This window comes from Vibrio fluminensis (genome assembly GCF_015278125.1).
Lineage (GTDB): Bacteria > Pseudomonadota > Gammaproteobacteria > Enterobacterales > Vibrionaceae > Vibrio > Vibrio fluminensis.
Window position 1 is genome coordinate 461,370 of record NZ_JADILO010000001.1, and the last position, 115,343, is coordinate 576,712.

Genomic DNA, 115,343 nt, shown 5'->3' on the forward strand with positions numbered 1-115,343 from the left:
AAAAGAGGCGGCAGAGGAGTTTCAAATTCTCACTGAGCGTCTCAATCAATATCGAACAGATTTAAACTTGGCATTAAAACGAGAGCAAGCTTTTGCGCGTTATGCCAGCCACGAGCTTCGCACACCATTAACCGTGGTAAAAGGTGCCAACAAGTTACTTGCTCGCAAAGAGCAAACTGAGTTTAACCAACGCCAAATCGAACGTATTGATGGTGCCACCAGCCAAATGATCACTATGGTCGATGCCCTATTGGGTTTAGTTCGCTATGAAAGAAATGCAGATGATGTGCCACTTCGAGAAGTTACCCTGCAAGAACTTCAAACCATCGTGGCAGATAACAGTATGCAGGCAAGAGATAAGCAGTTAGACATAGAACTCAATACCGAGTCACTGCCAGCGCTAAAAGCCGCACCGGCCGTTTTAAACATGGTCATTGGTAACCTGATTCGCAACGCAATTGCTGCTACTGCAAAAGGAAAAATTACTATTGACGTCAATCAACAGCGAATCAGCATAACAGACCAAGGGGCGGGCTTAAAAAACACGCCTAATGCAGAAGGACACGGTTTAGGTCTATTGATTGTCGATGATTTAAGCCGTCGTTATGGCTGGCAGTTCCAATTAGCCAATCATGCTCAAAAAGGCTGTGTGGCAACAATTACCTTTAACTCAGTGAGCATTAGTAAGGTATGATTTAGTCGTTTTCATTTTAAATGTAGTCAACGCATGAAACTGGCGCACACTCCCATCACAGAGCATTGCTTCAATCACATCCCATTCTTGCTGAAGAGGGACGACCAACTTCACCCTCACTTTTCTGGCAACAAAGCGCGTAAATTTATGGCGCTACTGGACGGCGACTACTCATCAATCAAAACCTTAATTGGTTACGGCAGCCCTCAAGCGAACTCGCTCTATTCCATGGCAGCCCTTGCCCAACTAAAGGGCTGGCAACTCGAATTTTATGTCGACCGTATTCCTGATTGGCTTGAACAAAAACCAATTGGCAATTATCACGCTGCGTTAGAATTAGGTGCAGAGATTATTCCGGTCGCTCACAGTAATCTTCACCCTGCAGAGTATATTACTCATATTCGCCAACCAGATAAGACGTGCCTATTTGTACCTGAAGGTGGTCGTTGTACCCTTGCGGAATATGGCGTAACACAGCTAGCCGAAGAAATCTTGCTCTGGACTCAAAACCAGCCAAAGCAAAAGTTCGTTGTGGCGCTACCCGCCGGTACCGGAACCACGGCTTTGTATTTACATAAATATCTGAGCCGTCACGACATCGCCGTTATTACTTGTGCTTGCGTGGGCGGAAAAGAGTACCTCACGGAACAGTTTAATCAGTTAGGTGAAAACTCACACCCGGAAATTCTTGAGTTAAAAACTAAGCATCATTTTGGCAAACTCTACCAACAAGATTATTTGATCTGGCAACAGCTCACTCAACAAACTGGCGTAGAATTTGAATTACTTTATGACCCTATGATGTGGTGTTGCCTGCTTGAATGGTATCCGCAAAATCAAGATAAACAGCTAATCTATATTCATCAGGGAGGCTTGCTCGGCAATGCCAGTATGCTGCCGCGTTATCAACGTAAATATGGAGAGTTATGATGAGAGTCAGTGGATTGTTTTTAGTTTGCCTGTTACCAATTTCTGCCGGCGCCGCAGAAAAGAGCTACTCCACACCCAATCACCGTGCAGCGATCGTAGTGAACAGTGAGCAAGCCAACCATAGAATTTGTTACTACCAAGATCATGCGTACTCGGAAGGTGCCCTGTTAGAAGTTGGCGGCTATCTAATGCGTTGCGAAAATGCCAATCAATATGAAACCAACGGCAAATTAAAGTGGGTCACCTTTGCTAAATCACAGCAATCGAACGGGAAAAATCAAAGCAGCACAAAATAGCTTACGCTCGTCAATCATTCTAAACGACACCACGTAGGCGAGATCCTGTTCGTCTCTATACCCAAACAACTTGGAGATGCAGGTAGGCGACAAACGAACAAAGCCTCTGAGCATAGATGGTCTATGTGATGAGGTTTGTGAGTGCCAGTCAACACCGCTGCAACTTCAAGTAGGACGGGTATATCACTCTGAATTTTGATAACGTATGATGTCATTCTAATCCGTAACCTTGAAAAACCATGCTTTCTAGATTCAACGACATCATCCCAGTAGGGGTGCGCTTCATGCTGTTGTCAGCACTGGGATTCGCACTTATGTCTGCTTGCGTAAAATACGTGAGCGTCCATGGCATCCCTGTTTTCGAAATCGTAGCTGCCCGCGCACTGGTTTCGCTTATCCTCAGCTACCTTGATGTAAAACGCAAAAAGATTTCCATTTGGGGCAACAATAAAAAATTGCTGTTACTACGTGGTACTGTCGGCACCATGGCACTAATGTGTGTCTACTATGCCGTCACTGCTCTACCTCTAGCCGAAGCGACGATTCTGCAATACGTTCATCCGGTGTTTACTGCCTTACTTGGTGTGCTGTTTCTCAAAGAGCGTATTCAAGGCGCAACCATGATTTGTATCGCGCTGTGTTTGCTAGGCGTTGGGCTGATGGTGCAGCCAAATATGTCGGATTCGATTACCGCACAAGCCCTACCGATTCACAGTGTGATGATTGCGTTGCTGGGCGCATTTGGTAGCTCCATTGCCTATGTCATCGTACGTAAACTGAGCCAAACCGAAGATAGCTCAGTGATTATTTTCTACTTCCCACTAGTCGCGCTGCCTGTTTCAACGTTCCTAATGTGGGATGAGTTTGTCGTACCTAGTTTGACCATTACGCTCTTGCTGGTCATGGTGGGCATCTTCACTCAAATTGGTCAATATGGCTTAACCAAAGCGATGCAAACCCAAGAAGCGGGCAAAGCCTCAGCCTACTCTTATGTACAGATCGTATTCTCTACCCTACTTGGCGTGGTGATCTTCAGTGAAATCCCATCGGTCTGGACTTACATGGGCGGCGGTTTAATTGTCACTGGAGCCTTGATCAATGTGTTTGGCAAAAAGCTGTTACCCAAAAAGCTTCGCTATAATAGCTAACACGTACTAAATAAATGGAGGCTGTAATCAACCAGCCTCCTATTTCTGAATTAACCCAGTGTGTCTACTTTTATGGGGTCATACCATTCTCAATTCTCAACGATGTAACTGTGTATGTACCGCTTAAAAATCATTCGCGTATTTCAACACTTAACAAAGCGGTCCAATTACTCTTTGCCTTGCCAAAGAGTGATCAGAAAGGCGCTTTAGTATAGTAGCCGTTGTCCGGTCGGTTTTGGGCGTTCCCGACATTGAAAACCATACTTCAAAAACATTCCATACAAGTAAGTTACATACGCCACAACAATAAAACATCCACCCATACATAATTACCATTTATTTCAGAAAGTTATACTCACAGTTTCATCAAGAACACCAGCTAAGATTTTCGAAAAACCGCGTAAATATCACAAATCCAAACTCTTCTCTCTGTCGAAGTTTTACCAGATCACATATCGATAAATCACCCTCTATTACTAAAACCTTACAGTTGCTAGGGTCTCATCTGGATTGAGTGCTCAACCATCAAAAAATCCAGTAGGAACAAAGACATAAAAATAAAAATCATTCCTATTTGAATTAATTTTTGTATTACACTGTAAAGGAATATCTATGGCTACTCTGCCGTTTCTAAATATAGAAACCACCCGCCGTAAGCTACTCGAGTATTCAAGCAAACTCAGCGCAACCGCTGCTGTTGCTGGCTCTCTAGCCACATTACCACTGAGCAAAAAAGTCAGTGCTGCACCAACTACTACTCCAGCTGAATTTAAATACAGCGCCTGTTTAGTAAACTGTGGCTCACGCTGCGCACTAAAAGTAAAAGTTCAAGATGGGCGCATCCTACAAGTTGAACCCGCTGATACAGACAATGATGCCGTTTTTGGCGAACACCAAATTCGCCCATGCTTACGTGGTCGCTCAAACAAATTCCGCGTCTATAACCCTGATCGCCTGAAATACCCAATGAAACGCGTTGGCAAGCGTGGTGAAGGTAAATTCGAGCGCATCAGTTGGCAAGAAGCGACACAAACCATCGCCAATCAGTTGACCCGTGTTTACGAGACTTATGGGCCAGAAGCGGTCTATTTCCAGTACGGTACTGGCGCGTACTACCACACTCAAGGTCGTGAAGCTTGGCTACGTATGCTGACCCAAGCCGGTGGCTACCTCAACTACTTCAACTCTTACTCAACCGCGCAAATCAACGGTATGACGCCATTCACTTGGGGTAAGTATGCTGGTACCCACTTTACCGAAATCGAAGATTCAGATTTAGTGGTGCTATTTAGCCTCAACCTATCTGAAACACGTATGTCAGGTGGTGGTCAGGTTGAAGAGATGCGCCGAGCACTTGAAAAATCGGGTGCGAAAGTGATCCTGATTGACCCACGTTACACGGACTCTGGAGTGGTGAGCGATGCTGAGTGGTTACCAATCAAACCAACCACGGATGCCGCTCTAGTTGCTGCCCTTATCCATACAATGATCAAAGAAGATCTGCTCAATGAAGAACAGATCCGCAAATACGCAATCGGCTTTACCCACGATACGCTACCTGCCAACGCGGCAGTAAATGGCAGCTACAAAGACTACATCTTAGGGACTGGCAAAGACGGCATTGAGAAAACGCCGCAGTGGGCGGCAACGATTACGGGCATTCCAGCCAAACGCATCGTACAACTCGCGCGTGAAATCGCTAACGCCAAAGCGTGTTACATCGCACAGGGCTGGGGCGCACAGCGCCACCATAATGGCGAGCACAGCGTGCACGCGATTCAATCTCTGTGTGTCGTGTCAGGTCACTTTGGTCGCGCAGGCACCAACACGGGTAACTGGGCATACTCAACCAAATATGGTGTGCCGCTCTTACCTCGCCCAGCCAACCCAGTCAAAACGTCGATCCCGGTGTTCTCTTGGACAGACGCCATTGCCAACCCGGAAGTTTTTACTCCTGAGACGCACGGCTTAAAAGGTGCAGATAAATTGCAGCACGGCATTAAGCTAATGATCAACCAAGCCGGTAACGTGCTGGGTAACCAACATGGTGACTTAAACCGCACCCGTGAAATATTGGCTGATGACAGCAAATGTGAGTTTATTGTCGTGGTCGATAACCATATGACGCCAACAGCAAAATTCGCTGATATCTTGCTACCTGAAACCACTTACCTAGAAGCGTCAGACTTGGTTGATAACGCTTACGCATCAGGCTCTAACCACTTTATGATCTCAATGGAGAACACCATCGACCCGATGTGGGAAGTGCGCTCTACCTATGACGTATGTGCGGACATTGCCGAGCACCTTGGCTTTAAACAAACCTTTACTGAAGGTCGCAGCCAAGCCGAGTGGATTGAAAAACACTACAACGATATTCGTGCCAAACGTACTTACCTACCTGAGTTTGCAAAAGTACGCGGCAGCGGTGTTATCGATCAGCAACGCGCGAAGAAAGAAGACAGCATTCCGTTCGCGGATTTCTACCAAGATCCAGCGGCAAATCCACTCACCACCCCTTCTGGTAAGTTCGAAATATTTGCCACTAAGGTGCAAGAGCGCGTTGATACTTGGGTGCTGCCTGAAGGTCACTATATGACGGCAATTCCAGAGTATGTGCCTGTGCCAAACTCGCACATGGATCTAGAGAAGTTTGCCCAATACCCACTGCAAATGACGGGCTTCCATACTAAAGGTCATACCCACTCAACATATGCCAATGTTGGCGTTGTCGCCGAAGCGGTGCCTGACGAAATCTGGATCAACCCGATCAATGCCGAGCAACGTGGGGTCAAAAACGGCGATATGGTTCATGTATTCAACGAATACGGCAAGATCCTTATCGCGGCTAAAGTGACTAACCGTGTAATGCCAGATGTGACCGCAATGCCGCAAGGCGCATGGTCGGTTGTGAAAAATGGTGTCGATATTGGTGGTTGTATCAACAACCTAACCAGTCACCTATTCTCGCCTATCACTAAAGGCAACCCACAACATACCAACCTAGTAGAAATTCAGAAGGCATAACTAAATGAAACAATTAGGCTTTTATATTGATTCATCTCGCTGCTCAGGTTGTAAAACTTGCCAGGTGAGTTGCAAAGATAAAAACGATATTGATGTCGGTCGTAAGTTCCGTCGCGTGTACGAATACGGTGGCGGCTCTTGGGCAAAAGATAGCGATGGTGCGTGGACCAACCAAACCTTCGCTTACTACCTATCGGTTGCTTGTAACCACTGTGACGATCCAATTTGTGTCGCAGGGTGCCCAACCCAGGCAATGCACAAACGCCAAGACAATGGCTTAGTGCTGGTTGACCAAGATAAGTGTATTGGCTGTCGTTACTGCGCCATGCGCTGCCCTTACGGCGCGCCACAATATGACAAAGAGAAAAAGGTGATGTCGAAGTGCGACGGTTGCCTTGACCGTCTAGAGCAAGGGCTTAACCCTGTATGCGTCGACTCATGCCCTCAACGTGCGATTGAGTTTGGTGACATTAATGAGCTACGCGCCAAATATGGCAACCAACGTGATGTTGCGCCCCTGCCTGACTCACGCATTACCAGCCCGAACTTAATTGTACGTACCCATAGCCATGCCGTTGCGAACAACAGCAATGTGGGCGAGCTACAAAACCCGGCGGAGGTAAAATAAATGCACGAGTTATCTTTGGTTTTCTTCACTTTCCTCGCACAAACGGCGGTTGGAATTGTGGTGTTATCTACCCTCGCATTCTTGATTGGCAAGATGAATCGCAAGCAACATGAGAAAGCGTTGTATGCAGCATTTGTGGCATTGTCGCTCGGTGGCATCGCATCACTCACCCACCTTGGTCAACCGCTTAAAGCACTTAATGCTCTCAATGCAATTGGTCAATCACCGATGAGTAACGAGATCATAGCCACCATCATGTTTGGTGGACTGCTGTTTGCTGCCATGGTGTGTCTGAAAGTTCGTCAAGGCAGCAACACGGTTAAAGCGGTAAGCCTATTCTCTAGCTTTGCTGGAATCGTGTTGGTACATACCATTCCAACCATCTACACCATAGAAAGTGTTGCGGCATGGAATAGCGTATATACCTCGATCTACATGATCCTGACGGCATTTGTGATGGGTGCAACAGTTGTGTATCTAATCTGTGGTTGCCGCTTGTTTAAATACACTGCGCTGATTAGCTTACTAGTCGGCATCATCTTAATGCCAAGCTACTTTGCTCACATAGGCTTAGCCGCACCAAGTTTGTTTGGTCAAGATGCGTTGTTCTGGATGCTCAAACTGGCGTTTGCAGGTTTAGCGATTATCAGTCTCTCATCCAGACAAAAAGACAATACACAGTTCGCTTCTTTAGCAGTCGTGTTTGTTGCCGCTTCAGAGATCGCTGGTCGAATCGGCTTCTATGAACTTTGGCAAATCGGTATGTAATAGATTATGGGGAGCTTAGCTCCCCTATTTTGGGATTTTCAATGAACAACTTAGCCCTACTACCACGCGCACTTGGCGCTCTGTTCTACTACTCACCGGTAGAGCAGATTAACTTGGCGACCCTCAACAACCTCGAATCCCTTGCTAGCGCTTATCAATGGCAAGATTTAGAGACCGTCAATCATCTAATCATCTCTCTAAAGCAAGAGCGTTATTCGGCAAACAAATACAATTTCTCTGTATTGTTTGAAGGGCAAGGCGAAATGTTGGCGCCGCCATGGGGCTCGGTGTATCAAAACCGCGAAAACCTAGTCATGGGCGATTCAACTGCGGCTTACTACCAGTTTTTAGACCGTGCAGGCATTGCGTTTGAGATTAACAATCAACCACTGGATCATTTTGGCTTAATGATGTGGGCGCTGGCTCTGCTTATCGAAGAAGGCAACCAGGTCGCTCTGGTAGAGTTTCTCTCTGTGCATCTACTGCCTTGGAGTGGTCGCTATCTAGAATTACTGCAAAGCAACCAAGAGAGTCCATTTTACGCAGACTTAGCTAAGTTAACTGAGCTCTTTTTAGAACAAGTTAAAACTGAAATCGGATTAACAATTGAGCCTATAAAACTGTATAAATAATGACAGAAATCAACCCATCACGCCGGGCGTTATTTGAGCGTTTTCGACCAACACATGTTGAATCGTCAACCGGATTTATTCGCCCTCCGCAAGCGCGAGAAGAGCTACAGTTTTTAAGCATGTGCGATCAATGCATGCGCTGCTCAAACGCTTGCCCAAGCAACGCCATCACCCAAGAGCACGGCTACCCGGTGCTATCGGGAAACTGTGATAGTTGCTACTTGTGCGTGCAAGCCTGTCCAACCGGCGCACTGACGCATTCTGCGCTCAAGGCTAAGGTAAACTACCGTTGCAACCCGAAACTGGCGCAATACTGTCAATCCTGTAGTGAGGTGTGTCGTAGCAAAGCCATTTCGATACAAGCTGGTGAAGTCGCAATGATTGATAATCAACTATGCTCAGGTTGTGGTGATTGTTTAAGCGCTTGTGAGTTTTTTGCCATAACTCTTGATTGATAAATGGATTTTGCGATTGAGACTGGTAAAGTACGCCTCAATCACTTGAGTGCAACCTATCGCGCACCATTCATATAATCCGAGAGTTTGAAAATGATTAAAGACGAACGCGTAATTGAAAATCTAGATGAATTAGCGGCATTCCTAACCGCAGTAGAAAGTGGCATTCTAGGTCTACAAAACATCGGTGGCGTGGCTCTAGCAACCAGCAATGCTGATGGTCGCCACTTCGTAGCGGTGTTGGATGATAAACACCAACTGATCTTAGGTCGCTGGGTAAGTGAAGAAGTCTTTAAGACTGGTCAAGACATGGTTCGTAACGGCGTTAATCCGAAACACTAATTGATTGTTTTACCGCAATGTAAAAAGCCCGTGCTTACACAGCCACGGGCTTTTTTCTCAGCTTTTATCTCGAATCTTGGCTTTCGCCTCTCAATTCTCGACTCTAAGATCTCAAATCTCAGATCTCGATTCTCAATCCATCAAGCTCTTCGATTTAATCGCTTTCTTCGCCAGCTCTTTCGCAAAGTCGCTGATATCGGCTTCCATCGCATCAATCTCTGGGCGGATTTCTTCCATAGTGACCGTCTGCATTTGGCGATTTTCCATCACCACTTTACCGTTAACAATGGTGGTATCAACGTTACTTGGGTTCGCTTGGAATACCAAGGTCGCGTATGGGTCGTAGTTTGGCATCATGTTGGCAGATTGCGTTTCAACGATGATGATATCCGCTTGTTTACCCACCTCAAGAGAACCGATCTTATCTTCCATATGCAGCGATTTTGCACCGCCAATGGTTGCCATTTCGATCACTTGCTCTGGGATCATGATAGTACGGTCATCATGCTTTAAGCGTTGCATGGTCGATGCGTAGCTCAGTGTGCGCCACAAATCGACTTGGTTAGAGCTCATTGGTCCGTCAGTACCTAAACCAATACGTACGTCATCACGGTACATATCCCACGCTGGCGCCATACCTGTCGCGCCTTTGGCATTCGCCATTGGGTTATAAGCAACGCCTGCATCCGCAGCTTTGACTAGCTCAATGTCTTTTTCAGAGAAATGGATACCATGAGCCAACACTACACGCTCATCGAGAGCGCCAATTTCTGCTAAATATTCCACTGGAGAATTTGCGCTGTGGGCTTCTTTAATACGCGTCTCTTCATTCGGAAACTCAGCAACGTGGATCAGCACTGGCACATCATGTTGCTTAGATAAGCGATTGATCTCTTGTAGCTTATCTTTATTTACGGTGTACACCGCATGCGGTGCATAAGCTGGTGTGATCAAAGGATCGTTTTTGTACTGCTGAATAAAGCTCTCTGCGTACTCAATACCACCATAAGGTTGCTTACTATCTACCACCGGGAACTTAATCACGGTTTGACCTAACACCGCGCGCAAGCCAACCTCTTTGGTCGCTTTTGCCATTTCATCCATGTGGTAGTACATGTCAACGTAAGTCGTCACGCCACTTTGCGCTAAGTCGATTGTGCCAAGCTTAGTCGCATTGTAGATAAGCTCACGACTTAGCTTCTCACCTTCCAGCGGGAAGAAGTAGGCAAACAAGCGATTAGCGATACCTTCTTCACCTAAACCACGAAATGCAATCATCGGTAAGTGGTTATGAGTGTTAATCATCCCCGGCATCACAATGCCATCATTAGCATCGATGGTTTTTGGCGCGCGGTATTGCTCGGCAATATCCGCCTCACCAACCGCGATAATTTTGTCGTCTTTCACCACGACCACGCCATCTTCAATGACCTGCATGGTTTGGTTAATCGTCAGCACTTCACCGTTAGTAATGATCAGGTCTGCATTGTAGTTAGGCGTGAACTGCGCACAGCCTGTAACAGCAACGGCGACAAGGGAAGCAAGCAAAGTCGGCTTAAGCATGGAATGTCTCTTCTGAAGGAGGATTATAAATTCGCGCGCATCATAGAAGAGCTTATAAATCAAAGCGACGCAAACGTTTCAATTTAGTGATTTCGTAAGCAAATTTTTGTGAGGCCAATCTTATCTCAGCCTTGAGTGAATTACTGATGATAGAAAAGATCTCAATCACTCAACCTTCAACGTATTGATTGAGACCTAAAGTAAGAATGAGGATACATTAGCGACCAGACGATAATAGATCTGGATTAGTTACTAGATTTCGCACGCCGTGTGCATGATCTTCATTAAACTCATTGCTTTCAAGCCACTGAGCAACTGAAGCAATATTAACTTTTACAACTTTAGGACGCACACTCCAAGTCACTTGAAGAGAAGAGCCTTGCTCATTATAACTTGGACCTGTCGTTGAGCCAGCATAGACCACCGGTTCACCCGTATTGTTGGGAATATTCATAGCCTGGTAGTAACCATTCCTTTCACCAAATCGAGTCAATTCGTTAAAGTCGAAAGCCTTGGTATCATTAACCAATACGTAAACTTGAGTTTCTACTCGTAACTGTGGATTACCAATAGATTCATCTATACATGCAGCCAAAGTTGAACCTGGTTCAACTTGAGCAGAAGAATGAACATAATGCAATTCAATCGTATCGCCAGATCGCAGCTCTGCACCTTTACCTTGGATAACGTATGGCTTTAATTCAGACTCTGTTAATTGGCCATTGTAAAGGTATCCCGTACCATAGCCTTTACCATCACCGTTACCAGCATAGTTAGTAAACTCACCACCCTTATGTTCAGCATTTTTATGAAAATGAATATTACATAAATTCATTTCTGTATATGAAGGTGCAAGACTGAATAAGCGTTTATTCCTACCCTCTAGGTTATCAATATCCCTTGGTGATTGAGGACCAAAACCTTTACCTAGTGTATTTTGGGTTAGTGCTTCATTTTGTTTATCAATAACGTAGTTTGAAACATCAGCAAATACTACAGGTACAGAACATGTCATAAGTAAAGATGTCATCAGTAATTTTTGTTTCATCTTAATTCCTTTTTGGCTTTTCTTTATTTTGTTCGATTTCACTATACTTCAGCCTTTCCCTCCATGTTACCTATCAGATGTACCTGCCCCCTTAAAAAAGCAGTATTATCAAATATGAGAGCGCTATTTCTTACCATCCTACTTATTGTCTCAACTTACTCACTAATAGATCTTATATTCATTTTAAACAGCGACTACGTACGAGTAGTCGCCTGTCTTACCGTTGCACTATTTAAGGGATTTAGATCAAAAAAACCTCATCGCAAACACGTGAGGCTTCTTATTTAGTGGCATTCTGAAATGAATCGCTAAGCTAACTTCTGTTCATTCAAGCTCATCACGGTATTTGAGACATTCTCAGCCCCTTGGTAGATCTCTTCCATTACAGTAGAGACCTCAGACATTTTGGCACTACCTAAATCAGAGATAGTCGCCACTTCTTGCATGAACTGAGTAATTTCTGTTGTTAGTACTTGGTTTTCGTCAACAACATGAGTGATCTCTGCGGTGGATTCAGCGGTTCTAGAAGCCAGTTTTCTCACCTCATCCGCCACTACCGCAAAACCTCGACCTTGTTCACCTGCGCGTGCAGCCTCGATTGCTGCATTTAGTGCCAGTAGGTTGGTTTGCTCAGCAATACCTTTAATGGTGGAAACAATTTGTGAAATATTCTGAGACCTGTCGTTGAGATCTGCAATTTTTGCCGAAGTTTCGCTAACCTTAGTGCTTATTTCTTGAGATACGCTCACGGATTCATGTAGTAACTTAGAACCTTCAAGTGCAATTTGAGAAGTCTCAACCGAAGTACTGTAAGCTACTTCAGATGCTTGTGAAATGGCGAGATTACGCTCTACTCGTTCAGTGATGTCTGATGCAAACTTCACCACGCTTGCCACCTTGCCATTCTCATCAAAGATAGGGTTATACGTTGCCTCAATCCAAATGTTTTTTCCGAAGGCATCTTTGCGTAAGAACTGCCCTGACTTGAAGCAGCCAGTTGCCAATTCTTCCCAGAAATTTGGATTCTGCTGATAAAAGTCATCAAAGCAAAACATGCGATGATGCTTACCTAAGATCTCATCATCACGATATTTCAATGTATTTAGAAAATTTTCATTGGCACTCGTCACTGTTCCCTCAATGGTAAACTCAATGACTGCCATAGACTTGTTTATAGCATCAATGACGCTTTGTTTCTTTGCATCATCCTTATGTATTTCAGTCACATCGGTGGCTATTTTAAACACACGATTTATCGAGCCTAAGTGATCTATTACCGGAATGTAGCTGGCAGATAGTATCACACTGCTGCCATCTTTTCGTATCCGAGTCGCTGTCCCTTCAAACGACTGGCCTGCCGCAAGTGAACGCCAAAACTCATTATATTCCTCTGTTCTTGCGTAATCTGGATCGCAAAAAATACGATGATGCTGATTGTGCAACTCTTCAATACTATAACCGACACAACAGAGAAATTTATCGCTCGCAGTAAGAATATTACCATTTCTATCAAACTCAATGTACGCTGTATTCTTCAATAGCGCTGCATATACATTGTCTTCAAACGACGGCTTGCTAACCAATTCTTTCTTCCTAAAAATCATAACCTTACTATCCCATTCGTTTTTATAATTATCTGCGCGCAGTAACATACCGTACGCAAAACTATTGTGGCATAGGTGGTGAAAAAATTAGTAAGAGGTATTGTGAAATAACCCTAATTTTTTTGTAATTATTCTATTAAATGTTATAAAACAAACCCTACGTATAGTAATTATCGAAATAGTTGTTATCCGTAGAACGGATGGAACCTGTTGTAAGGATGTAAAAAAGCCTCATCGCAAACGAATGAGGCTTCTTATCAGTAATGTTCTTGGCTAAATAACTAAGCTAACTTCTGCTCATTCAAGCTCATCACGGTATTCGAGACATTTTCTGCCCCTTTATAAATCTCTTCCATTACAGTTGAGACTTCTGACATCTTAGCGCTGCCGTGATCTGAGATAGTTGCGACCTCTTGCATGAACTGAGTAATGTCCGTCGTTAATACTTGGTTTTCGTCAACAACATGAGTGATCTCTGCGGTAGACTCCGCTGTTCTAGAAGCCAGTTTTCTCACCTCATCCGCCACTACCGCAAAACCTCTGCCCTGTTCACCCGCGCGAGCAGCCTCGATTGCTGCATTGAGTGCCAGTAGGTTGGTTTGCTCAGCGATACCTTTGATGGTTGAGACAATTTGCGAGATGCTGTGAGAGCGTTCATTAAGATCAGCGATTTTGGCTGCCGCGCCAGCTACCTTGTTACTGATCTCATGAGATACTTCAACCGATTCTTGCAATAGCTTTGAGCCTTCTAAAGCAATTTGTGATGTCTCAACTGAAGTGCTGTACGCTACTTCGGAAGCCTGTGAAATGGCAAGATTTCGCTCTACGCGATCAGAGATGTCTGATGCAAACTTCACCACACTTGAAACTTTACCATGCTCATCAAATATTGGGTTGTACGTTGCTTCAATCCACACATTACGGCCAAACGCATCTTTACGTAAGAATTGTCCTGATTTAAAGCGGCCTGATCTTAAATCATTCCAGAAGTCTGGGTTCTCGCGATAAAAGTCATCAAAGCAAAACATGCTGTGATGTTTGCCAACGATCTCATTTTCTCGGTATTTCAATGTAGTCAAGAAATTATCATTAGCACTAATCACGGTACCATCGGTAGAAAACTCAATCACCGCCATTGACTTATTTAAAGCATCAATCACGCTCTGTTTCTGCGCGTCAGTTTTATGTACTTGAGTAACATCAGCGGCAATTTTAAATACCCTTTCGACTTGCCCTTGATCATCAATAACTGGGATATAAGTCGCCGATAGAATCACGCAGTGACCACCTTTACAGATGCGAGTAAAAGTCCCTTCAAAAGACTCTCCCGACGCCAGTGCTCGCCAAAACTCAGCATACTCAGAACTGTGCGTATAACTCGATTCACAAAACATACGGTGATGCTTATTTTGTACTTCATCGAGAGTGTAACCTACACAGTTAAGGAATATATTGCTTGCTGTAAGAATATTTCCGTTCTTATCAAACTCAATATAAGCGGTATTTCTTAATATTGCTGCATATAAGTTTTCTTCAAACGAAGAGTGGCTTACCACTGGTTTCTTTCTGAAAAACATAGCTCAACTTTATCCTATTACTTTTATAATAATTCACGCACGATCGACTTTCAGTACGCCGTACGATTTTAACGCAAGAATGTAATAAAATGTTAGTAATTTATTCGTATTGAAACTATTTTTAGACGGATAACGGACTAACCAATAAATCACAAACAGAAAGTAGCAAATCGCTTGATTTTTATGCAGCGCTAGAATCTTTCTTGCATATCCAAATAGCGCTGGCGAATGTGTTCAATCAATACTTGAATACGTTTGGCTGGCTTTCTGGTATATGGATACACCGCATAAACGCCAACCACTTTGGCACTGTGCGGTTTGAGCACTTCAACCAAACTTCCCTGCAGGATATCATCGTAAATCAAACACATTGGTAAATAAGCGATACCATTGCCAGCGAGTACCGACTTACGTAGCGCCGCGGCATTATTGGATGAAAAATTACCGTTGACTTTAACAGTATAAACATCGCTGTTGTTTTTGAACTGCCACTCAAAGGTGCCACCACTTTCGTGGGTGTAACCTAAACAATTGTGCTTACGCAGATCATTGGGTAGGTCTGGTGAGCCATTCGTGGCTAAATAGTCTGGCGAGGCACACACCGCCCAATGCGAGTTGAAGATAAAACGCGCGATCAAGCTGGAGTCTTCGAGATAACCAGTGCGGATCACGAGGTCGTAGTTATCCGCTATCAAATCGACAAAATTATTATCCATCGCCATATCCACGGTTAGACCCGGATTTTGCTGGCAAAAATCAGAAATGGCTTCCGCGAGCAATAGCTCACCAGAGATGGTCGGCACCGACATACGAATATGACCTGAAAGGTTTTCGTTGTAGCCAGTTACCGCATTAAATGCAGCCTTTGCCGTGGCATTAATGTCTTTGGCGCGATAATAGAGTACTTCACCCGCTTCGGTGAGCGTTAGCTTACGGGTGGTGCGATAAAGCAACTGAGTACCTAAATCACTCTCAAGTTTGCTGACTCGCTTGCTCACCATCGATTTAGTGATGTGGTTCGCCTGTGCAACTTGACTAAAAGAGCCATGCTCTACAACTTGGGTAAATAAAACCAGATCATCGATATGTGGCATAAACTTCTCTCAACTGCGAGTATGTGAATCCATCAATTGTATCTCAATCTCGTCCTTGATTGAGTCGATACGATTAAAAAGGCACACCCTAAAATAATAGAGTGTGCCTTATTGCTCCACTTCCTGTTCCCATTGAGTAATGGGTAAAGAGTTCCCAAAGAGCAAATTCTTGCCTGCGTGACGTTACACCATCACGTCTTGCTAACGTCACTTTCCTAGCTTTGATCACATATCATCAATAATCACATAAGTAGCGAACACGGGACCATGTACCCCAACCACCTTGATTAGCTCAATATCGGCGGTGGAGCTTGGACCCGAGATGAAATTAACGCAAGATGGCACCCGTGCACCTTGGCTGGCTTTTTGATGCAATAGCGCCGTTGCTTGGGTTAAACGTGGCATCAGATTGCTCTTAGCCACCACAAAGACCGAGGCTTCTGGTAATAAGCTCACCGCTCGACCTTGATTCACTTGGCTATAAAGCACCATGGTGCCGGACTCTGCCAATGCCTGTTCTGCAAGCACAATGCCGACTTTCGCACGCTCAGCAATGATTACATTCGCCTCAAAACCTGCCTCAGCATCCCAAACATGCACGCTATGCTGATCTGTTTCTAGCGCTTGCGGTGAGACTAGCTCAAGCAACTCTGCCGAGGCTGACAAAATAGTCTCACCTGCAAGCGGTTCACCTAACTCATCTTTACAGTAGTCTAGGCACACCTGTTTTAACGTCGCTTCCAGTTCCGCTTTCGTGGTCACCACAGCATGCGCACCGAGTGATGTTTCGGTGTAACGGACCAATTCATCTTTTAGCTCATCTTGGCTAAAACTTGCCATGACCTCTTTTTGGCAGGTATGGCGCAGCGCTGGACGCTCCACTTCTGTCAGTGGTTTGTCACGCCCAAGTTGGTGTGCAATGTTAGCCAGAAATGAAGTGCAGTTGTGCAAACGCTGCTCTCTATCTGTGGTATTAGACATGCCCATCACTCCTATTTCTTCTCTCGAGATTCAAACCAACTACGGAACGACTCGCCGTCAGGCTCTGGCAAGTCACGGGTTTGTGACCACTTACCAATCGCGCCAACATTAAACGGCATTTTGCCATTTTTGATCAGCATGCCGCCCATCACCGCGCCCACTTTGACACCGAGGTTCCACACAAGGGGCGTGGCATTAGCAATGGTAAAGCCCTTCACCACTGCGCGTTCGCTTAGCGGTGTAATGCCTTGCTCACCCATTTTTTCGCGGTGTTTAAGCAGCAAATCGGATAGCGGGATCTTCACTGGACAAACATCGTGACACGCTTTGCACAAGCTGCACGCATATGGCAACTCTTTAAAGTCATCATAGCCGCCAAGCAGTGGCGATAGCACCGCCCCAATTGGACCAGAGTAAATTGAGCCATAAGACTGACCGCCAATATGACGATAAGCTGGGCAGGTATTTACACAGGCAGCGCAGCGCACGCAACGTAAAATGTCGCGAAACTCTGAGCCGAGGATATCCGAACGCCCATTATCAACAATCACAAGATGGAACTCTTCTGGACCATCACACTGATCGTCCTCACGTGGTCCGGTTAACGCAGTAACATAACCGGTCAACGGCAGTCCCACTGCACTGCGGCACAGCAAGCTAATCACAATATCCAACTCTTCAAAAGTTGGCACCATGCGCTCCATGCCCATCACAGCGATGTGGGTTTTCGGCAAGCTAGTGGCAAGACGGGCGTTACCTTCGTTGGTCACCAGCGCAACCGTACCTGACTCAGCAACGGCAAAGTTACAGCCGGTAATACCAATATCCGCTTCTAAAAAGTCATGGCGGATATGATTACGCACAAAGCGCGTCATCTCTTCCGGATCATCACTGCCTTGATAGTTAAGCTTGTCTTTAAAGATGTCTTTAATCTGAGTGCGGTTTTTGTGCAGCGCCGGGACCACGATGTGTGACGGAGGATCGCAATCATCAACTTGCAGAATGTATTCGCCCAAGTCGGTTTCAATCACTTCACAGTCATTACGCTGAATCATTTGGTTCAGACCGATCTCTTCGGTCACCATCGATTTCGATTTCACCACTTTCTTGGCGTTTTTCGCCTTGAGGATGCCTTCAATATAATCGGTCGCATCTTGCGCAGTTTTGGCAAAGAAAACATGCCCGCCATTATCGAGCACTTTTTCACTCAACTGGTGCAGGTAATAATCCAAATTTTCCAGTACGTGATTGCGAATATCCATCCCCATTTCACGCCACTGTTCCCAGTTACCTAGCTTATCTGCGGCAATCTGACGATTGGCGAACATACGCTCTTGAGCATTAGCGACCGATTTGAGCATAAAGTCGTCTTTCATATGCACATCGATACGCTGCTTAAAACTTTCGTTACTAGTTTTCATCGACATAACCAATCACTCCTATCGGCTGAGCAGCACATCAACAATGTGCATTACTTTAACTGGCTTGCCTTCACGTGAAATGCGACCACCAATATTGAGTAGACAACTGCTATCAGCGCCAATCAAAAAGTCCGGTTCAACTTCACTAATGTGTTGCACCTTCTCTTTGACCATCTCGCCAGAGATTTCTGCCATCTTGACCGAGAACGTACCGCCAAAGCCGCAACAGGTTTCTTGGTTTTTAATTGGCAACATTTCTAAGCCTTCAACCGCGCCTAGCAGTGCCAATGGCTCTTCACGCACACCCAATTTACGGATCAAACTGCATGATGGATGGTATACCGCACGACCTTTAAGGCGAGCGCCAACATTAGTCACACCGAGCTCATTGACGATAAACTGAGTGAGCTCATACAAACGGTCAGCCACATTTTGTGCTCGCGCTGCCCATTCTGGTTCATCGGCTAAATACTCTGGGTATTTTTTGATCGCCGCTGCGCAAGATCCCGCAGGAGTCACGATTGGGTAGTCATTGCCTTCAAACGCTTCAATCAGGTTTTTCATTGCAGGTTTACTCTGCTCGATGTAGCCACTATTGAGTGAAGGCTGACCACAGCAACCCTGCTTTTTAGGGAATAAAATTTCGCAACCGAGCTCTTCAAGCAGTAACACGGTTTTCTTTGCAACTTCAGACTTCACTGTGTCGCAAATACAGGTGACAAAGAAGTTAATCTTCATAACATTGCTCCGATTAAGGAATTTTTGATCTATTTATTATTTTTTAAAGCTTAGTGCCTACTCGCCACTAAGCAGAATTCACTACGCCATAAAGAGGTTTACAGCGCCAAACTCACAACGGCGACGATTGCGCCATACAACACCATCGGCACCACGGTACGCTTAATGATGTAACCTTCTTGGTTAGAAATACCTAAGATGGTGGAAACCGCGATAATGTTATTAATGCACACCATATTGCCCATCGCGCCGCCAACCGATTGCAGCGCCAACACCAAATGTTCTGGTAAGCCAACGTTATGTGCGATGGTTTGCTGAATACCACCAAAGGTAAGGTTTGAAACTGTCGCTGAGCCTGAGAAGAAAGCGCCGAGCGCGCCAAGATATGAAGCGAAGAACTGCCAGTTGGTGCCCATCAAATCAGAGAATGCGCGACCTGTGGTCATGATTGGTGAGTTGCTGCCGCCCATCATCATAAACTTGACCATGATGAGCGCGCCCACCAAGGCAATAAACGGAATTTTGATTCGGCTACCCGTCTCGGCAAACACTTGTGTGACTTGCGATCGCGACATGCTGAAGATAAAAATTGAAACAAACACCACCAGCAAAAATGGGATAAGCGCTGGCACGTAAAGTGTTTTGTATGACCACGCAGCATCCGTACCAAGAATATGAGCAAACTTGATGATCAGCGCATGGCTTAGGCTAAATTCCCCCAGCATGCCGAGATTCAAGCTAAACATCGGCGTCGCATCAGTAAGCAGAGCTTTGATGCCCAATTGCTGGATACGGGTAACAATCAAAATGGCGATCAGCAGCAGTGTTGGGCTCATCGCTTTGAACACTTGAACAAAGGTAACTTGAGCACTAGGTTGCTCACTCTGCTCAACGCGTTTTTCCATACCAATATTGTAACGAGCAAGTACAACCGAGAGAGCCAAACCAATTGCACCGCCCACAAGAGCAGGAAACTCATAGTTCCACTGGGCAAACAAAACGTAAGGCACAGTGCAAGAGAGCACACTTAATTGAATAAAGATAAGGTTGCGTCTGATGGCTTGCCAATCCACCACAAAACTCAGCGCAATAACAGGGATCACAAACGCTGCAACAGTATGCAAAATAGCCGAGTACTGACCGATATTTAACAGCGCCGCTTCATCCAAACCTAGACCAGCAAAGCCAAACCAAGTCGGCGTACCCACCGCGCCAAAAGAAACAGGGACGGAGTTCATTACCAATGCCAGCATTGCCACACGCAGCGCGGGAAAGCCTAATCCAACCAGAATCGGTGCGGCGATCGCCGCCGGTGTACCAAAACCAGAAGCGCCTTCAATCATAAAAGCGAACGCCCAGCCGATGATCATCAACTGCGCCACTTGGTTACGGCTAATGCTCTCTAGCCAATAACGAATCACGGTTTCAGCGCCAGTAATGGCAATGGTGCGGTTAAGTAAAATAGCGCCAGCAATAATTGAAATTGGGGTAATTGCAGAAAGGGAGCCAGCAATAATATTAGCGATTAAGTGGGTGCTATCCGCACCAAAGTAGAAAAGTTGAATCAGTCCTATCAGTAAAGCAGTCAGAGGGAGTGCAATGTGCGACGGTAAAGCGTTTTTCTTGGTCATCATCCAGATTAATAAAATAATCGGAATAGTAGAAATAATCAGGTTTAGCATTCTTTTGTCCACGACATAGTTATTTTTGTTAATGATTAACACCTAGATAAAGTAAAAATCTGGTGCAAATTCGATAACCTTTGTAGTGCCCCACATCTTAGACAAATTTAACATTCACGCTATAACTAAAAAATCCCACCCATTTTAAAGACCTTAACTTTTGTGATGCCTTACAGATTGCAGTTTTACAACTCTAGATACAACCACATGAAAACAATGACTTATCACTAAACCTCATTTCACCCACTCTCTTATTATTGCCATTTTGGAAACAATCAAAGTCAGATTGAAAACCAATAACATTTGAAATCAATATTTAACAATATGAACAACCACTATCTAATTGAAAAAAGAATATTAATTAATTGGTTTTAAGTAAAAATATTAATAGGAATATAAAAATACCCAGAGTGTGAGCAACCATCTGGGTATATGAAAGTGTTTTATCTATTAAGGCAATTAAGAGCAGCTTATTGGCTAAGCTCTGCCGCCGTGTCAACAAAGATGCCTTGAATATCTTTCGCTTCGCGCTCTGTTTGTCCGCCATGTTTTAAAAACGCAGCAATAATCGCAGCGGTTTTTTGCTCTTTGGCGCGCTCTAAGAAGTAACGCAACTCTAACTCTGCGCCTGCTTCTTCATCTTGAATCGAAGCGGCAATGATCTCTTTGTACATCACAATGTCACGCACTTCTAAGCCACTAATAACCGCCAGTGTGGTTTGCAGAAATGCCTCCAACTCAGCTTTTGGTACAAATTGAGTAATGATGTTGCGTTGCTCTGCTTGCTGCGCAGTAAAATCATTACCCAGCAAAAGCGCCTGCAATGCTTTACCTTTGCCCATGCGGCGAGCGAATTGCACCGCACCTTGACCGCCAGTAGGAATATTGACGTGAATTTCTGGTTGAGCAAATGCCGCATTTTCAGTGCCATAAGCCAAATCACACGCCATAACAAACTCATTACCGCCGCCTCGCGCGACACCATCAACAACCGCTACCGAAAGCTGTTTCATCTTTTTGATATTGGCAATCATATGATTGAACTCAATCGATGGAGCTTGACCGCCTTGCGTGCCATTAATCACATTCAAATCAAGGTGCGCTAAAAAGAAAGACTCATGCATCGATTTAAACACCACGACTTTTGTCTCTCTGTCATCTTGTAGCGAAAGCACAAATGCATTGATCTCATTGATTAAATCAATAGTCAGCACATTCACTGGTGGGTTATTAATCTCAACTGTTGCGATGCCATTTTCTTGAGTGATAGTTAGCTTATTCATAATGAGTTTCCTCTTTGCTTTGCGCTCAACCTTTTGCGGTGAGCGCGGTATTCTTGGTTAGTGGTGCTACTATAATCACTAGCTTTGCTGGGAAAAATACAGCAATTGGGATAATATTGATGCCATATAAGCAACAATAGGAATCAACATGGATTTCTCTAGCCGACTACTGCTATTACTTGATGTGATTGAGCTTGGCTCCTTTACTAATGTAGCAGCCCAGAAGAACGTCGATCGCTCAGTCATTTCAAAACAAATAAATCGTTTAGAGCAAGAGCTCGGTGTTCGCCTACTCAACCGCACCACTCGCTCACTCTCATTAACGACAGCGGGTAACGAAGTGCTCAAACAAGCGAAAGATCTGCGCGAGTTACTAAACAACACCCATCGGTTGGCGCAAAACCACCATAGCGAACCAAGGGGGCTACTCAGAATCACCAGTTCGATGATGTTTGGACGCCAATATGTGCAAGAGGCCATTTGTCAGTTTCAAGCCGAGTATCCGCAAGTGACCTGCGAGTTGCGCTTGGAAGACAAACTGGTTGATTTAGTCCAAGAGGGATTTGATATTGGCTTTCGCATCGGCAAACCTAAAGACTCGAGTTTAGTCAGTCGCAAAATTGCCAGAAGTCGGCTGTTAATCGTCGCGGCACCGAAATTTATTCAGCAACATGGCAAGATCGATAGCTTAGAGCAATTACAAACCCTGCCTGCAACGGTCTACTCTGCACCTGGTTTATTTCTGAATAAGTTTCGTTACTTCGATAGCGAGCAACAAGAGCACTACTTTCAACTTAACCCTGCCTACAAGGTTAATGATGTTGAGATGGTGGTAAAAAGTGCGGTGGCGGGCAACACCTTAGCCGTGGTAACTGCGCAGATGATTCAAAATGAGTTTAGAGATGGTCTGCTGGTGCCAATCATGCCGGAGTTAAATCTTGATGATTTCGGCACTTTTTATGCGGTCTATCCGCACCGTGATGCGCCAATAAAGACCAAGCTGTTTTTAGAAACCTTACAAAATATGATTGGTAAAGATGTGCCGATCTGGGAGAAAAATATCGCTGCATTTTTGCCGCAGTCGCACTCTCAGCAACTATCACAGTAACAACAAAAAGGGATACCGCGTGGTATCCCTTAGTTTGTCGATTCTAGCGACCTGATTTCGCTAAGTAAGCGGCCATTTCTGCTTCTGGCACCATACCGCCACCCGTTGCCCACACCACATGAGTCGCGTTGGTTAACTTGGCTTGTGTTAGATCGAGTCGTGCTTGGTACTCTTTATCGTTAGAGACATGCACCGCCCCCAACATACCTGCCAGCGCCGATGGCTCAAGACGAATACCTTCCACTTCGCTAAGCTCACCCAAGTGGTGGTACATACGCTCATCTGTCATGGTGTAATAACCATCTAACAAACGCTCCATCGCACGACCAACAAAGCCTGACGCACGCCCCACCGCTAAACCATCTGCCGCGGTGATGTTATCGATACCCAAATCTTGTACTGCAATCTCATCATGCAGACCAGTATGAACACCGAGTAGCATGCATGGTGAATGTGTTGGCTCTGCAAAGATGCAGTGTACATGGTCACTAAATGCCATTTTCAAACCAAATGCCACGCCGCCAGGACCACCACCAACGCCACATGGCAAGTAAACAAACAGTGGGTGCTCAGCATCGACTTGGATGCCTTGCTCAGTAAACTGCTGCTTCAAACGCTCACCCGCGACTGAATAGCCTAAGAAAAGAGTCTGCGAGTTTTCATCATCAATAAAGAAACAGTTTGGATCTTTCTCCGCCTCTTTACGGCCCTGTTCTACTGCCACGCCATAGTCTTGCTCGTATTCCACCACGTTTACGCCATGCGAACGCAGCTTATTCTTCTTCCACTCACGCGCATCGGCTGACATATGCACTGATACTGAAAAACCGAGCTTGGCACTCATGATACCAATCGACATACCAAGGTTACCGGTTGAGCCAACGGCAATGCTGTATTGTTTGAAGAAGTCACGGAACTCTTCGCTAAACAGTTTGCTGTAATCCTCTTCTTTGCTCAGCAATCCAGCTTCCATTGCTAATTTTTCTGCGTGTGTCAGTACTTCATAAATGCCGCCACGTGCTTTAATTGAACCAGAAATAGGCAAGTGGCTGTCTTTTTTCAGCATCAAACGACCTGCGATCTTGGTACTATATTGCGCTTCCAGCTGCGCCTTCATCTTCTCAATCTCAACCACTTGAGATTCAATAATCCCTTGTGATGGCGCGGTTTCTGGAAACGCTTTTACCAAATAAGGAGCAAAGCGTTGTAGTCGCTCACTGGCGTCTTGGATGTTATCAGCACCCAAGCCAACATAAGGTAGACCTTCTTCTAAGGAAGTGATATTCGGGTTAAACCACACCACCTCTTCTAAACCAATCAGCTGCTTTACTAATGGAAACTCTTCTACAAGTGCTGTTACGTTATGTGTAGTCATTATTCTCTACCTTTGTTTAAATCATGTACGACAGAAGGAATGTGCCTGCAAGGGCAACAAATGACGCGATAAAAGTCGCCGTCGTGTAGTACTTAAAGATTTCAGACATCGTGGCGCCGCAGTATTGCTTAACCAACCAAAACAGCGAATCGGTTACAATGGTACAACCAATTGCGCCTGAACCTATTGCCAGCGTAATGATTTCTGGACTTACATTCGGATATAGCGGCAGAAGCGGAGCAACAATTGCCGTTGCGCCCATCATAGCTACCGTTGCTGAGCCCACCGCGGCGTGCAAAATGATCGCCACTAGCCAAGCTAAGAAAATCGGATGCATATCGAGATTCGACAGTAATTGCGCCAGTACATCAGCCAAACCACTGCCTTTAAGCACACCGTTAAATGCGCCACCAGCACCGATGATCAATAAGATATTGGCAATAGAAGAGAATGCACCTTCGGTTTTCTCAAGTAGCACTTCCATGCCCATGTTTTGTTTAATGCCGAGCATGTAGTAAGCAACAAAAGCAGCAATAAACATCGCGGTAATTGGGTTGCCGATAAACTCCAGCGCGGTATAAAGCGCCGTGCCATGCTCCATGTTTAGCTCAGCGGCAGTTTTCATCAGCATCAGCGCGATTGGCAACAGCACGGTAAATAGCGTTGCAGCAAGTGAAGGCAACTGAGATTCATCTTTCACTTCGAGTGAAACAAACTCTTCCGGTACCGCTTTAAATGGCAGGCGCTTACCCATCACTTTTAAGAACAGTGGACCACCGACTAGCGAAGCGACTAAACCAATCAGCAGACCATAGAAAATGACCGAACCAATATCAGCGCCCAACTCATTGGTCACAAACAGAGCCGCTGGGTGTGGTGGCACAATACAGTGCACAGCCATCAGCGCAGTACATAGCGGAATCGCTAAGTTAAGCAGTGAAGTGTTGGTCTTTTTAGCGATCGAAAATGCAAGAGGGATAAGAAGCACCACGCCAACTTCAACAAACAGTGTAATACCGCAAACCAAGCCAATCAGTACCATGATCACTTCCGGCGATAGCCAGCGGATCTTTTGTAGGGTGATACCAATACGCTCTGCCGCACCAGAGACTTCCATCATCTTGCCTAAGATGGTGCCAAGACCAACCACCACAGCAAGAAAGCCTAATGTGCCGCCAATGCCACTTTCAATCGCACTCACCATTTCTAGTGGTTGCATGCCCATCATACCGCCGACAAAAAAGCTCGCGAGTAACAGGGCTAAAAACGGGTGAAGTTTGAATTTCACGATCGAAAATACGATCATCAAAATACTTGATATGAGGGTCGCGATGACCCAAAGGTTAGATTCCATGTACAGACCTATATAGTTGTTTTAATTGCGGTAAATTAAACAAACATTCGATTAGGCTGACAAACGATCAAAAATCACCTTTAGATGAACTAGATTGAAACAAAAGCGTGATTTAGCGCAGATTTTGTAAATATTGGCAGCATTGAATGACACCAAGTTATACAAAAGCAGTACCATGCCGCCAATTACTGCTGACCAGCTTTGTCTAAGTGAGTTGAAATCATGTATACCAAAGACAATATCTTCGCGCGCAATCAGCGCATCAATAGCTTCCAACTGTCAAAACTGCATACCTTTGAAGTGGCAGCACGTCATAGCTCGTTTTCGCTGGCAGCAGAAGAGCTTTCCATGACGCCGAGTGCCATTTCACATCGCATCAATAAGCTAGAAGATGAACTCGGTATTGCGCTGTTTGTGCGCAGCCACCGCAAGATAACCCTAACGGAAGAAGGTGAGCGTATTTACACCGCGCTTAACCGAACGTTAAATGAGTTAAATCAAGAGGTGATGGATGTTCGTAGCGGTGATATTTCCGGTGAGCTAACGATTTATTCTCGCCCTTCGTTTGCTCAGTGTTGGCTGGTGCCGAGACTTTACTCATTCAAGCAACAATACCCATTGATTGAGCTAAAGATCTTAACGGGTAACGAGAACATCAATTTCCAAGGTTATGGGATTGATGCCGCGATCTACTTCGATGAACACACTCCAGAAAAACTCTGGTATCAAGAGCTAATGGATGAAAGCATCATTCCCGTCTGCACGAGGGAATATGCCGAAAGTCTCGATTTGATTAATAAGCCAGAGAATTTACCAAACGCGACACTATTGCATGACAATCAAGCATGGGATTACAACTCACACCATGACGAGTGGTCGCTATGGGCAAGTAAACATGGCGTGGATAACATTGATAACTTATCGAGCATCTCATTTGATCGCTCCGACTTAGCGGTGATCGCGGCAATGAATAATGCTGGTATCGCGATGGGACGCTTATCACTGATCAAAAAACGCTTGGTCACAGGTGAACTGATCACCCCATTTGCCAACACCGCATTAAAGTGCGCGCAAAAGTATTACGTCGTCAGCGCCCATCAAAAGCCATCACAGAAACTGCAGCTGTTTTTGGACTGGTTATTTGCAGAAGTTAACAATTAATACCCCATCAACTTCGAGAACAAGATGGTGAAATGTGACGGCTAAATCATCATGCCAAAAAACTAATAGAATTCGGCTTGATAGACTTAATTGGATGAGAAAATTTCTCTTCCATTGCATTACAACTTAACTCAACAAAACGTCGCATTGGTTAAAGTACATTTCTCGCCTCAACGCCTTGCTATATATAAAAAAGACCGTGACCAAAAACTAAAAAAGCACTGAGATAATCAACTGATCAGCAGAAAAATAGACACAAAGCCAAGCGCCACAAGGGAAGTTTGATAATCGCCCAAATATTCAAGTCTATCCCAGCAGCCATATCACCCCACCCTGACTACCATCACCGACTTAACATTCATTATTGATGCGGTGTATCAAATGAAGATACACCGCTTTATTCACGAATTTTTTCGCCATATGTGTGAGAAATTATTTCAAAAATCACCCGCATTTCGAGCGCTATTATCGGTCTAAGCGAAATAATATTGCAGCATATTCAATCCACTCTCGTTGCGGAGATTAATATGCATTGGCATAGCAGACTCGTTCAACCACAAACTTTGGCAGCGCCAGGGTTTGAATCTTTGGCCACACCAACTTACCGTGGCTCGACTGTATTATTTAATAAACAAGCCGATGTAGTTGATGATTGGGATCAGGCCAAAAGCGGCTACGCTTACGGTCTGTACGGCACGCCAACAACATTAGAATTGTCGGGACGTATTGCACAGTTAGAAGGTGCCAAACACAGTTTTGTGGTACCTGGCGGCCAAGCAGCTATCGCACTGGTTTACTTTGCAATGTGTAAAGCAGGCAGTCACGCACTTGTCCCGTATAACGCGTATGGTCCAAACAAAGAAATGGCGCAAGGCCTACTCAAAGATCTTGGCATTGATGTTGAGCCTTATGATCCAATGATCGGTGGCGGCATTGCTGAGCTGATTCGTGACAATACCACGCTTATCTGGGTTGAAAGCCCAGGCTCCGTGACGATGGAAATTCAAGACATTCCAGCTATCTGCCAAGCCGCTCATCAACGTGGCGTGATGGTCGCGCTGGACAATACCTATGCCGCAGGCGTGCTGTTTGATGCTTTCGCTCACGGTGTTGATATCAGCATGCAAGCGCTGACTAAATACGTAGGTGGTCACAGTGATTTACTGTTGGGTACGGTTTCCGTCAATACCGACGCTTTGGTTGAAAAAGTCGGCAAAACCTTTAAACAACTTGGTTTAGCGGTTTCTCCTGACGATTGTAACCTAGCGCTTCGCGGACTACAGACTCTAGGCATTCGCTTGGCGCATTTAGAAGCTTCAACCCTCGAAGTTGCCGAGTGGCTGACCAAGCAATCTGCGGTCGCGCAAGTATTCCACCCAGCATTCCCTTCTTGCCCTGGTCATGAGATTTGGAAACGCGATTTTACCGGTTCAAGCAGCGTGTTCTCGTTCCTATTTACTGAGGATTACAGCGCAGAGCAAGTCGAGCAGTTCATCGACACGTTAGAAATGTTCAAGATTGGTATGAGTTGGGGCGGCGTTACAAGCTTAGCCTTGGTCTACCCGAATATTGAACGCCCAGGCAAAGATTACGCGGGCCGTTTGGTAAGACTCAACGTTGGTTTAGAGCAGCCAGCCGATCTAATTCAAGATCTTGAGCACGCAATGCAAAAAATTTCTCAATAAATACAAGTAGATCAAAACGAAATCAGACCAAGCTCAGGTTTCGTTTTGCCGAAAAAGATTATAAACCTCCAATAATTGACAGTAAGGTTAATAAAATGACGACTCCTACTCGTGGTTTTACCCAACAAGAATTTGAACAACGTACCCTACGCGCACAAAAAATCATGCATGACATGAAACTAGATGCGATGATCTTTACCACAGAACCAAACGTTCGCTACTTCACTGGCTTCCTAAGCCAATTCTGGCATAGCCCTACTCGTCCTTGGTTCGTTGTCGTGCCAGCGGAAGGTAAACCTATTGCAATCATTCCAGAAATCGGCGCAAAAGGCATGGGCAAAACATGGCTAGATGAGATCATTACATGGCCAGCGCCACGCCCAGAAGATGATGGTATCAGCTTAGTCGCGAATACATTAAATACTCTACCTAGCCGCCATGGTCGTATTGGTGTGACATTAGGTATCGAATCTCACCTACGTATGCCAGTTAACAACTACCTAAAACTGACCACTATGGTGAACAAAGAGTTTGTCGATATCGCGCTTGCTGTGCATGAGCTACGTCAAATCAAATCACCTGCTGAAATCGCAAAAACTCGTGAAATCTGCCGAATCACTAACGTTGGTTTCAAACGCATTCCTGAATACGCTCGCGTAGGCATGACTGAGCGTGAAATTTGTAAGCAGTTCGGTATGGATATGCTTCAAGCCGGTGCTGACGAATGTCCGTTCATCATCGCAGGCTCAGGCCCTGATGGCTATGATGACATCCTTATGGGACCAACAGACCGCATTATTGAACCAGGTGACGTACTACTGATCGACACTGGTGCAAAATGGGATGGCTACTTCTCTGACTTCGACCGCAACTGGGCATTTGGCTACGCAAGTGAACAAACCAAAGCGGCTTACCGCGCAACTTATGAAGCCACAACCAAAGGTTTTGAAGCGGCTCGTCCAGGTGCAACAACTACCGACATCTACAACGCAATGTGGAAAGTGCTTGAAGCCAATGGCGCACTAGGTAACGACATCGGTCGTGTCGGTCACGGTTTGGGTATGGAGCTAACAGAACGTCCATCAAACACTTCAACAGACAACACCGTACTAAAACCAGGCATGGTTATGACTCTGGAACCAGGCATGACGTACGCACCGGGCAAAACAATGCTGCATGAAGAAAACATCGTCATTACTGAAGATGGTGCAGAGTGGTTAACAGAGCGTGCGGCACCTGAGCTAATCATCATCGATTAAGCCCAAGCGGTAACAAACTGCAGTTTATCTACAAAAAGCAATAAAAAAGGATATTAGTATGAATTTCGACCAGTTTAATGACTTTGAAGTGAAACTCCAATTTGAACCTGCGCCACGTCCTGACCGCGTTCATATTGGTTTAGTACAACTCGCTAACGACCACACACTAGAAACCGATTGGTCTCATCTGCTACGCGAACAAGCAGCTCTATTTAGCACACGTATTTTTAAAGAAAACGGCATGACACCGGAAGCTCTAGATGCGGTAGCAGCAAGCATCAGTGATGGCGCGGAATTGGTGGGTGATGGCCTACCGATGGATGTAATGGCATTTGCCTGTACCTCTGCATCTATCGTTATTGGTGAAGAGAAAGTATCAAAACTGCTGACAAAAGGCCGCGGTAACATTCCAACCACCAACCCATGGTCTGCGGCCCAAGCAGCTTTCAAGCATCTTGGCGCAAAGAATGTTGCGGTATTTTCACCTTACCCAACCGACGTTAACTTCCCGCTACGCCAGCAACTGATTGATGCCGGTTTCAATGTAGTTGGCCTTACTGCTCTTGGCATCATGGACGATAACATCATCCACAAAGTGCCACTAAGTAGCTTTGAAGAAGGTATCGAAATTCTACTAAACAACGGTATGGTAGACGTCATTTTCATGTCATGCACTAGCTTACGTGCGGTAGAAAAAATCCAATATCTGGAAGACAAATACGGTGTACCTATTGTGTCGAGTAACTCTGCCCTATTCTGGCACTCAATGCACCTGTGTGGCAAAACGGCCGTTTGTCCTGGTTATGGCAAACTATTATCCGGTGAAGTAGTGACGCAAACAGAGCGCGAAGAATCATTAGCAATGGTTTAAGCCGCGCACGCAAAAGGTCTTATTGTTAGGCCACCTCTCCAATCTCAGGAAGGCTAAGCGCATGCCTAGTCTTCCTCGCTTTACAAAGTGAATACTATGAATTTATCCAAAGAAATCATCGAGTGGCGCCACCACCTCCACACTATTCCTGAAATCGGCTTTGAAGAAACGGTAACTGCTGACTTTATTGCGCAAAAACTGCAAGAGTTTGGCATTGAAGTCGTCCGTGGGATCGGCAAAACAGGTATGGTTGGCATTCTTAAACGCGGAACCTCAGATAAGTCGATCGCATTGCGTGCTGACTTTGACGCCATTCCAGTCGAAGAAAAAAATGACTTCTGCTATGCATCAACCAACAGCGGCATGATGCACGGTTGTGGGCATGATGGTCATGTTTCCATGTTACTAGGCGCGGCGCTTCAGCTATCTCAACAAAATGATTTCGATGGCACAGTTTACTTTGTATTCCAACCTGCGGAAGAGCAAGGTACTGGTGCAAAAGCAATGATTGAAGATGGCCTGTTTACGCGCTGGAAAATCGACTCTATCTACGCAATGCACAACCTGCCAGGTCTAGAAGTCGGTAACTTCTTAATTAGTCCAAGCTCTGTAATGGCGAGTGAAAACCACTTTAGCATCGAAGTTCATGCAGCAGGTGGCCATGCCGCAATGCCTCACCTTGGCAGCGATCCGGTGATTGCCGCTTGTAATATCGTTTCGGCTCTGCAAACGATCATTACACGCAACCTTGATGCGATTCACGAACCGGCTGTACTGTCGGTCACCGACATCAAAACCAACGGCGGTGCCAACGTCATACCAACCGTCGTCACGCTTTCTGGTGATACACGTTGCTTTACTGACGAAACGCAAGAATACATCAAGAACGCAATGGAACGTGTTGTTGCTGGCATCACGTCTGCGGCAGGGCTGGAATATAAATACGAGTTCTCGAACTGCGTACTTTCCACCGTCAATGATCCAAAGATCTCTGACATTGCAGTGCGAGTAGCGAAAAAGGTGGTGGGTGAAGACAAAGTCTTTGATAACTGCAAACCTTACTGTATCTCTGAAGATTTTTCTTTCATGCAACGTGAAGTTCCAAGCTGCTATATGTTAGTCGGCAATGGCGCGAGCGGTGAAAAAGGTGGCGTCCCTCTTCACCTACCTCACTATGACTTCAACGATGACTTACTGTTAATCGGCGCAAACTACTGGGTCGAACTAGTACGCGATCAGCTCGCGTAATGATTCCATAAAAACGTATCTGCCGGCGGCATTCTGTTGTCGGCATTTTTGTAATAAAGGTATGCTGTATGTTGTTATCTGGAAACTGGATAGCAGTAAGTGCCTTTTTAGTTTGGGGATTACTACCACTCTATTTTCAATATATTCCTAACTCGAATGTGTTTGAAATATTATCAATCAGAGTCTTATTCTCCATTCCATGCATTTATCTGCTAATAAAAATCTACGCTATCCCCCTAAATAGGGTTTGGCAGGCAATGCGCCACCCAAGAACCTTATTTTTATGCTTCTTGGCGGGACTGTTCAATTTTATTTCACTGTATAGTTTTACTTGGGCGGTGACCAACGAACAAGTACTGGCGGCGAGCTTAGGCTATTTCATTAACCCAATATTCTCTATTATTTTGGGCGTCCTCTTCCTTAAAGATAAACTGTCCAAAAACCAACTCTGTGCCGTCGTATTAGCCCTTACAGGGATAAGCTATCAAGTGTTCTATTACGGTGAGTTGCCTTGGCTCTCGCTGATTATGGGCGGCGCATTTGCTCTTTATGGACTGATCAAAAAATTCATTAAATATGATGCCATTACGATTATGATGGTCGAGCTTATTGCTATGGTTCCATTAGCTTTCTACTTTATGCTCAATGAAATCTGGCATGGAACATCTGTATGGCAAACTGGTGACGTGACAACTATTAGCCTTTATGTTCTTGCAGCGCCAGTAACATTAATTCCGTTATTGCTGTTTTCTCTTGCCGTAGAACGCACCAGCCTTGTGATGATTGGTTTCATTCAGTACATCGAACCAAGCTTACAATTTTTGCTAGCGGTGATTGTATTTGGAGAAGCGCTACAACAAGTAAAAATCGTCAGCTTTGGCTTTATTTGGCTCGGATTACTACTGTGCCTAGCTGATATGGCGATGAAAAAACCAACCTTACCACCATCAACTGCTGGCTAGTTGGTGATATACCCAAGTAATCTCAAAGTGCTTGGGTATCCCCCCTCAGAAAATAATCAGATAATCTGAAATCAATTAAAGCTAGGCAATATATTGTACCGACAGTGGGTTTTAATAAATCACTAATCCAACAGTACACCCCGCACAGGACTACTATTTAGTCGCAAAATTTATCAAATCGAACAAATTTTATGTTATGGTGACTAAAAATTAGGATCACCTCAATAAATATTGATTTGTTATTGGTATTGAACTTAATTAATGCGTGCGTATTTAAATCAATAATAACAAACATCAATCACTTTTTTTTGCTGCCATTACAGTTTTTTATATGTATTGGAGACTAAGAAATATGACGTTGCTACGAAAGATATTTTCATTTATTAGTTTTCTAACCGTGGTCTTGTTATCCATTGGGTTGTTTCTAGATATACGAGAAATGGACAGAACCGAGGGAGGTTATGAGCCACCTTATTCCGAGGTAACGGGCGAGACTATCAACTGGGATGAAATGGACCTAACCTCAACAGGATTGGTAAGACGAGGATTGGTAAGACGAGGTTACGTGGTGAATTTCATTGTGAATGGTACGACAGGGATGATTAGCCTAGAACTGTTTGGCATTACTTTTGAAGCAAGGAAACTTTCTGAACGAGCGATTATTGTGCACAAGCCAAGAGAGGCTTTTATCAAGCGAGGGTTCAATCCTGAGTTTTAAGGCTATATCGCTAGAGGAGTATTCTCAGAGATTGTAGTCTACGCAAATGCTTATTTTTTTATGCTAATTTTGCTTATTCTATATAAAAAGGTGGCTACTGCAGCCACCTTTCCGATTGTACTTAACGATTATTCCGTCAAACCAGACTAGTTTGGGTTATTTGCCAATGTCGCCGCACTAGGTTCAACCACTTCTAACTCAGGCTCTGACTCTGTAGCAGGGCTATTAACGTTGATCTCTTTATCTTTCTTAATTGCATAGAAGATACCGATAGCAAACGCGACAGCCGTTACAACAACGATGTATAGCTTGATTGAAGTAATCGAGTTGTAGATTAGGATACCTTGAACCACACCAGCAAGACCAATCAGAGTATAGAAAACCCATAGAGGTACATTTTTACCAAACTCACGAGTTGCCCATGCTGTCGGGAACTTATGTGGCAGCATAGCAATCGCTACCATCATAAAAATGCCGATACAGATATCCGTTAGGATGTACGTGTTTGCGATCGTGCTAATGTCCCAGCCTAATAGGATTGGTAGCATCGATGCCAACCAGCAAAGGGTTAAGATTTTGTATGGGCTACCACGACGGTTCGTTGCAGCAAAACTTTTCGGGAACCAACCATCATGCGTCGCAGATTGAATCGGCTGAACATAAGACGCATAAACACTGTTGATGGTAGTGGTCAGTGCCATAAACGGACCACAAATCATAAAGAATGTAAAAATTGGACCAGACAATACTTCACGTGCAACCAGCGTTAGAGGTTGGTTAGCCACTTGATCGATTGGCAAAGTACCTGACGCAACCACTGATACACCCAAGTACACTAAGATGATAACAAACGTGGTACCAATCATACCAAATGGGATGTCTTTCTTCGGATTTTTCGCGTATTTACTGAAATACATTAGGTAGTATTGGCAGTAAGTTGCAAAAGAAAGTAAACACGCCGCTTTAAAAATACCCATATTGCCGTCTGCAGCAAAATCTGGGTTAGTCGATGGCGACATCAAGTTAAAATCAACTTGGCCAAAACCGATTAGGATGAACGTTGCAATACCGACCATTAGTAGCGTTGTCATCATATTCTGGAAGCGCGACAGTGTGTCTAAACCAAACAAGTTAACAATGTAGAACACGGTTAAGCCTGCAATTGCACCCGCTGACGGCGTAACACTTGGCAGCACTGAGTTAATGTAAAAACCCAAAGCTAACGAGTAAATCGCGACTGTAGGGAAATATAAGAAGAAGCTGACAACGTACATCCCTGCGTATTTTTTGCCTAGTATGCGGCTGATAAGCGCATAAGGGCCGCCGTCTAATACAAGAGCACCACTGGCAAATAGCATCGGTATGTTGTAGAAGATACCAAAAACGATTGCAATACCGAAAGCCAGCCACAAAGAGTGACCTGTTAAGCCTATCCCTGCACCTACTAGCGAAAATAGACCGGCACCAACGGTAATACCGACACCCATCGCTAAAAGGGTCCATTTACTTAACGTGTTGTAATTTGAGTTTCCTGCATCAGACATTTTATTTTCCTCCCTTTAGAAGGCTAATTTGAAATGCGCTTCGCGCAGGGCTTGTGGGGTATACGGTTTCGTGTTGTGTATAACCATGAATAGGAGTCATCATTTTATCTACCTTTCATATAGTAATTATTGGATGTTGTTTCTACTGTTATTAGTTTGACGAAATCTGACACCCGTCAGATTTCATCTGGCATTTTTGTTATTAAGAGATAGTTTTAATCGCGCGTTCTAGATCCGCGATGAGATCCACAGGTTGCTCTAAACCAACGTTGAGTCTTACTAAACGGCCCGCGTAATCTTTGCCTGGGCGTTCAATGTTCGGGTAGACCAAGGCTAAGCTTGTAACGCCACCCCAACTCATACCAATCTTGAACATTTCTAACGTATCGATGAACTGCTCGACTTGCTCGGCACTGTATTCTTCGGTGAATAGGAACGAGAACACGCTGCTTGAACCGGTAAAGTCGCGCTTCCAAATCTCGTGACCAGGGCAAGAAGGGAATGCTGGGTGGAATACTTTCGCGACCGCAGATTGCTTCGTCAACCACTCGGCAACTTCGAGGGTTGAAGCTTCTAAATGCGCCAAGCGAATGCCTAGAGTCTGTAGTCCGCGAAGCGCTAGGTTACAATCATCAGGAGAAACCGCTAAACCAAGTTGTTTAAAGGTTTTGCCGACTTTTTCAACCAAAGCGTCGGTATTGACGGAAACCGTACCCAGCAGTAAATCACTGTGACCACCTACGTATTTAGTCAGCGCTTGCATGCTGATATCAACACCATGAGCGAAAGCATCAAACAGCACACCTGCGGCATAGGTATTGTCCAGAGCAACCATCACACCACGTTGATGAGCAGCTTGGCAGATAGCTGGAATGTCTTGAATTTCCATCGTCACAGAGCCTGGGCTTTCAACCCAGATAAGCGTGGTATTGTCACGAATCAACTCAGCAATGCCGCCACCAATCATTGGATCATAAGGCTCAACATCAATGCCAAGATCTTTGAGTAGGCCTTGCGCCATCTCTTTGTTTGGACCATACGCGTTATACGGCACAAGTGCGTGGCTGCCTGCTTTACACATTGCAAAGTAAATCAATGCGATAGCCGCTTGCCCACCTGGTACAACAAAACTGTGCTTGGCACCTTCTAACTGTGCAATACGTCCCGATAATTCCAATGTAGTTGGTGTACCGTACAGACCGTAAGCGTAGCCACTTTTAGCTTGATCCCAATCATCAACCACATCCGCTTGTTTATTAAACAAAACAGTTGAACCACGGTAAGTTGGTGTGGCTAAAGATTCAAACCCTGGCGCTGCCAAAGTTTGTGGTTGAACTAGTCTGCTATGCCAATGCATATTAATCTCCGAATCGAGAGTGGATTGAATATGCTGCAATATTATTTCGCTTAGACCGAGAATAGCGCTCGAATTAAGCTACCTTTTTGAGAGAATTTTTCACATGACTTCTTTAGTTGACAATTTTGACCGTGCCATCTTAAGAATCCTTCAGAAAGACAACACAACTCCGTTGCGTCTAATTTCCGAACAGACTCACCGCTCGACAGCCTCTGTACAGAGACGCATTAAACGTATGGAGGAGAATGGAACAATTAAAACGAATACCGCGATAATTGCCCCGGAAAAAGTAGGACAAATCATCACGATTATTGTTGAGGTACATGCCGTTAGAGCACAGGCGTCAGATATGGAAGAGATGAAGAAAAGCTTCTCAGGCCCAGAGATTCAACAGTGTTACTACGTGACGGGAGAAGCGGACTTTCTACTTGTTTTAACGGTGTCTGATATGTCTGAATATGAGGCCATAAGCAGCCGTCTGTTTTATAACAATGAAAACGTAAAATGGTTTAGAACCATCGTTGTAATCGACAGAGTCAAAGCATCAATGGATATACCTCTGCCTATGCTGCCATCATAATCACGCTTCCCTCAATAAAACTGGCCCGAGTCACGTGTGTATTAAGTTTAGTGACTCAGGTCTCGCTACTTTCTAAAGAGAAAATTTCTCACGCAAGCCGCTGTGATTTAACCACGATATTGAATAATGATAGCTTGGTCAGATAACGCCTCATAATTTTTGAGAGCTAGATTTAATTTTTACAAAAGGGAAAACAGCCTTCGATGCCGTCTCGCCGCGTTGATGGTTCAATGCGCCATTCACTTTTGCCATTACAATAAAAAAATATGGGGTTACTACTTTGCCTCATATCTGATTCACGGCTTCTATTACATCCCATTTCCCCTGTTGGTGTGAAACGACACATGGAAAATCCTAATTTGTTCTCTAGTCTGAAAACCTATCGGGAAGACGATGGGAAAGGAGTAAATTATGGAGAAAGTGTTATTAATGACATTCAGTGCACTCACACTCAGTGCCTGTGTAACTACACCTACAACCAATATTGCTGAATTTGGTCTGTCAGTGACTCAAGTGTCACAGCAGATCAATACTAACCTTGATGAACTTAGTGAGCTGGCATTACAAAGTCAGGCTGACTCACTGGCCTACCTCACTCTCAACCAATCTCGCGATCAACTTTGCCAAGGAAGTGCTAGCGAAATAATCCAAGGTGAAGTCCTGGTTAACCCAGCTGAATGTAATATCCCACTCAGACTGAGTGATTTAGATTCCATCATAGACCCTACATCTCCCTTGCTTAGAAAACAGATGGTCATTCTAGAAGCGAACCAACAACTAACCACTTATGCCAATGCATTAACACAACTAGCCAATGTCTCCTCCAAAGTCGAGATCCAACAGAGTTCAATCAAATTAACCAGCGCCTTAAGTTCGCTCAATGACTCATATTTAGATTTACGCTATGCCAAAGATAGTAACCGAGAAACAATCATCACCACACAGCAACAACAGTTTCATGATAACGAAGCGATAATATCAACCGCAGTGGCTGGATTTGCCAGTGCTATTACTGAAGAAAAGCGCCGTTCTGCACTGAAGGAGGTAATGACTCAAGGAGAGCGAGTCATAGAGAAACTGGTTCCGGTAATTATCTCTGAATTAAACCAAGTAAAACTGCACCAATCAATGGCGACTATAGAGCTTTCGGCTTTAAGCGATGAGCTAATTCAATACAACCAAGCATCCCTAAAGAGACCACAAAAACAGGCTAAAGCGGCTGAAAACATCATGGATTTTCATCAACGTTATATAGCAATCCAAGCAGCTGCGCTAAAAGATCAACAAGTGATAAAAGCCTTTAATCAGATAGCGATCAGCCACCGAGAAATCACTCAACAAGTAAATAAAGACCGCTTTTCAAGTAAAGAGATTGTCTCCGCGATTTCTCAGCTAAACAAAGAGTACAAAGCGTTACGCAGTTTTAAAAAGCTTCTCGCGAGCTGTGAAGGAAAAATCATTAAAGGTGATGATGGATTTCTCACCTGCAAAACGTAAACAGCGCAAACATTGCTCATCTAGGTCTTAAAAACATCAACAGCGCCATTGCCGAGAAATTTTAGACAATGGCAAAACAACTATAAGGAAGCATTTTATGCCAACCGTGAGACAAGGCATCGTTGATGCGATAAACGAGCTGAATAAAGTACTCCCCGCTATCGCCAACGAGCCCTCATTTCCAATGTTAATGCTGCAACGTTCAAGATTGCAGCGCCAACTGATATTCGTTCTTTCTGACACATTAACAGGAAGCAATGATGATCTTTCAGATGCATTGAGCGCGTTGCAAGAAGTCATCGCGACGGCTAGAGAAGCACAGCAAGATATTGATCAGGTTCAGCGCGTGATGAGCAAAATCACCAAAGCAATCAAAGCGGTTGAAAAAGTCGTTGATGGAATTAAGGAGATTGTATAGCAACACGTTGTTGCCGATTCAGAAGTAGAGACAACCCGCGTCCATAGTGAGACCCCGATCAAGTAACGCTAAAGTCAGTTCACATCAATTCCGTGTTACATGACTCAGCGCCTTGTATTGACCAAGCTAAAATAGAAAATGTCTCTCAAATTATTTCCAAAAACGCAGTAATAAATTGGAGAGATAGGCATGCTTTACCCAGCAGAACCCTTTCGTATTAAAGCGGTAGAAACCGTTACAAAACTAGACCGTGAAACACGCGCGCAAAAAATGGCAGAAGCGGGTTACAACACCTTCCTACTTGAAAGCAAGGATGTCTATTTTGATCTACTGACAGACTCTGGCACCAGTTCACTCAATGCTAAACAGTGGGTCAGCATGATGAATGCAGGGGCAACAAATCATTCTCGAGACACCCAGTGCGAATTAGAACGAACGCTGCAAAACGCCTATGGCATGCAACACATCATTCCAACGACGAGAGGCCGCGGTGCAGAAAATATCCTAGCCATGTTAACCATTGAACATGGGCAATATGTACTAGGAAACATGTGTTCAACCTCCCATCGCTTCCATATCGAAAGCCAAGGTGGCAGCTTTGTCGATGTGATTGGACAGCAAGCTTACCAAGCTGAACTCAACACGCACTTTAAAGGCAATATTGACCTAAATAAACTGGTCGAAGTGATCGCGGATAAAGGTGCCGAAAACATCGCTTATATTCGCCTATCAACCACCGTTAATTTGGCGGGTGGTCAGCCGGTTTCTCTCGCAAACATTGCAGCGGTGCGCGAAATTGCTGACCAATACAGCATCAAAGTGTTCTTTGATGCCACCCACTGTGTGGAAAATGCCTTTTTTATCCAAGAGCAAGAAGCGGGTTACAGCGAACTGTCTATCCAAGCGATCTTAAAACAGATGTTTAGCTACGCGGATGGTTGTGTCATCAATGGCACTAATAAAGAATGCCTAGTCAGCAGTGGCGGGATTCTGTGTCTAAATGATGATCACCTATTTGAAGAAGCCAATGACATCATCATGCTCTATGGCGGCATGCCAATGGTCGACCAAGATACACAAAACATGCTGAGTGGGATTCGCAATTCCCTTGCGGTGGCCCTGCGTGATTCGATGGAGCAAGATTATATAGAGCATCGCGTTAAACAAGTACGATACCTAGGTGAAAAGCTTCAAGCAGCCGGCGTTCCGGTCGTCGAACCCATTGGCGGGCACGCGGTCTTTATTGATGCCAACCGTTTTTGTTCGCACTTAAGCGATGAACAGCTACCAGCGCAAAGCCTGACTGCCAGTCTCTATATTGAAACCGGCATTCGCGCTATGGAGCGTGGCATTGTTTCTGCAGGCTCCAAAGCTCCCAACACTGATCAATTAGAGACTGTTCGTTTAGCGATTCCTCGCCAAGTCTATACATATGCCCATATGGACGCGATCGCCAACAATATCATCGAACTTTATCAACAGCGTGAAGCTATTCAAGGGCTTAAGTTTAGCTACGAGCCAAAATGGTTACGCTTCTTTACCGCTCGATTTGAACACGCATAAAAAGCAAAAGGAGATCTCTACGATAGAGATCTCCTCAAATTCTAGTTTGTACCCCTACCCGATTTCAGATAGTCGATTCAAGATACTTCAGCGCATTATCATTGGCTGTATTGCCACAGGCTTCGATGTCTATCAACACATAGTAATAACTAAAATCGGTAACAACAATTTAGCCTTTACCATTTGAGTACCACGGGTACTTGCGTTTGACATACTTCCTCAAGGCAATATCTATCACGACACCAAGTAGAGTAATGATTATCACGTAAGGAATAATCACATCCATATTCATATATCGCCTCATCAAAAAGATTCGATATCCAAGACCGTTAGTTGACGATATACCCTCAGCTGCAATCACAAATAGCCACGCGCTACCTAAACTCAATCTAATCGAATCGACTAACCGAGGGATCACCATTGGCATAATAATCCGATAGGTTAATGCCAGATCTTTCGCGCCAAGTGTTTGCGCTTTAATAATGGTCTCTTTCGGGATAGCCGACACATACAACGTGATATCGCGGATCATAATCGGTGCAGTACCAATAAAGACCAACATGATTTTGCCAAAATCCCCGACACCAAACGCAATAAATAGAATGGGTAAGATAGACAACGGGGGAACCATGGCAATGAATGTCATTAAAGGGTTTGCGAGACAACGAAACCCTTTATATAGCCCCATATTTAATCCAATAATGAGTGCTGTAATCGCCGAGAGCAATACACCCGTAAAAATACGATAAAGAGAATGAGCCGTATCAGACAGCAATAAATAATCGCCCGTTCTTGCATCTTGAACGAAAGCCATCCTCAAAGTGGCGTCAAACATACGACTCAAAGAAGGAAGCAGTTTGTCACTTTCATTGGACAGATGCCGATAATAAGACGCGATCAAATACAGAGCCAATAACAACAAAAATGGAATCGTTGCTAAGAGAATTCGAGTGCGCTTAGAAGGTTCAGCGTGAATACCGAAAATTTGGGGACGTGTCATGTATTGAGATTCCTAAAACTCACAGCCCACCACTAATGGTGGGCAATAGGATAGACTTATAACTTACCTTGAGCTGCTAACTTCATATACGTGGGATCAAATCGCAACTTTACATTGCCCTCATCGCCAAGCACTTTACCCGGGAACTCAATCCCGACAAAGTCAGCATCTGCGGCTCCTGCGCCAAATAACCCATGCTTGAAGCTAAAGTTTCTGATGTAGTCCATCGTTTCTTGAGCTTTCTCAGATTCAAATACTTGTGCTGCGGCTGCCGGATCAAAATACATGTGGGTCGTTTTTAATTGAGCACGAAACTCTGCTTCAGTTCCACCCGCATTCTTTGCCATTTCAGCAATTAATTCGTCCGCATCCTTGCCGCGTGTATTGAGTCTAGCCATTAACTCATACCATGCCCCAGTGATCGCTTTTTTAAAGTTCTCACTCGCATCTGTGCGAACCACGAGAAGATCCATGATTTCTTCTGGTATCTCCGATGAATCGAAGACCAAATTCGCGCCTTTGGTATTTCTTACCGTTTGTAGCGGTGGATTCCACGTCACTGTCGCCGCATTTGAATCACTCACGAATAGCGCAGCAATATCAGCATCCGAAGTATTAATAACTTGGTTTAAATCTCTCTCACTCATGCCATTTTTATCTAACGCGCGCGAAAGAAGGTAATGAGAAACTGACAACTCGACTAAGTTGACATCACGCCCTTTCAAATCAGCGACTGAGTCACCATTTTTTAGCACGATACCATCATTACCATTTGAGTAATCACCCATAATCAAAGCCGTAGAATCAACGCCACCTGTTGCAGGGATAGTCAACGCATCCATATTCGCCATAGTACACGCATCAAACTCGCCGCTGGTGTACAAGTTAATTGACTCTACATAGTCATTGATTAGAGTGACGTCGATATCCACGTCGTACTTCTGTTCCCACTTGTCTAGGATCCCTGTTGACTCTAGCAGAGCATAAGGTTCCCAACCGGTGTAATGAGACCAACAAACCTTATATTTTTCCGCTGAAACCGCGATAGATGGCGCAAGCATAGAGGAGGCTGCGAGCCCAACTAAAAGCATATTCTTTACATTTTTCATGTCATTAATCCTTTAATACTCATTTTCTAAATCAAACTTGCCGTTACTGAAGGAATACTTGGTATTCCTCTCTTGCTTGATGGCCTTGCTCAATACGTGCAATGTTTTTATCCATCTCAGTCGTCATTTGCTTCAGTTCTGAACAGCCTGTTTTCATACTTTCCAGTGCTTCACGGCGATAATTACTGACGTTCTCAAGCGCGTTTAAGCTCTTAGTAAACGCAAGTTTCATTACTTCAACCTGAATAAAGGGTTCTGATGCTTGTGTCAGAATCTCCACACCTTGAGATTCCAGTTTATCCGCCACATCAACGATCATCTTCTCGGTCATTTCTTTAGAAGACTGAACGGCTTTAAGGATTTTTTTCTGACGAGCGAGAGCAACCGCGAGGCTCGCCGCAATGCCTAAAGCAACCATCGTATGCTTAATCGCTCGATCCACGCCACGCACAAGTTCTTCATTGGTTTTGATGAGTACTTCTGAAACCACCCATGCTTGCTGATAAACACCTTTTGAAGTCATCAGATCTTGCAAACGCTGTCTCACTGGGAACGCAACTTCGTCAGTTAAAAATCGCTTCTGCTCTGGGTCTTGTACCTGTTCAAGCCTCACCTCGAGTGCCTGATCGACATATTCAGCGAAAGTAATGTAGTCATCGAGCTTAAATAACATATGACGATAACGAACCTGATCTTCTTTAAGCGTCATATTGTCTCGTTCAAGCTTGCTCTTACCTTGCTCTAAACCTTTTACGATGCTTTTCAAAATAGAATCTGTCGACTGGTACTTCGCGATCCAAGTCTGTAAAGGCGTTGGTAAACCTAACACCGACATAAACCTTCTTAAGCCCGATACGGTCGTAAAATCAAAGCCATTGGGATCAATACTTCTTGCAGTGTCTTCCATCTTAAGCAAGTCTTGCGCGACATCGCCACCACTGTCAGCATCTTGCATCAACTCGCTCAGTGGTCCTTGCAGCAATTTGGATTGTTCCGCTAGGCGTAACTCAACATCGTTACCAAGCGACTTAACGCTTTTAGTCACTTCAAGCTGGTTGTCCAAGTCACGTGAGCCAATCGAAAATACATTCTCAATCCATTGATCAGCATTAGCTTTTACATCCTCACTGATATTTTCGATAGTTGGCTTGGTTGGCAGTTGCTTCTCTACTTCGGCAATAGTCGGGAGTACAATTTCCGTTTGAGTTGCCTCTTTTTCTAACGTTCCTGTTTGCATGCGTAATCCTTACTTAAACTGATTTCTAATTGGAAATATCGTATTTCTGAGCGCGGTTAATCAGTACTTGAATCTCCTGCATCGCAGTCTCCAATCTGACCTCACCTGTTGCTTCTCGGGTCTGTATTGCCCCTAAGCGACTCGTTACGTCGTCTATTTTGGTCATGACTTGCTCATTGAATGCCAGAACGTCGGCCATTTGCTTTTGTGCATCTGTATAAATATCTAATCGCTCGACTAAAGCTTGACGCAAAGATGTCTCCAACTCTGAATCATTGAGCTGTGTCTTAATATGAGCGACGTTTATCGCATTGATGCTGTGTCTTAACACCACATAGCCACGCAGATTATCGACAGCACCAAAATAGAGCTGCTCTGCCGTTGTTAGATAACGCTTATGTGCCATCTCGTCGCTATCAAACTGGAGATCAAGAACGCGACTAAAGGTCGTAAATTTCTCTTTAAGCTGATTAAGTTGAAAAATCGCTTTATCTTCTTGAAACTCTGCGAGTTCTTTACGCACAGAGTCGTCAATTTGCTCGCGTTTCAACTGAGTCTCTTGCCGTACTTGTTCGATGATCGACATGATTGCTATATGTTTAGTAAACAACATGCGTGACAAAACAAAGCCTGTACAGACAACCGCCCCAGCGACCGCAATAGAGACCATCAACCCAAACCAATCCGACATAGAGAACAATGCCGCAGCTGTTGAACCGAGTAGTGCGCTCACCGCTGAAACCAAAGTGAGAGGATGATTGAATGTTTCTTGGTTTAATCGCTTCGTGAGCTCTTGCTCGGATAGATCCAACGACTGTAAATCACTCATCACAATGTTCCCGCTTTTAGTATCAATTCAACTCGCGGCAATCGATATTTATATGAGCGACTACTTTCGTTCGGACGACGAGACAACGGCTCTTCAGAACCAAGCCCTTGCGCTTTCAACCTCTCTTCTTGAATACCATGCGTAATTTCTAGATATCGCGTTACCGCTTCCGCACGCTCTAAACTCAATTGACGATTGGCTTGTTTATCACCAGATATCCCGGTATGACCTTTGACCAAAATTCGAAAGTTAGGATAATGCGCTAAATCTTTCGCTGCTTGATCCAACATGTTCTTTGCTTCTAATGACAAGTTAGAGCTAGAACGGCCAAAGCTCACCTTTCTTACTTTTAGAGTACCGACCTCCCTTAACTGTCCCCACTGTTTTTCAGATAACTCCGGAAACACTTGAGAGTGACTCTCTTGCTGAGCTTGTTTATTACCTCCAACATGGGTGCCAAACAATCTCTCGATAAAGGAACTTTGCGTAATAAGGTACGGATTCGCATCCGGCAGTGGATTTTCTTTAAGTACCGCGGTGTCATGCAAAATATCATAGGAGCTTTCAATCACGCCAATTAGATACTCATTTCCTGAATGGCCACCTACTGTAGAAAACCAATCGTGAGCATTGGAATACAAGTCCACCCACTTAACACCTTCTAACATAGCCTGCACATCGGCAGTGCCAAGCCCTGTGGTCGATTTCAACTCTCTAACTAAACTATCCGGGGATTCTCTGTAGAACTTGATTGCTTCAAAGTAATTTTGCAATACGGTATCAACGAGTTCAGGTTTGTCCAGAGCCAGCTCACGCCTAACAAGCAGTACATCAACAATTAAGCGCTCGGTATCCTCTGTCCCTAAAATCTTCTTGATTCCAGGTGTTTGCAAACTTTGAGTGACATGCGGCTCCCATACTACCGCCGCATCAACCTGCTTATCTTGCAGCATTTTTGCGGCGTCTTCTGCACTGTCGGCTTGGACTAACCATTGACCTCGCGTTTTGAATTGCTCGACATCGAAGTGAACTGAGAGTGAGCGTACCAGATGTTCACTTGGCGTATCTGTCGCTAAAGCCACACGTATAGCGGGATTGTTTTTAAGATCATCGATAGACGTTACTGAATCTTCCCAAGCCAATAAGGCATCACCACCTTTCGACTCGTCGATAACAGCAATAATAGAGCCTGGGAACTGGTAATCTTTGCCGAGTGACATATAAGCGTCGACACTCGTTACAGCAAAATCAAGCTCACCCTTTTTTAGCTGTTCGAAGCGCTCTTCCAAGCTCGGATTGTCATCACAAATGGAGCGAATCCCCTCATTGCGTAATGACGCGCGAAAGTTTTTGCTACACAACGGGTAGTAACCAACCCAACTATCTACACCAATACGTACTGTGTCACTAATAGAACTGGCATCTGACGATGCCACTGTATTCGCTTTTGACTTCTGTTCGGAAAATCCCTTAAAAACAAAAAGCCCTACAACACCAATAACTAAAACAGCTATTGCAATGGTTTTATTCATATCATCCTCTATCCAACAAAGACAAATTAGCTTTGGTCACCATCAAAAGAGGCTGTATCAAAACTTGGCGACTCCGCCAAAACACTCTGGAGCCCTTTGACTAGCTCCGCAGCATTTGCAGCAGGTTGATAATTGATCACGCCTTTTTTATTAAGTGCGTGCGAATCTCCAAGACAAAAACCAATGGTATGCAGTGAAACTGGCGAATTGTAAGTAATATGCTCAATGGCTTTCTCCATATCGTCAGGATCACTCGCTGCCCCATCCGTCAAAACAACGATATTGAACTCACCATAACCTTGCTGCATTTGCCCTTGTTTCATTAACTCTTTGTAGGCGTAGTCCAATGTATAGCCAAGAGGAGTCCCACCACCAAAAGAAGAATCGTTGGTAAAACTTTTTAGCAAATCAGGATCGTTTGGCTTCAGTGGAACGGCATTTCTTGTGCCTTTGGCATCAAAAATGATTAAACCAACATTGGCATTTTTCGGTAGCGCATCAAAGAACGTCCCTACCGCTTGTTTTGCCACTTCAATTCGCTGCGAACCGTTGCCACATTCCGTTTCTTGCATAGAGCCAGAGCCATCAAAAATAACGTAGTAGTTTGCGGTATCTTTATTATCAGCGAGCACAAGATCGGCATTCCCTGCCCCCGGCCATGATTGGTCAGCACCACGAAACGCATAACTCTCGCCTTTTACGCCGCTAACTGACTTTATCGCTGACGTAATTTTAGTTTCAGCCTCTGAGCAACCACCTAGCGAGATTGCCGCCAAGCCCATTGCGACAGAGCAATATAAATTCTTCATAAATAACCTCTTACAATGGGGTAAATGCACTTTCTTCCGCTTCAACTTGAAGAATCCTAAACACAACACGCATATTGCTCAGCCACTCTTTTTCTGACTTCGGAGCACATGGATCAACACCACACACGCCTGTCTTAGGGTTAGATATACCGTGACCGACAACCGAGAATTGGCTTAAATCGAGAGCAACTTGTTGTTTGCTACCATACTCCACAATAGCGCCACGGACCTGCTGAGCTCGAGTCATCGATAGGTTTTTTGCCGACTGTTTAACTTGATTGAGGACAAATGAACCCTCACCCGTTTTTTTCTTGCGCAAGTAACCCATTGGGTCTGAGTGACCTTCGACCGTAATTACCGCACCCGCGTAGGTTTGCGCCAGTTGGGTCACTCGCTTGAATTGCTCTTGATACAGGGATGCATCAAAAGCTTTTTGATTCGGCTTGAAGAAGATTTCAAACTCAAAGACCGTTCCATCTTCCAGCGTGCCTTGCTTCTGCTTGGCTTCTACAACCTTAGCTACCTTGTTTGCATCAAATGCTGCACGTGTTTTTTGGCTTGTAGACGCACCACCAGCCAGAGAGCCGTAATCAATATCAGCCTTAAGCACCTTACCTGCCGACTTGACTACACCAAAGGCTTTGATGCCCTCAGCCGACTCCTTAACAATTTGCTCGAAATTTCGGAAATTATTTTTCTCTTTAAAAAAGCTCACGTTTCCGGCAGCACCGACCATCGTCGCATCCAATAGCAAACCTTCTGCATCCACGGTTGCATCAGGGGCATCAAGCAGCAAATCAGCAGACGAGCGCATCAACTTGGTATATTCCGCAGACCCGCGTTTTATTTTTGACATCGCAGCTTGAGACTCGGCCAATCCTTTAGCAATATTGACGATCTCTTTTCGATTCGCTTGATAGTAGTCATGCCTTACCGCGTAGACATCCGCAATAACACGGTTTGCTGTCTTCGTTGATAGCAGTATATTGGCCCCTTTAATACTGTCTTCTGAGCCATCGCCTACATTGCCTCCCGATGTCGCCGCTAACGCATCTGGAATGATCATGAATGCGGCATCAACTTTAGTGCTTCTTAACGCTTCAAGAGGGCTTTCATCGGTACCGGTCAAATCTTGGGTCCAGACAAATTTATTCTTTTTGATCTCGCATCCTGCATCGCTCAACACTCGGTATGCATAGTTGAGGTGAGGACCGTCATAATTTAGAGCGATTGTTTTGCCACATAAATCTGAAGCTCGTTTGATATTGTTTTTAACAACTAAAGCATCACCACCACTCGACCAAGTCAACTGATAGAAAACAACTGGCGTCAGGTTTTTACTTCCTTTAACGGCAGAGGCTGCCATATTGATCATCGACATCGAGCCACGGATAAATGGGGTTTTCCCTGAGATATAGTTGTTCAATTGGTTTTGAAATACATCTTCACGTACCAACTTATAAGCAAGACCGCTTTTACCAAAAGGAGATGATTTCTGCGTTACCGCATTTGACCCATTACTCGCTATCGTTGCGATGTCTCCCCCCCAAGTGATCATCGGTAAGTCATGCGGGCCTGACGCAACCGATCTTGTCGATGGCAAGCTGCGTGATTCGACAGGAACGACGTTAACTGAAGTAACCGCTTGTGCCATCATTGGCAAAGCTAGCAAACAAGTTATAAGTGACTTAGTCATTATTTAATCCTTTAAGACGGCAATATCTGCCGCTACTTGTTAAAATGCATTGAATATCAGGTACGAAAACTATCTGGGTGGGTAAGGTTAAACTGCGCAATCTGCTGATTTAGTTCAGGGTCAAACGCACTCGCTTTTACCGAGTGGATTAGGTCCTGAAATTCGGGGCTATGTTTTATTTCTGTTGAGTGCGCGACTCGTTTTAAGGCATGGTCTTCAACCACGGTTGCACCATGAGCAAATTGCGTTTCGCCGCTATCGTAATATTGACTTAATGCCAAGAGTCTCGAACCAACAAAGCAGGCCTCTTCTAAGCTATGAGTAATGAACATGATTGTCAGATTCATCGACTCCCATAGCTCTAGTAAAAACACTTGTAACTGTTCTCTCGTGTCCGGATCTAAAGCGCCGAAAGGTTCATCCATTAATAAAACCTTAGGATGGACAATTAACGTTTGAGCAATTGCCGCGCGCTGCTGCATACCACCACTTAATTCATGGGGATACTTATCCGCGGCATTGGTTAAACGGACTCGCTCTAGGTAATACATCGCTTTTTCGCGAATTTCATTTTTACTCGCAAATTTGTTTCCATACAGACCGAGATAACTGGGACCCAGCATGACATTCTCAAGTACCGTTAAGTGTGGGAATAAACTATATTTCTGATACACAACACCTCGACGAGGATCAGGGGTACCGATCATTTTCCCCTCGAGATAAATTGCACCAGAATCAGGAGTTTCTTGCCCTAAGATCAAGCGAAGTAATGTACTTTTCCCACAACCTGAAGGCCCCACTACGGAGCAAAATTCACCTTCTGATATCGCTAAATCAATGTCACGCAATATCGTCTTACCCGAATAACCTTTAAACACATCCTCTAGATGTAATATATGTCCACTAGACATTATTAATCACCAATAGATTATTAATAACTCAATTAAAAAACAGAAAAACCATTTATAACAACAGAAGATAAAGAAGAAATAGAAGTAACAATTAATTAGTTTATGAACAATCAGCCAAAAACAATAAACATTACAAACACTTTTACTAGATCTACGAGGGAAAATTAGTCAACAGCGTTAAACACTAACACTAACCTATGTATCAATATTGAGAAATGACCAACAAGGCTGAATAATACAAACGTGCATCGTAAATATTTGCAACAAGAAGAAAATCTAACAATATAATATTTACCAGTGTCACACCCGCTTCTAGAACAACAACTAAAAACGCAACCTGACCCTGAGATACACAAATTATAGAATGGAATCACTAAATTACTGCAATTGATAGAAGGCTTTATTTACATAGGAGTATATATACCCAAGTGACATCAAGATGCAGGACTCAGAGCATTGTCATTGATTTGAGTTCAAGAAAAAGCGACCCATTCCAATGCTAAATCGTTATAACGTGGATGAGTCGCCTATACTGAAGCCTACTTAACGGGTACCACCAAAACATCCACACTCGCTTTGTTTAATAAGCGGCGAGAGTAAGAGATGAAATGACTAAGTAGATCGTGGTGATGACCGCAGATGATCAAATCGATACCCTGTTCTTGGCACAGGTCTTTTAATTTTGCTGCAAGATCACCCGTACCAACAAAAAAGTGTGACAACGGGTACTCTATGTAATCTCGATATTCATGCAATGCTTCCATCGCGTGCAAGTTTAGCGGCCGCTGATCGGGTTCCGCTTTGATATCCACCAGCTCAGGGTACACTTCCCCAATACTGCCATCCACATGAATAAAAGAAACTTTCGCATTTACCAATTCAGCATGGTAAACCGCTTTATCGATTAATATTTTGCTTTCTTCAGACAGATCTAACGCTACAAGAATATGTTGGTATTTCATATCAATGTCCTCAACTAACGGCGGTGCAAATAGCATAGCCTTGATTGATATAAAATTGTGCAAAGGGGATCGCGAAACACTAAAAAGCACAGCGAAACTTCGATAGCGAATCAAACTCGTGTCCGTTCGCTTACCTACTTGCAAGCGTCATATACCTCAAAGCAGTATCTCTAAGAAAAGGGGCTCACGTTAATCAACGTTAGTTAACGTAAGTTCCCCCAAATAGAGTTATGGGAAAACTGCTAGACGTGATTGTAGTAACGTATGCATAGATAATTCATTTTTTACTAAAATTATAAAACCAACTTGGCGGTCGATCTCTATCTAGATAAACCCATACAGGTACATCCAATAATTTCTGTAACTTATTAACGTCATTTTGAACTTTATCTCTAGACTCACCAGTAGCTAGCATTCTCCTAGTCCCATCATTAAAAACCAAATTCACTTCATATAGCACCTGGTTTTTTTCTGTTCGTACATTATCCATACCAGTTGTATTCGTAGTCCTTCTAAATGAGTCTATGAACTGTAGAGCTTGTATATTTGAAATTTGACCTTGCTTTTTATAGCAGTCATCCTTTTCATTGTTATACTTCGAACCGAAATAAAAGATCCCATTCACTGTGTCTAAAGTAACGCGCCTATATGGCCCAAACATATAAAAATTTCTTCTAAAGAAAAGATAAAATGTCGAGAAAACAATACAAGTTGCAATCCAAACATTACCAATTAATAAGTAACTAAGTGGCGTGATTAGACAAAACCAAAGAAAAAATCTAGAAAATGTTCGCCATACAATACCTTTGCCATCATAAGAAATAGTGGCAACCTGAGCACTTTTATCTATTTCTAAATTATTCAAAGGCACTGGTTGATTATTTATTGCTCTCCATTTGGTTTTAGATTCATTTTCATAGTATGAACTATCTTGTCGAACCTCTTTTCCTCTTTCCCACCCCATAACAATTAACCTCGTTTTCAGAAACATCAGAAATTTACGAGGCGCTATACTAGTACACGCGATGCTAGCATCGAAGCTATTGCTCGATTACCCAAATTTTATCTTAATAATAAGAAGAGTTTTCTTCATTGAGTATCCATTCCCAGACCAATATCTCATCATAGCTGTTTAACCATTTAGTCTTTGATTTAGTAATTTAACCGTAGCAGCTCATCAAAAACCACAGCGACTAACAAGTCAATATATTCGCTCGCAATGAATATTTTAACGCAATAAAAAAGGGGCAATTAAGCCCCTTTATCAGATTCGTATAGTTCTAATTTGTACACTGAAAAATTTGAGTATAACGAGTCGAAATACACCCAAATAGTTTGTCGCGACGTGCGCATTTATCAAGTGGCATACCTAACGCCTGAGCGTTCTTAAAGCCCCAAGCTTTACAACCATTTTTTGCCATATCTAGCGCGGCTTGTTCATCAACCACCGCTTGTTGCAGCAAGCCTTCATCATAGGCAATAGTGATTACCGCATCACTTTTGCTGCCATCGGTAATAAACCAGTCTTTGTTTACAGGGTTAGCACAGCCAGCCAGAGTTGCAGCTGCGACAAGCGACATTATCAGTTTGAATCTCATTGGTATTGATAGTATTCAGATTCTAAAAAAGGTGGCGCATTTTACACAAGAAATCACCCAGTGCATCATTTATATCGAGTGAAAAGCGCAAATTCTCTAATCCGACCAAGCAAATAGGAAGATCATCAACAACCAATCATCAAGCAGTAGCGTATAAGTCCAATAAGTCGCAATATTATGAAACTAGATCCTATAAATGCGATTTATATCCTTGATGTTAGCCGTTTAAATAATAAACTTGGCGCATAAACATCCAGTGCGATTTCGACTGGATAAAGCAAAATAGCAACAATAACTACAATAACAAAGAATCTATCCTATGAAACGCAGACCTCTCAGTGGCACAGGGCGTAAAGCAAAGCTTGCGAGCGCTATATTTGTTTTATTTTTAGGCTCCAACGATGCTCAAGCAGATCACAATGCCTTTAAACCAATGGTAGTGTACCAAAGTGAACTGAGAGATGGCTCTTATCTATCAATGGTGGATAAAGGAATCCAACAATTTGAGCAAAAGTCGTCTCTAACGGTAAAGCGTCATCAAGTTGGTGATGGTGACTATATCCAACAACTCAGCCAAGCCGCTCATCAAGGCTATAGCCCAATCGTAGTAGTAGAAGCAAATTCACTCGAGGCTTTTTCTCAAGTCGCACGCGAAAACCCATCAACCCATTTTATTTCACTCGATGTTTCCTATCACGTCCCTAACGTGCTCGGATTAACTTTCAATCACGCGGAAGGAAGCTACGTCATTGGCTACCTTGCTGGCCTGAAAACCAAATCGAACCAAGTTGGCTTTATCGGAGGGATGGATATTCCAACCATCAACAACTTCAAATGTGGGTTTGAACTCGGTCTTAAAGATGCCAACGCGACAGCTAAGCTTAAAACGAAGTACATCAACAATGGTTTAAGTTCATGGAATGACATCAAAGGCGCGCGGGTGATTGCACAAACGATGCTAGACCAAAATATCGATGTTATTTTCCCTGTGGCGGGCTTTGCGAGTGTGGGCGTGATGCAAGCCGTTAAGCTAGATAAAAACGCATTTAGCTTTGGGGTTGATCAAGACTATTCCCAGCAATTTCCTGACACCAACATCGCCTCACTAGAAAAACGTGTCGATATCGCAGTATTTGCATCATTAATGCAGCTTAAAAACGGAATTTGGAATGGTAACCGTAAACACTTTGGCATCAAGCAAGGGGTTATCAACGTGGCACTTAACCCAAACCAAAGCGTGCTAAGCAACCAAGACCAACAACTGGCAGAAAAACTGCTGCGTAACTTTAAAGGCAATAACGACAATATTGCCCAACGAATAGCCAAAGACTGTCCATCACGTTTATGAAAAAGCTCTCTTCCTACATTATTTCAGTATTTTTAACGCTGACGACCGTGCCGATCGCGCTATTTGGTGGCACCTACATCATCTATGACTTATATCATCAGCACCAAAACCAAAATGCACGCTTTGAGCAAGTGATCGCACAGCAGCTAATCGATGCTCATGTGGCGCTGACTCAATTTGATTTGCTGCAAGCAGAATTGGTGACCACTGAAATCGCCCAACTCGACTACATTGTCTCAGCCAAGCTCGATTCAATGGAATACGGCATTACCTTAGCTGAAGTCATCAACCCACTCACAGCGCAAGGCCAACTGACAACGTTTGTGTATCCAATCAAAAATTCACAAGGCAGGCAGATTGGTTTACTTACCGTAAGCAAAGACACCACCGCTTTGATTTGGGACATCGCTAAGTCAACCGCACCCAAAATATTCAGCTTTGGTCTGATACTGCTACTGATCTCGCTCACCTTTACCCGCACGATTCTTGCGGCACTGAAAAAGCCCTTTGCTGAGCTACAAAAAGTGGCCTTTCAGATTTCAAATGGTGACTATCAAACACCCTCAAAAACCGACTCTAAATTTCTTGAGATCACCACCATATTCAGTGCGCTGGATTCTATGCGAGCTCAATTAAAAAGTACGATTTCGCTACTAAGAGATAGCCAAGAAAAACACGCGAGAACCTACAATCTAACCCAAGTGGGCTTGTTCGTCGTCAACATAAAAAAGAAAAAAATCGTGCGCGCCAACTCTATGCTCTCAAGTATTTTCCAATCACTGACCGAGAAGCAAAAACAAGCGGCGCTGCAAGATTTCCTGCCTAAGTTGCTGCAAAAGCCTTACACAGACAGCTTTAATTACTCCGTCGCCATTGAAGGAAAAACACACTATTTTCAAATCAATCGCAGCCAAGTGATTAACGATGAAATTGAGTGCTCTGGGCTGGATATTACCGAGCTGATGCAAGCCAAATTAGCCACAGAACTGATGCTAAACACGGATTCGTTAACTCAAATCCCTAACCGCCATCGATTTAACCTCGACGTACAATTAATTGAGCAGCAAACTGACCCCGAAGTCACCATCATGGTGCTCGATTTAAACGGTTTTAAAGCCATCAACGACAGCTTCGGGCACCTTGCCGGAGACCATTTGCTGATCAAGGTTGCAAAGCGAATCACCCTCTCTTTAGCAAACCAGCCAGCGACTCTCTATCGCTTAGGCGGTGACGAATTTATCATTCTGGTTAGGCACGCATACCAAGCTCAGCGCATTGCACTATTGGTCGACGAGGTATTAGCGGCCGTGGCTCGACCGATTCAGTTCGAGCAAAACCAATTTTCAGTTTCCACCAGCATTGGTATTTCCCACTACAATCGTCACTCTTCGGATCTGCAAGTCACCATCAAACAGGCGGACAAAGCGATGTACTGCGCCAAAACCTCTAGCAGTCACATCGCTTATGCGACATCACTTGTCGACCAAACAGACGTAGAATATCAGCACACTGTCAGCATATAAGCTGGCCTCAAAGCCCTCCTCTAGACTGGTTACGCTCGACAACACACCCGGCCAACGCTCCCCGTTATGGGGAGTGAGATCAGTCCACCAATAGAAGCGTTCTCACTAAATAAGAAATTACTTATATTGGCTTAATCCAGCCCACAAACGTCCCATGTGATAAATTTGCTCATCTTGGCAGTAAAGTTTTCACCATTTTGCTCAAGCTGAAGCCTTTCTTATTCGTTAAATCATCGGCAATCGTTTGCTAAAAGCGTAAAACTGTTGAAAAAATAGATATGAAACAGGCTGAAAATAGCGTTCTTAGCGCACTCGTTTCTCACCTAATGATAAAGAGACTCAACTCACACTGCCGATCTGATTGCTGTTGACGCAGGATAAATCTAGAATCCGGCAGATTAATTTACGAACTGCATTTTGTTTTGTAAATCAGATCCATTAGCCAAGCTAATTGTAACTATCCATCGCGGCAAGACTGCGACCAAAAAGATAATTAAATGGATAGCTAATCAATGGTTAAGCTCATCAACTAAGGATATTCCCATTAGTTCTATTTAATAGATCATCATATACAGGAAATTAATATGATCGTTACGAATGAATCGTGGCTAGCTGCGTTAAACACGGGGTTAAATAACGTGGTAGGCGCCATCAATGGCGTACTTTGGGGTCAAGTACTGGTATATCTACTAGTGATTGTGGGCGTTTACTTCACCGTGCGTCTTGGTTTTATTCAATTGCGTCAATTCAAGCACGCGGTACAAATTCTCAAAAGTGGTCGAGAAGTTGACCAAGGTCTTAGCTCTTACCAAGTATTCTGTACTTCAATGGCGGCTCGCGTTGGTACAGGTAACATGGCTGGCGTTGCAGTTGCCCTGACCGTGGGTGGCCCTGGTGCTATCTTCTGGATGTGGCTTATCGCCCTATTTGGCATGTCGACTGCCTTTATCGAATCAACCTTAGCGCAACTTTACAAAGTTAAAGACGTTGACGGTCAATACCGTGGTGGTCCTGCTTACTACATGGAAAAAGGCCTAGGACAACGTTGGATGGGCTCGCTTTTCTCAATCTTCTTAATCATTGCTTTCGGTCTCGTGTTCAATGCCGTTCAAGCGAACACCATCACGGGCGCACTTAGCCACTCATTCGGTTTTAACGAGACTATCGTTGGTGTGATCATCGTGGCCTGTTCTGCCTTCGTCATCGTTGGCGGCATTACTAAAGTTGCCAAAGCTTCAACCAGCATCGTACCTGTTATGGCGATCGGTTACTTAGCCATTGCTGCAGTTATCGTATTGATGAATATCACTGAAGTACCAGCAGTGCTTGCTTACATCGTTAAGAGCGCATTTGGCTGGCAAGAAGCAGCAGCTGGCGGCGTAGCATTTACCATCTCGCAAGCGATGCAAAGTGGTATCGCGCGTGGTTTGTTCTCAAACGAAGCAGGTATGGGCTCGGCTGCGAACGTAGCGGCAAGTGCCACTCCAAACCCGAACCACCCTGCTTCACAAGGCTTTGTGCAAATGCTAGGCGTATTTGCGGACACGTTGGTTATCTGTACCGCCTCTGCTGCGATGATCATGCTAAGTGGTGTGATGGATCAACCAGACGCTGCAACCGGTATAGGCCTACTGCAACAAGCGCTAACCAATGAGCTAGGTTCATGGACAACCTACTTTATGGCAGCTGCAATTATCCTATTCTGCTTCTCGTCAATCATTGCCAACTACAGCTACGCTGAAACTAACGTAATGTTCCTAAACGGCAACAGCAAGAAAGGTTTGATGGCGTTTCGCGTTTGTGTACTTGGCATGGTGATGTTTGGTTCAGTGGCTTCACTACCTGTGGTTTGGAACCTAGCGGATGCGTCAATGGGCGCAATGGCACTGATCAACATCGTTGCACTGGTACTGCTTTCTAAACTGGCGATAAAAGTAGTAAAAGACTACGAAGAGCAGCTAAAAGCAGGCAAAACACCAACCTTCGACCGTTCTAAGTTCCCTGAACTGGATGACCTAGAAGAAGCGTGGCAAGGTACACCTGTAGAAGCAACGGCAAAATAACCGCTCTACCCAAGTCACCTCATACCGCTAATTACAGCGAGAGTGGCTTGGGTTTAAATTCGCCAATACAGGCAGATAAAAAAAGGATTGGCAAAATGCCAATCCTTAGGAATTCTAGAGGGTGTTGAATTCCAACTGTGTAAAAGACTAAAGCTTCCCTTCGCTTCGACACATCAAAATTTTCTCTTGTACCACTTTCGCCATCGCGGCTTTTGGCAACTCGTTATAAAAACGAGGATCGTTCGCGTCAGGTGCTTTTCTAAACGCTTCTTTCAGCTCTTCTGCAAATGCAATTTTAAGCTCAGTCGCCACGTTAACCTTTGAGATACCAAGGTCAATACAGCGTTGAACATCAGCCGAGCAAACCCCTGATGCCCCATGCAAAACAAGAGGAATATCGACCATCGATGCAATTTTGGCTAACCGATCAAAATCGAGTTTTGGCTCTTCTTTATACATGCCATGAGCAGTACCAATTGCGATAGCCAATGAATCAACATTGGTGAGTTCGACGAGTTTTAACGCGTCATCCGGATCGGTATACGGATCTTGAACGCTATCAACGATAAGATCATCTTCTTGCCCAACCAGTTGGCCGATTTCAGCCTCAACCGAGCAGCCATAAGCGTGGCAGAATTGCACCGCCTCACGAGTGATGGCAATGTTCTCATCTAATGCCAATGCACTGCCATCAATCATTGCTGAACGAATGCCCAACTTCACTTTTTGCTTAATATCTTCCATATCATGATGGTGATCCAAATGAAGGACCACTTGCATGCCTCTTGCGTGTGCAGCCGCATTCACCATGTGGACGAGCTCTCTTGAACCGCCATATTTATAGGTACCAGGCGTACCAGCCAGAATAACCGGTGACTCCAATTGTTTTGCGGTATCTAAGATCACTTGCACCGTTTCAAGGTTATGAAAATTAAAAGCAGGGATGGCATAACCACCCTTGCGAGCTTGCTTGAGTAAATAATTGCTGTTGATGATGTTGTTCATGATATCTATCTCTATTAATTATTCTGATGCGGTTCTGATCTGTTCAATCAGTGCTTCTGCGCTAACTGAGTTTTTAATTGCGTCCCTAAACTCATCATCAATCAGCAGGCAAGTCAGTTCAGACAACAGCGCGATGTGAGTATCCCCTTGGTGAGCGAGTGGGATCCCGAGCAATACGATGATATCGACATCTTCGTCTTCCTCATCCATTCCCGCCCATTTGACTGAAGAGTCCAAAATCGCAAACGCAACACATGGCTCAACAACCGCGTCTGATTTACCATGAGGCACGGCTAGGCCTTCACCAAAAGCCGTTGGGCCTTGCTTTTCACGGTCTAATACTGCGGCGACAAACTGGTCTCGATGTTTTATCTTCCCTAATGCGCACAATCTATCTGTCAGTGCTTCAATCGCCTCTTCTGCTGTGGCAAAACTAGCTCCGATTGAAATTGATTCTTTGTAAATCAAGTCGACGAGTTTCATTCCTTAACCTTTGTTTTGTCTGAGATTTAATTAATAACCTGAATCACCATTTACGCTTTTTGCACCACCAGCTTTTTCATTTGCATCAATCGGTAAAATCCATAGATAACCGCACCAACCATTGAGCCAGCCAAAATACAGCCAACCCAAATCATTGGTTCACTCACCACCGGCAAAATAAGGAAGCCACCATGCGGCGCAGGTACTTGAACAGCAAATAGAAACGATAGAACGGCAGAAATTGATGAGGCGAGCATCATGATAGGAATGACGTGATGCGGCGCTTTAGCAACAAATGGAATGGCACCTTCGGTGATATGTGTCGCCCCAAGAACATAACAAATAGTGCCTGCGGTACGCTCTTCTTCATCAAAAGCACGCTTAAACAAAGTGGTTGCGATAGCGACAACCAAAGGTGGTGTAATACATGCAGCAGACACTCCAGCCATAAAGTACATATTGCCTTCAGCCAAAAGTAGAGTGCCGGTCACATAAGCGGCCTTATTCACCGGACCACCAAAGTCAAACGCGCACATCATGCCAATGATGATGCCAAGTAAAACCGGATTTGCGTCTTGTAAGCCCGAAAGAAACTCCATCATGCCGTTGTTAATGGCGGCAATTGGCACGCCTAGATTAATCATCAACACACCAATCACTAAAGTGCCAATGATAGGTAGCAGGAAGATCGACTTTAACCCTTCATACTGCTTAGGCATGTGCTCCATTTTTTTCACTAAGAAGTCGATTAAATAACCCGAGCCAAAACCAGCAATGATACCGCCAAGGAAACCCGCCCCAGTGACATTAGCCAGCAGACCGCCGACAAAACCAGCCACCATGGCTGGCTTTCCGCCAATAGAAGAAGCGATAAAGGCAGCAAAGACTGGCACCATGATGCTAAAAGCTTGTTGACCAATGGTCATCAACATTGCGGCCGTGGCGTTATATTGCTCTGATTGAGGATCTGATGAATAGATCCCCCACAAAAACGAAATAGCGATAAGCACGCCACCTGCGACAACGAACGGCAGCATGTGCGAAACGCCGCTCATTAAATGCTTATATATCTGTCGCGAAAAGCTTTCGTTAGAGGATGACGTAGCAACAGATTGAGTTTGGCTCGAACTTTGGGTTTGATTAGAACTTTGAATAGCATCGCCACCTCGAACTGGCACGTCCCCTTCGATGATTCTTTTTACCAGTTCATCAGCGTTCTTTACGCCTTGTTTAACTGGCACTTCAAGAACCGGCAAACCATTAAAACGATCAGGAGAGACATCTTTGTCTGCGGCAATAATGACACCGTAAATATCGTGTAGATCCTCACTCTCGATCGGGTTTTTAACCCCAGCCGCACCGTTCGTTTCTACTTTGATTTCTACGCCCACTTTGGCGGCCGCTTTTTTCAAAGCCGCTTCCGCCATAAATGTATGAGCAATCCCGGTCGGGCAGCCTGTAATAGCTATAATCTTTTTCATACAAACCTTCTTATGCAACTCTTCTTGCAGATGCCATAGTCACCAGTTGTGGGTAAAGAGCGAGCTCACCGACTCCAGAAGACGCGGCAACATCAGCACCGACAGCGCTGGCCACTTGTATCGCTTCTTGAATCTTTGACCTGTCTTTCAACCAAAGGCTTAAAAACGCAGCTAATGCCGCATCGCCCGCACAGGCAGAACTATGGAGTTTAATTTCGGGTGCATTACAGAAATGGACAGATTCCCCATTCGAGAAATACATGCCATGTCGACCCAGAGTCAGTAGTACGTTTTGCGCCCCTAGAGAATGGAGCGTCTCTAATGAATCTAAAGCTTGTTCATGAGTCGCTGCATGCAAACCAAATACACTCAGCAACTCATCATCGTTCGGTTTTATCAACAGCGGTTTGTTTGTAAGCAAATGGGTAAGATGGCGATCGCTAATATCAAGAATCACCTCAACATGGTTCTCTTTGCATGCAGCCATGATCTGATCAAGATATTCGGCCTCAACGCCAGGCGGCAAACTGCCACTAATGATGAGATATTCCATATCTGACGCGCCACGAATGCTGGCCAAAATGTCATTTTTTACATCTTGAGAAACGAAACCGCCTTTCGAGACAAATTTGTACTCTTTGTCGCCATCACTAACAAAGACATTGATGCGTGTGCGACCATCAATGTAAAACGGGTGAACGTTGATGCCCTTTTCTTTCAAACACTCAACGATGTGCTTGCCGGTAAAGCCACCAAATACGCCCATAGCAACGGAATCCACACCAAAGTGGTCAAGAACAATCGACACATTAATCGCTTTACCATTGGGTGAATAATCGGATTCACTGACGCGGTTCACCTTTTCCGACTCAACCTCCGCACAAGACAGATTGAGATCAATTGCAGCATTCATAGTCAGGGTATAAATCATTAATTCACCTATAAGGATGGTTCTTTCGATTTGTCATCAAATCACTTGCTGGGAATACTATACTTTCTTTTCCTTTCCTTTTTTGATTATTGTCACACAAAAAATAAAGAAACAAAAAAACAAAAGAAAAAGCAAGATAAAGGGTGTTTAATCAGCTTAAGAATCCAAGTAAACTAGATAACAGAGGGATAGCCTATGCACTCTCTTTCTTATTTACGAAAGTACACAGCTAGAGCAATAACAATGATTAGAACGACGTCAGAAAGAAGAGAATCGATTTTAAGCAAGCTCAGAGAGTTTGGCTCTGTCTCAGTAATTCAATTAGCCGATGAATACGGTGTCAGTAAGGTAACAGTTCGAAACGACCTAGATAGCCTTGAAAATAAAGGATTGCTGATTCGATCTCATGGTGGTGCGATGCAAAAAACCACCACGACCAATGAGTCAATGAATAGCCTAAAAGGCAACTTACACGTCAATGAAAAGAAAGCCATTGCGAAAGCTGGCGTAGACTATATCCACAATGGTGATTCTCTCATCATTGGAGCAGGAACAACCACCGAACAGTTGGTTCATTTACTCGAAGAGTTTGATAACTTATTTGTCATCACAAATGGCTTAAACATACTGCTCGCCATCCCAAGAAACGACAATATCTCGATTGTTAGTACTGGCGGTAGCCTACATCAAAACAGCATGTCTTTTTACGGTTCTCTAGCCGAGGAAAGCATCGAAAAATACCATGTAAACAAGATGATAGTCGGGATAGATGGGTTAAATATCGAAGCTGGCATTACCACCCATAGTGAACATGAAGCCCGCTTCTACAAAGCGATGCGCAAAGCAACCGACAAATGTATTGTCCTTGCCGACTCCAGCAAACTGGGTAAAGTTAGCGTACATAAAATCATGCCGTGTTCCGATATCGATGTACTTATCACCGACAAACGTATCAGCAAAGAATACCGCGAATATTTAGAAAGCCTAAACATCGAATTAGTGATTGCCTAATGCTCATCGAAGTAACAGCCATGCACTAGCCTACACACAAATAAATCATTAAAATTCTTGTACTTTCCGCTAAAAAGCATCTCCACTGGAGGTGCTTTTTTTATCTAGCTCTCCATCGCCGACTGTCACCATCTCCCCTCTCGCATTCATCACACCAATAACCTTACAAACAAGAAAGGTATGATCAATATCTAACATTTGCTATTTCTTTCTTAATTTAAAAATAAACTTTCGTATACTTTCCATCAGCCATAACAAAGCTCAGAATCTTGCCTTTTCTTTCAAAAAGCTAATTAAAGCAAAGTGAGCACCAAAAATGGCAACCTTTGTACCCCTACAGAAAATAAAAAGGACTATTATGAAAAAGTTTCTATTTACAGGTGTTTTCTTGGCTTGCTCAATGAACGTTCAAGCTCAAGAGCCAACCATTTGTGCATCGATTCTTACCCAATCGCACCCATTTTATATCGCACTTAATGAAGGTCTAAAATCTGGCGCGGAAGAATATAAAGCGGATCTAAAAGTCTCGATCGCTAACCAAGATCTTTCTAAGCAAATTAATGATATCGAAGACTGTATTACCAAAAATGTTGATGCAATCATCGTCTCTCCTGTGGACTCAAAAGGCATTCGTGGCCCATTGAAAAAAGCAGAGCGAGCTAACATTCCCGTATTCACCGTGGATATTAGCGCAGAGAAGAGCAACATCGTTTCGCATATCGCTACAGATAACTACGGTGGTGGTGTAGAAGCAGGTAAATTGGCGGCGAAACACCTAAATGGCGAAGGCACTGTCGTGATGCTTTCTTACCCTGGCATTTCTTCTGTAGAAGATCGTCTACGCGGTTTCCGTGACGCTGTCGCTGATACAAAGATCGAGATCGTGGCCGTTCAACCAGGTAAAACTCGCGAAGAAGCGATGACTTCGACCATCAATATGATCCAAGCCAACCCTAACACGGATCTCGTCTTCGCCTTCGGTGACGACATGATGATCGGCGCAAGCCTTGCGGTAAACAAACAAAACTCACACGCAGTTGTGATCGGTTTTGATGGCATGCCTGAAGGCATTAAAGCTGTTGATGACAATGAAAACATCATCGGTGTAGTTAAACAAGATGCAGACCGCATGGGTCGCACCGCAGTTCGCGTGGCGGTTGATTACCTAAACAACAAACCAGTCGAAGCACAATATCCAATCGTTCCAGTTCTTTACACTGGAAAGTAATCGCTCAGAAAACTGAAGCCTCATTGGTGAGGTTTCAGTTTTTCCGGAGATCAATACATGTCTGACTTGCTATTAGAAACCCACGACTTAAGCAAACATTTCGGTGAAGTGAAAGCCGTAGACGGCCTATCCATTAAGCTATATCGAAGTAAAGTGCATACCATCTTAGGTGAGAATGGTTGTGGTAAATCGACCACGCTAAAAATGTTAGCAGGTGTCCATACTCCAACACGTGGCCATATTAAAAAAGAAGGCACTGAGCTTTCTTTTAACTCCCCTCTCGATTCAAGAGCCAACGGCATTGCAATCATATTCCAAGAGTTGTCGCTGTGTAACAACCTCACAGTAGCGGAAAACATATACGCCAACAACGAACCAAAACGATTTGGATTGATTGATGACAACAAACTGAATCAGATGGCGAATGAATTACTGAGCAAGTATCAAATTCCAATCGAAAGCCACGTCAAAGTGAGCGAGCTTTCTATGGCTCAGCGTCAGCTGGTTGAAATTGCCAAAGGGCTCAGCTACCCATCCGAAGTGGTTATCTTCGACGAGCCGACATCATCGCTGTCTGACTCCGAAGTTGAGATTCTATTCAACATCATTGAAGAGCTGAAATCAGAAGGTAAAGCAATTGTTTACGTCAGTCATAAGATGAAAGAAATCATGCTTATCTCAGACGACATCACGGTCATGCGCGACGGTCAATACATTGATACCGTTAAGAAAACCGATACTACCATCGACCACTTGATCACTATGATGGTTGGCCGAGAGATGAATGATATCTACCCGCCAAAGCCTGATAACGCACTGGTCAATGGAGAAGAAGTACTCAAGGTTTGTGGCCTTACTCATCCAGTGATGTTCAATGATATCAACTTCAGTATCCGCTCAGGTGAGGTACTCGGTTTCTTTGGTCTGGTGGGCTCAGGCCGCTCTGAAGTGATGAACGCGCTGTTTGGCATGCTGCCTTATAGCGGCAATGTGCAGATATTAGGAAAAGATATCCTGATCGACTCGCCACGCACTGCGATAGACAACGGCATCGCTTTTGTCACGGAAAACCGTAAAGAGCAAGGCTTGGTACTTGATCATAGTGTGCATGATAACTGCAACTTCATCAGTTACGAAACGGTCGCTAAAGGCTTTGTACGCAATGAAGCTGAAGAGCAAAGAGTCACCGCAGACAGCATCCGCAAAATGAACATAAAAGTCCACAATGCCGACCAAGCCGTGGGCTCATTAAGTGGTGGGAATCAACAAAAAGTCGTGTTGGCAAAATGGTTAGAAAACCGACCAGACATCTTAATTCTTGATGAACCGACACGCGGTGTCGATGTCGGGGCCAAGTATGAAATATATAACATTATTAGAGATTTAACTGCAACTGGAACCGCGGTCATTATGGTCTCTTCTGAGTTACCAGAGGCGATCAACATGTGTGACCGCTTACTTGTGATGCGCAACAAAACAATCGTTAAAGAACTCAATACTAAAGATTTATCACAAGATGAAGTGATGGTTTACGCTACGGGAGCAAGTTCTAATGCTGAATAAAGTCGATAACAGCCTAGATAGTGGCAACAATTTTAAGCAAAGCGGAAACGCTGCCTTAAGCCGTTTTCTAAAAGAGTATGGCGGTATATTAGGTGCGCTGATCGCCTTGGTTTTTGTCTCTACGTTTCTGTCCGAATACTTTTGGTCAGTCAATAACATCACCAACATTATTTTGCAGAGCTCGATTGTCGCCATTGTCGCTTTTGGTATGACATACGCAATATTGCTTGCGGGTATCGACCTCTCGGTGGGGTCCATTGTAGCACTCACTGGCATGCTTTTGGTGCTAGGCTTAACCGCAGGGATCCCATTTGGCATCATGCTGCCGCTCTCTCTTGGCGTTTCAGTACTGTGTGGTTTTGCCAACGGTTTTGTGACCACCTTTTTAGGCGTGCATCCTTTTATCGTCACCATGTCATTTATGGGCATCTTCCGCGGTATCGCAATGCTAACCAGCGACGGTAAAGCGATTTCTCTCTATGACAACGCCGCCTTTGAATACATTTTTAATGGTTATCTTTTCGGCATCCCGTTTCCAATCATCTTGCTGGTCGCAATGATTGTGCTCAACCACTATTTACTCGCCAAAACCACCTTTGGCCGTAAAGTTTATTTGGTCGGTGGTAACGCTGAAGCAGCGGCCTATTCTGGTATCAACGTCTCTAAAACCACTATCTATTCTTACATGATTGCCGGCCTGATGTCGGGTATCGGTGGCGTCATGCTTGCGTCACGCATGTTCTCTGCGCAGCCAACCGCGGCAATGGGCATGGAGTTAGACGCCATTGCGGCATGTGTGCTTGGTGGTACTTCTCTGACTGGTGGTCGAGGCACCATCATTGGCACCGTTATCGGCGCGCTGATTATTGCGGTACTCAGTAACGTAATGAGCCTTATGAACGTCAACTACTTTGTTTCTCTGATTGTTAAAGGCATCGTGATCCTACTCGCGGTTGGTATTGATGTTTACAAAAATAAGAAGGCGGCATAATGAAAATCGTATCTTTAGGTGAAATTGTCGTAGAAATTATGGCAACCGAATTAAACCAATCTTTGTCACAGACCGGCGTATTCTCAGGGCCTTACCCAAGTGGTGCCCCGGCTATTTTCATTGATCAAGTGGCTAAACTTGGTGTCGACTGCTCTATCATTTCAGCTGTCGGTAAAGATGGTTTTGGTGAGATTAATCTTAAACGTTTACAGCAAGATGGCGTCGATATCGCAGGGATCAGCGTCCTTGAAGATGAAGTAACAGGATCAGCATTTGTCACCTACCAATCAAACGGCGAGCGAGATTTTATTTTCAACATCCGTAAAGCGGCTTGTGGTCAACTTTCTCTTAGCAACGCCAATTTGACGGTTCTCAATGACTGTACCCATCTTCATATCATGGGCTCATCATTGATCAATCAAAACATCGTTGATCTCTGCTTAACGGCGATTGAGATCGTCAAAGGCAATCAAGGTAAGATCTCGTTTGATCCAAACATTCGCAAAGAGCTGCTCAATGACAATGTGAAGGCTTCGCTCAGCAAAATATTAGCCAATACTGATGTCTATATGCCAAGTGAAGCGGAAGTGACCATCTTATCGAGCTTCGATGATGACGAGTCAGCGATTAATGAGTACTTTTCTCACTATAACGTCAGTGAAGTGGTATTAAAACAAGGCAGCAAAGGTGCCACGGTGTATACGCCAGATTCATTCAATAGCATCGCGGCATTTACCGTTGAAGAAATCGACCCAACAGGTGCGGGAGACTGTTTTGGTGGGGCGTACATTGCTTGCAGAACTAAGGGCATGAGCATTGAAGAGTCACTGACCATTGCCGCGCAATGCGGCGCACGCTCCGTCACTTTCAAAGGTCCAATGGAAGGCACTTCCACCCTGGACGAGTTAACCCACTTCTTTAAGTAATTCATTGCGAACCATTAAGAAAACGCCTCTTTTTCAGCTCAATGAGAAAGAGGCGTTTTGGTTTATTAAAGCATACGATTTAGCTTAGCTACTCTGAACACTTAATGCGGTAGGGCTACACTTTGCTGATTTTCGCTGGTAGCGCCTGACGCACCGCAGCACCAACAACCCAATCTAGCACCACGCCATTGCCACCCCGAGTTGGGTCGATCAAACCAATATCGTTGATGTTTACCCCATCTTGATTATTAGTTTTAACCGGTTGTTGCTTATCACCAATCCAGTGCGCGCGCTCCCCAAGCTCAGTGTGACCAAAGCCGTGCTCAAAGCCCAACGCGCCACGTCTTATGCCTGACACCACCATCGCTAACGCGGTTATACTTGCGGTTGGCGTTTCGATAACAAACTGATCGCCAGTTTGAATGCCCGCCTGTTTCGCATCACTTGGATGGATATAAACGGGATTCACCCCTTTAATCGAATTCAGACGCGGCGATAAGTTCGACACCGCACTATGAATATTCGACTTAAAGTTAGTCAAACTAAATGGCCACTCCGTTTTTGGATATTGCGTCTCTAGCGGCGTACCATCAGAAAGTTTTTGCGGGTGCCACGTTGGGCAGCCACTGTAATACTCGCCAGTCATGGTGTTTCTTGCGCTGCCGACACGTTCATTCCAAATCGCGACAGGACGCGTCCATTTGTACTTCATTTGCTCACCGCGATAGGCTTCCGTGGCATTTTCAAAGCGACCACCACGGGCAAAAATGTATGCCACACGCTTCATCTCATCGGGCGTGAGTACTTTTTGCATACTCGGTAATAGGCGCTCTAAACCAGACCAAGCGATATCTTCTGCGCTGACTTCTGGAACCCCACCGTTGATATACGCCAAGTTGGCCGCTGAACGAAGATAGAAATCTTCCGCACTGTGAATCCCATGCCATTGCCCTTGGGCATCTTTAATCGCTTGGTCGCCAAAGCCGCCGAGTTGCATCTTCTTCGCCACATCAATTAAGAAGTTCTCTAAACAAATGCTGCGACCATCAGCCGTCTTCTCGGTGCGAGCTTCAACAATCGGCCAACGCGCCGTGACCGTTTTCACCGGAACGTCATGCCAAGGCGTTGCCATCCCCCAGCTTTCGTAGGTAACCGTATCTGGTACGATGTAATCCGACAGCGCGGTGGTTTCATTGATGAACGCATCGACCGAGACAATCAAACCTAGCTGCTGCGGGTCTTTTAGTTTCTCTTCCAACAGAGTTTTCAACCCTGGCACACCATAAATCGGGTTTGCCATGTGATTGATCCACGCTTTTACTCGATAAGGATAACCATCAATGGCGGCAGAGAGATGCTCCGTCAATAAAGGCGCAGCAAATGGATACCAAGGTGCGCGAGTTGGGTATGGTGAATCCCCCGCTGCAACACGGCGTTTGTACTCGCTGGTTTTTTGGTATGGGAACTTACTGCGTGATAGAAACACGCCCTTAGGACCCACTTTGCCTGCAAACTGAGTAAAATCATAACGCGGACCAGCGGCAGAGGTTGGATAGCCGCCAGCTTTGGCCATCGCACCACCTTTCATGTTGATATTGCCCACCAACGCATTGAGCATCATGATGGTGAAAGCATTGTAGAAACCATTGGTGTGCATATTGCCACCATGGGTATCGACCACCGCTTTGGTGCCGTAGCTCGTAAAACGCTGCGCCAAGGCAATCATTTGCTCAACGGGGATTTCACACTGCTCACTGTAAAACGCTAAATCGTATTTAAACGCTTCTTCTTTCAAGCACAATAGTGAAGACTTCACGCGTACTGAGCCAGAAGCAAGCTGCACGTATCGATCAACAAACAGTTCTGCTTCACCAGTTTGAGTATGAACGCTCAGCTCGCCAGTTTGCGCGTCTACAATCAAGTATGGATCGCTCTCAGAGCGCGCCGCGCCCTCAAATGGCATATCCATATCTGAGGCGCGAAGGAAGCTACCGTGGCGCGGGTGCGTTTCATCACTGATCACTAAATGGGTTGCGTTACACCAATGTGCGGTGCCAGCCGCCTTCATCGCATTTGCACCAGGCTGCGCTAAAAACGTCTTGTTGTAGCGTTGATTGTCAATGATCCACTGGATCATCCCTAGCACCAACGCCGAGTCTGAACCGGGCTTAATTGGCAACCAATGGTTGTTATCCCCTGCTGCGAGGCTCGATGAGCCCGCAGGCAAGCTCGGGGTAATAATCGTGTATTCCAACTTACCTTCGGTGCGCGCTTTAGCGAGCTGGCGAGCCTGACGTTTGAACGGGTTACCCGCTTGCGCTGGCGACATACCAATAAAAATAACGTATTCAGCGTTATCAAAATCGGGCTTTAAGTGGGCGTTTTTATCTAAATCATTCATAAACGCACCGCTGCCCGCTCGAAACGCATAACCACAATAAGAGCCGTGGTGGCCAAAGTTACGCGTGCCAAAACTATTAAACGCAAAGCGCTTAAAGATATCGTCTCGCCCTTCATTGCCGGCATTGGTCATCAGCAACTGGTTCGCTTTAGGCCCATATTCTGGGTTTTGTGGATCGACAGGAGTCGCCAGATCGCGGATCTGTTTTAAGCCTTCAACCTGCCCTTCACCAAACAGGTCGCCACCGTTAACCACTTCATCAATCAACTGCTCGTAGCTAATCGGCTCCCATCGGCCTTCACCACGTTTGCCCACTCGCTTCAACGGCTGGGTGATACGGTAAGGACTATTGCGCATTTCCAGCATGCCATTCCCCCGCGCACATGCGGTCGAGCGCCCCTCTAAACCACTTTCACCTGCCATGCCTAAGTAAGCCTGTTTGACTGGCGTTGCAAAGGGAATATGCTGTTGATGAGAAAGCGGATGGTACGGGTTGCCCGCAATACGCAAGATCTCATCATTGCGATTGTCGATGCGCACACGCAAACCACACAAACTCCAACAGCCAAAACACATTGATGGTGCAACCCGCTGGTTAGGGTTTGGGATCAAATTACCTTGTTGATTCACTGTGTATTCTGGTTCTAGCGAATTACCGTGGTGAATATCGCGAGTTTTTTCGCCCGCAGTGCCATGAAGCGCCCCTTCAACCATATGTTTGGTAGTCGTCGCATAACCTGCAGCGAAAGCACCTAGCCCGCCTACGGCAAGCCCAGATTTCAATAACTGACGGCGTTTAGTATCCATAATGAAATCCTCTTAAATCAGTGTTGGTTGGCTGCTGATGCTGCCGTTTTACGTGATGGTTGAATCAGCTCTGAGCCAAGCAAAGCCAGCGCAAACCAAAGCCCAAACATACCAATGATGCCCAGCCAGCCATTGCTACCAAGCGGCAACTGATAAGGAAACGGGCCTACATCAAACTTAGCGATGGTCTGCACATCCATCATCGTCACCCAGCGAACCGTCCATGACGACACAAGCGTAATAAGCGCAAGCAAAGTAGTCGGCCACAAGCCACAGTTTTGCTCACGCAAGGCAAACAAAGCCAACACCACACTCGTCAGTAGCAATAGCGCCATTAAAAACAGCCTTTTTAGCCACTGCGGGTCCGCATAAAGCGAAAATGAAGCGTTATTGGATGCCCAGATAGGTAACAATAGAATCGCCAATAGGCCACTCAACGCCGTTGCTTGCTTCAGCAAACGCGTATCCGCCAATGTGAGTGCTTTGTCATTTGAGGGGATTAACCACCAAATCAACACAGTAAAACCCACCGCGCCCAAAAATGCGGTAATAAACCACAGCAGTGGTGAAGCCGGCTGGTGCCATAAAGAACGAGATTGCACGATTGAAATCTCAGCGCCCGTGTAGAGCGCAATACTCAGCCCAGAGACTACGGTCAGCGCCGCAACCACCAGCATTAACTGCGGGCTGGTTTGCCAGCGACCAAGCGCAAGTTTTGACAGCAATGGCAGCACTTTGCCAGGTTGTTGGGCAAGACCAAGCAAATCATTACGTAGGTATAGCCATGCGGTAACCACCGACAAAGCCGAAAAAAGCGGTAAGAATATCGAGCCCAATGACATCCATGACCAAGGCGTTAAATAAGGGTAAAAATGCCAAGCTCGACCCGGCTGATGCAGATCGCCCGTTAACGCTAGCGGGCCAACAATCGCGCCAATGGCAAGGGTTAAAACCAGTGCCGCACGCAGACGATGACTGGTGTGAGATTCAAATAACAGCGCGATTAAAAATAGAATCGCCGCGGCATAGGCGGAACCGATGTAGAAGAAATACTGCACCGCCCACGGTAGCCAAGCAATTGCCTGAGGTTGCACTAACACTTCGGTGATGTTCATACGCTTTCTCCTTGCGGATCATAAATCGCCGCTTGGCCTTCGATATGATTGGTGAAACGTTCATTCATGCCGATGTAGAACACATGCGGTTTGGTCTCTTCGTTTGGCTTAAGCACTTTAATGTCGTCACGATACACGTTAAGTAGACGATTCACTTCGCTACTTGGATCGTTAAGATCGCCAATCACACGGGCGCCGCCAACACAGGTTTCAACACAAGCGGGTAATAGTCCTTCTTCAAGACGGTGGGCGCAGAACGTGCACTTATCTGCGGTCAGCGTCTCTTGGTTAATAAAGCGCGCATCATAAGGACAGGCTTGCACGCAATATGCGCAAGCCACACAACGGCTGTTATCCACCATCACGATGCCATCTTCACGTTGGTAGGTAGCTTGTACCGGACACACAGCAACACAAGGCGGGTTATCACAGTGATTACAAAGACGTGGCAACATGAAAGACTTCACTTCTTGAGTCACCGATGAGCCATCATCAAAAGTCACTTCATACTGTTTAACGGTTGTGCGGAACTGGCCTATTGGCGCTTGGTTCTCAATACTGCAACCCACGGTGCACGCCTGACAGCCGACACATTTACGCAGATCAACCACCATTGCATAACGTTTACCCACCTGACCTTTACGATCGGCTTGGTTGTTATTTCTGATCACCGTGCCTGCAGTTGCCGTGCCTATCCCAGCTATGGGGATAAGCGCTGCGCCTGCCGTTACGGCGCTGAGAAAACGACGTTTACTGGAATCCATACCTCACCTACTAAGACTGATTAGAGTTTGTATTGATTCTCTTCAACCCGTGGTAAAGGCGATATTGTGGATTTCCACATACCGCAATCATTGTTGATCTAAAACAAATATCGATTGCGCTCTGTAGCTGATATTCTGAGGTTCAAAGTAAAAAGGACTAAGACCAATTCATGCAGACAAAACTCGCCCCTCTCGCTCGCTTATGGATTGCTTTGATCTTTTTATTCTCAGTAACAACTTACGCCCAAACACAAGCTAAGACTCTCGAGCCCGCACAAAGCGCAAACACAGCGCGTAAACCGCAAATTGATGTTGGCGTTTTGGCCACTCGCGGCCATTTGTATGCCTACCAGCGCTGGCAACCGACCATCTATTGGCTCAATCAACAGATCCCAAAAGTGCACTTTGTGCTGCACCCGCTCGATCTCGATGGCATGACCCAAGCGGTTGAGCAGCAAAGCATGGATTTTATCCTAACCAACCCAGGGCAAGCGGTACGCTTAGGAAGACAATACGCCCTCTCATGGGTGGCAACGCTAACTAGCGAAGCGCCAGAAAACTCGAACTATGGTATTGGCTCGGCGTTGGTGGTGCGCGCAGACTCCCCATACCAAACTCTTGACGATGTGGCGGGCTTACCGATTGCCGCCGTAGCGGAAAAAGCATTTGGCGGATACCTCACACTACGCTACCAAGTTATTGAGCAAGGCCTTAACCCGAACGATTTTTTTGCTGATGTACGCTACTTAGGCTTCCCGATTGATGCCAGCCTTTATCAACTGCGTGACCAAACTATCGAGGCAGCTGTAGTGCCTGCTTGCTTAAAAGAGCAAATGGAAAGCGAAGGCTTGATAGAGCAAGGGCAAGTGCGTGTGCTTAACGCGCTGAATGAACCGCAAACCCAATGTGAAGTATCTACCCCGCTCTACCCCAATTGGTCATTTGCTAAAACCGAGCGTGGATCGTCACAACTGGCTAAACAAATAAGCCGCGCGCTGCTGGCGATGCCTGCCGATAACCCAGCGGCAATTGCCGCGAAAGCCTCGGGGTGGACCTCTCCAGTGAGCTTGCTCTCCATTGATAAACTCTACCAAGCGATGGACTTACACCCTCTGCAACAGCCATGGTGGAAAGACGCGCTGCGTTGGCTACGCGCCCATCAAGAGTGGGCATGGGCGCTATTTTTGTTTGTCATTGTGCTCAACATTTACCATTTCTGGTTGGAGTATCGCTTCAGTAAAAGCAAACAAGCTTTAGAGCAAACCCAGCAGCGATTAAAAGAAAAAAGCGAGCTATTAGAACATTCGCAACGCGTCGCGATCGTCGGCGAACTGGGCAGTAGTTTGGCCCACGAACTAAACCAGCCGCTGGCCGCGATTCGTAATTACAGTGAAGGCGGGCTGCTACGTTTGGCCAAAAACCGCCCCAACCAAGAGATAGCGCCGGTACTGGAAAAAATTCAGCTGCAAGTAGAGCGCGCTGATGCGATTGTCTCACGCCTGCGCACCTTAATTAAAAAGCGCAGCGTTGCTATCAGCAAATTCGATTTACCGCAGCTTATTAGCGACACTCTCGAGCTAATGCAGTATCGATTACAAAAGCAGATGGTTGAGGTGGTACGCAGCTCAGAAGGCCAGCAACGCCCGATTGAAGCGGACATGGTGGGGTTGCAGCAAGTGCTAGTCAACGTCATTAATAACGCCATCGACGCGTGCGTGAGTTATGCCAAGCTGCACCCTGAACAATACTCGGGCAAAATTGCCATCCACACAGATTTTGCAACGCAAGACGTTACGATTCGAATCCTAGATAACGGTACCGGTTTAAAACAAGAAAACCCGACCGAAGCGTTTGTCAGCTCCAAACAAGAAGGGCTAGGTTTAGGCTTATCGATTTGCCGAGATGTGCTTGAAATGCATGGCGGTGAATTTACCATTCAGTCGACCAATCCACATGGTTGCTTGGTAGAACTCTGCTTGCCCTACCAAGCTGTGCCTTCATTGAGCAAAAACGCGACGAGCACTCCAAACGCAGCCACAGACAGCACAAACAGCACAAACAGCACAAAAGGAACGAGGAACGAGAAATGAGTGATAAACAATTACCCGTCTATGTGGTGGATGATGATGAATCAGTGCGAGATTCGCTGGCGTTTATGCTCGAGGAGTATGACTTTTTAGTGACCACCTTTGCCGATGGGCAAGCATTTCTCGACGGCGTAGATATTGAACAAGCAGGTTGCGTGATCCTCGATAGCAGAATGCCTAACCTGCGCGGACAACAAGTGCACCAGATTTTGAATGAGGCCAAAAGCCCACTGGCGGTGATTTACCTCACCGGACACGGCGATGTGCCAATGGCGGTTGACGCCATGCAAGCGGGCGCGGTCAACTTTTTCCAAAAACCGGTAAAAGGTGCAGAACTGGCGCAAGCAATAATTCAAGGGCAAGTGGAGTCCGCTGCGAACTTAGATATTGCGCTAGCCAAAAGAGCCTACCAATCACTCACCAGCAGAGAGAAAGATATTCTGCGCCTTATCATTGTAGGGAAACGTAATATTCGCATTGCGGACGAACTTTGCATTGCAATGCGTACCGTAGAAGTGCACCGAGCCAACTTACTCAAGAAATTCGACGCCAAAACCGTCGCCGAGCTCGCCTATACGTATGGGAAAATTCATTAAAAAAAACATGCCTTTAGATTTTCGTTCCATAAATCTATAAAAAACTGTCTGTTAAGCAGCCCCACAAATTCAATTTATGTCCAATTATATAAATTGAATTTGCTAACAATATAAGTCTTCTTTTTACGAAAAAAACCGCAAAATCGTAATACGCAAAAATAACACTAATCACTCTATTGATATAATTAGTAATTGCATCAATTAAAACAAACACTTAACTTACAGTAAATCATGCTGTAAAATACAGGCAAAACAAAGCCAATTTAAAATTATTGTATATTTATCATGAACTTACATAGAATTGCAATTTATACTTTGTTCAGTGCAATATTGTTTGGTTGTAGCAATTTCTCGGACATCGTAACTAATAGCGTTAAAATGCCTCTCTCCCAAACAACAGAGACAGAGAAAGAGACAACCATTAAGCCAAGTAAGATAGCTGCCAAAGAGCCTCAAGAAAAAAATGAAATAACACAAAGTACCAACAAGCAAACATCAATAAATAAGCCTGATAAAAAAAACGATCATCAGGAACAACGAAAAGCCCCTTTACCAGACAAAAAAGATTCAGTCGAACAAGAACAAATTAAAGAGAAAGAGAAAGAGAAAGAGAAAGAGAAAGAGAAAGAGAAAGATGCTTCACCTCAACCAGAAGATCTTCCTGCGCAAGAGCCGAAAGATCAGGATCTTGAGAAAGCATTACCACCAGAGCCAGAGATAAAAGCAGATAAAAATACAGAAATAGTTCCGGCTCCGGTTGAGGAAACAATGCAATTCGAACCACAGACGTTCCCTGATTTCTATGCCCCAGAAAAATTTGGTCACCCGCTTCAACACTCGAAAAAACTAACATTTATGATTGGCGAAGATTCTAAAGGCTCTTACCTCTATGGCGAAGGCCCTATTATCGAAGGCGCATACGATAAATTTTTAAAATATGTCAATCATTACCAAAAGCTTGGGATCAATCTAGACAGGTTAATGCTTCACAGTCCTGGAGGTGTATTAAATGAAGGCATTTTGATTGGTGAGTACATTCTCAAAAATCAATGGAACACTGATGCTGATAAATACATGCGCTGCTACTCCACATGTGGTTTTATTTATGCTGCGGGCACCAAAAAACGCATACAAAGTGGAGCCGAGGTAGGTTTTCATAGACCATACCTACCAAACAAAGCAGATACGCCTGAGTTCATAGAACAAGTATATAAAGAATACCAAAACTACTGGGAAGCCGTATCTGGATCACCGGCTTTATACAATAAGTTTATGCGTGAGTATGGCAGGGATGATATGTACATACTTAATAACCGCAATATCCAAAAATACATGATTGTAGAGAAATATTAATGACCGAAAACGTTATCATGAACCCAAGCGAGTACGGCGCTAGAAACCAGACTCTAGATACGTTTAAAAGAAAAATACCCGATCACATACTCTTGCACATTATGCTGATTGTAATGGGTATTCTGATTGTGATCTTTAACGTTAAGGGTTATGAAGTTCTCTTTCATGCAGAACCTCTAATACCCTTTATCCCTATTTCGCCTTTTGGAATCCTACTTGGTTGTGCCGAATTCGCCGTACTTATTTGGACATCAGCTGTAATTAAAGAATGGAGCGTATCAAGCCGAGTTCTAAAAGTATCGATGTTTATACTCGTACCTTCATTTTGGTTTTTATGCTATTCGGGCGTCAATAGCTATTTAGACTCTCTTGCGACGGCTGAGATCCGAAAAGTTGAAGAAGCCAAAAAACTCACATCAAACAGCGAACAATACTTAAATACATTAAGTCAAAACGCTGATAAATATGAGCGCCAACTAACAGAACTGCGTAGAGAACAAGCTCAGATCAACGAACAGATTTCATTTAAAAACAACCAGATTCAAGAACTAAGTGACAAAGCGAGTGCGCGACGCTTAAAAGCGATCGATTGCTCTATCGTACCTGACTGCGCATCCTCGGTACGTGCTTTTGAGAACCAGGCTGAACGTATCGCAAGTGATGTCAAAAATCTCGACAGCACACGTAGCATGAATCAAAACCGACTATCAAAACTGCAAGATGATCTAAATAGAACCCAGACGGAAATCGATAGAAGAAAACTAACAAATACTCAAAACATGAACGAGTTCGCGGGCACAGAATCTGGTTTTTCTCTAAAAAAAGCAGCTTACGAAAAGGCCGTGGTATCAATTCTATCCATTGCAAATATCAGTGTAGAGAAACCTTTTGATTTGTTCATGATGCTAGTTTCTGGCTTGATCTACCCTGTGTATTTCTTGCTTAACTTATTTATCTCCCTTAACTCAGAAGCCAATAAAGCAGCCCGAGAAAAAAGGATTGAAAGCAAAAAAATCAAACACACACTGCTACAAAGCATAACCAGATACCTGAGAGCTAGAATGCTTCGTAAGAAGAAAGTGAGTTTAGAAAATTTAGCCGATAACCTAAAACTAAGAAGAAAACGCAAATCCCGCCGCGAAGTTACTTATAAAAAGATGATGAAGTACTTTCGCGTATGGGCTCATCGCCGCAAGAAAACAAAACTAATCGAAGTAGAGAAAATCGTCGAGATCCCAACCGAAATAGAGGTTGAGAAAATTGTTGAAGTGGAAGTACCTGTTGAAGTTGAGGTAGATAAGATCATTGAAATAGAAAAAATTGTCGAGAAAGAGGTAGAAGTCGAAAAAATCGTTGAAGTAGAAAGAATCGTTGAAAAAGAAGTAGCGATCGAAGTGGACCGTATCGTTGAAGTTCCGACTGAAGTTCCCGTATATGTCGACAAAATAAAGAAAGTACCGGAACCAATGTTTATCAACGACCCACAAATTATCATTCACGAAAGAATTATTCCTGTTCCTGCTGACATTACAGGACAAGAGCTAGAGGAATTACTAAATGCGCAGCCTCGACTTAACTCGACTACAAGAGATTCGGAGACAAAAGGCGATTCAACAAGCGAATCAACAACCGACGCAGACTTCCGCGAGCTCAACAAAGCCGTTTAGTTTACCTTTTGAACAAGCTAACGGAATGGGACCAGCTCAAAATGATGACGCTCCGTCTCGCGATCAAAATAGAGAGACTGTTGAAACGCAAATAACTAAAATCGAGCAACAGGCCGAACTTGAAAAGCAAAAGCAAAAGCTTTTAAAAGAGAAGACAAAAAGCCACTACGCAGAGCTAGATAAAGAAAACCTTGCTAGAAAAATTGAGGAAACGCGAAAAAGAGCCGCTGTAGCAAAAGCTGAAGCAGTTTCGATTGAATCTAGCGCTCAAAAAGCAAGCAATGATGGAGCCTGGAACAGTAGAGTCGATAGAGCATTACGATGGCTGAGAGTCGCCTTTTTAACACTCTTATTGCTTGTATTACTCTTTGCCTCAGCTCTTGGTTTGTACTACCTATATCGAATGGTAACGGAAGAGCCTATTATCAAAACAGTCACTGAAACTGTAACAGAAACTGTAGAAAAAGAAGTTATTCCAGAAGAGTGTACGCAGGTAAGACGCAACGGAAAAATCTATGTCAGTTGCGATGGTGTCACAGTAAAAGGAGCCTCAACGATAGCCGAAAGTGGAGTCGATGAAATTCCCGAACTAATCGAATAGATATAAGGAGTTCTCTGTTTATGGGAACTCCTTTTTATTTAGTTCAACAAATCAAATAGAGGAGTTCGGAGCTAACTTTTATTCATACAAATCACTTTTACCCCGACATAGATCCCCAGAACAATACTTGCCACTGCGGTGAAACCATGTGGCGATAATGCGGGCATTGAAACTAAAAGTTGAGTATCGTTTCCACCTTGAGCCATCACAGCCCCCACTCCCATTAAAATACCAGCCAATAAGTGCTTAACCATTAGAACAGCTGTCGGCATTTTTAATTTAAAAGAGCCTGTCACCCTCGCCGCGACAAACATTCCCAGCAAAAGCATCGCAATCAAAATAAACCGTTCACTCGTTGGCCAATGACTATTGTCCTCATACCAAATAGACCAACTCATCGCCTTGAGTAACCCGCTCGGAGTCCAATGCTGCTCATAAACAAAAACTACACCACCTAACACGCCAATACCCAACATTGTTAACCACAATTTTTTTGCATCTGCCGACATAAATAAAACCGAAATCAATACAATTAAGGAAACAATGATAAGGGCGGCATAATGCTGGTTTAGATGAATGTTAAAAGCAGCGAATTCTACTGTGGGAATAACAGGAACAAATAAAACCCAAGAGACAACCCAGCCCAATATGGTTGCAACCATCATGAGCTCCCCTCTTGCTAATCGACTCACTGTAGATACGCCACAGCCACTGTTGGCAGCAGCCCCCAGACCAAATAGCAAACCACCCAAAAAGGAGTAAACATTGGGATAAAAAGCCTGAGTTGCACCACCCTCTCCAAGCAACACTGACAACCCCATAGTTAACCATGCAAGCGAGCCACTAAACACAATCGCCAATATAAACATTGGCGAGCCAGAGATTAGCTCCTTAACGCCCCTCACCATACATAATCCGCTGGTTTGCGCGAGGTAGCCAAGTATAAAAATAGAGACTAGTGACAAAGCGAAAAGCATAAAGACCTCTCTTACAAACCTAACCGTTTTTGGTGTGTCTCTTTAATATAGTAAAATGCAGATAGCATCTAAGGAGATCAGATGATAAATCGAGTCATAGAATGGCACTGCTCTAAACACCCTAGCTACCATCTGAGTAATCAGCCAAATAACGAGTCAGAGGGTATGTTAAATCAATTGGTTCAAGAGATATTGTTACCGCTTGAAAGCAAGTTTGGAGAAATAGACATTACTTACGGATTTACTAGTCATCCATTACTACGCTATATCCTTCAGAATAGCCCCGGAGATATGGCACCAGATATCGACCAACACGCAGCAATGGAGTTAAACAGTCGAGGGAATCGCATCTGTAAGCGGGACGGTGCTTCATGTGATTTCTATATTAGAGGCTACGAAAACAAAATGGATGAAGTGACAAAGTTTATCTGTACCAACCTTCAATTCGATAGGCTCTATTTTTATGGCAAGGATAGACCAATACATATCAGTGTCGGCCCTGAAAGTACGCGTTTTGCGCTAATTCGCAAAAAACGCAGTGATGGCGTTCGCGTTAATTCAAAAAGTGCAAAAGGTAGTGCCACTCGTACCCTATTCGATGATTTATAATTCTGTAAAACACTACTAGGAATCGGGAATGAATGACGAGCTATTTGCACAGTTAGTTGCAAACATTAAAGTGGGTAAACAGTTACCGGATGCGATTTATCTTCACAGAGATGCATTTGACGCTCTACCCGCCACTCTCTCGCAGTTTATTCCCGCAGTCGCAAAAGCAGTAAGCCTTGAAGACGATAACTGGAATCTCGTTAAGCTTTTCAAAAAAGAGTTCCGCTTATCACTACTGCACTATCCTGATTTCTATACCGACTCCTACCCCGCTCTTAAACAAAGTTTAAACGTCGACCTATCAAAACTGAGCCATAAAATCACGAGCTATGAAGACTCAGACAATCCACCTATCCTCCATCGCAAAGAGACCATGGTGTTGCCTGATAGTGAATATTACCAACACTTTACCTCGCTAACCGAGGAAGGTGAAAATGCTGGTCTGTATGAAAACAGTCGACTGATTGGATTCAAACGCTCATGGGAAAATGTAATCACACGTCATGGCTATGAGCTCGTTGATGGTCGGTTATTTCGTAGTTCAGCCGTTATTCAACCTGAAGAGTCCGGAATAGATAGATACAAAACAGCGATTGTTAGGCATGAACTTTCAGCCCCGATGAAGTCACTCGTTAAGCATGGCTACTTAGAAGGCACCTACTCCATCTTTGACTATGGTTGTGGTAGAGGTGATGACTTAAGAGAGCTGGAAGCACACGGACTGGATGTACTAGGTTGGGACCCTAATTTCCAACCCGACAACGACAAAATCAACTCTGATATTGTTAACTTAGGTTTTGTGTTGAATGTCATCGAAGACCAAGACGAACGACTAGAAGCGTTACTTGGTGCGTGGGAGCTTGCCGAAAAGTTTTTAGTGGTTTCAGTGATGTTGGCAAACGAGAACTACATTGCTCAGTTCAAATCATATAAAGATGGGGTGATCACCTCACGGAACACATTTCAAAAATACTATGCACAATCTGAGATAAAAGCCTATATCGAGCGAAGCCTGCAAGAAGATGCCATTACCGTCGCACCTGGTATTTTCTATATATTCAAAGACAAACTGGAAGAGCAGCAATACTTACAAAGTAAATATAAGCGCCACCACAAATGGCAACAACTCACCTCTCCAGAACCAGTTGAAGCAAAAGACAAAGCCAAGCTGCTTATCACACAAAACCAAGAATTATTTAACGCCTTCTGGAACACTTGTTTAGAGCTAGGTCGAGTGCCCGCAAATGATGAATTTGAGCAATCAGAACAGGTTCGCGAATTGCTAGGCTCTCATAAGAAGATATTTACTCTGCTCAAAGAGATGTACGATACCAAAGAGTTTGAGCAAGCAGAGAAAAGCCGCAAAGAAGATTTGTTGCTTTACTTCGCGATGGGTTTGTTTGAGAAAAGAAAACCTTACACTCAGCAGCCTGAATCTCTTAAACGTGACATCAAAGCTCTATTTGAAGACTATAAAACCGCGCTCAACCTAGCCGCAGAACTACTGTTTGCGATAGCCGATACTGAGCTAATTAACTCTCAATGCGAAAAAGCACATACAAAACTGACTGCGAGCCTGTTAAACAAAGACCATTCACTGATTTTCCATCGAGACTTTATCGATGAGTTACCCCTGCTTCTTCGCGTTTACGTAGGCGCAGGTTTGCAAATGTATGGAGAGTTAAACGAAGAAATTGACCTGATTAAAATCCACATCACTTCAGGTAAGCTCACTCTCACAGCCTATGATGACTTTGAAAAATCAGTTCCATTCTTAGTTGAACGCATCAAAATTAAGATGGCAGAACAAGACATCGACTTTTTTGATTATGTAGATGAGAACAAGCGCCCGCCTTTGTTGAACAAACATCTTTACATGCAACACGAACACGAGAGCTACAAAAAGCAGCTGAGCTTTGATAAGCGATTAGGAAAGTTGATGGAGTTTGAACCAGCTGAAGAAACTCAGATGGTTCGCGCAGAATTTGAAATTTTTTTGACTAAATCACTTAAGAAAATCAGCGGGTTTAGCCTCGTTTCATTATCATGCGACTAAGCGTTAATAAATGACTTCCTTAATGATAGAAATCCTCAGCCAATACCTGTAAAATGTCCCACCTATTTTGGCATACCTATGTAATTTTTCGCATATATAATACTAAAACATAACAAACTAAAAAGCTGGTTTGTCAAAATATGACGTAAGAGCTATGGTTTATGTCATAGAGAAATAACATAACTTAGAGCTGACTATGCAAAATCAAGATTCAGGCTATTGCTACTCTTTTCCGGCTGTCAGAGGTATTCAAGCTGGGCGACCATTTTACATTGCGACGTGTCCTCTTAGAATTATCCCGAAAATTTTTAGTTATAACGAAGATGATGTTCCTCCTGAGCTAAGAGCACAGCGAACCTTGAACAAAACTCGTATTCCTGAAATGGTTAAATATCTTCTTGATAACCCAAAAGATTATGTTTTTTCCGCATTGACAGTATCTGTGGGTGTTGATATTTCCTTCGATGATCATGATGGTGCGCCGAATCTAGGAACTCTAAAAGTTCCTATGGATGCACAAATCTTGATTAATGACGGACAACATCGTCGTAAGGCAATTGAAGAAGCTCTGCGAGAAAACCCAGACCTAGGTCAAGACAACATTCCCGTATTGTTTTTTATTGATGAAGGGTTGAGTCGTAGCCAACAGATGTTTGCCGATTTAAACAAGTATGCGGTTAAACCTAGCCCATCTTTAGGTACGCTATACGACCACAGAGATGAAAGCTCTGAACTTGCTCGTGAATTAGCAACTAAGGTGCAACCGTTCGTCGGCTTGACTGAAATGGAGAAGTCCAATATCAGCCCCAAGTCGAACAAACTTTTTACTCTGAGTAGTATCAAGCAATCAACTCGCGCTCTCTTGAGCAAAGGTCCTAAAGATGGCTTCAGTAAAGAAGAGAAGCAACTCGCCGCTGAGTTCTGGCAAGAAGTAACTTGTCATATAAAAGATTGGCAAATGGTGATCGATAAACAAGTCTCACCAGCACAACTTCGCCAAGAGTACATTCACGCACATGGCGTTGGGCTACATGCTATTGGCGTATTAGGTAAACACCTACTGTGCCAAGAGCCAAAACAATGGAAAGAAAAACTTCAGAAGTTAACCAAAGTTAACTGGTTAAAAACCAATCCGGAATGGATCAGACGAAGCATGAACCACGGCAAGCTAAGTAAGTCTACACAGAACATTCAACTTACTGCCAATGCACTAAAAATTGAACTTGGGTTACCACTAACCCCAGAAGAAAAAGCTCTAGAGAAGCAGTTATCATGATACACGAGCTAAAACTGGCAGAAGACCTAGCCGAATACGAAGACTTTATCAATGCTGAAGACTTCGCAAATAACAAACTAAGCCACTACATTGCAGACGTGCAGCGTGTCTACTGTGCCGACAAACGCCCATGGGTAATTGGCTACAGCGGTGGTAAAGACTCATCTGCTGTCATGTCGCTAGTTTACTTGGCACTACTTGGCTTAGAACCAAAAGACCGCCAAAAACCCGTCTTTGTTGTATCTTCAGACACTCTTGTTGAAACGCCTGTAGTCGTAAACCACATCAAAGACTCGTTAGCCGCTATTGAGAAAGGCGCGAAACGCGATAACCTACCGATCACTTGCCATAAAGTCGTCCCTAAAGACAATCAGACGTTTTGGGCAAACTTGCTCGGTAAAGGCTACCCGGCACCAACACGCTCTTTCCGGTGGTGTACTGAGCGAATGAAAATTGATCCTGTCAGCGATTTTATCAAGTCAAAAGTCTCACAGTTTGATGAAGTGATTGTTGTACTTGGCTCTCGTAGCCAAGAGAGTGCATCACGTGCGCAGGTCATTGCGAAACACAAAATTGACGGCTCGCGATTAGCCCGCCACACAACACTTGCAAATGCGTTTATTTTTACCCCTATCGATACATGGGGTGTAGACGATGTTTGGAAACTACTGCGTCTTTGCCACCTAGAAACTAAGCAAACCCCGTACGGACCTAAAAACATTTGGATCGATGAGTATGATCTTGAATGGGAAAATCCGTGGGGCGGCAAAAACCTTGTGCTGTGGAATCTCTACAAAGACTCTTCTGGTCAAGGCGAATGCCCAATGGTCATCGATGAAACAACACCATCTTGTGGTAACTCTCGCTTTGGTTGCTGGACCTGTACTGTCGTAACGAAAGACCGTGCAATGGAAAGTCTTATCCAAAATGGTGAGCAATGGATGGCTCCTCTTCTTGAGTTCCGTAATAAGCTGTCAATGACAACCGATCCTGCGAACAAAGAAGAGTACCGAAACCATAAACGTCGCACAGGTAAAGTTAGCTACCAATACGCAAAAGAAGGCGAAGACATCGCAACCGAACGTAAGCATGTTCCGGGACCTTACTGGCTGAAGTATCGCCGTCAATGGTTGCGCGAGTTGCTTGAACTGGATAAGAAGTTTAAAGCTGAGGGAAGAGAGATCGAGCTAATCACTGTTCCAGAGCTCCATGCTATTCGTCAAGAGTGGATCCACGATCCAAATGAGCCAGACTGGGACGACTCTCTACCTACTATTTTCAAAGAAGTTTATGGTTACGACCTTGATTGGGTTTATGACGATAACGCAAGTTTTGGTAAAGATGACGCACAACTCATCCATGAGCTTTGTGACAACTTTGATATTGAACCAGAGATGATCATGAAGCTTATTGAGCTAGAAGTCTCGATGGAAGGTTTAAGCCGTCGTAGCGGTATTTCAAATAAAATCGCATCGCTATTAAAAAGAGATTGGGGAAGCTTAGAAGAAATCAAACAAAAGCATGCTTCATTACAGAGTAAAGCCGAGTTTGACATCCACCAAAAAGAGATCGAGCGCTATAACGAACAACTTGCCGATCTAGATAAGCAGCTTCAAAAAGAGTTTTAAATACTGAAATGTTAATTACAAAACTAACTCTCAACAACTTTCGAGTGTTCCGTGGCGTACATGAAATTGACTTGCGCCCTGCTCCTGCTCGTCTGAGTAAAAATGGCCCTATTGAAGGAACCGAACGACCAATTATTTTGTTTGGTGGCCTTAACGGTGCTGGTAAAACATCGATTCTGACAGCTGTTCGACTCGCTCTTTTTGGCCGTCAATCATTTAGCCAAGTGTTGTCAAATGGTGAGTACGTTGATGCCCTTTCCGAACTTATCCATAAAGGCGTCGGCCATGGCGGAGTTCAAGATAACGCATCGATTGAGCTTGAGTTTAAATACAGCCAAAACGGCGAAGAAAACACTTATAAAGTGATTCGCGGCTGGAAACGCGGTAAGAAAGATAGCCTGTGTCTTGAGAAAGATGGCATCCAAATCCCAGAACTCAACTACGAGCAGTGTCAGGGTTTCCTCAACGAACTGATCCCAACAGGCATCGCTGACCTGTTCTTCTTCGACGGTGAAAAAATCGCAGACCTTGCGGAAGATGAGTCAGGTACAGTGCTAAAGACCGCAGTCCGTCGACTATTGGGCTTAGATGTTATCGCAAAGCTCAAGAGTGACTTAAATATATTCTTGAAAAAACAAGGTTCTAGCGCACTAAGCCAATCGCTAAAAGAGGAAATGGATTCTCTTGATAAGCAACGTATCAGCCACGAGCGCAATGCAGAGAAACTTCGTGGTGAAGCGGACATCGTTGACGCACAAATTGAGCTCGTATCACGTGATATCCTTAGTCTAGAGAATAAGCTATCTCAAAACGGCGGCGCTTGGGCTAAAACTCGAGAAGATGAGCAACAAAAAGTAGATAGCTTGCTTAAGGAGAAAGTAGAGCTTGAAAAGCAAATCCGCATGGAGATGGAGACAAGTCTTCCATTCGCACTAGCACCTAATGCAATGCAGCGCCTTCAAACTCAGATCAAGCAAGAACAACAGATTAAGAAGAAACAGAACTTTGGTAATGAACTGGACTCATTCTTAGAAACGCTACGTTCAAAGTACCCAAGTTTTGATACCGAGTTGGCTCAAAATGCCATTGCGGATAGCTTCAAAGCACACGTAGGTGAATTTAATTCTGCCGAGCTGCTTTTAGATATATCTGACCGTCAAGCAAATACTATTGACTATCAACTATCGAACCTGTCTCAAGAGTCTTTTTCACGTTTCGATGAAGCACGAGTACGCTTGAAAAAAGTCGAAGAAGAGATAGACAACGCTTCAAACAATATTGCAAGAGCTCCTGAACAAGAGCAAGTGCAAGAGCTTTTTGCAGACGTACGCGCATTAGATAAGAAAAAAGAAAAGCTGATTATCGAGTATCATGCTTTGCTTGAGGAAGCGAAACGCGAATTGCGCCAAGCACTAGAGACAGCTCGCCAGATTCAGAAACTACACGATAAAAATAAAGATCAATCCCATAAAGATCAGAGCATTAGCAATGCCCAAAACTCAATCTTATTGCTTGAGAAATTTGGTGAGCAGTTAACTAAAGCTCGCGTCAACCAGTTAGAAAACGAGTTCGTCCAATCTTACAAGAAGCTGGCTCGTAAAGAAGATTTGCAGCTATCTGCTTCAATTAACCCTGCGTCATTTGATGTTGAGTTAGTCGATGAACACGGTATTAAGATCAATCGCAAAGCAATGTCTGCAGGTGAAAAACAGATCTACGCAATCTCGATTCTGGAAGCACTAGGTCATACATCGGGTCGTAAACTACCAATTATTATCGATACACCACTAGGTCGCTTAGACTCGCACCACCGTGACAAGCTGGTAGAAAATTACTTCCCTACCGCCAGCCACCAAGTTGTGATTCTATCTACTGATACAGAAATCGATAGAAACTACACCAGCCTTATCCAAGACGATATTGCTCGCACTTACGAAATCTGTTTTGACGGTACAACTAAGTCTTCAACCTTGAAGGAAGGTTACTTCTGGAGAGAAACAACTAAGGAGGCTGTGTAATGCTACCTAATCGTATGAACCTGACTCGCACTACTGAAGAGCAGCTTAAAAAGTTGAAGGGATATACTGGCATCACTCCAAACGTATCGGCACGTATTGCTTTCTTCCGTTCAATTGAAAGTGACTTCCGTTACCGCGGTCAACAAGCCAAGCTAGACGGATCACTTGTGTTAGATAAATATACTTGGCTCGGTGAGACTAGTGATATCACAGAGTTAGTTTTGAAAATGTATTACCCAGATCTTGATAGTAAAGAGTACCAACAAGCTTGGGCTGCACATGTCGAGGACGGGATTGCTTCTATTCGGACACACAAGTCTTGTTTAGACATCAGTGTATCAATTTAGAAGAAGGTAACTTGCCATTAAAGTCCACAGACTTTAATGGCAAAAAATAAGATTTAAAACCAATGCTAGTTAGCAATTAACCTAAAATATTTCTTCTTCATATTCGACTGCCGAGTCAATAATACTTTTAAACTCTACACCTAGTTCACCAGAAAATAACTCATTTGGCCTTAATAGCTTAATCATACGTTGGCGATCAAAAAGTATATCTGTAGTGACTAGTGTCCACTCACGGATGTTTCTATCGTAATCTCGCATATCAAAAGGAACATAGAGAGTATTTAATGATTTTGTTTCAATATCTAAATATGAATGCAGCCTTTCGACACTATGCTGCTTTCTAGCCCAGTCCATAGTTGCCGCACTTTGCCCAATAAAAAGTAGCTTCTTATCTAAGTTTGTATCATCAAGAAATGGTAACCAAGCTATGACATCGATACCGCCATCGCCATTATCCCCAGCTCGAAACACATTTGGTCTAGAACTAACAGGATAATTTGTATGCTCTGACAACAACCTCATCTTCGACTCTAGACTTCCTACATACAGACCTTGATTTCGGCTAGATACTCCAAAAAGATGAACTTCTGCTAAATCTGGTAAGTATGACTTCATAGCACAAAGCGAAGCATACTCGAAAGCACTGGAAAGGATGCTATTATTCTCTATGTACCTAAGCGAAGAACAGAGTAATAATCCTAAATAAACGCACTTGCTATCATCAATTTCTTGTTTTAAAGCAAATCGGTCTTCAACGAAATGGAAAGGATAACTGTCTCCATAAGCGTTCACTCGAGCTGACAACTCAGAAAACCAGTTCCCTATTTCTCCCACCCATGATTCATTGGACTCAGCACCATCCTCCGAGCCTATTTCTGAAATTCGACCATCTTCTAAGAATCTGTCATAAATATCTGAATTGGATAGACCATCTTCGTCTGAACACAAAGCGATAAGCTCAATGTAGTCGCAATAATGATGGGTTTTATCTCGAGCACAATCAGGAGTTTTTTCTAAAACCTTAAACTCAATCATCCCACCCCTCATCCTCTGTACTTTCCACAATTGATTTCATATTCTTTGCAAGAGTAAATATTTCTTTCAATTTAGTTTTAACGGAGTCACTATTAGTATGTTTATCAACTTTATGTATTATATTCTGAGCTCTTTTTAATCCCGACAACGCTACTTCTATTTCATGATTAAAAGATTCACTAGATACTGATACGATTTGGAATGCATCAAAGATAGAACCACTTCCGGTTCTAAAATACTCTTTAGCCTCTTCATTATCTAAAATTTTATCTAGCATACTTAGATGCTTACTATCGCCAATTACTCTTGTTTTGTTTTGGTCGTTCTTTTCAAAAAACCAACGAGTTAATTCTTCGAGCTTCTTCTCATCTAAGTTTTCTAAAGGCAATTCAGACTTTATATCCACACCAATAAAATTTCTAATAGCATCTCTACTCAAAGAATCAGCATAATAGTTGAAGAAAATTGATGTTTCATCCAAATCTTTTATCTTATAGAAACCAGAATCTTCAATCCTTTCATAAAGTTGAAATGCAACCAATAGCTTTCTTACGTGATCGCTCCTAGAACCAATCGACTTAGCCAACTCTTTACATTGTTGAGAAAAGGAAACATCATTAAAGTCACCTTGAAGTTCAGATAAATACCTCGCCTTTTGCAATATACCCCAAGACTTTACGCCTGTTACATGTCTATAGCCTAAATATTTATTTATTTTTCCTCTATTTTCAAAAACTATACAAGGTATATCCTGAGGTCTTTCAGAAGTTTCAGAAATAACAGCATTTACTTTTTTCTTATGTATCTCTGCGATTTCAGGCTCATTCAATAAAATGGTAGAAGTTAATCGTCTATTACCTTCAATAACTGTGTATGAACCATCTTTCTCTTTGATTACCAGTAATGCTTCTCCAATAAAGAAACCTGCATTACCTATAGCAAGCATTAACTCTATAATACTTGCGTCTCCCAACATCCAATTAACAATTCCAGATTTTGACAATTTACCCTTTCTAAATTTTGAGGGAAGCCTAGGGTTAGACTTATCTAAATTCAATTTAGATAAAGGTATAAACTGTATATTTTTTTGTGACATAACAATCTCATCATATATTAATAAAATTTCATTTAAAGCAACAACTCAATTCAAGAGCTAGTTTGAAATACTTCTCTAAGATGCCACTCTATCATCCTGATATTTGGATAATTTCTCTCAATTCTAGGTAGGTGTACTTTCTTAGTATCAAAATCCCAAAACAACCTATCTACCAAACTTCCACCACATACAGCGGTAGACACCCTAATTCTGAATTCACTATCCAACGAAATGGCACCACGATCAAACGCTTTGTGGTGAATGCTACACAAGGCAATACCATTAGAGACCTCACAAGGGCCAGAATACTGCTTCCATTTAATATGCGCTGCTTCAATTCCAACTGGTACGGTATCTAAAGCTAAGTCAAAGCCACACACCGCACATCTATAATTATATGCCCGCAAAACATTCTTTCGGAAATTGGGATCACGCTGCTTAGTTGACGTGTCGACTTCAAAGCCAAAACGGACAAACAGCTCCTCCTGTAACGTATCAGGGAAGTTATCTTGGATTAGCTTGGAAGCTATCTTTTCTATCAATGTTGGATCAGAAATTAAGCTCTGATATGAGGAAGCATCAAACCCTGCCATTACATTATATTTAATGAGCTCTGATTTTTTCGGGTCTTTATTGCTTTTTCGGGGGATACACTCTTCACCATTTTTTAATTCCCAAAATGGGTCCTTTTCATTGGCTAAGCGCCAAAAAGGGTACTCCGGGTGATAAGCCTTTCGTGAAGGACCGTACTGAACCAGCAGCTCTTTAACCTGGTCGTCTACTTCACTCTCAAACTTGAACAAGCGTTCATGGCCCTTTTTGTATTGAGATAGAGCATATAGCAACATTAGCGGTTTATGAGGCGCTCGTTGGTCTCCATGTCGCCAACGTGAAATCGCTTGAATTTTATCTAATAGCTCCATCACTAACTTCCATAAGTCTCATTCACGAGATTATACATACTGAGTCATATATTGGTACTTATAGATTCAAAAAACGCCCTAAAAGGGCGTTTAAAATCATACATTTATTGAAGTAACTCCCAAAATGCTCTGTCTTTTATCTTGGTTATCTTCTTGTCACCATCGACGTAGAGACTGTAATGTTTTTCTAACTCACGAATAGACTTCATCAAATTTTCTTGTTCGTGCTTATCATCTTTGTTAAAGATTGACTTGATATCTTGATTTTTTATCTGTGACACGCGATGAACAATCCAACTCAGAACATAACTTGAATAATCATTCTCACTAGTTTTGAAGTGTGTAATATCTTGCGTTGATAGAATTACACCTACCCCGTATTCACGACCCTCTTTCAAAATTTTTCGTAAACTAGGGAAATTCTGAGACATAAAGTTATCGGCTTCATCCACCAGCACAAGCTTGGTTACTTGGCGAAAATCACCCTTAACTTCAGGTTTCCCATTTTTCTGCATTTGTGAATAAAACAAATCTAGCGTTAACGCAACGACCAGGTTTTGAATGCTTGAGTCATATCCAGCTAGCTCGATTACTGTTACCCCTGAAACCAGATCGTATAAACTTTTTACTTTATTGGCGTCAGGCTCAAAAATTTCGAAAGAAACCAGACTATCAAGTGCCGCGTATAAAGAATCCTGTTCAACTTTGTCTTGATCCATATATACATCCCACACATCACTTAATGTAGGTGCTGCGATCGACCATGTATTTTTATTAGAACGATCTATCCCTTTCCGCTCATAAGCATCAAGAACTAGATTTTTCAAACGCATTTGTTGCTTAGGACCTAAGCCAAATGCTTGTGTCATAGTGTTAGCAAATGCACTCGCGGTATGAACAGGAAGCTTTGCCTTATCACCAAACAAACTTAATGGGTTATATGGTAAGCAATCTAAGTCAAATTTCTTCGCGTTAGTAGCATTGACAAACTTATCATCTACATAGTCTGATTTGTAATCAAAAATCAGAACTCCAATTGGACTACCATCTACATTTTTATGTTGATCACGATAAAGCTGTGTCACTACCGCTTTAGTACACTGAGTTTTCCCCGTGCCCATTGTGCCTATAATGCCAGAATTGGTATTCATGAATTTGGCAGTATTAGTCGGTTCCCAGAAAACAGCCCCATCATCACGTACATTATGACCAACCAGAACCTTTAGGTTATCGTTTGGATCATGCTCTCCGGTTGAATCCTGTACATTAATTATCTGATTTTCTGACGATAGCTCAACTGTTGGAGTATTTATGACGTCTTCTGATTCATTTTTAGTATTAACAATTTCATTACTATTTTCTACAGAGCTAGTTGTTACCACTTTTACATTAGTAGTTTCAGCTAAAAGATATTGCTCAGGGATTTTACTTAATGTACCAGAGCAAGCATCTGCCATTAGGTCTGTTAATCGAGTACTTACTAAGTGATTTAAACTAGCGCTTGGCAATTGAATTTTAAGAATATTTTTTACTTCCTCAAAGCTTGCTTCAAAGAAGGTGTCATTCTCTACCATCGCTACTAAGAACCCTTCAGGGTACTCTTGCAATTCAGCTAATTGGTAATCGCCCTGCAGCCACCATTCGCGTTGTTTCAAGAGTGGCTCAAAGTAATCTGGTTGATAAAGGTTATACAGTTTGTATTTATCAATCTGCATTAGTACCTGACGCATAAACAAACCGCGGTAAAGATGCCCTGCTAAATCATCACGGCCTAAAATATCTTCAGTTAAATAACGCTTTAACTCTTTGGCTTGCTCTACCCCTTTATTGTGAGTTTGTTTTAGCCCTGCTTTTACTTCAAGAGGAAGTAAGTAAAGTTGATTGTCTTTAAAGCCAACAAACAGCACATCGTCTGATATTGCACCGGATTTGTAACCATTTACATTACGCGAAAAATCACTGTCATTCATTTTCAAACCAATATTACCAGCCACACGAACCATCTCACCGACTGACAAGGGAACCCAAATAATATCTGACTTTGCTAATAAGCAATTGATGTACTTATAGGCGCCAATGATACCCTTTTTCTCTTTTCGTTCATTACTATTAGCAGTGATCATTTTAAGTAACCACTCTCCATTGAAGGCGTTGAACTCCTCAATAATGCCACCTTCGTCCTGTTCTAATACCTTTTTATATAGGTCCGTTTCTTTGGTTACGGTAATCGCATCGTAATTGGTTGAGTTGGTATAGTTATCCGAGTAATGAATCAGCACCATATCTTTAGCGCTTTCAAAAAATTCGAGTGTGACCTTGGGGTCAATAATAGTAGTCCAGATGGAATTGTCGTAAGAGCGCTCAAGTAGAGTTTTAAAGTCATCACTCACCGCTAATGCTAATGAGTTAGCACGACCATGTTGCACATTAGTTTTACGGGCAGGTTTAATCAAACCATTAAGGCGCAGCGCCATTCTAAGATGCGAATTATGTTCAGTTTCAACATTCTTCAAACCGAACGCGGTGAAATAACTTTCCTCTTTGCTATCAGCTGCTTCGCCCGCCAATAAGCCATGACAAACTATACCACTGAGCTCTTCCAAAACGTTAACATCGGTAGGCTCAACTTTATGGTGATTTCTAAAAAAACTCAGATGCGCATACGCCTGCGGTTTGGTATCGCATTCATCGTTACGGAACTTACTGTAAGTTAAACGAGTACGTAACAGGTCTATAATGGCATCTGCTTGCTCACGGACCGCACCTTTGTCTAGTCCATATAACGTTTTTAACTCGTCGTAACTGGCTGTTTCTGCAAAACGGTCAAATTCACAGCGCGTCTCTTTATCATCGTATAAGTTCACATGGATATGGCAGACTCTGTCCTTTTGTGTTTTAACGTAATCCACCAGACCCAGAAATAGTTCAACATTTTTATAGTTATTTACCGAGTTAATAATCAGTGTGGCTTTGCTACCTGCAGTAAATAATGAACTAAAGGCATCTTTAAACTCTGTGACCTTATCTTTCACCAATTTACGTACATAGCTGTAACTTGTTTCTTGATGAGGCACTAGCTCAAGCCACATACAGTTGTCTTTTTCTAGCTTGGTAAAAGCAAACTCATGTTTAGGGTGATACACAAAAGGCAATAAACCACGCGCATTCAAGCGCCTTAACGTCACTTTGGGTAGCGTCTTAAAACTGCTGTTATCGTTGATGTTATCAGTAACTATTGCTTCAGCTAGACTCAAGTGATAAGACAACACTAAGGGGTGGAATGGGGTTATATATTCCCGATATTCTTCATTTTCTTGATATTGAGCATATCCGATATTAACAAGCAGTTTTTCTGCTTTGGTTAACATTACATCAAAACCGATTTCAGCTATTGCTTGGTTGTATGAATCAACTAATTGAGAAACAATCTCTCTAAACTCGTCACCCCAACTAGATAAACTCGGTAGTGTTTTATTAGTTGTGCAGTATTCAAATAGCTTTAGGTATGACAGGTAAACTTCAGGGTAGCTTGCTTCAATCGCTTTTAACTCTACGCTGCTTTGTGGGTCAACATGTTGATTTAATAACTGTTTATCTAAAAAATCTGCTTCACGTTGTAACAGTGTTAAACGCCGTCCTTTAGGTGCGACCTCTTTATTGTCTAGTAACACTTTGTTTTTGTTACGATTAAAGCATGCAAAATAATCGTCGTTAAATAGCTGTACGAAACGGTCTGTATCTAACATAAGCGGTAACGAAAGCGAATCAGATGCTACAGCCCCTTCAACATTAAAGGCTAAACTACCAACCGGACTAATTACTTCAAAGACTACATCATTTGACTCATTGGCTAATAATTCAAAGTCAATCTCTTTAATTTCTTGATTGTCGAATACTTGGCCAGGCTGCTCTAGTTTCGCTTTATTGCCCTGTTCTGCAATTACAAAGCTGTTATCTTCTGTTTGTAGCGTTATACGTTTTTTATTTGGTTCAATTAGAAAGATGTTTTCAAACGCTGGTAGGTAAAAACTATCTTCTGTTATTACCAAAACACGAAATTTATAGCACTCTGCTGTTTTGTCTCTTTTTAAGATCAAACTAAAATACGTTGGCTCACCTGTAAATGCCCCCGTAACAGTAACCTTACTACGTTTTCCACCACTATTATTAGGCTGCTGTATCTCAATACTTGTATCTTTTGTATGCTGTAGAGTAAGTTGGTCTTTCTCAACCTTGCCACCTAAAAAGGTAAATGATAGTTCAAAGCTCTTCTGGCCCTGTTGCAAAGGCAATATAATATGTTGTTCACGTTTCCCTGCTTTACTATCTGATTTGCTTTTCTTAGCTAGCCTATCTATTTGCTGAGATTCAATCGACTCTAGCTCTAAAATATTGCTTACGTTATTTTTTTTCTCATTTAAACAATCAGCAAAAGTAAGCTTTGTTTTCCAACTTTCCAATTTTTCATCGTTGAAATGTTTAGCAACAAACTTGTCGCTAAAATCATTCTCCGCAAACTTCTCTTCAAGCTCTGTTGAAAAACGTTCAGTTACCGTATTGATACGATCAAATAGCTTTTTATTTTCTTCTAAACGGTTGTTAATTTGCTCTGGTTTACCACTCCAATTCAATATTTCAGGATCATCTAACAAACCAAGCTCATGAAACTTCAAATCCCCATCTAAGATCGCTTTGTAAAGCTCTTCAAAGCCAAACATGGTTGCACCATCATCCACTATTTGTGAAAAACGGTGATCTAGCAAACATTCAGAAACTTTGCGGTCCTTTGCGTTGGGATCGATTAGACTTTTTAAAGCATCTTTGATTTTTTCTGGATGCCAAACACTATTGTCTTGAGCGATATCTTCAGCAGAGTTGATTAGTGTGTCTAGCATGCTGTTATGAATAACTAACAATGCACAACCTTTAAAATCACCTTGTTGTCCAGCTACTTCATCACGTAAATGTGAGATAAAGTTCTCAGAGTAACCAATGTCACTCTCACTGTGTAGTACAGGTAAAAGCTTGGTACTCCCGCACTTCAATGCTCTGATGGTAGTGTTTTTGACTGTTATTTGGTCATCACATTTTTGGATAAACGCATTGTATAAGCGCTGGCTATTCTTGTTATCCGGCGATTGGAACTGATAACGGTAACCATGCTGCAGCTTTGTCTCATTTAACTTCAAAAACTGCTCAGTTAAAAAGATCTCAAATTGTTTTTCTAACATAGACTGCATCTCCACTATCGCTCATACGTTCAACATTACCAATACGTTCAAAGAATTTAATTAAAGCTTGTTGGCTCTGTTTATCGAAAAATACCCCTCTTGATTCAAAGGCTTTGATTAACTCGTGGAAACGAAGTTTGTCTTGCTCTCCAATGGTTAAGTTGGTTAATAACAATAGATAGTCCTGATTAAATACTAATACGCGACCAGCACGGCCACGGGATTGGGTAAAATGGCTACAAAACTCAGATTCTGTTGCTTTGACGTAAAGCTTATTAATCTCATGACGCGTTTCTTTTGAATCAAACTGCATTCTGCTCAACCGAAGTAAATCTGCTAACGCATCATGTGGGTTTTCACTGTCACTCAAGTCGAGGTTTAAATCTCGACTCTCTTTAAATGCCTGTGCATAGTTTTTCAGTAAATTAGCAGAGCCAGGAGTTTGCTGAATATTTTCAGCTAAGGCCCATAGTGGCTGAATGGTGTTCACTGCATTATCAATCTTTTTAGATTGTAGGCTTTCATTCATTGATAGGTACGGAAAGATATTCCATAACGACTTTGACAACTGTTTAAAGCCATAATCTTTTATCAGATAACGCTCATCACTGGCTTTTTCGCTATCTAATATGTAATAACATAGTTGCGCTTCCGGCTCCCCTTTCTTCCACCTTTTTAAATTAAGCGCTAGCTGCGCCGTATACAGATGTGCATAGAGGTGTAAGAACTCTTTGAAGATTGACAACAGGTATTTGGGTCTTTTACCTAGAAAATGAAGATCTTGCTGTAGATACTTTGCTATAAATGGTAAATATGGCGCTTCACTCGGTTCAGAAAAAGTCAAAGTTACATCTTTCTCTTTATTACTTGGCTCCATTAACTTCAATAATTCTGAGTACAACTGCTCCTCTAAGAAGTTAAATTGGTTGTTTGGTTTTTCATTAAAGAAGAAGTTTTGTAATAAATTAGAAAACATTCCACCCAAGCTTGCATCTCTAGCACTGCCTTTCTGCTTAATAGTCTTAAACAATAAAAACTCAGGTGAGATTTTAAAAATCTGGTCATTGTCAAAGTACATTTTCTCTAGGATTGGCCAGAAATCACTTTCATCTAACTTTTTTTTAAAACTACGCTCGCAGCTCAACTTAAATTTTTCGAGCGCTATTTCTGATTCAGTTTTTTCACCCTCTTTAATCGATAATTTTTCATCATCAGTTAATTTTTCCAGGTACAGTTCTTTCCGATATGAAGTTTTTACCACATAACCTAATACACTGTCCCAATTAAATATATCTTTTCTATCCTTTGTATTAATTGGAAAGTAGGTAGTTAAAGTGTTATTTCTCACCCCATCTTTAGACTGGGGCAAGTCCCCTCTTAGCATTAAACTCATAGTCCACTCACCTCAAAATCCTCATTATCTACGTTGGTTATTTTGTATTGCTTATTACCTTTTCCAACGATGTAGAGGGTATCGGCACTATTTGCGATATCCGCAATTCCATCAACCAACTCATCCAGCAACACGACCGTATTCTTATCATGTTTATTCGGGCGATATCCAGAAACGATACGTTGCATTAAGTGCAGCAAATTGATATTGACCATCAACGATAAGGTTTTATCCCCAACTCGAAAATAAGCTGTAAAATAGGCTGTATTTTTTTTGTAGTCATTTTTAATCGCTTTAACGTCAGCCTTTAACTCTAATGATGAAGCTAAAAAATATCCATTATGCTCTGAAATGAAAAACTCTCCTTTCGCCAATCTAGGTGCATTTCGATTATTATACTTATGGATAGCCGTGATTGCTGTTTGACGATAAAAATGACGAAGTTTTTCTTTTTGCTCAGGTGAGCTATCGAAAGCAGTATGCAACCGCCAAACTTCTGAGTAATTGTCTATTAGGAGCTCATCAAAATCACTCGAAAACTGCTTATGGTATTCATTCCCATAGTCGGACTTTCTTAGAACATAAAACAATCGCAAGTAGGATTCCGCATTTAGTCCCCTTCGTATACCAAAAGTAGTCAATGCGGTTTTATAGTCGTCAAAGTTAACGTCTGGTAGCTGCAATGAGTGAGACAAAATGAATTTGTCGATTTTTTGTGTACGTTGAATCGATGGGTCAAAGTCTGAAATGATATTGCTCAGCTCGTTTTCACCTTTTTCAAATAGGTTATCAAACAAATAGCCAGGGCCAGCAAGCAGATGAAAAATGAAGTCCAATAATGCTCGCGCCGTTAAGAATTGGTCTTTCATTAAACGCGCTTTGAACAATAGATCGACAATGACATCTTGAACTTCTTCACGCCCTAGTAATTGATAGTTAGCACAAAGCTTTCTATCAGGACTTTGTTTCTGCATTTCCACATCAAAGTATTGGCGAATTAGGTTTTCATCTGTTGCAGTAATTTTCTTTAGCAGCTCTTTTGCAAACTTAGAAGTATGACCGTCAATTTCTAACGTAAATTTAGGATAGTCTTCAAAATCTAAAAATATATGATTTTCTAAGGTCGGCTGTTTCTCTAAAAAGGCTTTGATTGATGTTGTGACTTCAGTTACCGCCCCTTCTTCAGCATAGTTCCCTAGCATACCAGTATTGATACCTATAACTAGCGGCTTCTCTGTAGTATTAAACTCAATAAACAGTTCATCCAACGTTTCAATAGCTGAATCACTAGGACGAAAACTGTGGGTTGCATCGAGATGGAAGTCAGCTCTATTTTGATACTCTTTCTTATACTTTGTTAGTATTTCGGATTTGCCATCACCACTACTACCACACAAGAAAATGATTTTCTTATCGGTTGAGGATAATCCTTTCAATTGCTTAACAAAGTCAGCCTCTATATCTGTTTGTACATAAAGATACTTTTTTACAGCATCTAAATCCGTTGATATCGTTGCGTCTCGCTCTGTAGAGACTGCATATGGCGACGATTTTGACATCACACTAAGTGCGGTTCGTAAATCTATCAAGTTTTATAACCCCATGAAAATATTAGGTAGACAGAAGTACAGGTGATTACCAGAGTGGTTTGCGCTGTTAATCAGCGCTCAATACTGTATAGCTATGCATTGTACCTAATTTAATGTGTACATGTTCATATTCCACTAATTTTTCCTGAAGAAATTCACATCTTTGTTATTGGAGGGTTTTGCCAGATCAGTTTTCCCTGTCTTTGTTAATTTTGGAAAGCATCAAGCTGTAACGGCAGGCTCAAATTGGCGCAACAAGTCGTTGAGCAGAGGATGAAGTATTTCAATATCTACAAGGGTTATCAAATCGTCTGTAACTTTTATTCGCCAACCTTTGAAAAAGGCGGGTTACTCAACATGTACTTATTTGATAACCCGTCAAATTTCACAAAATCAATCTATTATTCTCAGTATTTCTACTTAACGGCATAGTGCTCTAATTTGTAGGGAACTGGTAGGCTTCTGCTATATGCTCACTCAAATGTTCCATGATTTAACGACGAACAGCGATGCATTCTGTCTTATTATTAACAGCCTCGACTTCACCTTTGACTTCATGCGATAAACACATATCCACATCGCGGTGATTAAACTCCATTTCATTGAGATACGTAGATGCTATCGTTCGAATACCTTGGCTACTGTTGCGCGCCAAGAAGATTGAACAAAGAAACTACATAGATTGAAGCTTGTTTTAATGTTCAATCTATGCGGTTTTTATTCATTTTATGCGTCTCTGGTGTTATTGGAGGATCCGATTCAACTGGGCGGCATTACTTTACGTGTGACCCAGATTTGTCGATTCGTGCTTAATAGAGAGGAACTGTGCGGGGGATAGATAAACATGAATTATTAAAATAGATATACAAAAAAACCCCAGCATTTCTGCTAGGGTTTAAAATGTGGCGGTGAGTGAGAGATTCGAACTCTCGATACGTTGCCGTATACACACTTTCCAGGCGTGCTCCTTCAGCCACTCGGACAACTCACCGAATCAAATTGTGGTTAGCGATGTTCGCTAACGAGGCGCTAATTTAATGATTCTAGGAGGTTAGGTCAAGAGCTAAGCCGAAAAAATCCCATTTAGCGCGTTTGATTGGTTACGTTGTGGCTAATCTGCTGCTGGTTTGTCCACTAACACTTCAGAAACGGCTTCTTGTACCACTTCTTGTACGTAGTAACCCGGTACTTTAAACCAGCGGCGGCATGTATCAAGAAAGTGGCCGTAAAGCACACCCATCACACATGAAACCACAGCATTCGATGCAACTGCTGTTGCGATCTGCTCAAGGTTCGCCCCTACCACCAGCAAAATACACGCGTAAACCGGTGATTGGAATAATACGTAAGCACTTAGATCTGAAATGTTCTTCATTAAATGAGATGGTGAGATGCGGCCGCCCATGCGCAGCATAAAATCTCTAAACACGCCATAAGGCCATGCTATCGCGATATTCACTGGAATAGATAAGGTACGAGACGCCAAAGACTGCTCAAACGTCATACCTGAAATAAATATCTCTATAATCATGCCAGTAACAAAACAAAACACGACCATAGCAAAAGTGTCTGCTAATGCATTTCGAATACTGAATGAACCACGGATTTTCATTACCACCTCAACATATAATTCTGCTGAAACAACATTTTAACAACATCAATATCTAGTCTTTTTGAAATAACTAGCAATTAGCGCCATTAGAACACTAAATAAGCAGAACTAGATTCCATATTTCACATTGCAGAGTGGATAAATCACTGTTTTTAGAACAAAAAGCAGCTAAAGCTACTACCATGACTTTAGCTGTTTATTAGAAGGTTCGGTGTTTATAAATTACTCAGTAAATTAAGCGTCTTTTAGTAACACGGTCAGTACATCTAGCTCTTGTTGGGAAGGGAGTTGTTTGTCTTTAACAAGTGGTGCCAGTAGGGCTCCGGCATCACTTTCTGCATCGTGGTTAAAGTAGCGGTATATGTTAGTCAGTATCTGATGCGCTTCGTCTTGCTTTTGATCTTCCACAGCAATATAGAGTGAAACTAACTGCTCTTCGGCATTGAAAGGTGCTGCAAATTGTAGTTCTTGTAGTGATTTATACTGATAGAGCTTATCCGAATGGCGATAGAGCATATCGTCGAGTTCTTTCTCATCAATCGGTTTAGAGACGATGCCATCCACACCCGCAGCGCGCATGCGCTCTTGAGTCTCTTTAAATAGGTCAGCGGTACAGCCAAAGATCAGCGTATTGGCAACCGGGGAATGCAGCGCTCTAATCTCTTGTGTGGCCGTAATACCATCTTTTACTGGCATATGGTTATCCATCATGATCAGATCAAACTGGCTTACTTGCACGGCTTCTACTGCTTGCTCACCATCCCCCACGCAGTGGCACTCAAAACCTTTAGCTGACATAAAGCTCTTGATAATGATGGTATTGGTGCGGTTATCCTCCACAATCAGTGCTTTAAGCCCTTTGTAGTTAAGCTTTTTATGCTCACGGTTTTCTGCCTTTTCAGGTTGGCAGATTTCCATCTCAAGGATCACATCAAACGTGGTGCCTTTTCCAAGTTCGCTCTGCACTGAGACATCGCCATGCATCAATTCGCTAATCTGCTTAACTATCGCGAGCCCTAACCCTGTACCACCAAAGCGGCGTGTGGTTGAAGACTCGGCTTGCACAAACGGCCTAAAGATCTTTTCTAACGCTGATTTATCAATCCCTACCCCAGAATCTGTCACTTTAATATTGATGCAGTTGCGGCCATCCATCTCAATTTCATCAAAACTGATTTTGACAAAACCTTGTGAGGTAAACTTAACGGCGTTATTCAGCAGGTTAAACAAGATCTGACGCAAGCGCGCTTTATCTGAAGTGTACCAACGCAGATTATCAACGTTGTTTTCAATCTCAAACTTAAGCCCTTTCTCAGCGCATAGGGTGTGATAAACACTATTAATACTGCCAATAATTGATTGGAGTGGGAACGGCGCTTTCTCTAGCTCCAGATGCCCTTGTTCAATTTTAGAGAAGTCTAAGATCTCATTGAGGAGCATCATCATGTGGTCGCCTGAGTCATAAAGCGTCTTTAAGTGCTTACGCTGCTCGTGAGTGAGATCGGTTTTGAGTAGGATTTGCGCCGTACCTAATACCCCATTCATCGGAGTGCGCACTTCATGGGAAATCGTAGCAAGGAAGGCGCTTTTAGCACGCATTGAGGCGAGCGCTTTTTTCTTCTCTTGCTCTAAGAACACAGTCTTTTGATTAAACACATCGATGAGGTGTTTAATCTCGTCATCATTTTTATAGTCGAGGTTGATCAAACCGCCATGTTTGGAATCATCCACTTCGCGGGCAATCTGTGAAATGGGATCAATCAGCGAGCGGTTGATCACCACATAGCCGATCAATACACATAGCAACATGATAGGCACTATGCCCATCTCAACTTTGGTGACTAAGTCATAAGCTTGATCAGCAACCAATCTGTCCGCATTCACAACATCAATTGTCCAACCAAAATCACCAAATTGATGCTCGCTAATGTAGATCCCTTCAACCACCTTGAAATTATGTTCAAGCACCACTTCACCTTGGCTGTCGCGGATCAATACCCCCAACTCATTCTGTACTGAATTGAGTTTTATGAATTCAACTAAACTCTCAAGTGACAAGTCAATGGTGGCAACACCAGCAAACTGGTCATCTATATAGTAAGGAGAAGAGGCAGTGATCATCTGCACGTGAGTAAAGGGGTCAATATAAACGGATGACCAAGCGACGGTGCCAAGCGGTTTATTGGCAACGTCAGTATACCAAGGCTCACCATCATAGCCCCCCGTGGCGGGGTTGTCCCAAGAGTAAATGCGATCTATTGCGCCGTCTTTGGCTCGATTGAAAAATTGGCTTTTGTAAGGGCTGCGTGCATCATTAAGATCCGGTTTTGGCCATAACCCACCACTCACAGCAGCACCATCAATTAAACCAAAAAGATTACGTAAAATCTCGCCCTGCAGTTCAGCTGACTCTCCCGTGTTACCGATGCTAACTATGCTTTGCAATACTCCCAACGGGTTCTCTAGTGAGGCTTCAATCTCGTTAGAGATAATGTTTGATCTCGAATCAAGGTTGCGGATCAACTGCTCGCGAATCGGTGGTTCCACAACAAAATAGCTCACCGTACCCACTATCGCGACCACAAATGCCAAGTAGATAGTCAGTGCAAAAATGCTTTGTCGTTTAAGGGATGAACTCGTAGCCATAACCAACTGAATTTTTGATATTTAATAGAAATTATAGTTAATAGATCCCAACCGCAAACTATTTTTGTTAACAATGGGCTGTTACTATACCTCTATCCAAATATTAAAAACTTAATGGTATTGATTTTGACTTTACAAGAAATCCTTTCACAGCCAGAACTTGAAGGTAAGCTAATTAATGAAGCAAAGACTCACGGCTTCGTGACTGCAATGGCAGCTGCGCCTCATACGCTTGACCCACATGAGTGGCTACCATTCCTTTGGGGTGGTGAAGAAGTGGCACCATTTAGCGATGGTGAACAGCTAGAGTGTTACATCGAGCAAGTGATTGGTCTTTGGAACCAATACCGCCCGGCACTAATGGGTAACCAATGGCAATGGCCTGAAGGTTGTGCGCTGGACGAAGAAGAGATCGTGACAGCTGAAGCGCGTGACTTCTGTGAAGGCCTACTGCAAGGCTGGCAGCTATCTCGTGATGATTGGGAAGCTATCATGCCTGAAGACAGCCAAGACAATGCTCTGCTTGGCGGCGTACTGTTGTCACTGACGATGCTTTACGATCCAGAAACTTCTATCGCGACGCTAGCGGAGCAAGGCATTGAAGGTTTAGAGCAGTTTGAAGAGATCTTCAACGCGATGCCAACCATGCTATGCGGCCTAACCATGCGCGGCATGCAGCTAGTCGAAGCTGGCGAATAAGCTTTGCATTTAGGCTAGTAATAGATACGAATGGCCTCACGAAAGTGAGGCCTTTTTTGTATGTGTTGGAAGCAATGAAGAGCGAGATTCCTGACTGCGCCTGCGGCTATCAGGAATGACAAATTTGAGCTTTGGCTGTCATAAATGACAGATTTGAACTGCTGCAGTCATCAATGAGCGTTCTGAGCTTTTACTATCATGAAAGACAATTTTAACCTTGTGACTATCAGGCATTGCTTGTTGACTCAGCTTACCAAGTTACAGCGCACTAAAATCCAACAACAAACGACCAATTAGGTAAAAATTCAGGACGAAATTTTTAGGTTTTCGGTGTCGGGAACACCTAAAACCGACCGGACAGCGTCAGTGATACTAAATACCTTTCTGATTACTCCATTCCCTAAATATTTAGCCATAGCAAAGAGTAATTGGACCGCTTTCACGAAAGCTCAAAAAAACGGAAGGGTATTAAGCGGGACATACCTGCTAATAGGCTGGTTTGTATAGATCAAAAGCGAGATTCCTGACTACGCCTACGGCTATCAGGAATGACAAATTTAAGTTATGGCTATCAAGGATGACAAATTTAGGCTCAGGCTATGATAAATGACAGCATTAACTAATCTTCCCCCACTCAAACTGCTCGATGCGCTCATCAGCAATATAGAACAGCTTATTCCCCGGTTGAATCACCGCATCCAGATCTGGGTTTAACTCAATCCCCCCCTCGCCTTCCACAGCGATTAACGTGGCTTGATGATGTTTCTTCATAAACATAAACACCTTCTCCACCGATGTTTCTAATGCCGCCGCAGGGTAATAGGTTGAATACTGTGTCATGCCACGAGTCGATGCTAATAACTCTTGATGCAACGCGCTCGAGCCAGGGTCTACCGCTGCTTTGGCGATCATCTCTGCGCCAACAGCTGGAATACACTCTGCGTTGGGGCAATGCTGGCTTAACAGCGCGCTCAGCGCCTCGTCTTTGAAATAAGCGACAAGATGGGCATTAACATTGATATTGGCGCAATAGAGAGCCGCAGAGAGCGTAATGTCATCTTCTAAGTTATCGACCACAATGCAACTGGCTGCCTCTATACGCGCATTTTGCATTTCCTGCGCATCGGTATAGCTGCTGACTTTGACAAAGCCGATTTCACCCGGCAGTGGGTTCTCGATATCAGAACGAGTGCAAAGTACGATTGGTCGATTACCTTCTTCTTCGTGTTGCAGCATACGAATCAAATGCAAAGTCCGTTGACCATTCCAGCCTAAGAGTAAAATATGGTTATCTGTATTCACTTTTCTTTTCCCTAATACGCCAGCACGCCAATATTCAACGATATTTGACGCCAATCTGCCCAAAATCGAAGCAAAAAGCGCCAATCCACCCGGTATCACAAATAGCACGACCACCCACTTGCCCGCATCGGTCACTGGCGAATGATCGCCATAACCGACAGTGGAAGCAGTGACCATGAGATAATAAATAAAATTGGAGAAGTTATCGGTGAGATCAGATTCGCCAGCACTCCACAGGAGCAGCCATGACAACACTATATAGGCCAGCATCAACAACGCGAGGTTGCGCCCACTGAGAGTAAACAGTGTCGAATGCAATTTACGCCGAAGGTATAGCCACAACCCCATAGATCGCCCTGTCTTTTCTCTAGTCGTACGTTCAATTTAAGCAAAGAGACCGTAAAAAAGCGAAAAGAGTGCAAATAGGTGAGATATAGAAAGCAAAACTCATAAAAAAGCCAGCGTTACGCTGGCTTAGAAAAATAATCTAGGTTGTAGGGGCAGTCGCTTAAGCGTTGCCTTTTACTTGCATATTGAGTTGCTCAGCAAAATCTAGCATGCGATTTAGCGGGATAAGTGATTTAACACGTAGCTCGTCATCAACGAAAATCTCGTGTTGCTCACCGCCTTCAGTCAACGCCGCTTCAATTGCTTGTAGGCCGTTCATTGCCATCCAAGGACAATGCGCACAGCTACGACAAGTCGCACCAGCACCAGCTGTTGGCGCTTCAATCAGCTCTTTCTCTGGTACTAACTGCTGCATCTTAAAGAAGATGCCTTTATCGGTAGCCACAATCATTTTCTGCTGTGGTAACTCTTTTGCAGCTTTAATCAGTTGGCTAGTAGAGCCTACAGCGTCAGCCAGCTCAACGACGCTTGCTGGTGATTCAGGGTGAACAAGAATCGCCGCATCTGGGTAAAGACCTTTCATCTTACGCAGCGCATCTGAAGAAAACTCGTCGTGTACAATACACTCACCTTGCCACAGCAGCATGTCTGCGCCAGTTTTGTTGGCAATGTATGAGCCAAGGTGGCGGTCAGGGCCCCAGATAATTGGCTTATCTTCGCTATCTAGGTGCTCAACGATTTCAAGGGCAATACTTGAGGTTACTACCCAGTCAGCGCGTGCTTTCACCGCGGCTGAAGTGTTCGCGTAAACCACTACCGTGTGATCAGGGTGCGCGTCACAGAATTCCGTGAACTTGTCTGCTGGGCAGCCAAGGTCTAGTGAACATTCTGCTTCTAGTGTTGGCATAAGAATGCGTTTTTCTGGTGTAAGAATCTTGGCAGATTCGCCCATAAAGCGCACACCCGCGATGATCAGAGTGCTCGCAGGATGACGGTTACCAAACTTCGCCATTTCCAATGAATCACCAACAAAACCGCCTGTCTCTTCTGCCAACGCTTGAATTTCAGGATCGGTATAGTAGTGAGCGATAAGCACAGCGTCTTTTTCTTCTAGTAGACGCTTGATCGTCTCAATATGAGCGCGCTTCTCTTCTTCACTTAATTTTCTTGGTTTTGGAGGAAAAGGGTAAACAGTATCGATTTTATCTAAAATGTGACTCATTGCTTTGCTCTACGCAACTTCCGTTAATCCGAGTATTGTAACTCCGATCGACATCAAGAATCAAAAAGCTTTCCTGTATACCTTGGTCTGATTTGTGATGATTCACCCGATACAAAAAGAGGTGCACATGGCACCTCTTTCAATTGACTCGATCTTATTTCAGTTTTTCTTGCGCAATATTCGCGGAAGCACTGCCAGGGTATTCGGTTACCACTTGTTGATAGTACTTCTTAGCCTGTTCGGCATTATTATTACGCTCAGCGATGTCACCGAGTTTCACTAGCGCATCAGCACGCTTGTTGGAATCTTTGTAAGAAATCACTGCAGCAAAGCTCTTAACCGCCTCTTTATCTTGCTTCTTAGCAAAATAAAGCTGGCCTAGCCAGTAATGTGAATTAGGCGTAAAGCTTGAATCTGGATAATCTTTTTGGAACTGAACAAAGGCTGCAATCGCGCCTGTGTAATCACGCTTTTTAAGGATTAAATCAACGGCATTTTGGTATTCTGTTTGCTCATCTGCATTGCTACTAAACGTTCCTTTAGGCTCGCTAGTTGCCGCAGGCGTTTCAACAGGCACTACCGCGGTTGCTTTTTCTTGGCGTACTTTATCTAATTCGACAAACAGTTCACGCTGACGTTGCAACATCTGCTGCATGTCATAGTTATTCTTTTCAATTTGACCGCGAAGTTCGCTGATCTCAAGAGCCATTGAGTCTAGTTGTTGCTGCATTTGCAACTGAACACGGTTACGGTTCTCTAGAAGGCGCTCTAGACGTTGAATATCGGTCTCATTTGAGTATGAGCGGGAGCTACTGGTACTGCCACCAATATCAGATACTGGAGCTGGTGCAGCGAACGCTAGGTTCGCTGCACTTGCCAGTAACGTAAGCGAGATAATGTGCTTGATGTTACTGAACATGAGGTCTTCCTCGAATTAGTACACTAGAACTGCGCGGCGGTTCTTAGCGTATGCTTCGTTAGATTGACCTAGCACTAGTGGCTTCTCTTCGCCGTAGCTAACGATAGCGATTTGATCAGCCTGTACACCTAGCGCTTGTAGGTACATAGATACCGCTTGCGCACGACGCTCGCCTAGTGCGATGTTGTACTCAGGAGTACCACGCTCATCCGCGTGACCTTCAACTGTTACTTTTAGCGCAGGGTTAGACGTTAGGTATGCAGCGTGTAGAGCTAGAACTTTTTCGTAGTCGCTAGAGATTGTTGCATTGTCAAACGCGAAGTAAATCGTTGACGCTTGCATTACTTGATCTTTTAGCTCTTGCTCAGACAGTTGACCATTTTGGCCAATTGGTGTCGTTACCGTAGTAGATGAGCCATTGTTAGTTTCCGAGCCCGATGCGTTTGCTGCATCGTCGCTTGAACTACACGCAGTAACCGCTAGAACTGGTAGTGCAATTAGTAGCCCTTTAAGAACTTTATTAAGTTGCATTGTTATGTTTTCCTTACTTATTGATACTTACTTGCTACAAAAACGGTGACCAAGCTGGAGCACGGACGCGGCCATTGGTTGCTGGCAATCGCGCTTTAAAACGCCCATCGATCGAGACCATCGACAATACGTTAGTCTTGTTATAGATCGAGCTATAGATGACCATTCCGCCATTTGGCGCGATACTTGGAGATTCATCCAAGAGTGTTTTTGTCAAAATTTCGACAGTACCAGTTTCCAAATCCTGCTTCGCAAGATTGAAACCAGTATTGCTACGATTCACCATTACCAAAAAACGACCGTCTGGCGTAATTTGACCACCGAGGTTTTGACTACCCTGCCAAGTTATACGGCTGGTGTCACCGCTAGCCAAATTTACTCGATATATCTGAGGTTTACCACCCCGATCGGAAGTGAAAATCAAGGATTTTCCATCCGGATACCAGAAAGGTTCCGTATTATTTGATCTGCCCCGCGTTATCTGGGTCAATTTTCGTGTAGCGAGATCGAGGGTATAAACCTGCAAACTGCCCGATTTAGATAAAACCAGTGCCAGTTGTTTACCGTCAGGCGAAAATTTTGGCGCACCATTGTGACGTGGGTATGACGTCACTTTCTCACTTTTACCGGTATAAATGTTCATGATGAAGATTTCAGCTTGGCCATTTTGGAAACTAACATAGGCCAGCTCTTTTCCATCTGGGGACCAAGATGGCGACATTAGAGGCTGCTTTGAGCGCAGTACTAAACGCTCGTTATAACCATCATAATCAGCCACGCGCAGCTGGTATGGGTATGAATCTTTGTCATTTACAACTACGTACGCGATACGGGTTAAGAATGCGCCACGCTCACCAGTCAGTTGCTCGTAAACTAAATCAGAAATGCGGTGCGCATACTCACGTAAGCGGTTCTTTGGCACTGTCGCACGTTTGTTAAACAATACGTGGTCTTTAGATAAAACCAGTTCACCATCACTGCCTAACGCGCGGCTTTGGCCTTTGGTCAATTGGCCGCGAACCACATCCACCAACTGATAATTGATGACGTAGTCACCCTTTGCATCTTGAGTAATGCTACCGGTTAGCAATGAGTCAACACCAAGCCCTGTCCACGCATCGAAATTAACTTCTGTTTCGTTGTATGGTGTCTGTGGCATTTTACTGGTCGCCACAGGGCTGAATTTACCACTGCGCTGTAAGTCTGAAGCGATAACCGCTGAAACATCTTGCGGCAATGGCGCTGCGCCTTCCCATTTGAAAGGAACGATAGCAATCGGACGAGCCGAATCGATACCGTCGGTAATGACCAATTCCAGCGCCGCGTTGGCTACTTGAACGGTACTAGAGATAATAAGTGCTAGTCCTAATATAAGTCGCTTTAACACAAGCTAATCCTTTAATTACAGTTCAACAGTTAAATTGATGTTTTTCAGTTTGTTTACCACATCCGCCTCTTTTGGCAGCGGGAAACTCGGTACTTGGGCGACGGCGCGCTTGGTTGCCGCACATACGCGGCTATCACCTTCGAGTATACTAAAGTTACCTACGATCGCCCCCGATCCTGTCGGGATCAAACGTAAGTTAACTCGACAAGACTTTCCCCGAAAGTAGTCCTCCACTAACAGGTTTTGCTTGATAAGTTGCGTGTAGATAGCACCAAATCGCGCTACTTCACTATTAACATATTGACCGCGTGCGGCACTGTTTTGTTCCGACTCGGATTCTAGCCCCGCAAAGATATCGTTAAGCGCCGCTTCTTGCTCTTTACGCTCACGTTCTAGTCGCTGTAAACGCTCTGTCTCTTTGCGCGCTTTCTCTGCGGCCTCTTTAGCGGCTTTCTCTTTCGCGATACGTTCTTTTTCCGCTCGTTCAGCAGCTTCGCGTTCTTTGCGTGCTTTTTCTTCAGCAGCTTTACGTTGCTGTTCCGCTTTAGCAATGGCCGCTTCTTTGGCTACCCGCTGCTCTTCTGCCTTGCGCACCGCTTCTTCTTTGGCTTTACGCTCTTGCTCAGCTTTCACGGCACGCTCTTTTTCTTTGCGTACGCGTTCTTCTTCAACTTTGCGTTCTTGCTCTTTCTTCACTCGTTGTTTTTCAGCTTCACGCGCCGCTTTTGCTTCACGTGCTTGCTGCTCTTTGAGCTTACGAATACGCTCTTCTTCCGCTTTTCGATTCTTCTCTAGCTGCTCGCTTTCACGGCGCAGCTTATCAAGACGAGCTTGCTCTTTACGTGCAGCTTCTTCACGCTGACTGCGGATTTGTTGCGCTTGCTGGCGCACCAGTGCTGGATCAATCACTACGGCCTCAACCATACCCGCAGTTGGGGTTGGTTCCGACATGGTGAAATCCGTGCCCCAAATCAATGCAGCAACTAAGGCGGCATGCAGAGCCACCGATATCACTATCGGTTTGCCCATTTTGTTTTTATTAGGCTTACTGTCTTTCATGAAGCGACTGAACTTATTCCTTGATGTCCGTTAGCAAGCCGACTTTCTCGATACCTGCTTGGCTCAACTCATCCAAAATCAACACAATCTCTGCGTACGGTGTCGCCGCATCACCACCGACTGCCACTGGGGAGTTCGGTTTAAGGCTCAGCTCGGCTTTTACGCGCACAATCAGATCTTGCAGTGAAATACCACGCATCACTTCTTCATCGTTGACGCTCAAGCCCAAATTACCATCACGGTCGACTTCAACAATGATAAAAGTCGTATTAGGGTCTTGCGCCATGTCTTGCATTGACTCTGCCGCTTCCGTTTTTGGCAGCTCTACTTCAACGCCTTGAGTCACAAAGGGTGACGTCACCATAAAGATGATCAGCAGTACCAACATAACGTCGATATATGGAACAACGTTAATTTCCGCGGTCATTTTACGCTTTTTACGTTGATAACCCGCCATGCGTTACTCCCTGCCAGCCATGACTTGGCGGTGAAGAATACTGTGGAACTCTTCAGAAAACGTAGCGTAGCTGTGCTCAAGTTTAGAAACCTTGTTGCTTAGGCGGTTGTATGCCATTACCGCAGGAATAGCGGCAAACAGACCCATTGCCGTTGCCACAAGTGCTTCTGCGATACCAGGCGCCACCATTGCAAGCGTCGCTTGCTTTACTTCGCCCAGCGCGATAAAGGCATGCATGATGCCCCAAACGGTACCAAATAGGCCGATGTATGGGCTGATTGAGCCAACCGTAGCTAGGAAAGGTAAGCTGTTTTCCAATTCGTCAACTTCACGGGCAACGGCAACACGCATCGCGCGACCTGTGCCTTCCATGATGTAGTCAGGTGAATTGGCATTTGATTTACGCAGGCGAGCGAACTCGGTAAAACCTGAGTAAAAGATCTCTTCTGTGCCAGAAAGTTCATCTTTGCGTTTTGCCACAGATTGGTAGATCACCGATAGGTCGACGCCTGACCAGAATTTGTCTTCAAAAGACTCAGACTCTTTTGCGGCCTGAGACAGCACTTTACTGCGCTTAATGATCATCGCCCACGAGACGATAGACATGCCAAGTAGGATCAACATCACCATTTTTACTAGCAAGCTTGCTTGCAAAAACAGGTCAAGAATTGAGATATCAGCGGTCACTTCGAGAAAACTCCATAAATATTGCATGAGGGATGGCTGTTGGTCTCATCCTCTCGTTATTGATACATGCTACCTTAACCATTGCTCGGCACAATGTTTTACCATCAGGATTTACGATCTCCTGACAGAATGTTAACGATGCTTTCTTTAGCTCCGCGATGGAAGTTCTCACCACCAAGTGATCGTCAAGCCTAGCACCCTGTAAAAAGTCTATGTCCATATGTCGGACTACAAAACCGATGTTTTGTTCCAAAAGAACATGCTGCGAGACACCCGCACTGCGCAGCATTTCTGTGCGCGCTCTTTCAAAAAATTTCAAATAGTTTGAGTGGTACACCACACCGCCTGCGTCAGTGTCTTCATAATAGACGGTAATTGGCCACTCAAATGCTACCTGTACGTTATCCACGTTTACACCCGATGTTGATGCTATTAGTTCGATACTATAACGCATTCCAATAACTTATGTGCAAGCAGTGTTGAGTGATTTCAGACGTTCGACTAAAAAAAAACACCAGTTTAGATAAACTGGTGTTTTTTCAATATGTTCTTGATGGATTTTTGTACAATTAAATTCTATAAAACGTAAGCAACTGTTAAATAGATTAAAATCCCTAAACTGATGTATGGGCTGAATAGTAGCTGCCAATACCAATTTCTTGGCTTAAATGACAGGCCAAACACCATACTTGAACATACCGCCCAAATAAGCAGAGGCGAAATCACTGCATTAAAGCCGCCAATCGCTTCTGAATAGGCATGTGGGTCCCACATCAACATTGCAACATGAAAGAACCCAAGTACCAGGGATAAAACCCTAAATAGGGTCTTATCCAATGGGGCATGCAGTTTAGTCATCAAGTCAGCGAGATTACTCACTGTCTTTGTCCATCATCTCAGAGTGCTCTAACCAAAGAGCGTTGATGATACCGAATGCACAAGCAAGTAGTACACCTAGAATCCATGCGAAATACCACATAGTAAATGCTCCTTAGTAAAGTGAGTTTTTGTTTTCTTCAATGTATTTGTTATCCAAGCGGCCAAACATCTTGTAGTAAGTCCAAGACGTGTAACCAAGAATAACTGGAACCATTACTGCTGCTACAGCAGTCATTAGGTTCAACGTCAACTCAGATGAAGTTGCATCCCACATAGTTAAGCTGTGAGCAGGTACTAGGCTTGAAGGCATTACGAATGGGAACATTGCAAAGCCAGCCGTTAAAATCACACCTGCGTTACCCAAGCTTGAGAATAGGAACGCAAAGCCACACTTTTCAAAACGCGAAGCAAGAACCGCAAGCAGTGGCATAACCACACCAAGAGCAGGCGCTGCCCACATTAGTGGGTAAGTTTCGAAGTTGTTCATCCACGCACCCGCTTCACGAATTACTTCTTTGTTCAGTGGGTTTGATGGTGCATTTGTATCCATCACACTGGTAATCACGTAGCCATCAATGTTCTGAATCCAGAAGCCAGCTGCAACAAATGCTGCAACGGTAAGTAGACCCATCAATTGTGCTACGCCACGAGCACGAGTATGCACGTCAGCAGTGGTCTTCATTTGTAGCCAAGTTGCACCTTGCATCACGATCATAAACACACTGACTAGACCACAAAGGATAGCAAATGGGTTAAGAAGACCGAAGAATGAACCATGGTACGTTGGCATCATAAAGTCGCTAAGTTGGAACGGTACGCCTTGCAGCAGGTTACCAAACGCTACACCGAAGATTAGCGGTGGAACGAAACCACTGATTGCGATACAGATATCCCAAGTTTGACGCCATTTTTTGTCTTCGATCTTTGAACGGTAATCAAGACCAAGTGGACGTAGCCATAGCGCAGCAAGCGTTAGGATCATCGCTAGGTAGAAACCTGAGAATGACGTTGCGTAAACCAATGGCCAAGCAGCAAATAGAGCACCACCTGCGGTGATTAGCCATACTTGGTTGCCGTCCCAGTGTGGAGCGATAGTGTTAATCATCACTCGACGCTCAGTGTCGTTTTTACCAATGATTGGCACAAGCGCACCAACGCCCATGTCAAAACCATCTGTAATGGCGAAACCTACTAGTAGAACACCAATCAGTACCCACCAGATAAGTCGTAAGATTTCGTAATCAAACATATTCTTTCTCCTTACGCGTCAACTTGGCGACTAACTTTGTCTTCTACAGAGTTAGCATCTTGCTCGAAGTGGTAGCGGCCTGTTTTTAGGCTGCTAGGGCCTTTACGAGCGAATTTCAGCATTAGGTACACTTCTGCTACTAGGAACGCCGTGTACAGCGCAAGAATAGCGAATAGTGATGTCCAAATTTCAGCTGCTGTTAACGCAGAGGCTGCAACATGTACAGGTAGAATTTCACCTACCGCCCATGGTTGACGACCGTATTCAGCCACGAACCAACCGGCTTCGATAGCAATCCATGGTAGTGGAATGCTAAATAGCGCAGCTTTTAGGATCCAAGGTTTCTGTTCAATCTTCTGGCGGCAAGTTTGTAGGAACGCGGCGCCAAATACGAATAGCATGATGAAACCACACGCTACCATGATACGGAATGACCAGAATAGCGGCCATACTGTTGGAATAGAGTCATCTGCAGCGGCTTGGATTTGATCTTCAGTCGCGTCAACAACGTTGTCTGTATAGCGTTTCAGAAGTAGACCGTAACCTAGGTCACCTTTCACTTCATCAAATGCCGCCATGTTCGCTTCTGACTTATCGCCTGCGCGTAATTTCTCAAGTAGCTCGTATGCGTACATACCCGTGCGGATACGATCAACGTGGTCGTCACGCAGGTCACGTAGGCCCGTTACTTGCTCGTCTAGAGAACGTGTTGCGATGATACCCATTACGTAAGGGATCTTAAGTGCGAAATCCGTTTCCATCGTTTCTTGGTTTGGTAGACCAAACACGGTAAACGCAGCTGGCGCTGGTTCAGTGTGCCATTCAGCTTCAACGGCTGCTAGCTTCACTTTTTGCACTTCACCTAGCTCGTAACCTGATTCATCACCAAGAACGATTGTCGATAGAATTGCAGCCATACCGAATGATGCTGCAATTGCAAATGAACGGCGAGCAAATGCTACGTCACGGCCTTTTAGTAGGTACCATGAGCTGATGCCTAGAACAAACATAGCGCCACATGTGTAACCAGAAGCAACGGTGTGAACGAATTTAACTTGCGCTACAGGGTTTAGTACAACTTCAGCGAAGCTCACCATTTCCATACGCATTGTTTCAAAGTTAAATTCAGCGCCCACTGGGTTTTGCATCCAGCCATTCGCAACCAAGATCCAAAGTGCCGAGAAGTTAGAACCTAGAGCAACTAACCAAGTTACTGCGAGGTGCTGACGTTTCGACAATCGGTCCCAACCAAAGAAGAATAAGCCAACGAAAGTGGATTCTAAGAAAAAGGCTACTAGAGCTTCAATGGCAAGAGGTGCACCAAAAATGTCACCTACATAGTGAGAATAGTATGACCAGTTAGTACCAAACTGGAACTCCATGGTAAGGCCAGTAGCCACACCTAGAGCGAAGTTAATACCAAACAGCTTACCCCAGAACTTAGTCATGTCCTTGTAAATCTGCTTGTTGGTCATTACGTACATTGATTCCATGATGGCAAGAAGGAATGCCATACCTAGAGTCAGTGGTACGAATAGAAAGTGATACATCGCTGTTAATGCGAATTGCAACCGCGATAGATCAACTATGTCAATCATGAGAACTCCTATGTGTCGGCTGAAAGACACGCTTTACGTTCATTGCTTTAGTATCTCAAGTGTTTTGCTTCCATGAGAATGTTTCTAAAAACACCATATTGTTATAAATATGTACTGCAATCGTTAGTTAATTGTTAAGCATCAGCTAATATAGCTATCACTAATATTACTGCGAAAAGCCGGATGTTTCAAAAGGTTTATAAACGCAAATCGTCTTGATCTATATCAAGCAAAAATCGCGAAAAACGAACAAAAATCGCACAGATTGATCTAAATCAATCTAAATTAAAGTTTGATGTTAGAAAAAGATGAAATCTAGATGTAAGAACGGA

At 43.8% G+C, this 115,343-nt stretch carries 97 protein-coding genes and 1 tRNA gene (1 of these 98 only partly in view); 42 read left to right on the forward strand and 56 right to left on the reverse strand.

Annotated elements, in window-relative coordinates:
• The 10 genes from IRQ95_RS02080 to IRQ95_RS02125 form a co-directional block, all read left to right on the forward strand.
• A protein-coding gene (locus IRQ95_RS02080) for a sensor histidine kinase (protein WP_194435345.1) crosses the window boundary here: on the forward strand, positions 1-694 show its 3' portion. 590 nt of this gene lie to the left of the window's left edge; only the last 694 of its 1,284 coding nucleotides appear in the window; its start codon lies off the left edge, out of view; it ends in the stop codon at positions 692-694.
• A gap of 33 nt (positions 695-727) precedes the next feature.
• Positions 728-1,624, forward strand: a complete 897-nt coding sequence (locus IRQ95_RS02085) for a 1-aminocyclopropane-1-carboxylate deaminase/D-cysteine desulfhydrase (RefSeq protein WP_194435346.1) — start codon at positions 728-730, stop codon at positions 1,622-1,624.
• Positions 1,621-1,920 (forward strand): DUF1496 domain-containing protein, encoded by a 300-nt coding sequence (locus tag IRQ95_RS02090; protein ID WP_194435347.1) that lies wholly within the window; start codon positions 1,621-1,623, stop codon positions 1,918-1,920. The genes IRQ95_RS02085 and IRQ95_RS02090 overlap by 4 nt, the downstream gene beginning before the upstream one ends.
• Positions 1,921-2,159: 239 nt before the next feature.
• On the forward strand, positions 2,160-3,068 hold the full coding sequence (locus IRQ95_RS02095; protein ID WP_228481068.1) for a DMT family transporter: 909 nt from the start codon (positions 2,160-2,162) through the stop codon (positions 3,066-3,068).
• Between the two features lie 612 nt (positions 3,069-3,680).
• Positions 3,681-6,095, forward strand: a complete 2,415-nt coding sequence (locus tag IRQ95_RS02100; RefSeq protein WP_194435348.1) for a DMSO/selenate family reductase complex A subunit — start codon at positions 3,681-3,683, stop codon at positions 6,093-6,095.
• A 4-nt stretch (positions 6,096-6,099) separates the two neighbouring features.
• On the forward strand, positions 6,100-6,723 hold the full coding sequence (locus IRQ95_RS02105; protein ID WP_194435349.1) for a DMSO/selenate family reductase complex B subunit: 624 nt from the start codon (positions 6,100-6,102) through the stop codon (positions 6,721-6,723).
• Complete coding sequence (locus IRQ95_RS02110; RefSeq protein WP_194435350.1) at positions 6,724-7,491, forward strand: dimethyl sulfoxide reductase anchor subunit family protein; 768 nt, start codon at positions 6,724-6,726, stop codon at positions 7,489-7,491.
• Between the two features lie 41 nt (positions 7,492-7,532).
• Positions 7,533-8,123: a molecular chaperone TorD family protein gene (locus tag IRQ95_RS02115; RefSeq protein ID WP_075650016.1), complete on the forward strand. Its 591-nt coding sequence runs from the start codon at positions 7,533-7,535 to the stop codon at positions 8,121-8,123.
• Entirely contained in the window at positions 8,123-8,578 is a 456-nt protein-coding gene (locus IRQ95_RS02120) for a 4Fe-4S binding protein (protein WP_194435351.1), read from the forward strand. Before IRQ95_RS02115 ends, IRQ95_RS02120 begins: the two co-directional genes overlap by 1 nt.
• A gap of 93 nt (positions 8,579-8,671) precedes the next feature.
• Positions 8,672-8,920, forward strand: coding sequence for a hypothetical protein (locus tag IRQ95_RS02125; RefSeq protein ID WP_075650018.1), 249 nt, complete (start codon positions 8,672-8,674; stop codon positions 8,918-8,920).
• Between the two features lie 132 nt (positions 8,921-9,052).
• On the opposite strand, the gene IRQ95_RS02130 is transcribed toward IRQ95_RS02125, so the two are convergent.
• The 10 genes from IRQ95_RS02130 to IRQ95_RS02175 all read right to left on the reverse strand — a co-directional run bounded on the left by IRQ95_RS02130 (position 9,053) and on the right by IRQ95_RS02175 (position 21,911).
• Entirely contained in the window at positions 9,053-10,483 is a 1,431-nt protein-coding gene (locus IRQ95_RS02130) for an amidohydrolase (protein WP_194435352.1), read from the reverse strand.
• Positions 10,484-10,700: 217 nt separating this feature from the next.
• The gene (locus IRQ95_RS02135) at positions 10,701-11,531 is read right to left on the reverse strand and encodes a delta-class carbonic anhydrase (RefSeq protein ID WP_194435353.1); all 831 of its coding nucleotides are present in this window, start codon (positions 11,529-11,531) and stop codon (positions 10,701-10,703) included.
• Positions 11,532-11,839: 308 nt separating this feature from the next.
• A complete protein-coding gene (locus IRQ95_RS02140) occupies positions 11,840-13,135 on the reverse strand; it encodes a methyl-accepting chemotaxis protein (RefSeq protein WP_194435354.1) in 1,296 nt (431 codons plus the stop codon).
• 281 nt (positions 13,136-13,416) lie between these two features.
• Entirely contained in the window at positions 13,417-14,712 is a 1,296-nt protein-coding gene (locus IRQ95_RS22335; protein ID WP_194435355.1) for a methyl-accepting chemotaxis protein, read from the reverse strand.
• A 191-nt stretch (positions 14,713-14,903) separates the two neighbouring features.
• Positions 14,904-15,806 carry a LysR family transcriptional regulator gene (locus IRQ95_RS02150; protein ID WP_194435356.1) on the reverse strand — a complete coding sequence of 301 codons (903 nt, stop codon included), beginning with the start codon at positions 15,804-15,806 and terminating at the stop codon, positions 14,904-14,906.
• 225 nt (positions 15,807-16,031) lie between these two features.
• Entirely contained in the window at positions 16,032-16,787 is a 756-nt protein-coding gene (locus IRQ95_RS02155; RefSeq protein ID WP_194435357.1) for a LutC/YkgG family protein, read from the reverse strand.
• 11 nt (positions 16,788-16,798) lie between these two features.
• Positions 16,799-18,214: a LutB/LldF family L-lactate oxidation iron-sulfur protein gene (locus IRQ95_RS02160; RefSeq protein WP_194435358.1), complete on the reverse strand. Its 1,416-nt coding sequence runs from the start codon at positions 18,212-18,214 to the stop codon at positions 16,799-16,801.
• A 12-nt stretch (positions 18,215-18,226) separates the two neighbouring features.
• Positions 18,227-18,946: a (Fe-S)-binding protein gene (locus IRQ95_RS02165; protein WP_075650024.1), complete on the reverse strand. Its 720-nt coding sequence runs from the start codon at positions 18,944-18,946 to the stop codon at positions 18,227-18,229.
• A gap of 98 nt (positions 18,947-19,044) precedes the next feature.
• Positions 19,045-20,640 carry an L-lactate permease gene (locus tag IRQ95_RS02170; protein ID WP_348541571.1) on the reverse strand — a complete coding sequence of 532 codons (1,596 nt, stop codon included), beginning with the start codon at positions 20,638-20,640 and terminating at the stop codon, positions 19,045-19,047.
• A gap of 458 nt (positions 20,641-21,098) precedes the next feature.
• Positions 21,099-21,911 (reverse strand): enoyl-CoA hydratase/isomerase family protein, encoded by an 813-nt coding sequence (locus IRQ95_RS02175; RefSeq protein WP_194435360.1) that lies wholly within the window; start codon positions 21,909-21,911, stop codon positions 21,099-21,101.
• 148 nt (positions 21,912-22,059) lie between these two features.
• On the opposite strand from IRQ95_RS02175, the gene IRQ95_RS02180 reads away from it, so the two are divergent.
• Positions 22,060-23,019: a LysR family transcriptional regulator gene (locus tag IRQ95_RS02180; protein ID WP_194435361.1), complete on the forward strand. Its 960-nt coding sequence runs from the start codon at positions 22,060-22,062 to the stop codon at positions 23,017-23,019.
• A 43-nt stretch (positions 23,020-23,062) separates the two neighbouring features.
• Here IRQ95_RS02180 and dsdA read toward each other — a convergent pair whose 3' ends face one another.
• Both dsdA and dsdX read right to left on the reverse strand, forming a co-directional pair.
• On the reverse strand, positions 23,063-24,394 hold the full coding sequence (gene dsdA / locus IRQ95_RS02185) for a D-serine ammonia-lyase (RefSeq protein WP_194435362.1): 1,332 nt from the start codon (positions 24,392-24,394) through the stop codon (positions 23,063-23,065).
• Between the two features lie 16 nt (positions 24,395-24,410).
• Positions 24,411-25,748, reverse strand: coding sequence for a D-serine transporter DsdX (gene dsdX, locus IRQ95_RS02190; RefSeq protein ID WP_194435363.1), 1,338 nt, complete (start codon positions 25,746-25,748; stop codon positions 24,411-24,413).
• A 222-nt stretch (positions 25,749-25,970) separates the two neighbouring features.
• On the opposite strand from dsdX, the gene dsdC reads away from it, so the two are divergent.
• From dsdC to IRQ95_RS02225, 7 genes are all read left to right on the forward strand, one after another.
• Positions 25,971-26,909: a DNA-binding transcriptional regulator DsdC gene (dsdC, locus tag IRQ95_RS02195; RefSeq protein ID WP_194435364.1), complete on the forward strand. Its 939-nt coding sequence runs from the start codon at positions 25,971-25,973 to the stop codon at positions 26,907-26,909.
• 527 nt (positions 26,910-27,436) lie between these two features.
• Positions 27,437-28,594, forward strand: a complete 1,158-nt coding sequence (locus IRQ95_RS02200) for a cystathionine beta-lyase (RefSeq protein ID WP_194435365.1) — start codon at positions 27,437-27,439, stop codon at positions 28,592-28,594.
• A gap of 95 nt (positions 28,595-28,689) precedes the next feature.
• Positions 28,690-29,853: a M24 family metallopeptidase gene (locus IRQ95_RS02205; protein WP_194435366.1), complete on the forward strand. Its 1,164-nt coding sequence runs from the start codon at positions 28,690-28,692 to the stop codon at positions 29,851-29,853.
• 58 nt (positions 29,854-29,911) lie between these two features.
• Positions 29,912-30,724, forward strand: a complete 813-nt coding sequence (locus IRQ95_RS02210; RefSeq protein WP_194435367.1) for a maleate cis-trans isomerase family protein — start codon at positions 29,912-29,914, stop codon at positions 30,722-30,724.
• A 96-nt stretch (positions 30,725-30,820) separates the two neighbouring features.
• Complete coding sequence (locus IRQ95_RS02215; protein WP_194435368.1) at positions 30,821-31,972, forward strand: M20 aminoacylase family protein; 1,152 nt, start codon at positions 30,821-30,823, stop codon at positions 31,970-31,972.
• Positions 31,973-32,040: 68 nt separating this feature from the next.
• Positions 32,041-32,934, forward strand: a complete 894-nt coding sequence (gene rarD / locus IRQ95_RS02220) for an EamA family transporter RarD (protein WP_194435369.1) — start codon at positions 32,041-32,043, stop codon at positions 32,932-32,934.
• A 439-nt stretch (positions 32,935-33,373) separates the two neighbouring features.
• Complete coding sequence (locus IRQ95_RS02225; protein ID WP_194435370.1) at positions 33,374-33,652, forward strand: hypothetical protein; 279 nt, start codon at positions 33,374-33,376, stop codon at positions 33,650-33,652.
• Positions 33,653-33,798: 146 nt separating this feature from the next.
• On the opposite strand, the gene IRQ95_RS02230 is transcribed toward IRQ95_RS02225, so the two are convergent.
• Both IRQ95_RS02230 and IRQ95_RS02235 read right to left on the reverse strand, forming a co-directional pair.
• Positions 33,799-35,196 carry an APC family permease gene (locus IRQ95_RS02230; RefSeq protein WP_194435371.1) on the reverse strand — a complete coding sequence of 466 codons (1,398 nt, stop codon included), beginning with the start codon at positions 35,194-35,196 and terminating at the stop codon, positions 33,799-33,801.
• A 202-nt stretch (positions 35,197-35,398) separates the two neighbouring features.
• Positions 35,399-36,553: a cystathionine beta-lyase gene (locus IRQ95_RS02235; RefSeq protein ID WP_194435372.1), complete on the reverse strand. Its 1,155-nt coding sequence runs from the start codon at positions 36,551-36,553 to the stop codon at positions 35,399-35,401.
• 103 nt (positions 36,554-36,656) lie between these two features.
• On the opposite strand from IRQ95_RS02235, the gene IRQ95_RS02240 reads away from it, so the two are divergent.
• The 4 genes from IRQ95_RS02240 (at position 36,657) to IRQ95_RS02255 (ending at position 40,611) form a co-directional block, all read left to right on the forward strand.
• Positions 36,657-37,133 carry an Lrp/AsnC family transcriptional regulator gene (locus IRQ95_RS02240; RefSeq protein WP_194435373.1) on the forward strand — a complete coding sequence of 159 codons (477 nt, stop codon included), beginning with the start codon at positions 36,657-36,659 and terminating at the stop codon, positions 37,131-37,133.
• 411 nt (positions 37,134-37,544) lie between these two features.
• Complete coding sequence (locus tag IRQ95_RS02245) at positions 37,545-38,630, forward strand: hypothetical protein (protein ID WP_194435374.1); 1,086 nt, start codon at positions 37,545-37,547, stop codon at positions 38,628-38,630.
• Positions 38,631-38,727: 97 nt separating this feature from the next.
• Positions 38,728-39,048 carry a hypothetical protein gene (locus tag IRQ95_RS02250; RefSeq protein WP_194435375.1) on the forward strand — a complete coding sequence of 107 codons (321 nt, stop codon included), beginning with the start codon at positions 38,728-38,730 and terminating at the stop codon, positions 39,046-39,048.
• A 189-nt stretch (positions 39,049-39,237) separates the two neighbouring features.
• Positions 39,238-40,611, forward strand: coding sequence for a tryptophanase (locus tag IRQ95_RS02255; RefSeq protein ID WP_194435376.1), 1,374 nt, complete (start codon positions 39,238-39,240; stop codon positions 40,609-40,611).
• A 169-nt stretch (positions 40,612-40,780) separates the two neighbouring features.
• Here IRQ95_RS02255 and IRQ95_RS02260 read toward each other — a convergent pair whose 3' ends face one another.
• From IRQ95_RS02260 to yecR, 11 genes are all read right to left on the reverse strand, one after another.
• Entirely contained in the window at positions 40,781-41,611 is an 831-nt protein-coding gene (locus IRQ95_RS02260; RefSeq protein WP_194435377.1) for an ABC transporter permease, read from the reverse strand.
• Positions 41,612-41,667: 56 nt separating this feature from the next.
• Positions 41,668-42,720, reverse strand: a complete 1,053-nt coding sequence (locus IRQ95_RS02265) for a putative urea ABC transporter substrate-binding protein (RefSeq protein ID WP_228481072.1) — start codon at positions 42,718-42,720, stop codon at positions 41,668-41,670.
• Between the two features lie 43 nt (positions 42,721-42,763).
• The gene (locus tag IRQ95_RS02270) at positions 42,764-43,957 is read right to left on the reverse strand and encodes a toxic anion resistance protein (protein ID WP_194435378.1); all 1,194 of its coding nucleotides are present in this window, start codon (positions 43,955-43,957) and stop codon (positions 42,764-42,766) included.
• A gap of 25 nt (positions 43,958-43,982) precedes the next feature.
• Entirely contained in the window at positions 43,983-44,786 is an 804-nt protein-coding gene (locus IRQ95_RS02275; RefSeq protein ID WP_194435379.1) for a hypothetical protein, read from the reverse strand.
• Positions 44,786-46,318: a phosphate ABC transporter substrate-binding/OmpA family protein gene (locus IRQ95_RS02280; protein WP_194435380.1), complete on the reverse strand. Its 1,533-nt coding sequence runs from the start codon at positions 46,316-46,318 to the stop codon at positions 44,786-44,788. Before IRQ95_RS02280 ends, IRQ95_RS02275 begins: the two co-directional genes overlap by 1 nt.
• Positions 46,319-46,344: 26 nt before the next feature.
• The gene (locus IRQ95_RS02285) at positions 46,345-47,127 is read right to left on the reverse strand and encodes a vWA domain-containing protein (protein WP_194435381.1); all 783 of its coding nucleotides are present in this window, start codon (positions 47,125-47,127) and stop codon (positions 46,345-46,347) included.
• 10 nt (positions 47,128-47,137) lie between these two features.
• On the reverse strand, positions 47,138-48,823 hold the full coding sequence (locus tag IRQ95_RS02290) for an OmpA family protein (RefSeq protein WP_194435382.1): 1,686 nt from the start codon (positions 48,821-48,823) through the stop codon (positions 47,138-47,140).
• A gap of 56 nt (positions 48,824-48,879) precedes the next feature.
• The gene (locus IRQ95_RS02295) at positions 48,880-49,734 is read right to left on the reverse strand and encodes an ABC transporter ATP-binding protein (protein WP_194435383.1); all 855 of its coding nucleotides are present in this window, start codon (positions 49,732-49,734) and stop codon (positions 48,880-48,882) included.
• Positions 49,735-50,273: 539 nt separating this feature from the next.
• On the reverse strand, positions 50,274-50,696 hold the full coding sequence (locus IRQ95_RS02300; RefSeq protein WP_194435384.1) for a universal stress protein: 423 nt from the start codon (positions 50,694-50,696) through the stop codon (positions 50,274-50,276).
• Between the two features lie 277 nt (positions 50,697-50,973).
• Complete coding sequence (locus IRQ95_RS02305; RefSeq protein ID WP_194435385.1) at positions 50,974-51,660, reverse strand: hypothetical protein; 687 nt, start codon at positions 51,658-51,660, stop codon at positions 50,974-50,976.
• 316 nt (positions 51,661-51,976) lie between these two features.
• On the reverse strand, positions 51,977-52,276 hold the full coding sequence (gene yecR / locus IRQ95_RS02310; RefSeq protein WP_228481074.1) for a YecR family lipoprotein: 300 nt from the start codon (positions 52,274-52,276) through the stop codon (positions 51,977-51,979).
• 337 nt (positions 52,277-52,613) lie between these two features.
• Between yecR and IRQ95_RS02315 the strand changes: the two genes are divergently transcribed.
• The 3 genes from IRQ95_RS02315 to IRQ95_RS02325 all read left to right on the forward strand — a co-directional run bounded on the left by IRQ95_RS02315 (position 52,614) and on the right by IRQ95_RS02325 (position 57,228).
• Positions 52,614-53,642 carry a BMP family ABC transporter substrate-binding protein gene (locus tag IRQ95_RS02315; RefSeq protein WP_194435387.1) on the forward strand — a complete coding sequence of 343 codons (1,029 nt, stop codon included), beginning with the start codon at positions 52,614-52,616 and terminating at the stop codon, positions 53,640-53,642.
• Positions 53,639-55,165 (forward strand): GGDEF domain-containing protein, encoded by a 1,527-nt coding sequence (locus IRQ95_RS02320; protein WP_194435388.1) that lies wholly within the window; start codon positions 53,639-53,641, stop codon positions 55,163-55,165. Before IRQ95_RS02315 ends, IRQ95_RS02320 begins: the two co-directional genes overlap by 4 nt.
• Before the next feature lie 584 nt (positions 55,166-55,749).
• Complete coding sequence (locus IRQ95_RS02325) at positions 55,750-57,228, forward strand: alanine/glycine:cation symporter family protein (protein WP_194435389.1); 1,479 nt, start codon at positions 55,750-55,752, stop codon at positions 57,226-57,228.
• Between the two features lie 147 nt (positions 57,229-57,375).
• Here IRQ95_RS02325 and gatY read toward each other — a convergent pair whose 3' ends face one another.
• The 4 genes from gatY to IRQ95_RS02345 are packed head-to-tail and all read right to left on the reverse strand — an operon-like array spanning position 57,376 to position 61,128.
• A complete protein-coding gene (gatY, locus tag IRQ95_RS02330; RefSeq protein ID WP_194435390.1) occupies positions 57,376-58,233 on the reverse strand; it encodes a tagatose-bisphosphate aldolase subunit GatY in 858 nt (285 codons plus the stop codon).
• 18 nt (positions 58,234-58,251) lie between these two features.
• The gene (locus tag IRQ95_RS02335) at positions 58,252-58,716 is read right to left on the reverse strand and encodes a fructose PTS transporter subunit IIA (RefSeq protein WP_194435391.1); all 465 of its coding nucleotides are present in this window, start codon (positions 58,714-58,716) and stop codon (positions 58,252-58,254) included.
• A 50-nt stretch (positions 58,717-58,766) separates the two neighbouring features.
• On the reverse strand, positions 58,767-60,197 hold the full coding sequence (locus tag IRQ95_RS02340; protein ID WP_194435392.1) for a PTS fructose transporter subunit IIC: 1,431 nt from the start codon (positions 60,195-60,197) through the stop codon (positions 58,767-58,769).
• Between the two features lie 10 nt (positions 60,198-60,207).
• A complete protein-coding gene (locus IRQ95_RS02345) occupies positions 60,208-61,128 on the reverse strand; it encodes a 1-phosphofructokinase family hexose kinase (protein WP_194435393.1) in 921 nt (306 codons plus the stop codon).
• A 243-nt stretch (positions 61,129-61,371) separates the two neighbouring features.
• Between IRQ95_RS02345 and IRQ95_RS02350 the strand changes: the two genes are divergently transcribed.
• Positions 61,372-62,139 carry a DeoR/GlpR family DNA-binding transcription regulator gene (locus IRQ95_RS02350; RefSeq protein WP_228481077.1) on the forward strand — a complete coding sequence of 256 codons (768 nt, stop codon included), beginning with the start codon at positions 61,372-61,374 and terminating at the stop codon, positions 62,137-62,139.
• Between the two features lie 69 nt (positions 62,140-62,208).
• Here IRQ95_RS02350 and IRQ95_RS22285 read toward each other — a convergent pair whose 3' ends face one another.
• Positions 62,209-62,337, reverse strand: a complete 129-nt coding sequence (locus tag IRQ95_RS22285) for a hypothetical protein (RefSeq protein WP_267254436.1) — start codon at positions 62,335-62,337, stop codon at positions 62,209-62,211.
• A 160-nt stretch (positions 62,338-62,497) separates the two neighbouring features.
• Here IRQ95_RS22285 and IRQ95_RS02355 point away from each other — a divergent pair, with 160 nt between their 5' ends.
• The 4 genes from IRQ95_RS02355 to IRQ95_RS02370 are packed head-to-tail and all read left to right on the forward strand — an operon-like array spanning position 62,498 to position 66,847.
• Positions 62,498-63,367, forward strand: coding sequence for a substrate-binding domain-containing protein (locus IRQ95_RS02355; RefSeq protein ID WP_228481080.1), 870 nt, complete (start codon positions 62,498-62,500; stop codon positions 63,365-63,367).
• Between the two features lie 57 nt (positions 63,368-63,424).
• Positions 63,425-64,930 carry a sugar ABC transporter ATP-binding protein gene (locus IRQ95_RS02360; RefSeq protein ID WP_194435395.1) on the forward strand — a complete coding sequence of 502 codons (1,506 nt, stop codon included), beginning with the start codon at positions 63,425-63,427 and terminating at the stop codon, positions 64,928-64,930.
• Positions 64,920-65,921, forward strand: a complete 1,002-nt coding sequence (locus IRQ95_RS02365) for an ABC transporter permease (RefSeq protein WP_194435396.1) — start codon at positions 64,920-64,922, stop codon at positions 65,919-65,921. Before IRQ95_RS02360 ends, IRQ95_RS02365 begins: the two co-directional genes overlap by 11 nt.
• Positions 65,921-66,847 carry a sugar kinase gene (locus IRQ95_RS02370; RefSeq protein WP_228481083.1) on the forward strand — a complete coding sequence of 309 codons (927 nt, stop codon included), beginning with the start codon at positions 65,921-65,923 and terminating at the stop codon, positions 66,845-66,847. The genes IRQ95_RS02365 and IRQ95_RS02370 overlap by 1 nt, the downstream gene beginning before the upstream one ends.
• A gap of 115 nt (positions 66,848-66,962) precedes the next feature.
• Here the strand turns inward: IRQ95_RS02370 and IRQ95_RS02375 are convergent, their stop codons facing one another.
• From IRQ95_RS02375 to dsrO, 3 genes are read right to left on the reverse strand one after another with little or no spacing between them, the layout of a single operon-like run.
• On the reverse strand, positions 66,963-70,055 hold the full coding sequence (locus IRQ95_RS02375; protein WP_194435397.1) for a tetrathionate reductase subunit A: 3,093 nt from the start codon (positions 70,053-70,055) through the stop codon (positions 66,963-66,965).
• 17 nt (positions 70,056-70,072) lie between these two features.
• Positions 70,073-71,170, reverse strand: coding sequence for an NrfD/PsrC family molybdoenzyme membrane anchor subunit (nrfD, locus tag IRQ95_RS02380; RefSeq protein WP_194435398.1), 1,098 nt, complete (start codon positions 71,168-71,170; stop codon positions 70,073-70,075).
• Positions 71,167-71,934 carry a sulfate reduction electron transfer complex DsrMKJOP subunit DsrO gene (gene dsrO / locus IRQ95_RS02385; RefSeq protein WP_194435399.1) on the reverse strand — a complete coding sequence of 256 codons (768 nt, stop codon included), beginning with the start codon at positions 71,932-71,934 and terminating at the stop codon, positions 71,167-71,169. Before dsrO ends, nrfD begins: the two co-directional genes overlap by 4 nt.
• Positions 71,935-72,104: 170 nt before the next feature.
• Between dsrO and IRQ95_RS02390 the strand changes: the two genes are divergently transcribed.
• The 5 genes from IRQ95_RS02390 (at position 72,105) to IRQ95_RS02410 (ending at position 78,238) form a co-directional block, all read left to right on the forward strand.
• Positions 72,105-74,024: a sensor histidine kinase gene (locus tag IRQ95_RS02390; RefSeq protein WP_194435400.1), complete on the forward strand. Its 1,920-nt coding sequence runs from the start codon at positions 72,105-72,107 to the stop codon at positions 74,022-74,024.
• Positions 74,021-74,617, forward strand: coding sequence for a response regulator transcription factor (locus IRQ95_RS02395; RefSeq protein WP_194435401.1), 597 nt, complete (start codon positions 74,021-74,023; stop codon positions 74,615-74,617). Before IRQ95_RS02390 ends, IRQ95_RS02395 begins: the two co-directional genes overlap by 4 nt.
• A gap of 285 nt (positions 74,618-74,902) precedes the next feature.
• A complete protein-coding gene (locus IRQ95_RS02400) occupies positions 74,903-75,970 on the forward strand; it encodes a hypothetical protein (RefSeq protein WP_194435402.1) in 1,068 nt (355 codons plus the stop codon).
• A complete protein-coding gene (locus IRQ95_RS02405) occupies positions 75,970-77,637 on the forward strand; it encodes a hypothetical protein (RefSeq protein ID WP_194435403.1) in 1,668 nt (555 codons plus the stop codon). The genes IRQ95_RS02400 and IRQ95_RS02405 overlap by 1 nt, the downstream gene beginning before the upstream one ends.
• Before the next feature lie 25 nt (positions 77,638-77,662).
• Positions 77,663-78,238 carry a hypothetical protein gene (locus IRQ95_RS02410; protein WP_194435404.1) on the forward strand — a complete coding sequence of 192 codons (576 nt, stop codon included), beginning with the start codon at positions 77,663-77,665 and terminating at the stop codon, positions 78,236-78,238.
• Positions 78,239-78,309: 71 nt separating this feature from the next.
• On the opposite strand, the gene IRQ95_RS02415 is transcribed toward IRQ95_RS02410, so the two are convergent.
• Entirely contained in the window at positions 78,310-79,107 is a 798-nt protein-coding gene (locus tag IRQ95_RS02415) for a YeeE/YedE thiosulfate transporter family protein (protein ID WP_194435405.1), read from the reverse strand.
• A 189-nt stretch (positions 79,108-79,296) separates the two neighbouring features.
• Between IRQ95_RS02415 and IRQ95_RS02420 the strand changes: the two genes are divergently transcribed.
• The 6 genes from IRQ95_RS02420 to dndE all read left to right on the forward strand — a co-directional run bounded on the left by IRQ95_RS02420 (position 79,297) and on the right by dndE (position 87,149).
• Entirely contained in the window at positions 79,297-79,824 is a 528-nt protein-coding gene (locus IRQ95_RS02420) for a hypothetical protein (RefSeq protein WP_194435406.1), read from the forward strand.
• Positions 79,825-79,852: 28 nt separating this feature from the next.
• The gene (locus tag IRQ95_RS02425) at positions 79,853-81,880 is read left to right on the forward strand and encodes a DNA phosphorothioation-associated putative methyltransferase (protein ID WP_194435407.1); all 2,028 of its coding nucleotides are present in this window, start codon (positions 79,853-79,855) and stop codon (positions 81,878-81,880) included.
• Positions 81,881-82,076: 196 nt separating this feature from the next.
• Positions 82,077-83,156, forward strand: a complete 1,080-nt coding sequence (dndB, locus tag IRQ95_RS02430) for a DNA sulfur modification protein DndB (protein WP_194435408.1) — start codon at positions 82,077-82,079, stop codon at positions 83,154-83,156.
• Complete coding sequence (locus IRQ95_RS02435) at positions 83,153-84,784, forward strand: DNA phosphorothioation system sulfurtransferase DndC (RefSeq protein WP_005446512.1); 1,632 nt, start codon at positions 83,153-83,155, stop codon at positions 84,782-84,784. The genes dndB and IRQ95_RS02435 overlap by 4 nt, the downstream gene beginning before the upstream one ends.
• Before the next feature lie 8 nt (positions 84,785-84,792).
• A complete protein-coding gene (gene dndD, locus IRQ95_RS02440; protein ID WP_194435409.1) occupies positions 84,793-86,802 on the forward strand; it encodes a DNA sulfur modification protein DndD in 2,010 nt (669 codons plus the stop codon).
• A complete protein-coding gene (gene dndE / locus IRQ95_RS02445; RefSeq protein ID WP_194435410.1) occupies positions 86,802-87,149 on the forward strand; it encodes a DNA sulfur modification protein DndE in 348 nt (115 codons plus the stop codon). The genes dndD and dndE overlap by 1 nt, the downstream gene beginning before the upstream one ends.
• An 81-nt stretch (positions 87,150-87,230) precedes the next feature.
• Here dndE and IRQ95_RS02450 read toward each other — a convergent pair whose 3' ends face one another.
• The 9 genes from IRQ95_RS02450 to IRQ95_RS02490 form a co-directional block, all read right to left on the reverse strand.
• Positions 87,231-88,184, reverse strand: coding sequence for a hypothetical protein (locus IRQ95_RS02450; RefSeq protein WP_194435411.1), 954 nt, complete (start codon positions 88,182-88,184; stop codon positions 87,231-87,233).
• Entirely contained in the window at positions 88,177-89,280 is a 1,104-nt protein-coding gene (locus IRQ95_RS02455; protein ID WP_194435412.1) for a hypothetical protein, read from the reverse strand. Before IRQ95_RS02455 ends, IRQ95_RS02450 begins: the two co-directional genes overlap by 8 nt.
• 50 nt (positions 89,281-89,330) lie before the next feature.
• Entirely contained in the window at positions 89,331-90,203 is an 873-nt protein-coding gene (locus IRQ95_RS02460) for a phosphorothioated DNA-binding restriction endonuclease (RefSeq protein ID WP_194435413.1), read from the reverse strand.
• 104 nt (positions 90,204-90,307) lie between these two features.
• Entirely contained in the window at positions 90,308-95,434 is a 5,127-nt protein-coding gene (gene dptH, locus IRQ95_RS02465) for a DNA phosphorothioation-dependent restriction protein DptH (RefSeq protein WP_194435414.1), read from the reverse strand.
• On the reverse strand, positions 95,415-96,827 hold the full coding sequence (gene dptG / locus IRQ95_RS02470) for a DNA phosphorothioation-dependent restriction protein DptG (protein ID WP_194435415.1): 1,413 nt from the start codon (positions 96,825-96,827) through the stop codon (positions 95,415-95,417). Before dptG ends, dptH begins: the two co-directional genes overlap by 20 nt.
• On the reverse strand, positions 96,824-98,413 hold the full coding sequence (gene dptF / locus IRQ95_RS02475; RefSeq protein ID WP_348541575.1) for a DNA phosphorothioation-dependent restriction protein DptF: 1,590 nt from the start codon (positions 98,411-98,413) through the stop codon (positions 96,824-96,826). The genes dptG and dptF overlap by 4 nt, the downstream gene beginning before the upstream one ends.
• Positions 98,414-99,319: 906 nt before the next feature.
• Positions 99,320-99,407: transfer RNA gene (locus IRQ95_RS02480), tRNA-Ser, on the reverse strand.
• Between the two features lie 120 nt (positions 99,408-99,527).
• Positions 99,528-100,028 carry an L-alanine exporter AlaE gene (locus IRQ95_RS02485; protein WP_194435417.1) on the reverse strand — a complete coding sequence of 167 codons (501 nt, stop codon included), beginning with the start codon at positions 100,026-100,028 and terminating at the stop codon, positions 99,528-99,530.
• A 234-nt stretch (positions 100,029-100,262) separates the two neighbouring features.
• Positions 100,263-102,674 (reverse strand): hybrid sensor histidine kinase/response regulator, encoded by a 2,412-nt coding sequence (locus IRQ95_RS02490; RefSeq protein ID WP_194435418.1) that lies wholly within the window; start codon positions 102,672-102,674, stop codon positions 100,263-100,265.
• Between the two features lie 126 nt (positions 102,675-102,800).
• Between IRQ95_RS02490 and IRQ95_RS02495 the strand changes: the two genes are divergently transcribed.
• The gene (locus tag IRQ95_RS02495) at positions 102,801-103,373 is read left to right on the forward strand and encodes a UPF0149 family protein (RefSeq protein WP_075647987.1); all 573 of its coding nucleotides are present in this window, start codon (positions 102,801-102,803) and stop codon (positions 103,371-103,373) included.
• A gap of 615 nt (positions 103,374-103,988) precedes the next feature.
• Here the strand turns inward: IRQ95_RS02495 and IRQ95_RS02500 are convergent.
• The 13 genes from IRQ95_RS02500 to cydA form a co-directional block, all read right to left on the reverse strand.
• Positions 103,989-105,023 (reverse strand): potassium channel family protein, encoded by a 1,035-nt coding sequence (locus IRQ95_RS02500; RefSeq protein ID WP_194435419.1) that lies wholly within the window; start codon positions 105,021-105,023, stop codon positions 103,989-103,991.
• 160 nt (positions 105,024-105,183) lie between these two features.
• On the reverse strand, positions 105,184-106,245 hold the full coding sequence (gene nadA, locus IRQ95_RS02505; protein ID WP_194435420.1) for a quinolinate synthase NadA: 1,062 nt from the start codon (positions 106,243-106,245) through the stop codon (positions 105,184-105,186).
• A gap of 154 nt (positions 106,246-106,399) precedes the next feature.
• The gene (gene ybgF / locus IRQ95_RS02510; RefSeq protein WP_194435421.1) at positions 106,400-107,164 is read right to left on the reverse strand and encodes a tol-pal system protein YbgF; all 765 of its coding nucleotides are present in this window, start codon (positions 107,162-107,164) and stop codon (positions 106,400-106,402) included.
• A 15-nt stretch (positions 107,165-107,179) separates the two neighbouring features.
• Entirely contained in the window at positions 107,180-107,695 is a 516-nt protein-coding gene (gene pal / locus IRQ95_RS02515; RefSeq protein WP_194435422.1) for a peptidoglycan-associated lipoprotein Pal, read from the reverse strand.
• A gap of 34 nt (positions 107,696-107,729) precedes the next feature.
• On the reverse strand, positions 107,730-109,082 hold the full coding sequence (tolB, locus tag IRQ95_RS02520) for a Tol-Pal system beta propeller repeat protein TolB (RefSeq protein WP_194435423.1): 1,353 nt from the start codon (positions 109,080-109,082) through the stop codon (positions 107,730-107,732).
• Positions 109,083-109,097: 15 nt separating this feature from the next.
• Entirely contained in the window at positions 109,098-110,141 is a 1,044-nt protein-coding gene (tolA, locus tag IRQ95_RS02525) for a cell envelope integrity protein TolA (protein WP_194435424.1), read from the reverse strand.
• A 13-nt stretch (positions 110,142-110,154) separates the two neighbouring features.
• Entirely contained in the window at positions 110,155-110,598 is a 444-nt protein-coding gene (gene tolR, locus IRQ95_RS02530; RefSeq protein WP_194435425.1) for a protein TolR, read from the reverse strand.
• Between the two features lie 3 nt (positions 110,599-110,601).
• Positions 110,602-111,285, reverse strand: a complete 684-nt coding sequence (gene tolQ, locus IRQ95_RS02535; protein ID WP_075647995.1) for a protein TolQ — start codon at positions 111,283-111,285, stop codon at positions 110,602-110,604.
• Complete coding sequence (gene ybgC, locus IRQ95_RS02540; protein WP_431358045.1) at positions 111,275-111,739, reverse strand: tol-pal system-associated acyl-CoA thioesterase; 465 nt, start codon at positions 111,737-111,739, stop codon at positions 111,275-111,277. Before ybgC ends, tolQ begins: the two co-directional genes overlap by 11 nt.
• Before the next feature lie 122 nt (positions 111,740-111,861).
• A complete protein-coding gene (gene ybgE, locus IRQ95_RS02545) occupies positions 111,862-112,164 on the reverse strand; it encodes a cyd operon protein YbgE (protein WP_194435427.1) in 303 nt (100 codons plus the stop codon).
• Entirely contained in the window at positions 112,157-112,264 is a 108-nt protein-coding gene (gene cydX / locus IRQ95_RS02550) for a cytochrome bd-I oxidase subunit CydX (RefSeq protein WP_000270284.1), read from the reverse strand. The genes ybgE and cydX overlap by 8 nt, the downstream gene beginning before the upstream one ends.
• Before the next feature lie 12 nt (positions 112,265-112,276).
• The gene (gene cydB, locus IRQ95_RS02555) at positions 112,277-113,413 is read right to left on the reverse strand and encodes a cytochrome d ubiquinol oxidase subunit II (protein WP_194435428.1); all 1,137 of its coding nucleotides are present in this window, start codon (positions 113,411-113,413) and stop codon (positions 112,277-112,279) included.
• Between the two features lie 11 nt (positions 113,414-113,424).
• Positions 113,425-115,011 carry a cytochrome ubiquinol oxidase subunit I gene (cydA, locus tag IRQ95_RS02560; RefSeq protein ID WP_194435429.1) on the reverse strand — a complete coding sequence of 529 codons (1,587 nt, stop codon included), beginning with the start codon at positions 115,009-115,011 and terminating at the stop codon, positions 113,425-113,427.
• Positions 115,012-115,343: the final 332 nt, after the last annotated feature.

Bases quoted from the DNA above. Each gene is read 5' to 3' on its own strand.
- IRQ95_RS02360 (WP_194435395.1), top strand. From the start codon at position 63,425: ATGTCTGACTTGCTATTAGAAACCCACGACTTAAGCAAACATTTCGGT.
- IRQ95_RS02090 (WP_194435347.1), top strand. From the start codon at position 1,621: ATGATGAGAGTCAGTGGATTGTTTTTAGTTTGCCTGTTACCAATTTCT.
- ybgF (WP_194435421.1), bottom strand. From the start codon at position 107,164: ATGTTCAGTAACATCAAGCACATTATCTCGCTTACGTTACTGGCAAGT.
- IRQ95_RS02210 (WP_194435367.1), top strand. From the start codon at position 29,912: ATGAATTTCGACCAGTTTAATGACTTTGAAGTGAAACTCCAATTTGAA.
- IRQ95_RS02490 (WP_194435418.1), bottom strand. From the start codon at position 102,674: ATGGCTACGAGTTCATCCCTTAAACGACAAAGCATTTTTGCACTGACT.
- IRQ95_RS02370 (WP_228481083.1), top strand. From the start codon at position 65,921: ATGAAAATCGTATCTTTAGGTGAAATTGTCGTAGAAATTATGGCAACC.
- IRQ95_RS02160 (WP_194435358.1), bottom strand. From the start codon at position 18,214: ATGTCGATGAAAACTAGTAACGAAAGTTTTAAGCAGCGTATCGATGTG.
- IRQ95_RS02095 (WP_228481068.1), top strand. From the start codon at position 2,160: ATGCTTTCTAGATTCAACGACATCATCCCAGTAGGGGTGCGCTTCATG.
- IRQ95_RS02375 (WP_194435397.1), bottom strand. From the start codon at position 70,055: ATGGATACTAAACGCCGTCAGTTATTGAAATCTGGGCTTGCCGTAGGC.
- IRQ95_RS02100 (WP_194435348.1), top strand. From the start codon at position 3,681: ATGGCTACTCTGCCGTTTCTAAATATAGAAACCACCCGCCGTAAGCTA.
- IRQ95_RS02290 (WP_194435382.1), bottom strand. From the start codon at position 48,823: ATGACTAAGTCACTTATAACTTGTTTGCTAGCTTTGCCAATGATGGCA.
- IRQ95_RS02110 (WP_194435350.1), top strand. From the start codon at position 6,724: ATGCACGAGTTATCTTTGGTTTTCTTCACTTTCCTCGCACAAACGGCG.
- IRQ95_RS02255 (WP_194435376.1), top strand. From the start codon at position 39,238: ATGCTTTACCCAGCAGAACCCTTTCGTATTAAAGCGGTAGAAACCGTT.
- IRQ95_RS02420 (WP_194435406.1), top strand. From the start codon at position 79,297: ATGATAAATCGAGTCATAGAATGGCACTGCTCTAAACACCCTAGCTAC.
- dndB (WP_194435408.1), top strand. From the start codon at position 82,077: ATGCAAAATCAAGATTCAGGCTATTGCTACTCTTTTCCGGCTGTCAGA.
- yecR (WP_228481074.1), bottom strand. From the start codon at position 52,276: ATGTCGCTTGTCGCAGCTGCAACTCTGGCTGGCTGTGCTAACCCTGTA.
- cydA (WP_194435429.1), bottom strand. From the start codon at position 115,011: ATGATTGACATAGTTGATCTATCGCGGTTGCAATTCGCATTAACAGCG.
- IRQ95_RS02395 (WP_194435401.1), top strand. From the start codon at position 74,021: ATGAGTGATAAACAATTACCCGTCTATGTGGTGGATGATGATGAATCA.
- IRQ95_RS02150 (WP_194435356.1), bottom strand. From the start codon at position 15,806: ATGCCACATATCGATGATCTGGTTTTATTTACCCAAGTTGTAGAGCAT.
- IRQ95_RS02300 (WP_194435384.1), bottom strand. From the start codon at position 50,696: ATGAAATACCAACATATTCTTGTAGCGTTAGATCTGTCTGAAGAAAGC.
- IRQ95_RS02285 (WP_194435381.1), bottom strand. From the start codon at position 47,127: ATGAAGAATTTATATTGCTCTGTCGCAATGGGCTTGGCGGCAATCTCG.
- IRQ95_RS02305 (WP_194435385.1), bottom strand. From the start codon at position 51,660: ATGGGGTGGGAAAGAGGAAAAGAGGTTCGACAAGATAGTTCATACTAT.
- IRQ95_RS02340 (WP_194435392.1), bottom strand. From the start codon at position 60,197: ATGAAAAAGATTATAGCTATTACAGGCTGCCCGACCGGGATTGCTCAT.
- IRQ95_RS02175 (WP_194435360.1), bottom strand. From the start codon at position 21,911: ATGAATAAGCTAACTATCACTCAAGAAAATGGCATCGCAACAGTTGAG.
- IRQ95_RS02435 (WP_005446512.1), top strand. From the start codon at position 83,153: ATGATACACGAGCTAAAACTGGCAGAAGACCTAGCCGAATACGAAGAC.
- IRQ95_RS02345 (WP_194435393.1), bottom strand. From the start codon at position 61,128: ATGATTTATACCCTGACTATGAATGCTGCAATTGATCTCAATCTGTCT.
- IRQ95_RS02265 (WP_228481072.1), bottom strand. From the start codon at position 42,720: ATGAAAAATGTAAAGAATATGCTTTTAGTTGGGCTCGCAGCCTCCTCT.
- IRQ95_RS02400 (WP_194435402.1), top strand. From the start codon at position 74,903: ATGAACTTACATAGAATTGCAATTTATACTTTGTTCAGTGCAATATTG.
- gatY (WP_194435390.1), bottom strand. From the start codon at position 58,233: ATGAACAACATCATCAACAGCAATTATTTACTCAAGCAAGCTCGCAAG.
- IRQ95_RS02460 (WP_194435413.1), bottom strand. From the start codon at position 90,203: ATGGAGCTATTAGATAAAATTCAAGCGATTTCACGTTGGCGACATGGA.
- dndE (WP_194435410.1), top strand. From the start codon at position 86,802: ATGCTACCTAATCGTATGAACCTGACTCGCACTACTGAAGAGCAGCTT.
- IRQ95_RS02200 (WP_194435365.1), top strand. From the start codon at position 27,437: ATGCATTGGCATAGCAGACTCGTTCAACCACAAACTTTGGCAGCGCCA.
- IRQ95_RS02140 (WP_194435354.1), bottom strand. From the start codon at position 13,135: ATGATTTTTAGGAAGAAAGAATTGGTTAGCAAGCCGTCGTTTGAAGAC.
- IRQ95_RS02115 (WP_075650016.1), top strand. From the start codon at position 7,533: ATGAACAACTTAGCCCTACTACCACGCGCACTTGGCGCTCTGTTCTAC.
- IRQ95_RS02270 (WP_194435378.1), bottom strand. From the start codon at position 43,957: ATGCAAACAGGAACGTTAGAAAAAGAGGCAACTCAAACGGAAATTGTA.
- IRQ95_RS02225 (WP_194435370.1), top strand. From the start codon at position 33,374: ATGGACAGAACCGAGGGAGGTTATGAGCCACCTTATTCCGAGGTAACG.
- IRQ95_RS02135 (WP_194435353.1), bottom strand. From the start codon at position 11,531: ATGAAACAAAAATTACTGATGACATCTTTACTTATGACATGTTCTGTA.
- IRQ95_RS02155 (WP_194435357.1), bottom strand. From the start codon at position 16,787: ATGTCTAATACCACAGATAGAGAGCAGCGTTTGCACAACTGCACTTCA.
- nrfD (WP_194435398.1), bottom strand. From the start codon at position 71,170: ATGAACATCACCGAAGTGTTAGTGCAACCTCAGGCAATTGCTTGGCTA.
- IRQ95_RS02485 (WP_194435417.1), bottom strand. From the start codon at position 100,028: ATGAAAATCCGTGGTTCATTCAGTATTCGAAATGCATTAGCAGACACT.
- IRQ95_RS02350 (WP_228481077.1), top strand. From the start codon at position 61,372: ATGATTAGAACGACGTCAGAAAGAAGAGAATCGATTTTAAGCAAGCTC.
- IRQ95_RS02235 (WP_194435372.1), bottom strand. From the start codon at position 36,553: ATGCATTGGCATAGCAGACTAGTTCAACCACAAACTTTGGCAGCGCCA.
- IRQ95_RS02335 (WP_194435391.1), bottom strand. From the start codon at position 58,716: ATGAAACTCGTCGACTTGATTTACAAAGAATCAATTTCAATCGGAGCT.
- dsdA (WP_194435362.1), bottom strand. From the start codon at position 24,394: ATGACTACACATAACGTAACAGCACTTGTAGAAGAGTTTCCATTAGTA.
- pal (WP_194435422.1), bottom strand. From the start codon at position 107,695: ATGCAACTTAATAAAGTTCTTAAAGGGCTACTAATTGCACTACCAGTT.
- IRQ95_RS02105 (WP_194435349.1), top strand. From the start codon at position 6,100: ATGAAACAATTAGGCTTTTATATTGATTCATCTCGCTGCTCAGGTTGT.
- ybgC (WP_431358045.1), bottom strand. From the start codon at position 111,739: ATGCGTTATAGTATCGAACTAATAGCATCAACATCGGGTGTAAACGTG.
- dsrO (WP_194435399.1), bottom strand. From the start codon at position 71,934: ATGGATTCCAGTAAACGTCGTTTTCTCAGCGCCGTAACGGCAGGCGCA.
- IRQ95_RS02260 (WP_194435377.1), bottom strand. From the start codon at position 41,611: ATGACACGTCCCCAAATTTTCGGTATTCACGCTGAACCTTCTAAGCGC.
- IRQ95_RS02325 (WP_194435389.1), top strand. From the start codon at position 55,750: ATGATCGTTACGAATGAATCGTGGCTAGCTGCGTTAAACACGGGGTTA.
- IRQ95_RS02085 (WP_194435346.1), top strand. From the start codon at position 728: ATGAAACTGGCGCACACTCCCATCACAGAGCATTGCTTCAATCACATC.
- IRQ95_RS02390 (WP_194435400.1), top strand. From the start codon at position 72,105: ATGCAGACAAAACTCGCCCCTCTCGCTCGCTTATGGATTGCTTTGATC.
- dsdX (WP_194435363.1), bottom strand. From the start codon at position 25,748: ATGGAATCTAACCTTTGGGTCATCGCGACCCTCATATCAAGTATTTTG.
- dptH (WP_194435414.1), bottom strand. From the start codon at position 95,434: ATGTTAGAAAAACAATTTGAGATCTTTTTAACTGAGCAGTTTTTGAAG.
- IRQ95_RS02245 (WP_194435374.1), top strand. From the start codon at position 37,545: ATGGAGAAAGTGTTATTAATGACATTCAGTGCACTCACACTCAGTGCC.
- IRQ95_RS02320 (WP_194435388.1), top strand. From the start codon at position 53,639: ATGAAAAAGCTCTCTTCCTACATTATTTCAGTATTTTTAACGCTGACG.
- IRQ95_RS02405 (WP_194435403.1), top strand. From the start codon at position 75,970: ATGACCGAAAACGTTATCATGAACCCAAGCGAGTACGGCGCTAGAAAC.
- IRQ95_RS02180 (WP_194435361.1), top strand. From the start codon at position 22,060: ATGGATTTCTCTAGCCGACTACTGCTATTACTTGATGTGATTGAGCTT.
- IRQ95_RS02125 (WP_075650018.1), top strand. From the start codon at position 8,672: ATGATTAAAGACGAACGCGTAATTGAAAATCTAGATGAATTAGCGGCA.
- IRQ95_RS02410 (WP_194435404.1), top strand. From the start codon at position 77,663: ATGGGACCAGCTCAAAATGATGACGCTCCGTCTCGCGATCAAAATAGA.
- IRQ95_RS02280 (WP_194435380.1), bottom strand. From the start codon at position 46,318: ATGAATAAAACCATTGCAATAGCTGTTTTAGTTATTGGTGTTGTAGGG.
- IRQ95_RS02240 (WP_194435373.1), top strand. From the start codon at position 36,657: ATGACTTCTTTAGTTGACAATTTTGACCGTGCCATCTTAAGAATCCTT.
- IRQ95_RS02355 (WP_228481080.1), top strand. From the start codon at position 62,498: ATGAAAAAGTTTCTATTTACAGGTGTTTTCTTGGCTTGCTCAATGAAC.
- IRQ95_RS02130 (WP_194435352.1), bottom strand. From the start codon at position 10,483: ATGCTTAAGCCGACTTTGCTTGCTTCCCTTGTCGCCGTTGCTGTTACA.
- IRQ95_RS02415 (WP_194435405.1), bottom strand. From the start codon at position 79,107: ATGTTTATATTGGCGATTGTGTTTAGTGGCTCGCTTGCATGGTTAACT.
- IRQ95_RS02215 (WP_194435368.1), top strand. From the start codon at position 30,821: ATGAATTTATCCAAAGAAATCATCGAGTGGCGCCACCACCTCCACACT.
- IRQ95_RS02455 (WP_194435412.1), bottom strand. From the start codon at position 89,280: ATGTCACAAAAAAATATACAGTTTATACCTTTATCTAAATTGAATTTA.
- nadA (WP_194435420.1), bottom strand. From the start codon at position 106,245: ATGAGTCACATTTTAGATAAAATCGATACTGTTTACCCTTTTCCTCCA.
- IRQ95_RS02205 (WP_194435366.1), top strand. From the start codon at position 28,690: ATGACGACTCCTACTCGTGGTTTTACCCAACAAGAATTTGAACAACGT.
- IRQ95_RS02425 (WP_194435407.1), top strand. From the start codon at position 79,853: ATGAATGACGAGCTATTTGCACAGTTAGTTGCAAACATTAAAGTGGGT.
- cydB (WP_194435428.1), bottom strand. From the start codon at position 113,413: ATGTTTGATTACGAAATCTTACGACTTATCTGGTGGGTACTGATTGGT.
- tolA (WP_194435424.1), bottom strand. From the start codon at position 110,141: ATGAAAGACAGTAAGCCTAATAAAAACAAAATGGGCAAACCGATAGTG.
- IRQ95_RS02295 (WP_194435383.1), bottom strand. From the start codon at position 49,734: ATGTCTAGTGGACATATATTACATCTAGAGGATGTGTTTAAAGGTTAT.
- IRQ95_RS02275 (WP_194435379.1), bottom strand. From the start codon at position 44,786: ATGAGTGATTTACAGTCGTTGGATCTATCCGAGCAAGAGCTCACGAAG.
- dptG (WP_194435415.1), bottom strand. From the start codon at position 96,827: ATGAGTTTAATGCTAAGAGGGGACTTGCCCCAGTCTAAAGATGGGGTG.
- IRQ95_RS02500 (WP_194435419.1), bottom strand. From the start codon at position 105,023: ATGGGGTTGTGGCTATACCTTCGGCGTAAATTGCATTCGACACTGTTT.
- IRQ95_RS02120 (WP_194435351.1), top strand. From the start codon at position 8,123: ATGACAGAAATCAACCCATCACGCCGGGCGTTATTTGAGCGTTTTCGA.
- rarD (WP_194435369.1), top strand. From the start codon at position 32,041: ATGTTGTTATCTGGAAACTGGATAGCAGTAAGTGCCTTTTTAGTTTGG.
- dsdC (WP_194435364.1), top strand. From the start codon at position 25,971: ATGTATACCAAAGACAATATCTTCGCGCGCAATCAGCGCATCAATAGC.
- dndD (WP_194435409.1), top strand. From the start codon at position 84,793: ATGTTAATTACAAAACTAACTCTCAACAACTTTCGAGTGTTCCGTGGC.
- IRQ95_RS02165 (WP_075650024.1), bottom strand. From the start codon at position 18,946: ATGAAGATTAACTTCTTTGTCACCTGTATTTGCGACACAGTGAAGTCT.
- tolR (WP_194435425.1), bottom strand. From the start codon at position 110,598: ATGGCGGGTTATCAACGTAAAAAGCGTAAAATGACCGCGGAAATTAAC.
- IRQ95_RS02365 (WP_194435396.1), top strand. From the start codon at position 64,920: ATGCTGAATAAAGTCGATAACAGCCTAGATAGTGGCAACAATTTTAAG.
- cydX (WP_000270284.1), bottom strand. From the start codon at position 112,264: ATGTGGTATTTCGCATGGATTCTAGGTGTACTACTTGCTTGTGCATTC.
- IRQ95_RS22285 (WP_267254436.1), bottom strand. From the start codon at position 62,337: ATGTTAGATATTGATCATACCTTTCTTGTTTGTAAGGTTATTGGTGTG.
- IRQ95_RS02230 (WP_194435371.1), bottom strand. From the start codon at position 35,196: ATGTCTGATGCAGGAAACTCAAATTACAACACGTTAAGTAAATGGACC.
- IRQ95_RS02315 (WP_194435387.1), top strand. From the start codon at position 52,614: ATGAAACGCAGACCTCTCAGTGGCACAGGGCGTAAAGCAAAGCTTGCG.
- IRQ95_RS02250 (WP_194435375.1), top strand. From the start codon at position 38,728: ATGCCAACCGTGAGACAAGGCATCGTTGATGCGATAAACGAGCTGAAT.
- IRQ95_RS02450 (WP_194435411.1), bottom strand. From the start codon at position 88,184: ATGATTGAGTTTAAGGTTTTAGAAAAAACTCCTGATTGTGCTCGAGAT.
- IRQ95_RS22335 (WP_194435355.1), bottom strand. From the start codon at position 14,712: ATGTTTTTCAGAAAGAAACCAGTGGTAAGCCACTCTTCGTTTGAAGAA.